Origin of the sequence: Bradyrhizobium sp. WSM2793, assembly GCF_000379585.1 — a bacterium.
Classification (GTDB): Bacteria; Pseudomonadota; Alphaproteobacteria; order Rhizobiales; family Xanthobacteraceae; genus Bradyrhizobium.
The window spans coordinates 1-88349 of the sequence record NZ_KB902797.1; the positions used below are offsets into that span (position 1 = coordinate 1).

The window sequence follows — 88349 nt, forward strand, 5'->3', positions numbered from 1 at the left end:
CGCCCGTCGTGCGGTACTATCTGCTGTCCAAATACATCTCCCCCAAGAGGTTGCTCCACGTCACCCGCAGCCATTGGGGCATCGAGAATCAGCTCCATTGGGTTCTCGACGTCCATTTCGCTGAGGATGGCAACCGCTCGCGCTGTGACCACGCCCCCGAGAATCTCGCCATTCTGCGCAGGCTCGCCCTCAATGTTCTGCGAACCCACCCGGATCGCGCTTCCCTCCGGCGTAAAATCAAGCGCGCTGGCTGGGACAACGCATTCCTCTTGGCCACCCTCAGCCATATGCGATAGCCCTGCCTGGAGGGGGAGGGTCGCTAGGCATGCAGCGAAGCGAAATGCGTAGCGGGGTGGAGTGACAGTCTCTCCATTGAAATAGTGCCCGTGTGGAGAGATCACCCCCGCTCGCGCTACGCGCGATCGACCCTCCCCTCCAGGGGAGGGTAAGAGCGAACACCACACTTTGCGCCACGCCCGCCAATCGGATAGAACGCAGGCCGCTCCAGTCCCGCCAGCGAGATCCGCGACATGACCGACATCTCCCCGCTCGACCAGGCCCGCATCCTGTCGGAAGCGCTGCCGCATATGCAGCAGTATGACGAGGAAACCATCGTCATCAAATATGGCGGCCATGCCATGGGCGACGAGGAGACCGCGAAGAATTTTGCCCGCGACATCGTGCTGCTGGAGCAGACCGCGATCAATCCGGTGGTGGTGCATGGCGGCGGGCCGCAGATCGCGACCATGCTCAAGCGCCTCGGCATCGTCTCGGAATTCGCCGCCGGCCTGCGCATCACCGATGCGGCGACCATCGAGATCGTCGAGATGGTGCTCGCCGGTTCCGTCAACAAGCAGATCGTCGGCTACATCAACGAGGCCGGCGGCAAGGCCGTGGGGCTGTCCGGCAAGGACGGCAACATGGTGAAGGCGTCGAAGACGACGCGCACCATCATCGATCCGGGCTCGAACATCGAGAAGGCAATCGATCTCGGCTTCGTCGGCGACCCCGAGAAGGTCGACCTCACGCTGCTCAACCAGCTGATCGGCTACGAGCTGATCCCGGTGCTGGCGCCGCTCGCAACCTCGAAGGAAGGCCAGACGCTGAACATCAACGCCGACACTTTTGCCGGTGCGGTTGCCGGCGCGCTGAAGGCCAAGCGGCTGTTGCTGCTCACCGACGTGCCCGGCGTGCTCGACAAGTCGAAGAAGCTGATCCCGCAATTGTCGGTCAAGGACGCGCGAAAGCTGATCGCCGACGGCACCATTTCCGGCGGCATGATCCCGAAGGTCGAGACCTGCATCTATGCGCTCGAGCAGGGCGTCGAGGGCGTCGTCATCATCGACGGCAAGATGCAGCACGCCGTGCTGCTCGAGCTCTTCACCAACCAGGGCACGGGAACACTGATCCACAAGTGAGAGACGAGCGGACAAAGAAAACCGTCATGGCCGGGCTTGTCCCGGCCATCCACGATCTTTCGATCCGCGCCAAGAACGTGGATGGCCGGGACAAGCCCGGCCGTGACGAGCGGAGAGAGCGGAGAAATCGCCGCTCGCCCCTGACCCGCTTCCTGATGGCGTTGCCGGCGGCGGCCGTCTCGTTCCTGTTCTCCTCGGTGCCGGCCTTCGCCGATCTGAAGATCTGCAACCGCATGTCCTACGTCGTCGAGGCAGCGATCGGCATCGACGACAAGGCGGCGACCGCGACGCGCGGCTGGTTCAGGGTCGATCCCGCCACCTGCCGCGTGGTCGTGCAGGGCACGCTGACCGCCGACCGCATCCTGCTCAACGCCCGCGCGCTCGGTGTCTATGGCGCCTCGCCGATTCCACAGAACGGCAGCGACATGCTCTGTGTCGCGCAGGACAATTTCGTCATTGCTGCGGCCCGGCAATGCCGCAGCGGCCAGACCCAGGCCGCGTTTACGCAAGTCACCCCGACGCAAAGCGCGGACGGCAACCTCATTGCCTATCTCGCCGAGGATTCCGAATATGACGACGAGCAGGCCCGCCTCGCCGGCATCCAGCGGCTTTTGGTCATTGCGGGCTACGATGCCGCGCCGATCGACGGCGTCGACGGGCCGAAGACGCAGGCAGCCCTGGCCGCGTTCCTGAAGAGCCGCGGATTGTCCTCGGACATCGTGGGCTCGCAAAACTTCTTCAAGACCATGGTCGATGCGGTGCAGACGCCGTCCGCGACCGGCCTCACCTGGTGCAACGATACGCCGCACAAGGTGATGGCGGCGATCGCGACCGACGACGGCAAGTCCGTGACCAGTCGCGGCTGGTATCGCATTGATCCCAAGACATGCCTGCATCCTGACGTGTCCGGTCAGCCGAAGCAGATCTTCAGCTTCGCGGAGGCCGTCGACGCCGACAACCGCGCCGTCAAGCTGAAGGACCGGCCGCTGAACTGGGGCGGCGACAGGCAGCTCTGCACACGCGAGACCAAGTTCGAGACCGTTGAGCAGACCGATTGCGGCGCGCGCGGTTTCGGGGCGACGGGATTTGGCGCGGTGGACATGTCGAGCGGCGGCAAGACGCTCCGCTTTGCGGTGCCGTGATGGTGTTGCTGTGATGGTGGCGGCGCCACAAACTCCGCTGTCGTCCCTGCGAATGCAGGGACCCATAACCACAGGGAGTGGTTGTGGCGCGAGCTGCCAACTACGCGTCTTCGCCAAACTCCTCCCCGTGGCTATGGGTCCCGGATCTTCGCTGCGCTCGTCCGGGACGACAGCGGAGGGTAGAGCTGCGCTCGAGCCTAACGGATAGAGAGTTGCGATGAACCAACCCCGCACCTTTGCCCATGTCGACACCTGGGTATTCGACCTCGACAACACGCTGTATCCGCATCACGTCAATCTGTGGCAGCAGGTCGATGTGCGGATCACCGAGTTCGTGTCGAGCTGGCTGCAGGTGACGCCGACGGAAGCGCGAAAACTGCAGAAGGATTATTACCTGCGTTTCGGCACCACGATGCGCGGCATGATGACCCTGCATGGCGTGTCCGCCGACGACTATCTCGCCTACGTCCACAAGATCGACCATTCGCCACTGGAGCCGAACCCTGCGCTCGGCGAGGCCATCGCAAAATTAACGGGGCGCAAGCTGATCCTGACCAATGGCTCGGTCGACCATGTCGATGCGGTGCTGGCGCGTCTCGGCCTGGCAACGCATTTCGACGGCGTGTTCGACATCATCGCCGCCCAGTTCGAGCCGAAGCCGGCGGCGCAGACCTATCAGAAATTCCTCGCCGACCACGCGGTCGATCCGACCCGCGCCGCCATGTTCGAGGACCTCGCCCGCAACCTCACCGTACCGCACCAGCTCGGCATGACCACCGTGCTGGTGGTGCCGGACGGAACGAAGGAGGTGGTGCGGGAGGATTGGGAACTGGAAGGCCGGGATGCTGCCCATGTCGACCACGTCACGGATGATCTGACGGGGTTTTTAGCGGGGTTGTCGTCCAAATAACCGCTGTCGTCCCGGGCTCGCTTCGCGCCCCGGGACGAAGGCGGAGTATGCCTTGACTCTCCCCCGCCAAATCCCGAAAAAGCGCTCCAATTCACACGAAACCACGCCTTCCCCCAGAGGAAATCCCGATGTCTCTTGCAGCCCTCGAATCCACCATCAACAGTGCCTTCGACGCGCGTGACGGCATCTCGACGTCGACCAGGGGCGAGGTGCGCGAAGCCGTGGACCAGGCGCTGGAGACCCTGGACAGGGGTGAGGCACGCGTTGCCGAGCGCGGGGCCGACGGCAAGTGGAAGGTCAATCAATGGCTGAAGAAGGCGGTGCTGCTGTCGTTCCGCCTCAACGACATGGACGTCATTCCCGGCGGCCCCGGCCAGGCGAGCTGGTGGGACAAGGTGCCCTCGAAGTTCGAAGGTTGGGGCCCGAACCGCTTTCGCGACGCCGGTTTTCGCGCGGTGCCTGGCGCCGTCGTCCGCCGCTCGGCCTTCATCGCCAAGAACGTCGTGCTGATGCCGTCCTTCGTCAATCTCGGCGCCTATGTCGATGAGAGCACCATGGTCGACACCTGGGCCACGGTCGGCTCCTGCGCCCAGATCGGCAAGCGCGTGCACATCTCCGGCGGCGCCGGCATCGGCGGCGTGCTCGAGCCGCTCCAGGCCGAGCCCGTGATCATCGAGGACGATTGCTTCATCGGCGCGCGCTCCGAGGTCGCCGAGGGCGTGATCGTGCGCAAGGGCGCGGTGCTGGCGATGGGCGTGTTCCTGGGCGCCTCGACCAAGATCGTGGACCGCGAGACCGGCGAGGTCTTCATCGGCGAAGTGCCCGAATATTCGGTGGTGGTGCCCGGCGCGCTGCCCGGCAAGCCGATGAAGAACGGCCAGATCGGACCGAGCACCGCCTGCGCCGTCATCGTCAAGCGCGTCGACGAGCGCACGCGCTCCAAGACCAGCATCAACGAGCTGCTGCGGGATTGAGCTAGAGCGACGATCCCAGACCCATCCCCGTCACCCTGAGGTGGCCGCTCCTTCAGCGGCCCTCGAAGGGCGACGGCACGGCTGGCGGCGACATCGCGGGCCGTTCATCCTTCGAGGCTCCCGGCGCGATGCTTTGCATCGCGCCACTCGCACCTCAGGATGACGGGTTCGAACCCCCTCTCCCTCCATCGCGACCAATCTTCGGGCGGCTCCTCCCGCCCGGAGCCGTTCGCATGGACTGGACCTGGTATCTGTTCCGCTTCGACGGTCGCATCAACCGCGCGCTGCTGTGGCAGGCGCTGCTGATCGTCGCGCTGCTGGCGGGCTTGCTGGAGATTGCCGGTCAAGTCATCGGAATCGTCGGAGGGACGAGGTCCACCCTAAAGCTCGGAATTGAGCTCGATTTCGACTTCGGACTCGACGGCCTCTTCAAGCTTATCGACCCCCGCGTCTCCCACGCGCTGGCATCAGCTGATCTCGCGGGCTCGATCCTCAAGGCGTCCGGCATGGCGCTGTTCTTCTGGATCTATCTCGCGACGGCGATCAAGCGACTCCATGACCGCGACAAGAGCGGCTGGTGGATCGTTCCGTTCTTCTTCCTGCCAGGCCTGTTCAGCCAGTTCGCCGACCTGCTGCCCAAATCAAGCTGGATATTTTCGCTCAACCTGACTGCCGCACTGCTATGGCTGTGGGGCCTCGTCGAAATGTTCTGCCGGTCCGGCACTGCGGGCCACAACCGCTTCGGCCCCGATCCGCTCGGCGACTTTGACGATGGCTCCGCATCCGCCGTTCCCCCTGCGAAAAGCTGGGACCAGAGCCGCGAGATCGAAATAGTCCCGCCCCGCGCTAGCCCACCCGGCGGCATGCATGTTAAGCGGGGCGCATGACCGATGCTCTGTCCATTGCCCGCGATCTGATCCGCTGCCCCTCGGTAACCCCTGAAGATGCCGGTGCGCTCGGGGTGCTCGAAAAAGCCCTCACCGCCGCCGGCTTCACTTGCCACCGCGTGACCTTCAGCGAGGAAGGCACTGCCGACGTCGACAATCTCTATGCGCGGATCGGCACTGAAGGCCCGCACATCACCTTTGCCGGCCACACCGACGTGGTACCAGCAGGTGACGAGAGCGCCTGGAGCGTCGGTGCGTTCTCCGGTGAGGTAAGGGACGGCGTCCTGCACGGCCGCGGCGCGGTCGACATGAAGGGCGGCATCGCCTGCTCGGTCGCCGCGGTGCTGGAGCATCTCGCCGCCAACGGCGGCCAGCCGCGCAGCGACGGAAAGGGCTCGATCTCGTTCCTGATTACGGGCGACGAGGAAGACGTCTCCATCAACGGCACCATCAAGCTGTTGAAATGGACGGCCGAGCGCGGCGAAAAATTCGACCATTGCGTGCTGGGCGAGCCCTCCAATGTCGAGACGCTCGGCGACACCATCAAGGTCGGCCGCCGCGGCTCGCAATCCGGCACGCTGTACGTGGATGGCGTGCAGGGCCATGTCGCCTATCCGCACCGCGCCTCCAATCCGGTGCCTGACATCGCCAGGCTGATCGTGGCGATCTCCGACGAGCCGCTCGACCATGGCAGCGCGCAATTCCAGGCATCCAATCTCGAGTTCACCTCGGTCGACGTCGGCAACAAAGCCAACAACGTGATCCCCGGCGAGGCCCGCGCCAAGTTCAATATCCGCTACAACGACAACCACACCCAGGCCTCCTTGCGCGAGCTGGTCGAGACGCGGCTGACAAAAGCCTGCGGCAACCGCATCAAGGCCCGCATCGTCTGGGAGCCCTCGAACTCCAACGTGTTCGTCACCAAGCCCGGCCCGTTCACCGATCTCGCGGTGTCCGCGATCGAGGAGGTGACGAGGCGGAAGCCCGAGCTGTCGACGTCAGGCGGCACGTCGGACGCGCGCTTCATCTCGAGCTATTGCCCGGTGATCGAATTCGGGCTGGTCGGCCAGACCATGCATCAGGTCGATGAGCGGGTGCCGGTTAAGGATCTGGAGAAGCTGACGCAGGTCTATCGCGGGATTTTGACGCGGTATTTTGCTTAATACTCCGCTGTCATCGCCCGGCCAGTGCGCAATTGCGCACTAGGACCGGGCGATCCAGTATTCCAGAGACGATAGTGATCGAACCGAAAGGCCGCGGCGTACTGGATGCCCCGGTCAAGCCGGGGCATGACAGCGAGGGTGTGGAGAGAGCGCGCAGTCTCTGCGCTCTCACACCTCTAATAATCCACCTTCATCAGATACAGCCCATCCGGCGGGGCGACGATGCCGCAGGCGGCGCGGTTGCGCGCCTCCAGCGCTGCGGAGAGATCGTCGGCGGTCCAGCGGCCCTCGCCGACCCAGACCAGCGAGCCCACCATCGAGCGCACCTGGCTGTGCAGGAACGAGCGCGCCGAGGTGACAATGGTGATGTCGCGGCCGTCACGCAGCACGTCGAGCTGGTCGAGCGTCTTCTCCGGCGATTTGGCCTGGCACTCGGTGTCGCGGAACGTGGTGAAATCGTGCTTGCCGAGCAGGCGCTGTGCCGCCGCATGCATCGCGTCGGCATCGAGCCGGCGCGGCACGCGCCAGGCGTGGCCGATGTCGAGCGCGAGATTGGCGCGGGTGTTGACGATGCGGTAGCGGTAGTGGCGCTTCACCGCCGAGAAGCGCGCCTCGAAGGTGTCAGGCACGATCTCCGTCTCCAGCACCGCGATCGGATGCGGGCGCAGATGCGCGTTGAGCCCGTCGCGAAACCGGCCCGGCGGAAACTGCTTGTCGATGTCGACATGCGCGACCTGGCCACGCGCGTGCACGCCGGCATCGGTGCGGCCGGCGCCGTGCACCCGCAAATCCGCGCCGGTCATCGCCTTCACGGCCGCCTCCAGCGCACCCTGCACCGAGGGCAGCGTGTCCTGCACCTGCCAGCCGAAGAACGGCGCGCCGTCATATTCGATGGTGAGCTTGTAGCGGGGCATCGCTGATTAGTTGAACCTCGCTCCCGCCTTCAACGGCACGCCGCGCAGGAAGTCCGCGGCCTGCATCCGGCCCTTACCTTCGCGCTGGAGCTCGATGATGCGGATGGCGCCCTCGCCGCAGGCGATGGTGAGCTTGTCATCGAGCACTTCGCCCGGCGCGCCCGACCCCTTTACCAATTCACACCGCAGGATCTTGACGCGCGCATTCTCGCTGACGCCGGCAAGCTCGGCCCAGGCGCCGGGAAACGGCGACAAGCCGTGGATGTGGCGCAGCACCGCGCGCGCCGGCCTGGTCCAGTCGATCCGCGCCTCGGCCTTGTCGATCTTGGCGGCGTAGGTGACGCCGTCCTCGCTCTGCTTCTTGAGCTGGAGCCCATCGCGGGCGAGCGCGGCCATCGCGCGCACCATGAGATCGGCGCCGAGGCGGGAGAGACGATCGTGCAAATCGAGTGCAGTCATGTTGTCAGTGATCGCGAGGCGCTCGGCCATGGCGACATCGCCGGTATCCAAACCGACATCCATCCTCATCACCATCACGCCGCTCTCGGCATCATCAGCCATGATCGCGCGGTTGATCGGCGCTGCGCCGCGCCAGCGCGGCAGCAGCGAGGCATGCAGATTGTAGCAGCCGAGCTTTGGCGCATCGAGGATCGCCTGCGGCAGGATCATGCCGTAGGCGACGACCACGGCGGCATCGGCATCGAGCGCGCTGAACTCGTCGAGCGCTTCCTGGGTCTTCAGCGTCTTCGGCGTCAGCACGGGAATGCCGAGCTTTCGCGCAGCCTCTTCGACCGGGGTTGGCTGCAATTGCAGGCCGCGCCGCCCGCCGGGCTTCGGCGCGCGGGTGTAGACGGCGACGATCTCGTGGCCATGCGCGACCAGCTCGAGCAGCGTCGGCACGGAGAAATCGGGCGTGCCCATGAAGATCAGGCGGAGGGGCATGACAAGGACTCGATGCGTTCCCTCCCCCTTGTGGGGGAGGGCTAGGGAGAGGGGTGCCACACGACGCGCTCTTTCGGGACAAGCGTTCGCGGCACGCACTCGATTCAGATGACGGATAGACTTCCGCCTGGGCTACCCCTCTCCCCCGCCCTCCCCCCTTGTGGGGGAGGGAGCGCAGGGGAATGCGGGCAGCACCAAAACTCACTCCGCGCGCTTGGCGGCTTTCTCGAACTTCTTCATGACGCGGTCGCGCTTGAGCTTCGACAGATAGTCGACGAACAGGACACCGTTGAGGTGGTCGATCTCGTGCTGGATGCAGGTGGCATAGAGGCCTTCGGCGTCCTCCTCGTGCAGCTTGCCGTCGAGATCGGTGAAGCGGACGCGCACCTTCGCAGGGCGCTCGACCTCCTCGTAATATTCGGGGATCGAGAGGCAGCCTTCCTCGTAAGTGGACAGCTCCTCGGACGAGGCGATGATCTCGGGATTGATGAAGACGCGCGGAAGCGGCGTGGTCTCGCCGTTCTCGTCGCGCTTGGCGAGGTCCATGGTGATCAGCCGCAGCGGCTGCGCGATCTGGATCGCGGCGAGGCCAATGCCGGGCGCGTCGTACATGGTCTCGAACATGTCGTCGGCAAGCTTGCGGATCTCCGAGGTGACCTTCTCGATCGGCTTGGAGACCAGACGCAGCTGCCTGTCGGGCAGGATGATGATTTCTCTGAGGGCCATGGCCGCGATTTAAGCCCCGCGCCGGGTGCGGTCAATGCGGCCGGGAACCCCGTTAACTCTCCGCTAACCATAAAACTTCGCTTTTCGTTACCCATGAAAATTAGGGGACCGTTAACCGTCAACGTTCCCTCTTCGTTCGCGGGAGCCAGCGAATCGGCTAGAACGGCGGCATGAACGAGATCATTTTCATGTTGGGCGACTGGCCGGTGCGCACGATCGATGCGCTGATCGGCTTCGGCGCGCTCGTCCTCATCCTCCTGGTGGTCATCGCCGTCGTGATCGCCCGCTCGGGCCGACGCGGCGCGGAACTCGCGATGGCGCATGCGATCCGGGCCGACGAGCTCGAGGAGCGCCTCAGCGAGGTGCTGCGCGCCCAGAGCGAATCCTCAGGGCGGGTCGACGCCATGACCCAGGCGCTGGCGGGACGCCAGGCCGAGATGGCACGCGCGGTCAACGAGCGGCTGGATTCGGTGACCCATCGCGTCGGCCAGTCGATGGAACATTCGACCCGCAACACCCTGGAGAGCCTCCGCGCACTGCACGAGCGGCTCGGCATCATCGACAGCGCCCACAAGAACCTCACCGATCTCACCACCCAGGTCACGACCCTGCGCGACGTGCTCGCCAACAAGCAGTCGCGCGGCGCCTTCGGCCAGGCGCGGATGGAGGCGATCGTCCAGGACGGTCTTCCAAAGGGCGCCTACGAGTTCCAGTTCACGCTCTCGACGGGAAAGCGGCCGGACTGCGTCGTGTTCCTGCCCGACCAGCGCCCGCTCTGCATCGACGCGAAATTTCCGCTGGAGGCGATGACGGCGCTGCACGACGCCCGCACCGACGAGGAGCGGCGCGTTGCCACGCAGCGGCTGCGCGGCGACGTGATGAAGCATGTCAGCGACATCGCGGAAAAATACCTCGTCACCGGCGAGACCCAGGAGATGGCGCTGATGTTCGTGCCGTCGGAATCGGTCTACGCCGAAATCCACGACGGTTTCGACGACGTGATCCAGAAGGCCTATCGCGCCCGCGTGGTGCTGGTGTCGCCCTCGCTCTTGATGCTCGCAATCCAGGTGATGCAGCAGATCATGAAGGACGCGCGCATGCGCGATGCCGCCGACCAGATTCAGACTGAAGTGATCAAGCTCGGCGACGATCTGGGACGCCTCAGGGATCGCGTGGTCAAATTGCAGAAACACTTTTCCGATGCGAACGAGGACGTCCGCCAGATCCTGATCTCCGCCGACAAGATCGAGAAGCGTGCCGGAAGGATTGAGGAGCTCGATTTCAGCAAGAGCGATGCGGAAGGGCCGCGGCTGGTGGCGACGGGCGCAAGTGAGCTGTTCCCGCGGAAGCTCCAGGCGGGGGAGTAATTCTCTTCTGAGATCAGGTACGCTGCCAGTCCAATTTCACTGTCGTCGCCCGGCTTGACCGGGCGACCCAGTATCCCAGAGACGGCAGATGAGCCCTCGCTGCTACTACGTGTACATTCTCGCCAGCAAGATTGGCGGAACGCTCTACATTGGCATCACCAACGACCTCATCCGCCGGGTCGCACAACACAAGCTGAAGCTCATCGAGAGCTTCACGAAAGACTACGGCGTCGTGAGGCTGGTCTACTTCGAGCAGTTCGATGACCCCGAGAATGCGATCAAGCGGGAAAAGCGCCTGAAGAAGTGGAAGCGTGATTGGAAGATCGCGCTGATCGAGAAGGACAATCCGGACTGGAACGATCTCTATCCGGAGATTGCAGGTCCTCCATAACTCCGGCCTCTGGAATACTGGGTCGCCCGGTCAAGCCGGGCGACGACACCTCACTTGTGGCCCCCAGAATCTGCTAACACCGTCCCATGACCGCTCCCGACGCGACCTCCCCCGCCGCGACCTCCGCCCCCGCCGCCTCCTGGCGCGACAGCCTTGCCGTTTACCTGCAGCCGCGGGTGCTGATCGTGCTGTTTCTCGGCTTCTCTTCCGGCCTGCCGCTGGCGTTGTCGGGCTCGACGCTGCTGGTGTGGATGCGCGAGGCCGGGGTTGACTTGAAGACGATCGGGCTGTTCGCGCTGGTCGGCACGCCCTACACGCTGAAATTCCTGTGGGCCCCGCTGGTGGATGCGCTGCACGTGCCGCTGTTCACCCGGGCGTTCGGGCGGCGGCGCGGCTGGCTGGTGTTTTCGCAACTACTGCTGATCGTCGCGATCCTGCTGCTGGCGATGACCGACCCGGCCAGCTCGCCGTTCTACGTCGCGCTGGGCGCGCTGCTGGTGGCGACGACGTCGTCGACGCAGGACATCGTGGTCGACGCCTTCCGCGTCGAGAGCCTGCCGGAGAGCGAGCAGGCCGCCGGCATGGCGGCTTACGTTGCGGCCTACCGCATCGGCATGCTGGTCTCGACCGCGGGCGCGCTGTTCATCGTCTCGGGCTTCGAAGGCACCGGCATAGCCCGCACCTCGGCGTGGATGTGGGGCTACGTGGTGATGGCCGCGATGGTGCTGATCGGCACGATCACCGCGCTGGCGGCGACCGAGCCGGCGCAATCCGCACAGGCGGAAGCTGCGACACAAACCGAGACCGCATTTGCACGTGTGTTGAGCGCAGCGATCGGCGCGTTCTCCGAATTCCTGTCGCGCAAGGACGCACTCGCCGCGCTCGCCTTCGTCGTGCTGTTCAAGTTCACCGATGCCTTCTCGGGCACGATGACGGCGCCGTTCGTGATCGACCTCGGCTTCACCCGCAACGATTATGCGGCGATCGTGAAGGGCGTCGGCCTCGCCGCCACCCTGATCGGCGGGTTTGCCGGCGGCTTCGTCGCGCGGCGTTATTCGCTCGCGACCAGCCTCTGGATCGGCGGCGTGGTGCAGGCGCTGGCCAATTTGTCCTTTGCCTGGCTCGCAATGGTCGGCACCAATCAATGGGCGCTGGCGCTCGCGATCTGCGCCGAGAACTTCACCAGCGCGATCGGCACCGTGATCTTCGTGGCCTACCTGTCGGCGCTCTGCCAGAACCCGCTGCACACGGCGACGCAATATGCGCTGCTCACCGCGCTCGCGGCGGTGGGGCGGACCTATCTGTCGTCGAGTGCGGGCTATGTCGCAGAGACGACGGGCTGGCCGCTGTTCTTCGTGATCTGCGTGCTGGTGGCGATCCCGAGCCTGCTGCTGCTCGCCTGGTTGCAGAAGCGCGGGCATTTTGAGGCGCTGGGGCCAGTCAGGGTGTGATGGTCTCGTAGTTTGAAGGTCTCGTAGTTTGAAGGTCTCGTAGGGTGGGCAAAGGCGCGACGCGCCGTGCCCACCATCGCGCCAGGAATTCGAAAGAGGTGGTGGGCACGCTTTGCTTTGCCCAACCTTCGGCATCTCGCCTCGCCGCCCCTACTGCTTCTTGATCAGGCTCCACTTCGTGATCACGGCTTCGCTCATCTGGCCGGGATCGCTGGCGCAGGCGACTTCGTCGACCTTGACCGAGATTTCCTTGCCGACGAACGTCTTCAGCTGCGCCGCTTGCGCATCGCCGCTCGGAACGAGCTGGAAGGTCTCGGGCCCGGTCTCGAGATTGCACAACCCGTTCGGCGGCGGCAGGCGGCGCGGCTCGGACGTGATCTGGTAGGTCGCAACCCGCTTGCCGGCATTCTTGACGTCGCGCACTTTCAAGGCGTTCAACTCGCCGGACAACACCTCGCCGGCGTTGATCGGCTTGCCGGGCTTGGACGGCGGCGGCGCTCCGTCGTCCTGCTGCGCGGAGATGGCCGGGCTCGCCAGCAGCATCATCGTCGCGACCAAAGCCAAGCGTGTGGCGAAAAGTTTCGTCATGTCGTCCGTTCCGTAAAGTCTGGATGGCTAGAACAGGGTACGCTGCCGCATCGCGGCCGATAGCGTACCTTCATCGAGATAATCAAGCTCGCCACCGACAGGCACACCATGGGCCAGCCGGGTTACTTTTACGTTGGCGTCCTGAAGCAGGTCGGTGATGTAGTGCGCCGTGGTCTGGCCGTCCACCGTCGCATTCAGCGCCAGGATGATTTCATGCACCCGAGAATCATGTGCGCGCGCGACCAGCGCGTCGATCGTCAGATCCTGCGGGCCGACGCCGTCGAGCGGCGACAATGTCGCGCCCAGCACATGATAGCGACCCTGGGTCGCATTGGCGCGCTCCAGCGCCCAGAGATCGGCGACGTCGGCGACGACGACGATGATGGCGTCATCGCGCTTCGGATCGGTGCAGACAGTGCAGGGATTTTGCGTATCGATGTTGCCGCAGGTCTTGCAGACCTGGACCTTGTCGAGCGCGACCTGCATGGCCGAGGCCAGCGGCATCATCAGCGCTTCGCGCTTCTTGATCAGATGCAGCGCCGCGCGCCGCGCCGAGCGCGGACCGAGGCCCGGCAGCCGCGCGAGAAGCTGCACCAGCCGCTCGATTTCAGGACCCGCAACCGCGCCCATCTTATTGGCCGAACAACCCCGGCGGCAGGCCGAGCCCGCCGGTCAGCGACTGCATCTTCTCCTGCATCGCGGTCTCCGCCTTGCGGCGGGCATCACTGAGCGCGGTCACGAGCAGATCTTCGAGCACTTCGCGCTCTTCCGGCTTCATCAGCGAGGGGTCGATCTTGATGCCCTTGACGTCCATCTTCGCGGTCATGCGCACCGCGACGAGGCCGCCGCCGGAAATGCCCTCGACTTCCACGTTGCCCAGCTGCTCCTGCATCTCCTGCATCTTGGATTGCAGCTGCGCCGCCTGCTTCATCATGCCGAGAAAATCAGCCATCGGTGCTCGTCCTTGGAAAAAGATGGGCTCAGAGATCGTCGCCGTCGGAACCGTCGGGCGGATCGTCACTGCCATAGTCAGCGTTTATATTGGCTTCCGGCGTCTCGGGGGCAAGCCTGCGGACCTCTACAACCTTCGCGCCGGGGAAACGCGACAGCACCTCCCGCACGCGCGGATCGGCCTCCGCGGTACGGGCATGCTCCTGCTTCGCCGCCTGGTTCACCGAGCGCAGCGTCGGCTGGCCCTGCTCGTTGGAGACGATCACCGTCCAGCGGCGGCCGGTCCACAGCTCGAATTTCCTCGCGAGCTCTGAGATCATGGTCTTGGAGGCGTTCGGCTCGAGCGCGACCTCCAGCCGGCCCTCCTCGAAACGGACGAGGCGCATGTCGCCTTCGAGCGCGCTCTTGGTCATGATGTCGCGCTTCTGCCCGGCCAGCGCGACGAGCTGGGTGAAACTCGTGATGCGCAACGCCGGCGCCGCGCCTTGCGGATCCGGCGCAGGTGCGGCCATCTGCGGCCGCGCACCACCACCGCCAAATGAAGGCGACGAGGTCGGCATGCGAACAGGCGCTGCGGAGGCCGTCGGCGCGGCCGGTACGCTGCGTGCAGCGCCGCCGCCGCTCGCGACCGGCGAGCCGCCGCCGTTCTGCTCCAGCATCCTGATCGCTTCGTCCGGCGTCGGCAGGTCGGCGACATAGGCGATGCGCACCAACACCATCTCGGCGGCCGCAGCCGGGCGCGTTGCGGCCTGCACCTCGGTGATGCCCTTGAGCAGCATCTGCCACATCCGCGACAGCACGCGCATCGAGATTTTCGAGGCGAACTCCTTGGCGCGAACCCGCTCGGTCTCGCCATAGGCGACGTTGTCGGCAATCGCCGGAATGACCTTCACGCGGGTGACGAAATTGACGAATTCGGCAAGGTCCGAGAGCACGACGATGGGATCGGCGCCGACGTCGTACTGGTCGCGGAACTCCTTGAAGGCGGCGGCGATATCGCCGCGCGCCAGCGAATCGAAGAGGTCGATGACGCGGGTGCGGTCGGCGAGCCCCAGCATCTGCCTGACCGCGTCGGCCTTCACCGTGCCTGCCGCATGGGCAATGGCTTGATCGAGCAGCGACAGCGAATCACGCACCGAGCCTTCGGCGGCGCGCGCGATGATGCCGAGCGCCTCCGGCTCGATCTCGACGCTTTCCTTCGCGGCGATATTGGCGAGGTGCTTCATCAGCACGTCGGCCTCGACGCGGCGCAGGTCGAAACGCTGGCAGCGCGACAGCACGGTGACGGGAACCTTGCGGATCTCGGTCGTCGCGAACACGAATTTGGCGTGCTCCGGCGGTTCCTCCAGCGTCTTCAGGAAGGCGTTGAACGCCGCCGTCGACAGCATGTGGACTTCGTCGATGATGTAGACCTTGTAGCGCGCGCTGGCCGGCGCGTAGCGCACGCTGTCATTGATCTGGCGGACGTCGTCAACGCCTGTGTGCGAGGCCGCGTCCATTTCCAGCACGTCCATGTGCCGGCTTTCCATGATCGCCTGGCAATGCACGCCCAGGGTCGGCATGTGGATGGTCGGGCCCTTCACCGAACCATCCGGCATCTCGTAGTTGAGTGCACGGGCCAGGATGCGCGCAGTGGTGGTCTTGCCGACGCCGCGGACGCCGGTGAGGATCCAGGCCTGCGGAATTCGCCCGGTCTCGAACGCATTGGAGACGGTGCGGACCACCGCTTCCTGGCCGATCAGATCGTCGAAACTGGAGGGACGGTATTTGCGCGCCAGCACCCGGTACGGCGCGTTGCCCGGGCCGGCGCTGTCGGGGTTGGGAGGGGCGCCAGCGTCGGTCATCGGTCGATCCGCAATGAAAAAATTCTCTTGGCCGGCTTTTGCGGAAAGGAGCGCGCTGGCGGCTGGTGCCGCCGGCGCTGATTCGCTCGAAAAACAGGTAGGAGACTGACGAGCGACCCGATCCGGACCTCGTTAGGGCTGCTTCCTTCCGGACCTGACCCGGTTGGCGAGTGGCTCGTCCACCGCCAATCTCCCGGTCCCTATTTGGGGCCAAAAGGGGCGGAAAGCAAGCGGCGATCGCCCTTGATCGACGGTGCCTGCCCAGCATCCGGGCAATTCCCGATCTGCCCAGCCGATAGGCTGTGCTTTCACTGAAAGTGCGACCTTGGTATGAACCTGCCGGAACCTGTCCCAACCAGAAAAGCGATTGATCCCAATGGTTACACGTCGTGATGTTGCATCGATTGTCGGACTTGGCGCGATGACCGCGGCCGTGCTGGCTTCGCCCGCTGTGGCCCAGACCGCCGATCCGAACGAATCGACCTTCGCCCGGATCCGCCGGACCAAGAAGATGCGGATCGGCGCGGTCGGCGGCGGCGCTCCCTATTACATGAAGGATCTCTCCAGCGGTCAGTGGAAGGGCTTCTACATCGACATCGCCAAGGGGCTCGCCGACGATATGGAGGCCGAGCTCGAGATCACCGAGACCACCTGGGGCAATTCGGTGCTCGATCTGCAGGCCAACAAGATCGACATCTTCTTCGGCCTCAACCCGACCCCGAAGCGCGCGCTGGTGGTCGACTTCTCGGTGCCGGTGTTCAACAACGCCTTCGCCATTCTCTGCAAGAAGGACTTCAAGCCGAAGAGCTGGGCCGAGCTGAACTCACCCGACATCAAGATCGCGGTCGACCAGGGCTCCTCGCACGATCAGGTCGTCAGCCGCCTGACACCGAAGGCGCAGATCACGCGGCTGAAGACCGCGGACGACGCCACCGCCGCGCTGCAGACCGGCCGCGTCGACGCGCAGTGCCTGATCACCATGCTGTCGTTGACCGTGCTGAAGAAAAACCCCTCGCTCGGCCAGCTCGTGCTGCCGACGCCGATCTTCGCCACGACGTCGAATGCCGGCTTCCGCCGCGAGACCGACAAGACCTGGCGCGACTACGTCAACACCTGGATCGACTTCAACAAGGGCCTCGGCTTCATCCGCAACGCGATCATCACCAACATGGAGCTGGTGGGCGTGACCGAAGCGGACATTCCGCCGGGCGTTTCGCTGTAACAACCGGTAAGGTTAGGCTGGCTATCTCCGCGCACTCCGCTCTGTCCCCTCTCCCGCTTGCGGGGGAGGGTTGGGGTGGGGGTCTCTCCACAAAGAGACTCCCCTAGAGGAGAGAGCCCCCACCCGCCGCGCTCTGGCGCGCAAGTGCGCTGCCGAGCGCGTCGACCTCCCCCGCAAGCGGGAGAGGTGCACCGAGAACGACGCGACACCGTTCCAAGCTTTTCGCCGGCTGAGTAAAAACACACATGTATCAGTGGGACTTTGGCATCCTCTGGAACTATCGCTGGCTCTTTCTCAACGGGCTTGGCGTCACCGTCGGCTTCACCGTGGTCATCGTCGTGTGCGGGCTGCTGTTCGGCCTGTTTGGGGCGTTCGGCACCCTGTCGCGCTTTAGGGCGTTGCGCCTGCTCGCCCTCACCTTCATCGAGGCGTTTCGCTGCACGCCGATCCTGGTGCAGCTGATCTGGTTCTATTACGCGCTGCCGATCCTCGCCGGCGTCGAGATGACGCCGATCACGGCCTCGGCGCTGGCGCTCTCGCTCTATGGCGGCTCGTTCTATTCGGAAATCATCCGCGGCGGCATCATCTCGATCGACCGCGGGCAGTCCGAAGCCGGCGCCGCGCTGGGCATGACGCCGATCCAGACCATGCGGCGCATCGTGCTGCCGCAGGCGATCAAGCGCATGATCCCGGCGCTGATGAACCAGTCGATCATCCAGTTCAAGAACACCTCGCTGGTCTCGGTGCTGGCAGTGCCCGACCTCGTCTATCAGAGCCAGGTCGCCGCCCATGACAGCTACCGGCCGCTGGAGACCTACACCGCGGTCGCGGTCGCCTATGCGGCGATCCTGATCCCGCTCACCATCCTCGTCCGCCGCGGCGAGAAGCGATTGGCGGTCAGCGAATGAGCGAGACGCAAAAGATCGAGATCCGCAGCCTGCGCAAGAGCTTTGGCAGCAACGAGGTTTTGAAGAACATCAATCTCGACGTCGCCAAGGGCGGCGTGGTCGCGCTGATCGGCCCGTCGGGCTCGGGCAAGTCGACGCTGCTCCGCTGCATCAATCTGCTGGTCGTGCCCGATGGCGGCAGCGTTCGTGTCGGCGACACGCGCTTTGCGTTCGGTGACGGTGCGAAGCTGCCCGACGTGAAGACGCTGGCAAAATTCCGCGCCACCACCGGCATGGTGTTCCAGCATTTCAATCTGTTCCCGCACATGACGACGCTTGAGAACGTGATGGAGGGACCGGTCACGGTGCGGCGCATGGCCAAGGCCGACGCCGAAAAGCTTGCGCGGACGCAGCTCGCCAAGGTGGGGCTTGCGGAGAAGGCCGACCAATATCCGGCGACGCTGTCCGGCGGACAGAAGCAGCGCGTCGCGATTGCGCGCGCGCTGGCGATGGAGCCTGACGTGATGCTGTTCGACGAGGCGACCTCCGCGCTTGATCCCGAACTGGTCGGTGAGGTGCTGAACGTGATCCAGCAACTGGCCTCCGAAGGCATGACCATGGTGATCGTGACCCACGAGATCGCTTTTGCCCGCGAGGTCGCCGACCGCCTCATCTTCATGCGCGATGGCGTCGTGGTCGAGGAAGGCCCCGCGCGGCAGGTCATCGACAACCCAAAGGAAGCCGCCACCCGCGCCTTCCTCAGCCATTTCCACCGCACCGGCGCATTGCCGCCGGCCACAACGGCATCGTGATGTCCGACATCAACCGCGTCTATCTCGTCACCGGTGCCGCCAGCGGCATCGGCCGTGCCACCGCCAAACTGCTCGCCGCGCCGGGCGTAGGGCTTCTGCTCCACACGCGATCGAACGCAGAGGGGCTTCAAGCCACCGCGGCGGACATTGAAGCGAAGGGCGCCGTGGCAGCAAGTTGCCTTGGCGATCTCGCCGAGGAGAGCGCGGCCACCGACGCCATCGCCGCTGCGAAAGCCGCCTTCGGCCGGCTCGACGGATTGATCCTGGTCGGCGGCCATGCCCGCCGCGGCAGCGCGATCGGCACGCCGGCGGATCAATTCCGGCAGGCGATGGATGAGTCAGCGCTGGCCTTCACGCGAATGGTCGAGGCGGCGCTCCCACTGCTGCGCGCAGGGCAAAATGCACGGATCGTCGCCGTGTCCTCCTTCGTCGCACATGCGATCCGGCCCGAATTCGCACCGTTCGCGGCAACGGCCGCGAGCCGTTCCGCGCTGGAAGCCTTGGTGCGACTGACCGCGATCGAGCTCGCCAGCGACGGCATCACCGTCAACGCGGTGTCGCCCGGCCTCATCGTCAAGGACAAGCCGAGCGAGAGCCGGCTGTTGCCCGAGCAGATCGCCGCGACCGAAGCGCTGATCCCGATGCGCCGCCGCGGGCGACCGGAAGAGGTCGCCGAGATCATCGCCTTCCTGGCATCCCCAAAAGCATCCTACGTCACCGGCCAGGTCTGGCACGTCAATGGAGGCCTGACATGAGCGAAGCAACCGTCGAACGTCTCAGGCTGTTCCTGATCGAGAGCCCGATCAAGATGGCGCGCCTGCAGGGCGTCGGCAACGTCATGGGCACGGTGAAGCGCGTGCTGATCGAGCTCACCGCGAGCGACGGCGTGGTCGGCTGGGGCGAGGCGGCGCCGTGGGAAGTGTTCACGGGAACGCCGGAAGCCGCGTTCGCCGCGCTCGATATCTACTTGCGTCCCATCGTCCTCGAAAAGCCGGTGCGCCGCATCCGCGCACTGATGGCCGAGCTCGATCGCGCGCTGGTCGGCCATGCCGAAGCCAAGGTCGCCATCGAGATGGCGCTGCTCGACATCGTCGGCAAATCGTCGGGGCTCTCGGTCGCCGACCTCCTCGGCGGCCCCGTGCGCGACACCATTCCCCTCTCCTTCTCCATCGCCGATCCGAATTTCGCCGCCGATCTCGAGCGCATGCGAAAAATGGTTCCGGACGGCAATGTCATCTACAAGGTCAAGACCGGCGTGAAGCCGCATCGCGAGGATCTCGACCATCTCGAAGCGATCCGAAAGGAGTTCGGCGACAAGGTCGATCTGCGCGTCGATTACAACCAGGCTCTCGCGCCGTTCGGCGCCATCAAGATTTTGCGCGACGTCGAAGAGTTCGCGCCGACCTTCATCGAGCAGCCGGTGCCGCGCAAATATCTCGACGTGATGGCCCAGCTCACCGCGGCGCTGGAAACGCCCGTGCTTGCCGACGAAAGCTGCTTCGACCGCCGCGACATGATGGAAGTGGTGCGCCGCGAGGCGGCCGACGCCGTTTCGATCAAGCTGATGAAGGCCGGCGGCCTGTTCGAGGCGCAGGCGATCATGGCCATCGCCGACATCGCCGGCCTGCCCGGCTATGGCGGCACGCTGTGGGAAGGCGGCATTGGCCTAGCCGCCGGCACGCAGCTGATTGCGGCGACGCCTGGCATTTCGCTCGGCTGCGAATTCTACATGCCCCATCATGTGCTGACCGAGGACGTGCTGGAGGAGCGCGTCGCCAACCGCGCCGGCCATGTCGTGGTGCCCGATGGTCCCGGCCTCGGCATTCGCGTCAGCGAGGCCTCGATCCGCGCCAATGCGCGGGTGCTGGCGGAGGTGTGAGCCTGCGGTCGCAGCTACAAACTCCGCTGTCGTCCCGGCGAACGCCAGGACCCGTACCGCGTGATCTAACGATGAACACAGGTCGTTGTACCGCGGAACGACGCTTCAAACGACGACCGTGTATGCAGCAAGAGCGGGACGCCATCCTTCCCCTTGCCAACTCCCTATCGTATGGTCGGGCCAAACACGCCCGAGCCGATCGGGCCATCCGGAAACCTTCATGCCCGAACCCGCCTGGACGCTGCACTCCCGCCTGAAAGAGGACACCATCGACATCGGCGATCTGCCGCTGTCGAAGGTGCTGGTCATCAAGGACGCGCATTATCCCTGGCTGCTGCTGGTGCCGCGGCGCACTGATGCGGTCGAGATCATCGATCTCGACGAGGTGCAGCAGGCGCAGCTGATGACGGAGATCTCCCGCGTCTCGCGCGCGCTGAAGGAGATCACCAGATGCGACAAGCTCAATGTCGCGGCGCTCGGCAACCTCGTGCCGCAGCTTCATGTTCACATCATCGCGCGGCGCACCAGCGATGCGGCCTGGCCGCGGCCGGTCTGGGGCGTGATGCCGCCATTGGCGCATGACGCCGCAGAGGTTCAGAATTTCATCAGCGCGCTTCGCCGCAAGATCTGGTTGGGTTGAAAGAACGATAATGTCAGCATTCAACGCATTTCCGCTGGGACAGCCGGCCTTCGTCACCAACATCCTCGATCGCGCCGCGCATCTGCGCCGCGACGACCAAAAGCTGTTCGCGATGGAGCAGAAGCCCTCCTCGCGCGCCTATGTCGTTTACCGCGACTCGCTCCTGATCAAGCGCGAGGGCGACAAGATTCGCGCGCTGCTCTCGATCGACGAGGCGCTGAAGTGCGGCGCCAATCCCGGCACGATCTTCCTGGGGCTGCGGGACGGCGCCGCGATGTTCGGCATGGGCCTGTCGCAGGCCGCGGCCGAGAAGCTGGTCGGACGCGAGGACTACACCGTGACCGAGCTGCGCGGCATGGCGATGCAGGGCGCGATTCCCCCCGACGAGCTGTCGGCGATCGCGATGGCGAAGTCGATGGTCGGTTGGCACCAGCGCCACGGCTATTGCGCCAATTGCGGCTCTCGCAGCGCGATGAAGGAAGGCGGCTGGAAGCGCGAATGCCCGGCTTGCAAGGCCGAGCATTTTCCCCGGACTGACCCTGTCGTGATCATGCACGTCGCCTCCGGCGACAAGTGCCTGCTTGGCCGCCAGAAGCAGTTTCCGGCAGGGATGTATTCCTGCCTCGCCGGCTTTGTCGAGGCCGCCGAGACCATCGAGGACGCGGTGCGCCGCGAGATCCTGGAAGAATCCGGAATCCGCTGCACCGACGTGCAATATTACATGACGCAGCCCTGGCCCTATCCGTCGTCGCTGATGATCGGCTGCAGCGCGCGGGCTGTGAGCGAGGACATCGTCGTCGATCACTCAGAGCTGGAGGATGCGCGCTGGTTCACGCGCGAGGAGGCAGCCCTGATGCTGACGCGAACGCATCCGGACGGACTCGCCGGCCCGCATCCCTTCGCCATCGCCCATCATTTGCTCGGCCGCTGGGTCCACGACAAGAGCTGACCGCCGTGGCCGCATCCGGGATCGCACCGCGAATCCTCTGTATCGGCATACCCGTGCGCGACCTCACCTTTCGGGTCGAGGCCGTGCCGGCGCGCGGCAGCAAGGCCAACGCCAGCCATCTCGCCGAGATCTGCGGCGGCAACGCGCTCAATGCCGCCATCGCGATTGCGCGACTTGGTGGCCGCGTCTTTTTCGCAGGTCCCATGGGCGATGCGCGGGAAACGTCGAGCGGCTTCATCCTCGACCAAATGGCGCAGGAGGGCATCGACACCACGCACATCGTGCGCATGCCTGATGTGACCACGCCGGTGTCCGCGATCATGATCGAGCCCTCGGGCGAACGGACGCTCACGATCTATCGCGATCCCGGCCTGTGGAGCGTGAAGCTGCCTGATGCCGACGAATTGCTGGCCGATTGCCGCGCCGTCCTCGTCGAAAGCCGCTGTGCCTCATTCTGCATTGATCTCTGCGCCGAGGCCCGGCGACGCGGCATTCCCGTCATCGTCGGCGTCGATCGCGCGATGTCGTTGCAGGACGGCCTGCTGACCGCCGGCTCGCATCTGCTGTTCGCCAGCGAGCAGGTGCAGGAGACCGCCGGCATCGCCGACGACGCCGAAGCGTTGCAACGCCTGGCCAGGCTGACGCCCGCCTTCCTTGCCGCAACCCGCGGCCCGCTTGGTACCATCTGGCTGAACGAGACAGGCGAGCTGGAGGAGACCGCGGCCTTCCCGGTCCAGGCGGTCGATACGCTCGGCGCCGGCGACGTCTTTCATGGCGCCTTCGCACTCGGCCTCGCTGAGGGCGGCGACGTGCGGCAGGCGCTGCGATTCGCCGCGGCCGCGGCAGCACTGAAATGCACCCGCCACGGCGGTGGCATGGCTGCACCCCAACGCATTGAAGTTGAAGAGTTTTTGCGAGGAAGGCCGTAGAGCAATTCCATTGATGAGCCGAGATTATGGGCTTGCTGGGGAAAGATTTTCTCTATATCAGGGAAATCAGCCCCTTAAATGGAACAAAGTTCTTCAAATGACCGACGTCGCCGTCCAGATCCCCGAGACCAGCCGCCGCCTCGATGCCATCGACCGTAAGATCCTGATGGTTCTGCAGGAGGATGCCTCCCTGTCCGTCGCCGAGATCGGCGACCGCGTCGGACTGTCCTCGACCCCCTGCTGGAAGCGCATCCAGCGCCTGGAGGCTGACGGCGTGATCCTGAAACGGGTGGCCCTGGTCGACCAGAACAAGATCGGGCTCGGCATCTCCGTGTTCGTGTCGGTGGAAAGCTCCGATCATTCCGACGCCTGGCTGAAGAAATTCGCCGAAGCCGTCAGCGCCATGCCCGAGGTGATGGAGTTCTATCGCATGGCTGGCGACGTCGACTACATGCTGCGCGTCGTGGTCGCGGACATGCAGGCCTATGACGTGTTCTACAAGAAGCTGATCAGCGCCGTGCCGCTGAAGAACGTCACCTCGCGTTTCGCAATGGAGAAGATCAAGTCGGTCACCGCGCTGCCGATCCCGGCGGTGGTGGCGGCGTAGGTCGCGCTGCACGGACGCTGTCATCGCCCGGCGAAGACCGGGCGATCCAGTATTCCAGAGACAGCGATTGGATACGGAGAAGCTGCGGCGTACTGGATTCCCCGCTTTCGCGGGGAATGACAGCGGAGAGACAGGCACGGATCGTGCCTCACTCGAGCAACCTCAAATCTTCTGATTGTACTCGCCGACCTCGGGATGCGTGCGCAGCACGCAGTTCACCATCTCGAACATGTCGTGCATGCGCTGCTCGGAGACCGGGCTCTCGACCACGACGACGAGCTCGGGCTTGTTGGAGGAGGCGCGCACCAGGCCCCAGCTGCCGTCCTCGACCGTGACGCGCACGCCATTGACGGTGACGAGATCACGGATTGCCTGCCCGCCGATCTTGGCGCCCTTGGCCTGCAAGCCCTCAAAATGCTTCACCACCTGGTCGATGACGCCGTATTTGGTCTCGTCGGCGCAATGTGGCGACATGGTCGGCGACGACCATGTCTTAGGCAGCGCGTTCTTCAGGTCCGCCATCGACTTGCCCGGCGCGCGGTCGAGCATGTCGCAGATCGCGATCGCCGACACCAGGCCGTCGTCATAGCCGCGTCCATACGGCTTGTTGAAGAAGAAATGGCCGGACTTCTCGAAGCCCGCCAGCGCGCCGGTCTCGTTGGTGCGGCGCTTCATGTAGGAATGGCCGGTCTTCCAATAGGCGACCTTCGCGCCCTGCTTCTGCAGCACCGGATCGGTGACGAACAGGCCGGTCGATTTCACGTCGACGATGAACTGCGCGTCCTTCTGAATCGCCGACATGTCGCGCGCCAGCATCACGCCGACCTTGTCGGCAAAGATCTCCTCGCCGGTATTGTCGACGACGCCGCAGCGGTCGCCGTCGCCGTCGAAGCCGAGGCCGACATCGGCCTTGTGATGCAGCACCGCATCGCGGATCGCGTGCAACATCTCCATGTCTTCGGGGTTCGGATTGTATTTCGGGAAGGTGTGGTCGAGCTCGGTGTCGAGCGGAATCACCTCGCAACCGATCGCCTCCAGCACCTGCGGCGCGAAGGCGCCGGCGGTGCCGTTGCCGCAGGCCGCAACGACCTTGAGCTTGCGCTTCAGCTTCGGACGAGAGGTGAGATCGGCGATGTAGCGCGCCGGATAGTTCTCGTGGAATTGGTAGGAGCCGCCGGCCTTGTTCTTGAATTCGGCGCCCAGCACGATCTCCTTCAGCCGCGTCATCTCGTCGGGACCGAAGGTCAGCGGACGGTTGGCGCCCATCTTCACGCCGGTCCAGCCATTGTCGTTGTGCGAGGCGGTCACCATCGCGACAGCGGGCACGTCGAGATCGAACTGCGCGAAATAGGCCATCGGCGTCACAGCGAGGCCGATGTCGTGCACCTTGCAGCCCGCCGCCATCAGGCCGGAGATCAGCGCGTATTTGATCGAGGCCGAATAGCCACGGAAGTCGTGGCCAGTGACGATCTCCTGCTTGACGCCGAGCTCGGCGATCAGCGCGCCCAGCCCCATGCCGAGCGCCTGCACACCCATCAGGTTGATTTCCTTCTGGAACAACCAGCGCGCGTCGTATTCGCGAAAGCCCGTGGGCTTCACCATCGGCTCGGATTCGAAGGCGTAGGTGTTGGGCAGCAATACGGATTTCGGCTTGGGGAACATTGAGACGGTCTCGTGAAAAAGGGCAGGAATTGATGCAGCCTTAGCGAATGCCAGGCCGCAGCGGAAGGCGGGAATGAAGGCTTATGGCCGATAATTGCGGCAGTTTGGTAACGAAGAAACGTTACCGCGAGGGCGGTCGAGGCAAATAGCTATCTTGAAATGGACGGCGCTTGATCGCGAAAGGCTCCGCCTATTGCTCCAGCACCATCTGGCCGTTGGAATATTCGAAGCGCTTCAGGCGGGAGAGGAAGGAGAGGCCGAGCAGGTTTTCCGACAGCGCCTCGTCGGGCAGCACCATGGCATCGACGTCGCGCACGACCAGACCGCCGACCTCGAGCATCGCAATGCGGGTGCGCGCGGCCTTGATGGTGCCGTTGGCGGTGGAGACGGTGGCGTTGTAATCGCCGCGCGAGGGACGCAGGCCGAAGCGGGCGGCCGAGGTCTCATTCAGCGCAACCACGGAGGCGCCGGTGTCGAGCATGAAGCCGATGCGCTGGCCGTCGATCCGGCCCTCGGTCTGGAAATGACCGCGGCCATCGCGGGAAATGGCAAGGCTGCGGCCCCCGGCGGGTGCAGTCGTCGCGACGGCGACCGTGGTGCGCGGCACCGAAGTTGCGGAGGCGGAGCTCATCTTGTCCGCCATCTGCGCCATGAAGGTGCCGAGGCCGATCATGACGGCTGCGATGATCATAATGTTACGCATCACACCACTTCCGAGCCGGAAAGCCCGATTTCAACACGCGACACGCCAGGCCGCGAGCATTGCTGCGGCCAGAGCGATGCTATTTTGACGAAAAGGATGAGCGGACGGTTAACGCGCCCTCACGTCCCGCGCGGCTTGGCGCGTCGGGTCGGCACTGCGCTGGCCGGATCGTCCGGCCAGGGATGACGGGGATAGCGGCCGCGCAGGTCGGAACGGACCGCGGCGTAGCTGCCGCGCCAGAAACCGGGAAGGTCGCGCGTCACCTGCACCGGGCGCTGCGCCGGCGACAGCAATTCCAGCACCAGCGGCACCTTGCCGGCCGCGATGGAGGGATGGCTGTTGAGGCCGAACAATTCCTGCAGCCGCACCGCGATGGTCGGCCCCTGCTCGGCCTCGTAGTCGATCGCGAGCACGCTTCCTGTCGGCGCCTCGAAATGCGTCGGCGCCTCGCGCTCGAGCCGCGCGCGCATCTCCCACGGCAGCAGCGCCATCAGCGCGTCGGAGAGATCGCCGGGCGAGATGTCCTTGAGCGCGATCTTGTCGTAGAGCGCCGGCACCAGCCAGTCGTCGCGGCGCGCGATCAATCCCTCGTTGGACAGGTCTGGCCAGCTGTCGCCCTCGGCCTTGCGCAGGAACATCACCCGGTCGCGCCATTGCTTTGCAGCCTTCGACCAAGGCAACCGATCAAGGCCGGCGGCGATCAATCCATCCGCGAAAATACGCGCGGTGTCCTCGGAGGGCGACACGGCCAGTGTCGCCTCGGACAGCGTGATCGCGTGCAGCACGCGCTTGCGCCGCGCGCGCAGCGCCATCGCCCCGCGATCGAACGAGATCTCGTCGGCGCTCTCGATATGCTCGGCGAAATGCCGCTCGATCTCGCTCTCAGTGATCTGCGCAGCGAGCAGGATGCGCCCGCTCGCCGCCGTTCCCGTCATCTCGCCGATCGCGATGTAGGGCGCGCGGGCGAGCGATGAGGTTTGCTCGACGGCGGCGCCGCGGCCGTTGGCCAGCACGAAACTGCCATTGCCGCGATTGCGCGCGACGCGGTCCGGGAACGCATAGGCGAGCATCAAACCCGTCGAAAGATCATCCTGCGGTCCCGCCTTCTCCGAAGCCGCCACTTGCGAGGCCCAGCGCCGTGCCAGATCGCGGGCGCTGCCGGCGCGCGGCGAGCGGTCGCGGCGGAATTGATCGCGCCGGTGCTCGAGATCGACGCTGTCACCGCCAAGCCCGCGCTCGGTGATGATGGCCGCGATCTCGGCGGCGGCCTCGCCCTCGCCTGCGCGATGCGAATCCACGATCATGCGCGCCAGCCGCGGCGGCAGCGCCAGCGCACGCAGGCTTTTTCCCTCTGCGGTGATGCGGCCATCGCCATCGAGCGCGTTGAGCTCGGAGAGGAGGCTTTTTGCCTCTTTCCACGCGGGCGCCGGCGGCGGATCGAGGAACGACAGCGCGGCGGGATCGCTGACGCCCCATTGCGCGAGATCGAGCACCAGCGAGGAGAGATCCGCGCTGAGAATTTCCGGTTGCGTGTACGGCACGAGTGAAGCCGTCTGCGGCTCGTCCCAGAGCCGGTAGCAGATACCTGGCTCGGTACGGCCGGCGCGACCGCGGCGCTGATCCACTGCCGCGCGCGCGGCGCGCACGGTCTCGAGCCGCGTCAACCCGATGTCCGGCTCGTAGCGCGGCACGCGGGCAAGACCGGAATCGACCACGATGCGCACGCCTTCGATCGTCAGCGAGGTCTCCGCGATCGACGTCGCCAGCACCACCTTGCGCGTGCCCTTGGGCGCCGGCGCAATGGCTCGGTCCTGCACGGCGGCATCGAGCGCGCCGAACAGCGGCACGATTTCGATGCTGGCGTCCTGCACGCGTTCGCTGAGAAAGTTCTGGGTGCGACGGATTTCGGCGGCGCCCGGCAGGAATGCCAGCACGGAGCCGCTGTCGGCACGCAGCGCGGATGCAATCGCATCCGCCATCTGCCGCTCGATCGGCACATCCGCCTTGCGGCCGAGATAGCGCGTCTCGACGGGGAAGGCGCGGCCCTCGCTCGCGACGACGGGCGCATCGCCAAGCAGCTTTGCAACGCGCGCGCCATCGAGCGTGGCCGACATTACGAGGATGCGCAAATCTTCGCGCAGCCCGGTTTGGGCGTCACGGGCGAGCGCCAGGCCCATGTCGGCATCGAGCGAGCGCTCGTGGAATTCATCGAACAGGACGGCGGCAACGCCTGACAACTCGGGATCGTCGAGGATCTGGCGGGTGAAGATGCCCTCGGTCACCACCTCGATGCGCGTGGTGCGCGAGATCTTCGAGCCGAACCGGACGCGATAGCCGACGGTCTCGCCGGCGCGTTCGCCCAGCGATTTGGCCATGCGGTCGGCGCTGGCCCGCGCCGCGATGCGCCGCGGCTCCAGCACAATGATCTTCTTGTCCTTCGCCCAGGGCGCATCGAGCAGCGCCAGCGGCACGCGCGTGGTCTTGCCGGCGCCGGGCGGCGCCACCAGCACGGCGGCATTGTTGGCCTCCAGCGTGCGCGACAAATCGTCGAGCACGGCATCGATCGGGAGGGGCGTGTCGAAACTGCGGGGCAAGATCTCGCATCCGTCATCACCCGCCTTGCGCGCCGGGCGGGTGATCCAGTCAACTCAGATCCCGATCATCACGAAGATCGGGATTACTGGATACCCCGCCTTCGCGGGGTATGACAATCGTGTGTGGCGATCAGCCCTGCACAGGCGGCCGGCCGATGCTGTCATAGGTGAAGCCGGCGGCTTCCATGTCCTCGGGGCGGTAGATGTTGCGCAGGTCGACGACCACGGGCTGCGCCATGACGCTCTTCAGCCGGTCGAGATCGAGCGCACGGAACTGCACCCATTCGGTGACGATGACGAGCGCGTCAGCGCCTTGCGCGCAGGAATAGGCGTCCTCGCAATAGGTGATGTCGGGCAGCTCGCCCTTGGCCTGCTCCATGCCGACGGGATCGAACGCCTTGACCTTCGCGCCCATGTCGATCAGGCCCGTCACCAGCGGGATCGACGGCGCATCGCGCATGTCGTCGGTGTCTGGCTTGAAGGTGAGGCCGAGCACCGCAATGGTCTTGCCGCGCAACGAGCCGCCGAGCGCCTGACTCACCTTGCGCGCCATCGCGCGCTTGCGGTTCTCGTTGACCGCCAGCACGGATTCGACGATGCGCAAGGAGACATCGTAGTCCTGCGCGATCTTGATCAGGGCCTTGGTGTCCTTCGGGAAGCACGAGCCGCCAAACCCGGGACCGGCATGCAGGAATTTGGTGCCGATGCGGTTGTCGAGGCCAATGCCGCGCGCCACCTCCTGGACGTTGGCGCCCGCTTTTTCGGAGAGATCGGCGATCTCGTTGATGAAGGTGATCTTGGTCGCGAGGAACGCATTCGCGGCGTATTTGATCATTTCGGCGGTGCGACGCTCCGTGAACATCAGCGGCGCCTGGTTCAACGACAGCGGACGGTAGATGTCGCCCATCACCTTGCGGCCGCGCTCGTCGGAGGTGCCGACCACGACGCGATCGGGAAACTTGAAGTCACGGATCGCCGCGCCCTCGCGCAGGAACTCGGGGTTCGAGGCGACCACGACGTCGGCGTTGGGATTGGCCTCGCGGATGATGCGCTCGACCTCGTCGCCGGTGCCGACCGGCACGGTCGACTTCGTCACCACGACGGTGAAACCGGTGAGCGACCGCGCGATCTCTTTCGCTGCGGCGTAGACATAGGAGAGGTCGGCGTGGCCGTCGCCGCGCCGCGACGGCGTGCCGACGGCAATGAACACGGCATCGGCATCGGCGACCGGCTTGGACAAATCGGTGGTGAAGTCGAGCCGCTTGGCCTTGACGTTGGTCGCAACCAGCTCGTCGAGCCCGGGCTCGTAGATCGGGATCTCGCCGCGATGGAGCGCCGCGATCTTCTTCTCGTCCTTGTCGACGCAGGTGACGTCGTGACCGAAATCAGCAAAGCAGGCTCCGGACACCAGTCCCACGTAACCCGTGCCGATCATCGCGATGCGCATGAAAATCCCTGTTTTAGATTGGTTAACGAAACCCCGACACGGGGCGGTTTAGCATTTTCCCGAGGGGAGGGAACAGTCCGCAGGCAAAAAAGCGGCATGGGAATTGAACCGGTAAAGAAGTCGGAAACCGTGCAGGCCCCACACTGCCCCGCCCCCGAACAGGACGGGCGGAACGCGCCTCGAAAAGAGACACCATGGCACCATCTGGCACAATCGCAGGGAGCGGAGGCAGCCAAGCCCCTTCTGCCGCGCGTGTCGACTGGATCGACTACGCTAAAGGCATTTGCATCATCATGGTCGTGATGATGCATTCGGTGCTGGGGGTCGAGCTCGCCGCCGGCGAGACCGGTTTCATGCATGTCGCCGTGGCCTTCGCAAAGCCGTTCCGGATGCCGGATTTCTTCCTGATCTCGGGCCTGTTCCTGCCGCTGGTGATCGATCGGGACTGGCGAACCTATCTCGACCGCAAGGTGGTGCATTTCGCCTATTTCTATGTCGTCTGGGTGACGATCCAATTCGGCTTCAAGGCGCCGGCTTTCGCGGCGGAGTCGAGCTGGCACCACGTTGGCCTCCTGTATCTTGAATCCTTCATCGAGCCGTTCGGCACGCTGTGGTTCATCTATCTGCTGCCGGTCTTCTTCGTCGTCACAAAACTGACACGCAAATTCCCGCCGCTCGCGATCTGGCTGGTCGCCGCCGCCCTGGAGACGGCCCGCATCTCGACCGGCTGGACCGCCATCGACGAGTTCTGCTCACGCTTCGTCTATTTCTATTCGGGCTATCTGTTCGCACCTTACGTGTTCGCGCTGTCGGATCGCGCGCGGAAACATCCCGCCCTTGCGCTCGCAGCGCTCGCGACCTGGGTGCTGGTCAATGCCAGCCTGGTCGGGTCGGGGGCCAGCGAATGGAAGATCGTCTCGCTCGTGCTCGGCTTTGCCGGTGCCTGCGCCATCATCACGATGGGCACGCTGCTCGCGCGCGCGCAGTGGCTAAATTTTTTCCGCTTCTGCGGCGAGCATTCGATCGTGATCTATCTCGCCTTCTTCCTGCCGATGGCGGCGACGCGGACGCTGCTGCTGCGCACCGGCATCATTCCCGATATCGGCACGGTGTCGCTAATCGTCACCATTGTCGGCGTGGTCGGAGCGCTCGCGATCTGGCGGGGCGCCTTGCTGTTCAATGCGCACTTCCTGTTCGAACGGCCGGACGCGCTCTGGATCGCGCCAAAGAAGGCCGGGCCGGTGTTGCAGGCGGCGAAGTAGTCACGCTCTCGCTGTCGTCGCCCGGCTTGACCGGGCGACCCAGTATTCCAGAAGCAGTCGTTGTCGACCGATAGGCCGCGGCGTACTGGATTCCCCGCTTCCGCGGGGAATGACAGCGGGGGATAGTGGCACCAGCAAGCCAAAAATCCCCCTCCCAAGGCTGTCAAAGCCCGCAAAAATTCATACATTGCGGCCATGCCCAAAACATCCCCGAAGACGACCGCCAAAGCTGACACCAAGGCTGCCGCGCCCAAGGCCGCCGACACCAAGCCCGCCGCGCCAGCTGCTGCCAAACCGGTTGCAGCGAAAGCGGCCGGCAAGGGCGACCACGTCTTCCTGGTCGACGGTTCCGGCTACATCTTCCGCGCCTATCACGCGCTGCCGCCGCTGAACCGCAAGTCCGACGGCCTGCAGGTCAACGCCGTGCTCGGTTTCTGCAACATGCTGTGGAAGCTGCTGCGCGACATGCCGGAAGACAACCGGCCGACGCACCTCGCGATCATCTTCGACAAGTCGGAGGTCACGTTCCGCAACAAGATCTACCCCGAGTACAAGGCCCACCGGGCGCCGGCGCCTGACGATCTCATCCCGCAATTTGCGCTGATCCGCGAGGCGGTCCGCGCCTTCGACCTGCCCTGCCTGGAACAAGTGGGCTTCGAGGCCGATGACCTGATCGCAACCTATGTGCGACAGGCCTGCGAGCGCGGCGCCAGCGCGACCATCGTGTCCTCCGACAAGGATTTGATGCAGCTCGTCACCGATTGCGTCACCATGTACGACACCATGAAGGATCGCCGCATCGGCATCCCCGAGGTGATCGAAAAATTCGGCGTGCCGCCGAACAAGGTCGTCGAGGTGCAGGCTTTGGCCGGCGATTCCACCGACAACGTGCCCGGCGTGCCCGGCATCGGCATCAAGACGGCGGCGCAGCTGATCACCGAATATGGCGACCTCGATCAACTGTTGTTCCGCGCCGGCGAGATCAAGCAGCCCAAGCGGCGCGAGGCGCTGCTCGAGAATGCCGAGAAAGCGCGGATCTCGCGGCAGCTCGTGCTACTCGACGACAAGGTCGACCTCGAGGTGCCGCTGGACGACCTCGTGGTCCACGAGCCCGACGCACGCAAGCTGGTCGCCTTCCTGAAAGCCATGGAATTCACGACGCTGACGCGGCGCGTCGCCGAATATTCGCAAATCGATCCCGCCAATGTCGATGCCGACCCTGGCTATGCCAGCGGCGCCAGCGTGTTCACGACGCTGCCGCCCTCGGATGTCGTGCCTGCGCCGGGCGGCGATACGTCGGCGCAAGCCCGGGCGAAAGAGCCCAACAAGTCAGCGGGCAAGGAGGACAAGGCTGCGAGCGCGAAGGGCGCCCCGATCTCGCTGGCCGCCGCGCGCGAAGAGGCGCTGCGCAAGCTTCCGGTCGATCGCGCCAAATATCAAACGATCAAGTCGCTCAAGGAGCTCAACGCCTTCATCGCGCGCATCCACGATACCGGTCATGTCGCGGTCGAAATCCGCGGAAACTCGATCGATCCGATGCAGGCCGATTTCTGCGGCATCGCGCTGGCGCTGGCGCCGAACGAGGCCTGCTATCTGCCGCTGGCGCACAAGCAAGCTGGCGGCGGCGCCGGCCTGTTCGACGCCGGCCTTGCGCCGGATCAGGTCAAGCACACGGATGCGATCGAAGCGCTGCGGCCGGTGCTGGAATCGGCGGGCATTCTCAAGATCGGCTTCGACCTCAAATTCACCGCCGTCATGCTGGCGCAGCACGGCATCACCTTGCGCAACACCGACGATGCGCAGTTGATCTCCTATGTGCTCGATGCCGGCCGCGGCTCGCATGCGATCGAATCGCTGTCCGAGCGCTGGTTCGGACACGCCATGCTGAAGGAGAGCGAGCTGCTCGGCAGCGGCAAGGGCAAGATCACCTTCGACCAGGTGCCGATCGACAAGGCCGCGGCGCTGTCGGCCGAAAGCGCCGACGTCGCCTTGCGCGTCTGGCGCGTGCTGAAGCCGCGCCTCGTCGCCGAGCACATGACCGCGGTCTACGAGACGCTGGAGCGGCCGCTGGTCGCGGTGCTTGCGCGCATGGAGCGGCGCGGCATCTCGATCGACCGCCAGGTGCTGTCGCGGCTGTCCGGCGACTTTGCCCAGACCGCAGCGCGCGTCGAGGCCGAGATCCAGGAGATCGCGGGCGAGCCGGTCAATGTCGGCAGCCCGAAGCAGATCGGCGACATCCTGTTCGGCAAGATGGGACTGTCAGGCGGCACCAAGACCAAGACCGGGGCATGGTCGACCACCGCGCAGGTGCTGGACGAGCTCGCCGAGCAGGGCCACGACTTCCCGAAGAAGATCCTGGAATGGCGCCAGGTCTCCAAGCTGAAATCGACCTACACCGACGCGCTGCCGACCTACGTCAATCCGCAGACCCACCGCGTGCACACCACCTACGCGCTGGCCGCGACCACGACGGGACGGCTGTCGTCGAACGAGCCGAATTTGCAGAACATTCCGGTGCGCACCGAGGATGGCAGAAAAATCCGCCGCGCCTTCATTGCGACACCGGGGCACAAGCTGGTGTCCGCCGATTATTCGCAGATCGAGCTGCGGCTGTTGGCGGAGATCGCCGACATTCCCGTGCTGAAGCAGGCGTTCCGCGACGGTCTCGACATTCACGCCATGACGGCGTCGGAGATGTTCGGTGTGCCGATCAAGGGCATGCCGAGCGAGATCCGCCGCCGCGCCAAGGCGATCAATTTCGGCATCATCTACGGCATCTCGGCCTTTGGCCTCGCCAACCAGCTCGGCATCGCCCGCGAGGAAGCCTCGGCCTACATCAAGAAATATTTCGAGCGCTTCCCCGGCATCCGCGCCTATATGGACGAGACGCGCGATTTCTGCCGGCAGAATGGCTACGTCACGACGCTGTTCGGCCGCAAATGCCACTACCCCGACATCAAGGCCTCAAACGCCTCGGTGCGCGCCTTCAACGAGCGCGCCGCGATCAACGCGCGGCTGCAGGGCACCGCGGCCGACATCATCCGCCGCGCCATGACGCGGGTGGAGGATGCCCTCGCCGAGAAGAAGCTGTCGGCGCAAATGCTGCTGCAGGTGCATGACGAATTGATCTTCGAGGTCCCCGACGCGGAGGTCGAGGCGACGCTGCCGGTCGTGCAGCACGTGATGCAGGACGCGCCGTTCCCGGCGGTGCTGCTGTCGGTGCCGCTGCATGTCGATGCGCGCGCCGCGAATAATTGGGACGAGGCGCATTAGTTCTTCTTTTACTTCTCCCCGCTTGCGCTCGCTGACGCCACACAGTCGGTGTCGTCCCCGCGTTCGCGGGGACGACGTTGGAGTGACATGCGAGAACCTGAATTGTCCTCCGAGCAATTGCGCGATGGCCCCACCTCGCCTCGCATATTAGAACCGTGCCATCTCCCGCACCGGTTCACCCATGCCCCACACCTCTGCCCTGCTCGGCTTCGCCCTCGTCTGCCTTGGCCTCGTGCTCACGCCGGGGCCGAACATGATCTACCTGATCTCGCGCTCGATCACGCAAGGACCGGCGGCGGGCATCGTCTCGCTCGGCGGCGTGGCGCTCGGCTTCGTGTTCTACATGCTGTGCGCGGCGTTCGGCATCACGGCGCTGCTGCTGGCCATTCCCTTCGCCTATGACGCGCTGCGCTTTGCCGGCGCGGGTTATCTGCTGTGGCTTGCCTGGCAGGCGGTGAAGCCGGGCGGACGCTCGCCATTCCAGGTGAAGCAGCTCGCGATCGACAGCCCGCGCAAATTGTTCGCGATGGGTTTTGTCACCAACCTGCTCAACCCGAAGATCGCGATGCTGTATCTCGCGCTGCTGCCGCAGTTCATCGATCCCACCGCCGGCAGCGTGCTGACGCAGTCGGTCGTGCTCGGGGCAATCCAGATTGCGATCAGCGTCAGCGTCAACGCGATGATCGCGCTCGCGGCGGGATCGATCGCGCTATTCCTGGCGAACCGGCCAAGCTGGATGCTGGTGCAGCGCTGGCTGATGGGCACGGTGCTGGCCGGCCTCGCGGTGCGGATGGCGGTCGAAGCGAAGAAGGTGTGAGGCACACTGTCATGCCCCGGCTTGACCGGGGCATCCAGTACGCCGCGGCCGCTCGGATCAATCACCGCCGTCTCTGGAATACTGGGTCGCCCGGTCAAGCCGGGCGACGACAGCGTCAGATCAATCCAGCTTCGCGTCCATGCCCCGCTTCACCGCCGGGCGGGCCATCAGGGTCTCGTACCAGCGCTTGACGTTGGCGAAGTCGGTCAGCTCAACCTTGTGGCGAGGGTGGCGCCAGGCCCAGCCCAGGATGGCAAAATCGGCAATCGAGAGCTCGCCGGCAACGAAGTCGCGGCCGTCCAGCTGGCGGTCGAGCACGCCGTAGAGCCGGCGGGTCTCCGCCATGTAGCGCTTCAGGCCGTAGGCGCGGTCGTGCTCGTTCTCGAGTGCGATGAAATGGTGCACCTGGCCCGGCATCGGGCCGAAGCCGCCCATCTGCCACATCAGCCATTCATAGACCGGGATGCGGGCGCCCAGCGATTTCGGCAGGAATTTGCCGGTCTTTTCACCGAGATAGAGCAGGATCGCGCCTGATTCGAAGATGCTGACGGGCTTGCCGTCCGGGCCTTCAGGATCGACGATCGCCGGGATCTTGTTGTTCGGGGAGAGCTTGAGGAACCCGGGTGCCATCTGCTCGCCCTTGGTGATGTTCACCGGGATCACCTTGTAGGGCAGCCCCATCTCCTCCAGCGCGACTGAGATCTTGCGGCCGTTCGGCGTGTTCCAGGTGTGCAGCTCGATGGTCATTCCCATGTCCTTCCCCAACAGATTGGCATTCCACCTACTCCAGAAGGTCGCGCCCCCACAACCGGCGGTCCGGGATGGCCGATCCCTGTTGACGAGGGACGCCCCCTCTGGAATGTCGCGGCCGTCGCGGATAAATTCCGCCTCCTCCAAAAACGCTCCCGAGGGACCGCCGTGTCGAAATCAGCCTCCCGCGCCCGCCTGTTCGAAATCATCCGCCGGCGCTCATTCGGTCGCGGCGAGGTGACGCTCGCGTCGGGCCGCAAGAGCGATTTCTACTTCAACCTCAAGCCGACCATGCTTGACCCCGAGGGGGCGACCCTGCTCGCCGAGCTGACCTATGAGGCGCTGAAGGACGACAATCTCGATTTCATCGGTGGCCTCGAGATGGGCGCGGTGCCGCTCGCCGGCGCGCTGGCGCAGATCTCCTGGATCAAGGGCCATCCGATCGCGGCGTTCTTCGTGCGCAAGAAGCCGAAGGAGCATGGCGCGAAACTCGCGATCGAGGGCCTGCCCAAGGGCGAGACGCTCGCCGGCAAGCGCGTCGTGATCGTCGAGGACGTCACCACGACAGGCGGCTCGGCGATGAAGGCAGTAGAGTCCGTGCGCGAGACCGGCGCCGAGGTGGTGCTGGTGCTGACCATGGTCGACCGCGAGGAAGGCGCCACCGACACGTTCGGTGCGGCCGGCCTGCCGTTCCGCTCGCTGTACAAGGCCTCGGAATTCTTGAAGGCCTGACGCGGCGAAACATCCCTCGCCGTCATGCCTCAGTGTGCCCCGGACGCAACCATCCGTCCAAAGCTGCGCCCGGCCCTAAAGAGGCCACCGCCTCGTCTTGAAACCGCCTCCGCTCAACTGCTCATTTACCATCGCGCCTTATGGTGAATCATGTGCTGAGACCCCTTGAGGTCCCAGCCGGTTCGGAAGCGTCGGGTGGAGTAAGCGTTTGCGTACAGTCCTGTCCCATGCGCGCCGGCGGCGTCGCGCGATGCTTGTGGCCGCCACCCTTGGAGCACTTGCGGCTCCGGCCCCGGTTTCGGCCGAGGGCCTGTTCGATTTCTTCTTCGGCGGCATGCAGCAGCAGCGGCCGCAGCGCGAGGTGCCGCAACAGTCGAGCTCCTACGCCGATCCCTTCACCGGGCAGCAAAATGCCGCAACCCCGCAATATGTGCCGCCGACCCGCGCGGCGGCGGCCGGCGGCTCCGGTCCGGCCTTCTGCGTACGCAGCTGCGACGGCAAATATTTTCCGCTGATGCGCGGCCTCGCCTCGCCGGCGCAGATGTGTCAGGCGTTCTGTCCTGCCAGCGCGACCAAGGTCTATTTCGGCTCCTCAATCGACGGTGCCGCGTCGCAGACCGGCGAGCGCTACGCCGACAGCGAGAACGCGTTCGCCTATCGCAAGGCGCTGCGCGCCGACTGCACCTGCAACGGCCGCGAGCCGGTCGGCCTTGCCCCGGTCGATCTCGCGCTGGACTCCTCGCTGAAAGCCGGCGACGTGATCGCCACCACTGACGGCCTCGTCGCCTATACCGGCATCCGCGTCGGCAATGACCAGGCCGCCGACTTCACCCCGGTCGCCTCCTATCCCGGCCTCACCGCGCAGGTCCGCGCCCGCCTCGGCGAGATGAAGGTGGCCCCGGTGCGGGCGGAGACGGTGTCGGCAGATGCGCCGGCTGCGGAGATCGTGCGTGAGACGCTGCCCGATGTGACGGTGCCGAAGTCGGCGGCGCAGAAGCCGGCGAAGCGGGCGGGGCTGGATTGAAGTCGCTTTCGTGTCCCGGACGCGCTGCAACGCTCTTTGACGTTGCTGCGCAGAGCCGGGACCCAGAACGCGGCGAGCATTGGCCCCGGCGCTGCAGGGCACCGCTGAACCGGACGATGCTTCGCATCGCCGGGAGAGCGTTGCACTGCGTCCGGGGCACGAGACTATCGTCCGATGATCACCCCGATCACGTTCGGCGCTGCCAGATATTTCTCCTCGATCGCCGCGCGCGCGGCGGCGCGGTTTTCCGCCGTCAGCAGCCCGCGCTTCTCGGCCAGGATCATCCAGCAGAAGCCCCACCAGTCCGTCAGCATGCCCTGATCGCCGACGAGGTCGTAGCCCTGCTCGGCCGCGAAGATGCGCGCCTGCGCTTCATCCAGCGTGTCCAGGAACAGATGATCCTCGGCCGAGAACAGGTCGTCGCTGACGTCGTCGATGGTGTAGCCCCAGATCGACTGGCACACCGCGTTGAACTCGCGGTCGAACTGGTCGTCGTCGACCCTCTGGCGTCGTGCCGCCTGATGCAGCCGCGACAGCGAGCGCGCGAAATCGGCGATCCGGGTGAGGGCAAATTGATCGAAGGCGATGGTGGACATGTAGTCCTCGCAAAGTCTGACAGACGCTAGATATTGTGTCGGCGACGCGCCGAATCACAATGATATATCAAAGACTTGCTAAAGTGTTCTTAATTCGTTCTATGGCGGAGCGGGAGACGGCCCCGAAGCCGGCTACGGGCTGCCAGAATCGAAAGGGGCCGCTTCGCAGCGGCCCCTCGCCGGTTACAATTCTTGTTCGGGATGAGAAATTCCAGCCCCGGCAAGCGTAACGTTAGAACCGTCAACGGGCTTGGGCGATTCCGGAAAACTACTGAACGTAGTGCTGTCCCAATTTTTGGCGTCAGAAGCAGCGTGAAGCCGCAATGGCGTGGACGCGGCGGTCGCCCAGCAAATGGGCGACAAAACCATTGGCCGGAAATATCTTCGCGAAGGCGACGTCGCGGATGCTGAGGCCGCCGGCATAGGCGCCGAACGCCGGCATCACCGCACGCATCCCATCGGAGGCGAAGCAGCGGCGCTCCAACGAGCGGCCGCGCGCGGAGACGCGCGCCTTGGGATGGAGATGGCCGGCGATCTCGCCGCACGCACCGGTCGGCTCGTGACGGAAGGTGATCGGGCCGATCGCGACCTCGTCCGCGACGGTGCCGCCGAGATCGCGCGGCAGCATGGGATCGTGATTGCCGGAAATCCAGATCCAGTCGCGGCCGGTCTGGAGCGCGGCGACGGCATCGCGATCGTCGGCCGACAACCGCTCATGCGCCGTGCGGTCGTGAAAGCTGTCGCCGAGTGCGATGACGGTGCGCGGATCATGGCGGGAGATGACAGCAGCGAGACGGCTCAGGGTCGCGAGCGTATCGTAAGGCGGCAGCAGCACGCCGCGGGTGGCGAAGCTGGAGCCTTTTTCCAGATGCAGGTCGGAGACGACGAGCAGGCGCTGCTCGTCCCAGAACAGCGCGCCGGAGAGATCGGCGGCGAAGGTTACATCGCTGATGGTGACTGTGGACACGCGCATGTCGTCGACATCTCCTGAAACCTGCGCGCCAATCGTCACGTCTTACCCGCTTCTATCCATCGCCTCTTTGACGAGCTCATCGGCGGCTTCGGCCAAGAGCTCGTCTGCAGCTTCGCCATAAACTGACTCGCGGCCGATTTCCAGCATCACGGGCACGGCGAGCGGAGAGACGCGGTCGAGTTCCCGGTGGGTGATGCGGCCGTGGATGCGCATCAGCATGTCGCTGAGGCGGCGCAGATCGAGCAGGCCGGTGGCGGCATCGGCGCGGGCGGCGCGCAGCAGGACGTGATCGGCCTGGTGCTTGCGCAGCACGTCGTAGACCAGATCGGTCGAGAACAGCACCTGGCGGCGGCTCTTCTCCTCGCCGGTATGCCGGCGCGCGATCAGCCCGGAGATGATCGCGCAGTTGCGGAACGTGCGCTTCATCAGTGCTGACTCGGCGAGCCAGGCCTCCAGATCATCGCCGAGCATATCAGGGTCGAACAGCGCGTTGAGATCGATCCGACCGTCGCGGATCATGAAGGAGAGATCACCGAGCGCCCAGATCGCGACCGCATATTCGTTGGCGACGAAGCCAAGCGGCCGCGCACGGGCGCGCTCCAGCCGGCGCGTCAGCAGCATGCCGAGGGTCTGATGCGCGAGACGGCCCTCGAAGGGATAGCAAACGATGTAGTGCTTGTTGGCGCGCGGAAAACTCTCGACCAGCAGCTCGCGCACCGCCGGCACGCGCGAGACGTCCTTTTGCAGCGACAACCAGTCGCGCACCTGCTCCGGCAAGCCGCCCCAGGCGCGGCCGTCATCGAGCAGCCGGCGCACGCGCTCGGCGAGATAGGTCGAGAGCGGAAACTTGCCGCCCATATAGGACGGCACTTTCGGGTCCTTGTCGTTGGCGCGGGAGACATAGACCTGGTCCTCGACCAGCGTTTCATAGCGCACCACCTCGCCTGAGAACACGAAGGTGTCGCCGGGGCTCAAGCCCTCGATGAAGGCCTCCTCGATCTCGCCGAGCAACCGACCCCCGCGCGCGATGACGCCGGTCGAGCCCGCTCCGCCGCCGCGCGAGCGCACCAGGCGCACCTTCAGCATGTCATCCTCGACGATGGTGCCGACATTCATCCGGTAGCTCTGCCGCACCTTGGGATTGGCGACGCGCCAGCGCCCCTCCTTGTCCTGCTTGATGCGGGCAAAGCGTTCATAGGTCTTCAGCGCGTAGCCGCCGGAGGCGACGAAATCGACGACGTCGTCGAAATCCGGCCGCGACAAGTCGGCGTATGGCGCTGCGGTGCGCACTTCGGCATAGAGTTCATCGGAGAGGAACGGCTCGCCGCAGGCACAGCCGAGCACGTGCTGGGCCAGCACGTCGAGCGCACCGGTGCGCAGGGGCGGCGTGTCCTGCGCGTTCTCGGCAATGGCATCGATAGCGACGCGGCACTCCAGCACTTCGAAACGATTGGCCGGCACCAGCACCGCGCGCGAAGCTTCGTCGAGACGGTGATTGGCGCGGCCGATCCGCTGCATCAGGCGCGAGGAGCCCTTTGGCGCGCCGATATTGACGACGAGATCGACATCCCCCCAGTCGACGCCGAGGTCGAGCGAGGAGGTGCAGACCACGCCGCGCAGGCGCCCCGCCGACATCGCGTCCTCGACCTTGCGACGCTGGGCGACGTCGAGCGAGCCGTGATGCAGCGCAATCGCGAGGCCGTCGTCATTCATGCTCCAGAGATTCTGGAACAGCATCTCGGCCTGGCTGCGCGTGTTGACGAAGACCAGCGTGGTCTTGTTCGCCTTGATCAGCTCGTAGATCTCAGGAAGCGCATGGCGCGCGCTGTGGCCCGCCCAGGGCAGGCGCTCGCGCGTATCCAGCATCTCAACCAGCGGCGGCGCCGCGCCGCCGGCGATGACGATGTCGGCTGCTCGCTCCCTGCCGTCGGGCTGCGGCACCAGGAAGCGCGCGAGTTGATCCGGCTCGGCCACCGTTGCCGACAGCCCGATTGCGCGCATCTGCGGCGCCAGCCGCCACAGCCGCGCCAGCCCGAGCGAGAGCAGATCGCCACGCTTGGACGTCACCAGCGCGTGCAGCTCGTCGAGCACGATCCGCTTCAGCGAGGAGAACAGGAACGGCGCGTCATCCGAGGACAGCAGCAAGGCAAGCTGCTCGGGCGTCGTCAGCAACACATCAGGCGGATAACGCCGTTGCCGCTGGCGCCGCGACACTGGCGTGTCGCCGGTGCGGGTCTCGACCTTGATCGGCAGCGCCATCTCCGCGATCGGCCGCTCCAGATTGCGCGCGATGTCGACAGCGAGCGCCTTGAGCGGTGATATATAGAGCGTATGCAGGCCGCCCTTGCGCTGCACGCTGCGGCCGGTGGAGACGAGGCTCTGTTTCTTACCCGCCTTCCGTTCGGCCGCCTCGGTCGAAAGCTCCACCAGCGTCGGCAGGAATCCCGCCAGCGTCTTGCCGGCGCCGGTCGGCGCGATCAGCAGCGCGCTAGCGTCCTCGCGCGCCTTCTCCAGCAACGCCAATTGATGCGCGCGCGGCGACCAGCCGCGGGCCGCGAACCATTGCTGGAAGCGGCTCGGCAGCAGCGTGGCCGGCTCGGCCGATGTTTGGAGGATACGGGGCGGCACGGCATGACAGGTAAGCCGTGAAGATCACTTCGTCGAGGGGTGCCGCCCTCCCCGCCTGCACGAGGAGGGCCAGCGGTCTCACGCCCCGGCCGGCACCTGATCCAGAAATCCGGTCACGCTTCTGATGCGGCCGTCCTTCAGCACCGCGAAATCCGTGCCCTTGATCGGGCTGTCGGTGCCATCGGCACCAAGTCCCCATGAAAAGCGGATGTGATCACCGTAGCCGTTGGGCTCGCCGATCAGCTTGAACCTGAAATCGGGAAAGCGCTGCTGCACGCCTGCGATCAGCGCCTCGATGCCGTCGCGGCCGTCGCCCTTCATCAGGGGATCGACATAGCTCGCATCGCTCGTCCAGTTTTCGCTGAGCAGCTCGCGGCGCCGGCCGGCGGTGCGCTCGTTCCAGAGCTCGATGTAGCGGCGGGCGATGGTGACGGGGTCGGTCATGGTGCTCTCCTTCAATGACGCCGTGGTTGGCTGTCCCTGACTATCGAAGGATCGCGCGCGCCGATCGATTACCTCGCAGGTCATGCGCATGATCCGGAAAAGTGTAGAGCGGTTTTCCGGCCAGATCATGCGCAAAAAGAACTGAGCCGCGCGAAAAAAATGGAGCGCGATGATGTTGTCATCGCGCTCCATTCGCATGCGAATTGATCGTGAAGATTACTTCGCGGCCGTGACCATGATCTCGACGGTGTATTGCGGCGCCGCCAGCTTGGCTTCGACAGTGGCGCGGGCGGGGGTATTGCCGGCCGAGACCCAGGCGTCCCACACTGCGTTCATCTCGCCGAACGTCTTCATGTCGGTGATGTAGATCGTGGCCGAGAGCAGCTTCGACTTGTCGGTGCCGGCCTTGGCGAGATGGCCGTCGATGGTCGCCAGGATGTCCTGGGTCTGCTTCGTCACGCTTTCGCCGGCGGCCTTGTTGGCGACGACGCCGGCGAGATAGACGGTGTTGCCATGCACGACGACCTGGCTCATGCGCGGGCCGGTTTCGAAACGCTGAATGCTCATTTACGGATCTCCTCACTGGAATGGCGGCCCTGTCTAGCCCAGCACCTCGCGCCGTGCCACCCCGGGCACGCATGCGTTGCCTGCGGCGCATGCGTTGCCGGGCACGCATGCCGTCAACGCCGAGCATGTGCGCCTCATGGAAACTGACTGAAAAAAGCCCAGATCGTCTCGGCGCCATCGATGTCGCCGTTCTGCGGCCCGAGCAGGCCGGCTGCGACCCTCGGGAAGCGGGCATCCGGAGAAAATCCAGGCATGCGGTGGCCGCCATGGTTGATGCGATAGAGCACGACGTCGTGTCCCCTCGGGCAGCGCGATGAGATCCGGGTCACTGTCGATTGGTCTGCAGGCGCCTTGTCGGGCAAGTCGGTCACGCTGGCATCGTCGGTCTCACAGCCATTGAGCTTGCGCCAGAACGCCAGCGTCTCCTCGGTCGACCAGAACCCGTCCGCGGCAAAATAGCTCGATCCGCGACCGCCCTCATATGGGACCAGCTGGTCGGCCGTTCCGTTCATGAGCAGCATCGGCAGCGGCCTTGACGGATGGCAGGTGACGGCGGCCTCGTCGGTGAGATTCATGATCACGCTCGCACCGGCCGCAAACAGATCGGCGCGGGCGCAGACCATGGTCATCGCCATGGCGCCGCCATTGGAGACGCCCGCGACGAAGACGCGCTTTGCATCGGCCGTGCCGTCGGCCACCAGCTTCTCGACGAGCTTTGCGAGGAAGGCGACGTCGTCGGTGCCCGCGGGCGGTCCGCGCAGCGCAGGCCCCGCCTTGGTTCGCGCGTCCGCCCAGGCATTGTTGAGCCCGTCCGGAAAGACCACGGCCAGGCCCTCGCGCTTTGCGACCTGCGGCCAGGCCGTCCGCGAGATCATGTCGGCGCCGCGCTGGGTCTTGCCGTGCAGCACGATCACGAGCGGTGCCGGCTTCTTCGCGGGAAGCTGCGCGGTGTAGGACCGCTTCACGCCGTTGACGTCGACCGTCTCGGCGGATGCGACTGACGCGGCGGCCAATGCCGCGACCAGCGCGCCGATGCGCAGCATCCACCGCCGCATGACCTACCCCACCGCTTTCGCCGCGGCCCGGCCGGCATTGCGGCCCGAGAACAGGCAGCCGCCGAGGAAGGTGCCTTCCAGCGAGCGATAACCATGCACGCCGCCGCCGCCGAAGCCGGCGGCCTCGCCGACCGCATAGAGGCCGGGAATGACGGCGCCCTCGCCGCCGAACACACGCGAGTCGAGATCGGTCTCGAAGCCGCCCAGCGTCTTGCGGGTGAGGATGTTGAGCTTGACCGCGATCAGCGGCCCTTGCGCGGGATCCAGGATCCTGTGCGGGGAGGCGGTGCGGATCAGCCTGTCGCCGATATAGCGGCGCGCATTGTGGATGTTCATCACCTGCGCGTCCTTGACGTAAGCGTTGGCGATCTCGCGGTCGCGCGCCTCGATCTGCATCCTGATGTGCTCGAGCTTGAGAAGGTCGCTGCCGGCAAGCTTGTTCATCTCCGCAACAAGGTCCTCGATCTTGTCGCGCACGATGAAGTCGACACCATGGCTTTTGAATGCTTCGACCGGCGCGGGGGCCCCCTTGTTGGTGGCGCGGCGCAAGGTCATGCGCCAGCTCTTGCCGGTGAGGTCGGGATTCTGCTCCGAGCCCGACAGCGCAAACTCCTTCTTGATGATGCTCTGGGTCAGGATGAACCAGGAATAATCATAGCCGGTCGACATGATGTATTTGAGCTGGCCGAGCGTGTCGGAGCCCGGGAACAGCGGCGCCGGCAGCCGCGTGCCTGTGGCGTCGAACCACATTGAGGACGGGCCGGGCAGGATGCGGATGCCGTGGCGCGGCCAGATGGGATTCCAGTTCTGGATACCCTCGACATAATGCCACATGCGGTCGCGATTGATCAGCCGCGCGCCTGATTTCTCGGTGATACCGATCATGCGGCCGTCGACATGTTCGGGCACGCCGGAGATCATGAACTTCGGGGGATCACCGAGCCGCTTCGGCCAGTTCTGCCGCACCAGCTCGTGATTGCCGCCGATGCCGCCGGACGCCACGATCACGGCCTGCGCCTTCAGCGCAAACTCGCCGACGACGTTGCGCGAGGAGCTCTTGCCGCGCTCGACGTTGTCAGGCGCGAGGACGGCGCCGCTGACGCCATCCACGGTGCCGTTGGTGATCGAGAGCGCATCGACGCGGTGGCGGAACCTGAAGCTCAGCCGGCCGCTTTTCATCGCCTCGCGCGCACGGCGCTCGAACGGCTCGACGAGCCCGGGCCCGGTGCCCCAGGTGACGTGAAAGCGCGGCACCGAATTGCCGTGGCCCATCGCGTCATAGCCGCCGCGTTCGGCCCAGCCGACCACCGGGAAGATGCGATGGCCCATCGCCCGCAGCCAGGCGCGCTTCTCGCCGGCGGCGAATGCCACATAGGCCTCGGCCCATTGCCGTGGCCAGAAGTCCTCGTCGCGGTCGAAGCCGGCGGCCCCGATCCAGTCCTGCATGGCCAGGTCGAAGGAATCCTTGATGCCGAGCCGGCGCTGCTCCGGCGAATCGACCAGGAACAATCCGCCGAACGACCAGAACGCCTGGCCGCCGATCGACTGCTCGCCTTCCTGGTCGACCACGATCACGCGCTTGCCCGCATCCGCGATCTCGGTTGCGGCAACCAGTCCCGATAGGCCCGCGCCGACAACGATGACGTCAGTCTCTTCAGCCATGTGTTTCCCCCTCCATGATTCCCCCGCCACAGGTTCCTCCCTGTAGTCGCCCGGATTGAAGCCAGCGGTTGTAACTGAGATCAAGGGTGTGGCGCATAAGACATCATTAACTTGTTCCACTTTGGGGATAGAGACCCATCGGGTGCAGCGCGGACGCAACACTGGATTTGAATTTGTTTTGAGCGAGCCGGCCTGCCTAGACAAAACCGCGGTTACGACAGACGCTAGTCGCGCATCACCACCGAACACGCAGATTCGAATTCGACTGGGGCGGGGGACAATGAAGTTTCTGACGGGGTTGCTTGCGGCGGTTCTCCTGATCGCTTGCATGGGGGCTTCTCACGCGGTGGTTCGGATCGCGGATGACCGCGGTGGCCGGATCGGAACCTATGTCGACAAATACCAGGACCTGCGGCAGTCAGGTGACACCGTCATCATCGACGGCCTCTGCGCCTCGGCCTGCACCATCGTCCTCGGCGCCATCCCGCACGACCGCATCTGCGTGACCTCGCACGCGACGCTCGGCTTCCACGCCGCGTGGGATTTCGGCACCAACGGCCGCGCCGTCACCAACGCCGAAGCCACCCAGATGCTCTACGCGATGTATCCGTCGCAGGTGAAACGCTGGATCACCCAGCGCGGCGGCCTCACCCCGCACATGCTGTTCCTGAAGGGCAAGCAGCTCCAGGCCATGTACAAGCCCTGCTACCTGGATGCGCAAGCCTCGGCCAACAAGCCGTCGTCGCGGTAGGCGCACACTCGTCACTCCTAGCACTGCTCATGGCCGGGCTTGTCCCGGCCATCGACGTTTTTGGGCTCGGTGAAAAGCGCGTGGATGCCCGGCCCTTCGCCGCGCCGAAGCGGCTTCGGCCGCGCAGGCGGGACAAGCCGGGCATGACGAGAATGGGACGTACTTCCGCACCCCGTGATCCCCCTCCCGGCCGCCGCGCTTGCCCGGCCACGCCCCAGCGCCTATTTGAAAGGCAGGGAAACCCCGACCTTCGCCCCGATCGTTGTCATGGCTCAACCGCTGCACCCCTCGCATCCGCTACAGGACAATTCGCCCACTGCCGGCCGCACGCCGTTCGTGCTGCTGTTGGCGGGCGCGGGGCTCGGCGGATTGCTCGTGCTCGGCGCGCTGGCGCTGTGGTTCCACTACGGCACGCAGATGTTCTTCGAAATGATCAGGACCGGTTTCGCCGCCTGCTTCTGATCCGCCACAGGAAGTTTTTCGCTCATGAGTTCCGCCGCCCGTCCGCTGGTGATTGCGACCGCCTTCGCCGCAAGCCTCGTTGTCGGCCTCCTGATCATGTTCTGGGCCATGGGCGGGGTCAGCAAGGTGGCGCAGCCGGCCGCGATCGGCGGCCCGTTCCAGCTGACCGACCAGAACGGCAAGGCCGTCACCGACAAGAGCCTGAAGGGCAAGCCGACCCTGATCTTCTTCGGCTACACCCATTGCCCAGATGTCTGCCCGACCTCGCTGTTCGAGATCTCGGAGGTGCTGCGCGCGATGGGCAAGGACGCCGACAAGGTCAATGCCGTCTTCATCTCGGTCGATCCCGAGCGCGATACGCCGGCGACCATGAAGGAGTATCTGTCGAGCTTCGATCCGCACCTCGAGGGCCTCAGCGGCGATCCCGCCGAGACCGCCAAGGTCATCACCTCCTACCGGGTCTACGCCAAGAAGGTCCCGACCAAGGACGGCGACTACACCATGGACCACACCGCGCTGATCTATCTGATGGACCGCGACGGCCGCTTCGTCTCCCCGTTCAATTTGAAGCGCACGCCGGACGAGGCGGCGGCGGATTTGAAGAAGTACCTCTGAGAAGAGCGCCAGGATCGAGTGGCATTCTCGGTGCAACTTCTCCCGCTTGCGGGGGGAGGTCGGCGCGCACAGCGCGCCGGGTGGGGCTCTCTCCACATTGGGGCTCGCCCGCGGAGATACCCCCGCCCCGGCCCTCCCCCGGGAGCGACCCGGGAGCGGGAGAGGGAGCGCACCTCGACTTGGCCGCATTCCATGCTCGCGTTCCCGTCGGGATGGTCTATAACGCCCTCCGATCCCAATGAAATTCGTTCATTTCCGGCCGATGGCTCCATCGCAACAGGCGAAATCGTCCAAATCTGCCCGTGGCTTGCTGGCGGGGCTAGCCGTCGGCGCCTGCCTGCTCATCGGCTTGCCCGACGTCCAGGCCCAGGCGCCCGCCAAGCGGCCCCCGGCGGCGCCTCAGGCCACGCCGCAGGTCGCGCCCCAGGCCGCCCCGCAGGCCGTGCCCGGGTTCTGGGACCCGCGGCGGCGACCGGAGCGGCCGGACCTGTCGCGCCTGACCGTGATCCGCTTCCTGACCGAGACCGACTATCCGCCGTTCAATTTCACCGGCGCCGACGGCAACCTGGCCGGCTTCAACGTCGATCTGGCCCGCGCGCTGTGCGAGGAGATCAAGGTCACCTGCACCGTGCAGATGCGGCGCTTCGAGACGCTGGTCGACGCGCTCTCCTCCAACCGCGGCGATGCCATCATCGCCTCTATGGCGGTCAGCCCGCAGCTGCGCGCCCGCGTCGACTTCACCGACCCCTATTACCGCGTGCCGGCGCGCTTCGCCTCGCGCAAGGAGGCGGTGATGCCGGAGATCTGCCCCGAATATCTCGAGGGCAAGAAGGTCGGTGTCATCGCCGGCTCCGCGCACGAGGCCTATCTCAAGGCGATGTTCACCGACGCCGAGCTGCACGCGTATCCCAACGACGACGCGATGCGCGCCGCCCTTCGCAAGGGTGAGGTCGATTTCATCTTCGGCGACGCCATCTCGCTGGCGTTCTGGATCAACGGCACCGATTCCGGCGATTGCTGCGCCTTCTCCGGCGGCCCCTTCGTCGAGAGCCGTTTCTTCGGCGAAGGCATCGGCATCGCCGTGCGCAAGGGCAACGACGTGCTGCGCCAGGCCCTGAACTGGGCCCTGTTCCGCGTCTGGGAAAAGGGCCGCTACACCGATCTGTGGCTGCGGTATTTCTCGGTGAGCCCGTTTTAGCCCTGCGCCCGCGACGAGCAAACTGCCGTTGGGCGGGCAAAGGCGCGTCAGCGCCGTGTCCCACGTCTTTGAGGTGGTGGGCACGCTTCGCTTTGCCCACCCTACGATCCCCGCGATAGTTGCTCCGCAACTTTTGCATTCTGCCCGGAAATCGCTATTTTCCGCGGCCCGGAGGCCCCCTTGATGTCCGTTATCGATCCCAACATGAGCCCGAGCGATTTGCGCGCGCTCGCCGAACAATCCAACGCCTGGCCGTTCGAACAGGCGAAGGCCATTGTCGCGCGGCTGAAGAAAAGCCCGAAGGACGAGGTGCTGTTCGAGACCGGCTACGGACCGTCAGGCCTGCCGCATATCGGCACGTTCGGCGAGGTCGCGCGCACCTCGATGGTGCGCCATGCCTTCCGCGTGCTGACCGAGGACAAGGTCAAGACGCGCCTGCTCGCATTCTCCGACGACATGGACGGGTTTCGGAAGGTGCCGGACAACGTTCCCAACAAGGAGATGCTGGCCGCGCATCTCGGCAAGCCGCTGACGCGGGTGCCGGATCCGTTCTCCAACGAGTACCCCTCGTTCGGTGCGCACAACAACGCGCGCCTGCGCGCGTTTCTGGATCATTTCGGCTTCGACTACGAGTTCGCGAGCTCGACCGACTATTATACGTCCGGCCGCTTCGACGCGACGCTGCTCAAGATGTTGGCTGCCTACGACAAGGTGATGGCGATCATCCTGCCGACGCTGGGACCCGATCGCCGCGCGACCTATTCGCCGTTCCTGCCGATCAGCAAGACCAATGGTGTCGTGCTGCAAGTTCCGATGATCCGCCGCGACGTCGCGGCCGGCACCGTGACCTATGTCGACCCCGACACGAACCAGGAAGTGGAGACGCCCGTCACCGGCGGCAACGTCAAGTGTCAGTGGAAGGCCGATTGGGCGATGCGCTGGGTCGCGCTCGGCGTCGATTACGAGATGGCCGGCAAGGATTTGATCGATTCGGTGAAGCTCTCGGGCGCGATCGCCAGGGCGCTCGGCGGCACGCCGCCCGAAGGTTTCAACTACGAGCTCTTCCTCGACGAGCAGGGCCAGAAGATCTCGAAGTCGAAGGGCAACGGCCTCACCATCGACGAGTGGCTGCGCTACGCCTCGCCGGAATCGCTGTCGCTGTTCATGTATCGCGAGCCCAAGGCGGCCAAGCGGCTGTATTTCGACGTCATCCCGCGCAACGTCGACGATTATCAGCAGTTCATCGACGGCTTCGCCAGGCAGGATGGCAAGCAGCAGCTCGGCAATCCGGTCTGGCACATCCACAACGGCAAGCCGCCGCAGGGCGACATGCCCGTCACCTTCCAGCTCCTGCTGACGCTGGTGTCGTCGTCGAACGCGGAGAATGCCGAGACGCTTTGGGGTTTCATCGGCCGTTATCGTCCGGGCGTCTCGCCGCAGACGCATCCCAAGCTCGATGCGATGGTCGGCTACGCCATCAATTACTACCGCGACTTCGTCGCGCCGACGAAGCAGTTCCGCGTGCCCTCGGACACCGAGCGCAGCGCGCTGCAGGATTTGCGCGATGCGCTGTCACAGCTTGCGCAGGACGCATCTGCCGAGGACATCCAGAACGTCGTCTACGAGATCGGCCGCCGCGAGCCGTTCCTCGATCAGGTCAAGAAGGGCAAGGACGGCCGTCCCGGCGTCACGCTGGACTGGTTCAACATGCTCTATCAGGTCCTGCTCGGCCAGGAGAAGGGCCCGCGCTTCGGCTCCTTCGTCGCGGTGTACGGGGTGCAGAACGCGGTCAACATGATCGACGGCGCGCTGGCGCGGAGCGCGTGAGGCAAGAGGTAGCCCGGATGGAGCGAAGCGCAATCCGGGGTTCTCGCAAATTGCACGCCTGGTCCCGGATTACGCTGCGCTCCATCCGGGCTACGGACCGTTTGCTTCAGCTCAAATCGATTTCAGCACGTAGCGCCGGTTGTCCTTCTGCACCGGGCGCGCGTTCATCGGATAGAGTTTTGCGAACGCGGCGACGTCAGCGGCGGACACCTGAATCGGCGTGGTCAGCAGCAGCCATTCGACCACTTCCGAACAGGGCGGAGTCGTCAGCGAGCCGGGATAGCGGAAGTAGCTCAGCTTTTGCGGCAGCATGGCGTGCGGATCGATGCTCGCATCCGCCTTCACCGCCGGGCCTTCCGCCGCCGGCATGGTCTTGACGATCTTGCCGAACGCCGGGTTCGGCCTGCCCTCGGCCATCAGCACGCCGACCACGGCGAGGCCGCCGGCTTCGTTGCGATGGACAAAATGCGCCTCCATCGGAAAATTCTTGCCGCCGATCATGTGCTCGCTCGGCCGGTGGAAGTGCACCTGAAGCAGCTTGTACTTGACGTCGCCGAGCATCAACGTGCTGCCCTCGGCGAAGTTGAGCTGGATCGTGTGTCCGTTGTTGACGATGGTGTCGGCGCTCTTGCCCCAGTTCAGCTTCAGAACCGGCAATTGCGACTTGATCGTCCCCTCGATGTCGATCGGCGACTGCTGCAGGCCGACCGCGCAGGCCTTGTTGGCCGCATCGAGATCGCCCCATTTGGCCGGACCGCCGACGCCCTCATAGCTCCAATGCGCGCCTTCGGCTGCGAAGGCCGGCTTGCAGAGCGGACAAAGCGCAAGACCCGCGAGAGCCTTCAATGCGTGACGGCGATTCATCGTATTCCCCCAGAGATGAATTTGACTGGCAATATCGGCCGCAACCTATGCGAGAGCGGCGGTGAGTCGCAATGGCGATGCAAGAGTGACGCGAGCCGGAAGCGGATTCAGACCTTCTGGCGAAAGGTCTCCAGCACGGCCGCGACGATCTTCTGCCCGTTTCTGCGCAGCTTCCTGGAATCCTCGGCGTGGGGCAGCAGCAGTCCGATCTTGCAGATCATGGCGTCGATCATCCGGCTGAGCAGATCGACATCGTCCGCGTGCAACTCCCCATCGCGCTTCAGCGCCCGCAGCGTCGCGATCAGGAGCGCGGTCGGATAGGTCTCCTCGATCTCGCGATAGCGCGGCTCGCCGAGCACGGCCTGCGCTTCCTGGATGACGATGCGCGCGTAGTCCGGCTCTTCGCAGGCGTCGAGATAGGCGTCGATGCCGGCGCTGAGACGATCCCAGATCTTGCGCTCATTGCGCGCCGCGATCTCGATTCTGCCGGCCGCCTCGCGCTGCATGGCGACGACGACGGCGTCGAACAGCGCCTTCTTGTCCTCGAAGTGATGGTAGAACGCGCCGCGCGTGACCCGCGCCGCCCGCGAGATCGCCTCCATGCCGGCCGCCTGAAATCCGTGGGCCGCAAACGCATCGCGGCCGGCATCGAGCAGCGCCTGCCGTGTGGCCTCGCTGTACTCTTCCCGACGACTTCTCGGAGGATCCTTCGCCCGCATCGCGCGCAACCTAACGCTTGACGCGTCGGTAACAAACTGCATATAACATACATGGTGTATGTATTAGACATATAAAATGTCAAAAGCTGGCGAGGTAGCCGTGGACGGCAAACGCATGTTCGAGCTGGCGGAAGGGCTGGCGATCGCGAAGAGCCGGCAGGATGTCGCTGCGGCGCTGGAGATTCTGCATCCGGACATGGTGCTGGAGACGCCGGCTTTCGGCACCAGGGCGCAGGGTCTCGCCGAAAACGAGCGCATCCTGACAAGCTTCTTCAAGTCATTCCCGGACTATCACGTCACCCTCGACGGCCACGCCAATTCCGCCGACACGCTGGTCTGCTGGGGCACCGCGCGGATGACGATGACGGGGGATCGCTTCGGGGCCGTGCCGAACGGCCGTCGCGCCGAGCTGCCGGTGTTCATCGCCTTCGCCTTTCGCGACGACAAGATCGCGTATGAGCGCTTCGTCTTCGATCTCTCCGAACTCTGCGCCCAATCCGGCGTCTCGACCGACGCGGTCAGGCGCAAGCTGTTCGGCGAAGCGACGCAGGCGGCGTAACTCCATCCACGCAACAGGAGCGTCAGACCATGGCCGATCCCCGCATCAAGCCCGTCGGCGACCTCGCGACCAGACTTCTCTTCGACATCGTTGTCGACCTCGATCCGCGCCTTAATTTCGGCGCCGGGCCGGTCGGGCAGCGCGTGCTGTTCGGGGCGGCCAAGGGCTCGTTCGAAGGCCCGCGCCTGCGCGGCGAGGTGCTGCCGGGCGGCGGCGACTGGGCCTTATTCCGCGCCGACGGCACCATGACGCTCGATGTGCGCCTGTCGCTGCGGACGCATGATGGCGAGCTGATCTACATGACCTATGGCGGCCGCTGGGTGACGCCGCAGGCTTTGCGCGCCGAGATGGCGGATCCCGCGCGACGCACCAAGGTCGATCCCGCCGGATATTACTTCCGCACCAATCCGCTGTTCGAGACCGGCTCGCAGACCTACGCCTGGCTCAATGACATCGTCTGTGTCGGCAAGGGTTATCTCGTCGAGGGCGCCGTAGCCTACAAGGTCTTCGAGGTGCTGTGAGAGCTTCCGTGGATCCGTTGAGTACGTTGCACGTGAGCAGTGCCCTCGCCTTCACTGGCTCGCCCACATGATGCGCGCCATCCACGCCACATCGCTCGCCGCCATGGTGCGCCCGGCCTGCGACGCATCGAGCGATTGAAGCTCCAGCGCCTTCGCGGTGCGGCGCCCCAGCGTCGCGACCATCACCTCGCCCGCCCTGGTCTTCACTACCACGCGATCGCCTTTGCGGATCGGTGCGCCGGGTGAGACCAGGATGAGGTCGCCGTCGCGATAGGCGGGTAGCAGCGCATCGCCGGAAATCTCCAGCGCAAAGGTGTGGCTGTCCTCGGTGGGAAGCGCGATTTCGGTCCAGCCCTTGCCGGATGGAAAGCCGGCCTCATCGAAAGCGCCGCTCGCGCCGGCCAGCGCGAAGCCGAGCAGCGGTACCGAGCGGCCGTCGCCGGCGTCATCGTCGATCAGCCGCGCAAAGCTCTCGATCGAGGACTCGGCCGCGGCCAGCGCCTTTGCGATCGATTCGGTCGAGGGCCAGCGCTCGCGGCCGTCGGAGGTGACGCGCTTGGACCTGTTGAAGGTGGTGGGATCGAGCCCGGCGCGCTTGGCAAGACCGGACGGCGACAGACCGGCGCGCGCCGCCAACCGATCCAGGGCGACCCAGATCTGGTCGTGCGTCAGTATCCTCTGCGCTTTGGCCTGCCTGACCATGCAAGGTCCAGCCCGTCGCAACTCAGGAAAACTATCCTCAAATCAACCGGTTTTCCGTTTTTCGCGCAAGAGGCGGCGCGGCAGCCGCCCTCAAGCGAAATGGATACCGGCTGGCCCCAGGAAAACGCCGCAAGAAAACGCACCAAAACAGGAATTTAGAGACCCGTTCCGATTTCATCGGAGCGGAATAGGCTCTAAGCCTTGAGTTCGGAAGGGGCGGCCTTTACGGTCGCGCCCGGGTTTCGGGGACCCGCACGCGGCGAAAAAACCCAAGAAACTCAAAGAGCTGACTCAAAGAACAAACAGGGCTGCGCAAGCGGTGGTCAAGATCTACAAAATCTGTCCGGCCTCGGCCTGGCGTGAGGCGGAACGGCAGGGTGTCTACCGGGGCAGCGCGGACGATGCGCGCGACGGCTTCATCCATTTCTCCACCGCTGCCCAGGTTCCCGAGACCTTGCGCAAGCACTATGTCGGACAGCGCGCGCTGTTCCTGGTCGAGGTCGACGGCGACGCGCTCGGCAGCGAATTGCGCTGGGAGCGCTCGCGCAATGACGAGCTGTTTCCACATCTCTATGGCGAGCTCGACCTCGGCGCGGTGCTGTCGGTGATGAACCTCAACATCCGCTCGGACGGCGGCCACGACACTCCGGAGCTGCTGCCGTGATCCGCGCTTTCGACGCCTTTTCGCTGCCGGTGCTGCGCTGGCTCGATCCGGAAGACGCCCATCGCCTCGCGATCCAAGGATTGCGCTTCCTGCCGCCGGTCAAGCCGCGCGCTGACGATCCCAAGCTTGCGATGCGCGCCTTCGGGCTCAACTTTCCCAATCCGATCGGCATGGCCGCGGGCTTCGACAAGAGCGCCGAGGTGCCGGACGCGTTGCTGCGGCTCGGCTTCGGCTTCGTCGAGATCGGCTCGGTGACGCCAAGGCCGCAGAGCGGCAATCCGCGGCCGCGGTTGTTTCGTTTGGAGCGCGACGAGGCCGTCATCAACCGCATGGGGTTCAACAATGACGGCGCCGACGTCGCCTTGCGCCGGCTCGCCGCGCGCGCGCAGCATGGCGGCATCGTCGGCGTCAATGTCGGCGCCAACAAGGATTCGCCGGACCGCGTCGCCGATTACGTCAAGCTGATCGAGACCTTTGCGCCGGTCGCGAGCTATTTCACCGTCAACGTCTCCTCGCCGAACACGCCGGGCCTGCGCAATTTGCAGGAAGGCGCCCTGCTCGACGATCTCCTCGCCCGGGTGATCGACGCCCGCGAGCGTGTGCGCCAGAAAGCCGGCGACACGCCGGTGCTGCTCAAGATCGCCCCGGACCTCAGCCTCGCCCAGCTCGACGATGTCGTGCAGGTCGCGCGTTCGCGCCGGGTCGACGGCATGATCGTGTCGAACACGACGATTGCGCGGCCGAGCACGCTGCGCGAGGAGATGCGCGCCAAGGAGCAAGGCGGCCTCTCCGGCCGGCCGCTGTTCCGCCTGTCGACGCGCATGGTCGCGGAGACCTATGTGCGCGTCGAAGGCGCGTTCCCGCTGATCGGCGTCGGCGGCGTGGATTCGGGCGGTGCCGCGCTGACCAAGATCCGTGCCGGTGCGAGCCTGATCCAGCTCTATTCGTCGCTGATCTACAAGGGCCTCGGCCTCGTCGACGAGATCAAGCGCGACCTCACCTCGACGCTGCTCCGCACCGGCCGGGATTCGCTGTCCGAGATCGTCGGCGCCGATGCCGCGACGCTCACGGCGGAAGATTGGCCGGGGATGTAAGGCGATCTCGTGCCCCGAACGCAGTCATCGTCCGGGCTACGGTTCTTCTACGATATCGAAAACGTCGTCCGGAACTGCGCCGGATAGCGTGCGGCCTGCAAGCCGCCGCGCGAGAGGTAGGAGGCCATCAGCGCCGACCACAATCCGGCATTGCCGAGCGATTGCAGCGCCCACCAGGCGGCGAGGAAGATCAGCAGCGAAGCCAGCATCAGATTGCGCATCTCGCGCGCCCAGGTCGCGCCGATATAGATGCCGTCGAAGCCGAAGGCGAACACGCCGGGGATGGGCACGAGCACGACGAACGGCAGGAATTCGCGCGCGGCACGGCGGACGTCGTCACTCGCCGTCATGAAATCGATCAAGGCGGGCCCGAACAGCGCGAACAGTCCCGACACCACCAGCGCGAAGCCGAGCCCCCATAGCAGCACCAGCCGGGTCGAATCCGCAAAGCCCTTTGCATCGCGCGCGCCAACGGCGCGGCCGCACAGCTGCTGCGCTGCGTTGGCGAGACCGTCGAGGAAGAAAGCGCTGACCAGCAGGAAATTGTTGAGCACGGAGTTGGCGGCCAGCGTAACGTCGCCGGCCTGCGCGCCCTTGGCGGTAAAGAACAGGAATACGGCGATCAGCGCCGCGGTGCGGATCAGGATGTCGGTGTTCACCGCCAGCATCCGCAACAGCTTGTCGCGGTCGAGCAGGGTCGCGTACGGCACGGCAAAGCCGCCATCGGCATAATGGCGGCAGACGATCACGCCGAGGGCGAACCCGACCGCTTCCGACAACAGCGCGGCGATCGCGGCACCGGCGATGCCGGTGTCGTAGATCAGCACCAGCAGGATCGTCGCCGCCATGTTGACGAGGTTGATGACGACCTGAAGCATCAAGGCCGAATTGGCACGCGCCTGGCCGATCAGCCAGCCGAGGATGACGTAATTGGCGAGCGCGAACGGCGACGACCAGATCCGGATCTTGAAGTAGGTCTTCGCGGCCTGCGTCACACCCTCGCTGCCGCCCATGAGATCGAACAGCAATGCGGCCAGCGGCAGTTGCAGCACGATCAGCGCGGCGCCGATCAGGCCGGCAACGATGAAGCCGCGCGCCAGGATCGCGGTCGGCTCGCGCGTGTCGCCCGCGCCCAGCGATTGCGCGGTGAAGGCGAGCGTGCTCATCCGCAGGAAGCCGAACAGCCAGAACAGGCAGTCGAAGATCACCGAGGCCATCGCGACGCCGCCAAGCAGCGCGGCATCGTCGAGGCGGCCGATCGCCGTGGTCGAGACAATGCCGATCAGTGGCGTGGTCAGGTTCGCGACCATCGCCGGCCCGGCGATGGCGAACACTTCACGTGTGCCGACTTTGGGATGGACGGGCGCGTGCATGGTTCAGAACACGACGACCATGCCGTCCTCGGCCGCCATATGGGGCAGCGTGTCGAGGCGCGACAGCATGTCGTCGCTCATATGGGTGAGGACGAGCCGCTTGGCGCCGATGTCGGGCAGATGCTGTTCCAAGGACTTCAGGCTGAGATGGTTCTTCACCACCTTCTCGTACATATAGGCTTCAGCGATGAAAAGATCCGCGCCATGCGCCAGCGGAATGAGCGTCTCCGTCCATTCGGTATCGGCGCTGTAGGCGAGCGTGCGGCCCTCGGCCTCGACGCGGTAGGCGAGGAAGGGGCCGCCGGATTCGCCGTGCACGACCGGATAGGGCGTCACCGTCACGGCACCGAAAGTCCGGCTTTGCTCGGGCGAGAGCTCGACGACGGAGAGCTCGAAGCGCTGCTTCGTCTTTGAGGAATGCTCGAACAACGCCTCCATCACCTCGCGCAGCCGCGTCTCGATGCCTTGCGGGCCCGCGATCGTCAGCGGCCGCGTCCGCCGCGAGAATTGCGCGTCGAGCAGGACAAACGGCAGCCCGGCAAAATGATCACCGTGGAAATGCGTGATCAGGATGAGATCGATGTCCTCGCACGCGATCTCGAGCCGCTTCAGCGCCGGCAGAGCCGACGCACCGCAGTCGATCAGGAAGTTGGCCTCGCGCCCCGAGACATGGAAGCAGGTATTGAGCCTGCCGCCGGAGCCGAAAGCATCGCCGCAGCCGACAAAACGCAATTGCATCGGCTGCGGACCTTCAAAATCTCACCGGCCGCGCGGCGTGCCGAACACGCGCGAGAGCAGCCAGATCGGGATCACGATGACTGCGCCGAGCAGGAAGTAGCGCCACAGCCAGTTGATGGTGTCGAAGCCGAGATCCCAGAGCCGCTGGAACAACAGGCGAATGCTGGTGAGGATGTTCCAGGGATCGAAGCCGATCGCGGCGAGCACGACGCCGACCAGGATCGAGAGCAGGACCAGGCGAAACGCGACCGCCAGCGGCGAGCCGCCGAGAAAGCGGTTCAGCCCGTCGTTGCGGCCGGCCGGCAAATCTCTGACGTCTTGGACCATCTCAAACTCCTGTAGGCGGATTCGACCCATTATAGGGCACGGCGAGGCACATGGGGAACCCGTGACGGACCGTCAATCGGGTTACGGGAGTTTAATTCGGGTAGCCTCGGTTTGGGCGCGCTGCCGGCCGCGGGCGCCAACCTCTCCCGCTTGCGGGAGAGGTCGCGCCGAAGGCGCGGGTGAGGGCTTTCTCCTCTAGGGGATTGTCCCATCGCGGAGACAGCCCTCTCCCGCTCCCTCTCCCGCAGGCGGGAGAGGGAGCGCATCTCCGCCCTGGCGACAATCGAGCGCTCTCATAAAACGCACTCATACCTCAATCTCCGCCGCCTCCGCCTTCAGCATCCTCTCCAGCGTCTCCAGCCGATCGGCCTCCCGCGGCGGCTTGTCCCAGCGCAGGCGGCTGATGCGGGGGAAGCGCATGGCGACGCCGGATTTGTGGCGCGGCGAGCGCTGCAGGCCCTCGAATGCCACCTCCAGCACCAAGCCCTTGTCGCCCTCGTGCACGACATGGCGGACGGGGCCGAACTTTTCCGTGGTGTTACGGCGGACGAAGCGGTCGATCTGCAGCAGCTCCTCGTCGGTGAAGCCGAAATAGGCCTTGCCGACCGGCACCAGCTCGTCGCCGCCCTCGCCCGCGGTCCAGACGCCGAAGGTGTAGTCGGAATAAAAGGACGAGCGCTTGCCGTGACCGCGCTGCGCATACATCAGCACGGCATCGATGATGTGCGGATCGCGCTTCCACTTCCACCATTGCCCCTTCGGCCGGCCCGGCAGATACGGCGCATCGCGCCGCTTCAGCATCACGCCCTCGACGGCGTCCGCGTCTTCGCCGGCACCGGCGCTTGCGGGATCGGCGCGTGCGGCGGTGAGCGCGTCCCAGCTTGCGAAGGCGACGGTGGGCGACAGATCGATGCGGGGATCGTCGAGCTTCTTGATGAAGGTCTCCAACCGTTCGCGCCGTTCCGCGAACGGCAGCTCGCGCAAATCGTTCTCGTCGTCGCCGAGCAGATCGTAGGCGCGAAGGTGGATCGGAAATTCCTTGATCAGCTTTGGCGAGACGACCTTGCGATTCAGCCGCTGCTGCAGGACGTTGAAGCTCTGCACACGGCCCTCGCGCAGGATCAAGAGCTCGCCGTCAATCGCGCCGGGCAGGCGCAGCGACGGCACGAGATCGGGAAAGCTCCCCGTGATGTCCTCGCCGGTGCGTGAATAGAGCCGCGCCGTGATGTGGCCGCGATCATCGCGGCCCGCCACCGCCTGCACGCGGATGCCGTCCCATTTCCACTCGGCGATGTAGTCGGCGGGATCGAGCGCGGCGAAATCGCTGTCCTCGATCGCATGCGCCAGCATCACGGGCCGGAACGGCGCGGGATCGCGGTTGACCGGCTTTTCGGCACGGCCTTCCAGCCATGCGAACAGGTCGAGATAGGGTGGCGCAAGGCCAGGCCAGATCAGCTCGACCTCATGCGGATCCTTGTCGCCGAGCGCGGCCGCCGCGGTCTTCGCCAGCCGCGCGGAGATACCAATCCGAAGCGCGCCAGTGACGAGCTTCAGCAGCGCCCAGCGGCCGGTCTCATCAAGCTCGTCGAGCCAGCGCTCGAGCTGCTTCGGCAGCTCGGTCTTGCCGAGCGTGCGCAAGGTGGTGACGACTTCGGTCAGGGTCGGCGGCGGTGGATTGTTGTGGTTGCGGGCGTGAGGGGACTCATCAGCATCTCGCCCGCGGGACACCCCTCCCTGACCGTCCCCCACAAGGGGGGAGGGAACGGAGAGGCTCGTGCGTCCCTCACTTTGGAAATCGCTGAGAGATATTGTGCTCGCTGACAACGCCGCACTGCGCTGCGCTCCCTCCCCCCTTGTGGGGGAGGGCGGGGGAGAGGGGTGGCCCGGAAAAGACTGCGAATTGTTTTGCGCCTTCGGCCACATCAGCGCCACCGTCTCCGAGAGATCGCCGACATAGTCGTAGCTCAAACCGAACAGCACCGGATCGGTGCGCGCGGCGATGAGATCGCGGATCAAGGCGGGCTTGGCGTGCTTGAAGCTGAGCGCGCCGGTGAGCGCGGCCAGCGCGTAGCCGCGGTCGGGGTCTCCAACCTCGCGGAAATAACCGGTGAGCAGCCGCAGCTTGTTGTTGCGGCCGGGCTCGTAGGCGAGACGGTCCAGGAGTTCGGCGAAGCGGTTCATGCCTCGGCCTCGTCTGTGGCCGGTGTCTCGCTCTCCTCCTCGTCGCCATAGCCGACGAGATCGAGCGGCTGCGCGCGCAGGCCCCTGCTCTGGCACCAATGCACCAGCGCATCTTCCTGGCCGTGCGTGACCCAGATCTCGCCGGCGCCGGTCGCGGCGATGGTGGCGGTGAGTCCGTCCCAGTCAGCATGATCGGAGATCACCAGCGGCAGCTCGATGCCACGCTGCCGCGCCCGGGCGCGCACGCGCATCCATCCCGAGGCAAACGCGGTGACGGGATCGGGAAACCGCCGCGTCCAGAGATCGGAGGTCGCCGAGGGCGGCGCCAGCGTGATGGTGCCGGCGAGCGCCGCCTTCTTCACGCCCTTCACTGGCCTGAGCTCGCCGAGATCGATGCCGCGGCTCTGGTAGTACTCGGTGATCTTCTCCATCGCGCCATGCAGATAGATCGGTGCGTCATAGCCGGCCTGCCGCAGCAGCGCGATCACTCGCTGCGCCTTGCCGAGCGAATAGGCCCCAACGAGATGCGCGCGCTCCGGAAACAGCGTGACCGAGGCCAGCAGCTTCTTCACCTCGTCGCTCGCATCGCCATGCCGGAATACCGGCAACCCGAACGTCGCCTCGGTGATGAAGACGTCGCAGGGCACCAGCTCGAACGGCGTGCAGGTCGGATCGGGCGCGTCCTTGTAGTCGCCGGAAGCGACGATGCAGGTGTCCTTGCAGGTCACAGCAATCTGTGCCGAACCCAGCACATGGCCGGCCGGGTGGAATTTCACGCAGACGTCGCCGAGCCGGATCTCCTCGCCATAGTTGATGACTCGCGTCGATCCGGCAAAATTCTCGCCGTAGCGCAGCCGCATCATGTCCAGCGTTTCCTGCGTCGCCAGCACCGCACCATGGCCGGCGCGGGCATGGTCGGAATGGCCGTGGGTAATCACGGCCCGCTCGACCGGGCGAACGGGGTCGATATGGAAGCCGCCGGGCTTGCAGCACAGGCCGGCAGCAACTGGCAGCAGGATGTCTTGGGGGCGCATGGTGGTCATATAGGAAGCGAGCGCCTCCAATTCACCCGTCATGCGCGGACTTGACCCGCGCCTCCATCCACTTAAACAGTTGCTTTTTTGATGGATTGCCGGCGAGCCGGCACGACGAGTGTTGGTTCCCAATGCCCCTCCGCCTGTTCCAGACCTCCGGCGATCTCATGGCCGACCGCCGCTTCGAGTTCGCGCGCGACCTCCAGCTCAAGGGCGACCTGCCCGCCGCCGCTGACCTCATAGAGCAGGCGATCGAGCTTGCGCCGAACTTCACCTCGGCCTGGTTCACGCTCGGCGAGATCCGTCAGCAGCTCGGCGAGCGCGACAAGGCGATCGAGGCTTTCCGCAAGGCGCGCGATTGCGATCCTGATGACCAGCACGGCGCCGGCCTGCATCTGATGCGGCTCGGCGACGCCGAGATGTCGGAGATGCCCAAAGCTTACGTGCAGGCGCTGTTCGATCAATACGCGCCACGCTTCGAGCATGCGCTGATCAACGATCTCGGCTACCGCGCCCCCGCGCTGATCTTCAAGGCGGTGCTGGCCGCGCGCGTCGCGGCGAAGAAGCCAGCCTTCTTCAAGCGCACCATCGATCTCGGCTGCGGCACCGGCCTCGCGGCCGCCGCCTTCGCCAAACAGGTCGACCATTTCATCGGCATTGATCTGTCGCCCGGCATGATCAAGGAGGCGCGCGCCACCAACCTCTATGCCGAGCTCGAAGTCACCGACATGATCGAAGGGTTGCAGAGCAAGGGCGATGGATGCGCGAACCTCGTCGTCGCCGCGGATGCGTTCGTCTATCTCTCCGATCTCGCGCCGGTACTGAGCGAAGCCAGGCGCGTGCTCGTAGCCGGCGGCGTGCTCGCCTTCACGCTGGAGACGCATGACGGCAGCGGCATCGTTCTCGGCGAAGGCCTGCGCTATGCCCATTCGGCGGAATATGTGCGCGGCGCCATCGCCAAGGCCGGCCTCAAGCTCCTGACACTGGAGCCGGCCTCGCCTCGGATCGAGAACAACGAGCCGGTGCGCGGCCTTGTGATCGTTGCCGAGAAAACTTGAGTTTAGGCGCTAACGCCCCGTGATTTGAGCGTCATTGCGTCGCAAAGCCGTGACTTCCCACTTGCGAGCCGTGCTGCGTTCCCAGCACAATGCGCGCATCAGGGAGAAAACAACAATGACCAAGAATCCATCGCGGCGCGATTTCAGCGCCGCCGCGCTCGCCACCATCGCCGCATCCACCTTGCCCGCGCCTTACGTCTGGGCTGCGGAGAAGAAATATGATGCGGGCGCCAGCGACACCGAGATCAAGATCGGCCAGACCGTGCCGCATTCCGGCCCCGGCTCGCTCTACGGCGTGCTCGGGCGCATCGGCGAGGCCTATTTCCAGATGCTGAACGAGAAGGGCGGCATCAACGGACGCAAGGTCAAGTTTCTCACCATGGACGATGCCTATAGCGCCCCGAAATGCGTCGAGGCGACGCGGCGCCTGGTCGAGCAGGAAGAGGTGCTCGCGCTGTACGGCTCGCTCGGCACCGCGCCGCAGACCGCCGTGCACAAATACCTGAACTCCAAGGGCGTGCCGCAACTGCTGCTCAACACCGGCGCGTCGAAGTGGAACAACCCGAAAGAGTTCAAATGGACGATGGCGGGCCTGCCACTCTATCCGACCGAGGCGCGCATCCTGGCGCGGCACGTCGTCAGCGTGAAGCCGAATGCCAAGATCGGCATCCTCTACCAGAACGACGACTTTGGTCGCGACTTCCTCGGTCCCTTCAAGAAGGTTTTGGAAGACGCCGGCGGCACCGCAAAGGTGATCATGGAGCAAACCTACGATCTCACCGAGCCGACCGTCGATTCCCAGCTGATCAATCTCTCCAAGTCGGGCGCCGACGTCTTCTACAACATCTCGACCGGCAAGGCGTCGTCGCAGTCGATCCGCAAGGTCGCCGAGCTCGGCTGGAAGCCGCTGCAGCTTCTTTCCGCCGGCTCGACCGGCCGCTCGATCCTCAATGCCGCGGGCCTCGAGAATGCCACCGGCATCGTCGCCATCCGCTACAACAAGGAGGTCGGCCTGCCCAAATGGGAGAAGGACCCCGACGTGATGGCGTTCGAGGAATTGCGCAAGAAATACACGCCGGCCATCGACCCCGACAACACCATCGCCTTCGCCGGCTATGGCCAGGCCGTGACCATGGGCGAGATCCTGCGTCGCTGCGGCGACGATCTCACCCGCGGCAACGTGCTGAAGCAAGCCTCGACGCTGGCGGGCTTCCACTCGCCCTACTTCCTCGACGGCGTCACCTACAGCTATACGCCCGGGGACTACACGCCGATGAAGACGCTCTTCATCTCCACCTTCACCGGCAAGGACTGGGACATCTCCGACAAGCCGATGTCGGAATAGGCTGAGGCGCACGCCGCGGCTTCCTCCCTTCTCCCCTTGTGGGAGAAGGTGGCGCGAAGCGCCGGATGAGGGGTTGCTTCAGCAAACTCAAATGCAAACGATAGCTCGCGGAGAGAGACCCCTCACCCGTCTCGCCGCTCCGCGGCGAGCCACCCTCTCCCACAAGGGGAGAGGGTAAGAGCGCGCATTTGCTGCAATCAACTTAACCGATACGCAGCCTTGGCATTCGCCCCAAAAGCCTTGTCCCGCAGCTGCGGGCCAAGCTTCGCCAGGCAGGCTTCCAGCGCGCTCTTGATCTCGCCATAGCTCCCCGCAAGCAGGCACACCGGCCAGTCCGAGCCGAAGATCAGCCTGTCTTCGCCAAAACACCTCGCGGCGTGCGCGACGAACGGAAACAGGCGTTCCGCATCCCAGTCGATCCAGACCGCTTCGGTCGCAAGCCCGGAGATCTTGCACCAGACATTGCCGCAAGCTCCAAGCGCGGCGATGCGATCGGCCCATTCGGCGCTGCCGCCGTCGGCGATCGGCGGTTTGGCCGCGTGGTCGAGCACGAACCGCGCTTGCGGAAACGCCTGAGCGGTTGCGATCGCCGACGGCAGCTCGCGGGCGCGGACGAGGAAATCGTAGGTGAGATCGCGGGCGAACAATGCGGTGAGGCCGCGCTGGACGTCCTCGCGCAGCAGCCAATCGGGATCGGCTTCATCGTGGACCTGGTGGCGGATGCCGACCAGCTTGCCGCCGCCGGGTGAAGCGCGAAGCCGATCAAGGGTTTCGCCAACCGTACCATCCGTCAGATCAGCCCAGCCGACCACACCAACGACGAAGGGATTTTCGTGCGCAACGCGCAAGAATTCCTCGGTCTCCTCCAGCGCGGAGCGACATTGCACCACGATGCTGGCGTCGATGCCGTTCGCTTTCAACAGTGGCGCGAGATCGGCCGGACCGAAGGCGCGGCGGATCGGCGTCAGCTCGTCCGCTGCCATCCAGGGATAATCGGCGCGTGCAGGATCCCAGAAGTGTTGATGGGCGTCGATGATCATGCCTTACGCCCCGCCCGGCAGCGGCGCGCGCGCATCGACGAGGTTCCGTGCCCGCAGCTCGTGCCAGAACGCGGCCGGCACCGCACTCTCCGACATCGCGATGTTGTCGGAAACTTCAGCGGCATTGCGTGCGCCCATCACGGCGACCGTGACGGCCGGATGCGCCATGCAGAACTGGAGCGCGGCGGCCTTCAGCTCGGTGCCATGCTTGCGGCAGAGCGCGTCGAGCTCCAGCGCTCGCGCCACCAGCGTTGCGTCGGCGTCCTGATAATTGAACTTCGCACCGGTGTGCGGATTGGCCAAAATGCCGCTGTTGTAGATGCCGCCGAGCAGGATGCCGATGCCTTTCGCCGTGCAGAGCGGAAATAGCGCATCCAGCGCGCCCTGGTCGAGCAGCGTGTAGCGCCCGGCGAGCAGGAAGCAGTCGACCGGCACGGCCTCGGCGAAACGGACCTGCATCTCCGACTGGTTCATGCCGGCGCCGATCGCCTTGACGGTGCCGTCCTCGCGCAAGCGCTGGAGCGCGCGAAAGGCACCATTGACCGCCTCGTCATAGTGATCGTCGGGATCGTGCACCAGGAGGACGTCGACACGGTCGAGCCCGAGCCGGCCCAGGCTCTCCTCCACCGATCGCAGCACGCCGTCATGACTGAAATCGAACACGGGCCGCTCGCGCGGCGTACCCTTATAGTGCTCGTCCTCGGCGGCGCCGCCATCTGGCGCGCGCAGCAGGCGGCCGACCTTGGTCGAGATGGCGTAAGACTCGCGCTTCTGCTGTCGCAGGAAGGCCCCTAATCGCCGCTCGGCGAGGCCGAAGCCGTAGAGCGGCGCCGTATCGAAGAAGCGCACCCCAAGCGACCAGGCGCGCGCGATCGTCGCTTCCGCATCGGCATCGCTGACCGGGCTGAACAATCCGCCGAGCGGGGCGGAACCGAGACCGATTGAAGTGACGTCGAGCGAGCCGAGCCGCGACCGTTTCATTCCCATTGCCTTGTCTTCATTCCAACAGTCCAGATCATCTCCCCCGCTTGCAAAAATCGCAAGCGGGGGAGGCATGCAGGAGCGCGGGGCTGGCGGACGCTCCTACTTCAACATCTGCGCGACGTTGTCCTTGGTGACGAGATCGAGGCCGGTGTAGACGATCTCCGGCACCTTCTCGCCCTTCTTGATGGCGAGCAGCGTGTCCATCGCCTTCTCGCCCATCTCGAACGGACGCTGGCCGACCAGCGCGTTGGCATAGCCGTCGCGCAGCAGCTCGAGCTGCATCTTCAGCGTGTCGGCGACGACCAGCGTGAACTTGCCGGAATCGATGTCCTTCTTGTTCCTCGACGCGAAGGCCTTGAAGCCTTCAGGCGCGAACATCGGCCAGCCGCCGATCGGAACGATCGCGGCGAGATCCGGCGTTGCGGTGCGCATATCCGTCATCTGCTGAACCGCGAGTGCCGGATCGTCGTTGCAGAAGGTCGGAGAGCCCGCGACCTCCGTCCATTTCGAGCCCTTCAGCGCCTCGCGCACGCCGTCGACACGCTCGGCGAGGTTCTTGGCGCCGGGGCCGCCCGAGACCATGGCGTATTTGCCGCCATCGGGCCGCATCTTCACGAGCTGCTTGCCGAGCGCGACGCCGAACTCCTTGTTGTTGGTGCCGATATAGGCGATGCGCTTGGAGCCCGGCGCATCGGCATCGAAGGTGATGACCGCGATGCCGGCGGCCGTCGCCGCCTCGATCGACTTGGTCATGGCCGCGACGTCGGCGACCGAGATGGCGAGACCGTCGACCTTCTGCGTGACGAAGTCCTGGATGATCTGGGCCTGCGTCGCCGGCTCATGCTCGACCGGCCCCTTGTAGATGCACTCGATATTGCCGAGCTCCTTGGCGCGCTTCAGGCAACCGTCGCGCGCGAAGTCGAAGAACGGATTGTTCATCGCCTTGGGCACGATGACGAAGCGGTAGTTCGCGGCGAATGCCGGCGTTGCCATCATTGCGACGGCGATGCCGGCAAGAAGCAGTTTCCTCATGGTCTCCTCCACCCTTGTTTGGTGCCTATCCTCTCGAAAGCGCCCGGGAAGCGGACAGGCGGCGTTTTGTTTGCCTTCCCGAGATGACGTCACCTTCAGCTCATCCGCGAGCGGATCCGGTCGACCAGCACGGCCAGGATGATGATCACGCCCACCAGCGTCTGCTGCCAGTAGGAGGAGACCTGCGCCAGCACGAGGCCGTTGCGGATCACCTCCAGCAGCACGCAGCCGACGATGGCCCCGAGCGGACCGCCGATGCCGCCGGCGAGGTTGGCGCCGCCGATCACGGCCGCCGCGATCACGTTGAGCTCGTAGGACGTCGCCATGTTGGCGGGCGCCGATCCGAGCCAGCCGGAGATGATGATGCCCTGGAGGCCGGCTGCGAGGGCGCAAATCACATAGACCTCGATCTTCACCCGCACGACCGGGATGCCGGTCAATTCGGCGGCCTTCTCGTTGCCGCCGAGCGCGAAGACGTGGCGACCGAACGAGGTGTGATGCAGGACCACGGCCATCGTCAGTGCGAGGATCACGAGATAAATGAAAGGCACGGGCACGCCAAGCACGTCGCCCGAGGTGAGCGCGTAGAAACGATCGGCGTCGGGCCCACCCGGAAAGCTGCCGCGGCCGTTGGAGACGACATAGCCGAGCCCGCGTACGATCGAGAGCATGCCGAGCGTGGTGACGAAGGGCGACAGGCCGAGCACGGCGATGCAAAAGCCGTTGACGAGGCCGGCGATCAGCGCGACGCCGAGGCCGGCGAGGATCGAGATCAGCAGGATCAGGCCCGGCACGTTGGCAATTACGGTCTTGCCGTCGGCCGCCAGATGCACGAACAGCGCGCCCGCCGGCGAGCCGGGCGCCGACAGCTCGGTCATCACCATCGAGGTGATCATGGCCGAGAAGCACATCATCGATCCCACCGACAGATCGATGCCGCCGGTGATGATGACGAAGGTGACACCGAGCGTCGCAATGGCGATGAAGGAAAAATTCTTCGCGACGTTCTGCATATTGCCTTCGGTGAAGAAATAGGGGCTGGCGAAATGCATGATCACCAGCAGCACCGCGAGCGCGAGCAGCACGTAGCCGGTCTGGGAGGCGAAGATGCCGCGCTGCCACCATCTGATCCGGCCGACATTGGTGAAGCTGATCGGGGATTCCATGGGCATGGCCATCACGCCGCCTCCTTCGCGCCGGTGATGAGCGCGGTGACTTCCTCTGGCGAGGTCTGGTGGATCGGCTTGTCGGCCCGCTTCTCGCCGCGGCGCATGACGATGACGCGGTCGCAGACCGCGAACACGTCCGGCATGCGGTGCGAGATCAGCATCACGGCGACGCCCTGCTCCTTCAGCCGGTGGATCAGGCCGAGCACCTGCTCGACCTGGCGCACCGAGATCGCGGCGGTCGGCTCGTCCATCATCACCAGCCGCGCATTGGAGAGCCGCGTCCGCGCGATCGCCACCGCCTGGCGCTGGCCGCCCGACATCTGCTTGACGAGGTCGTCGGGGCGCGTCTCCGAGCGCAGCTCGCCGAACAATTCCAGCGCGCGCGCCGCCATCGCCTTGTGGTCGAGCAATGCGATGGGCCCGAACCTGCGCTTCAGCTCGCGGCCGAGGAACACGTTGGCCGCCGCCGTGAGATTGTCCGATAGCGCGAGGTCCTGGTAGACGACCTCGATGCCGACGGCGCGGGCATCGACCGGCCGGTTGAAATGAACCGCGTTGCCGGCAAAGCGGATCTCGCCGTGGCTGGGGCGGAAATTGCCGGCGATGATCTTGACCAGCGTCGACTTGCCGGCACCGTTGTCGCCCATCAGGCCGACCACCTCGCCCGGCATGACCTGCATGTCGACGCCATGCAGCGCGCGGATCGCGCCGAACTCCTTGCCGATGCCGGTCAGCTCGAGGACCGGTGTCGCGTCAACGTTTGCCATCAGCAGCCTCGCTCAGACATAGCGGTTGACCAGGGATTCCAGATATTCCTGCCGGCCCGAGCGCGGCTGCGGGTCGAAGCCGGGACGGAGCGCGCGATCGGCAAGATCGGCGAGCGAACGCTGACCGCCGAGAATGGCCCGGCCTTCAGTGCCGGCCCATCCCTCGTATCGCTCGGTAAGCGGCGCCGTGAGGGCGCCGGCATCGAGCATGTCGGCGGCGGCGAGGAATGCGCGCGCGCAGGCATCCATCGAGCCGACATGGGCGTGGATCAGATCGTCCGGGTCGATCGACTGCCGCCGGATCTTGGCATCGAAATTGAGCCCGCCGGTGGTGAAGCCGCCACGGTTCAGGATCTCGTGAAACACCAGCGCCAGCTCCGGGACGTTCATCGCGAACTGGTCGGTATCCCAGCCGAGCAGATCGTCGCCCCGGTTGACGTCGAGCGAGCCGAACACGCCGAGCGCCTCGGCCAGCGCGACCTCATGGTGGAAGGAGTGACCGGCGAGGATGGCGTGGTTCTGCTCGATGTTGAGCTTGACGTCTTTCAAGAGGTCGTAGCGCGCAAGGAAGCCGTAGCAGGTGGCGACGTCGAAATCATATTGATGCTTGGTCGGCTCCTTGGGCTTCGGCTCGATCAGGATCGGCCCCTTGAAGCCGATCTTGTGCTTGTGCTCGACGACCAGCGAGATGAAGCGGCCGAGCTGGTCGAGCTCGCGCTTGAGATCGGTGTTGAGCAGCGTCTCGTAGCCCTCGCGCCCGCCCCACAGCACGTAGTTCTGGCCGCCGAGCCGGTGCGTCACCTCCAGCGCGGCGCGGACCTGGCCGGCGGCATAGGTGAATATCTCCGGGTCCGGATTGGTCGCCGCGCCCGCCATGTAGCGGCGATGCGTGAACAGGTTGGCGGTGCCCCAGAGCAGGCGGACCTTGCTCGATGCCATCTTCGCTTCGAACAGATCGGCGATCGCATTGAGATTGGCGACGGACTCGGCGAGCGAAGCGCCCTCCGGCGCTGCATCGACGTCGTGGAAGGTGAAGTAGGGCACGTCGAGCAGGCGAAACAGCTCGAAGGCGATATCGGCCTTGGCCCGCGCCTGCGCCATCGCGTCACCGCCCTGGTGCCACGGCCTCAGGAAGGTCTCGCCGCCGAAGGGATCGCCGCCCGGCCAGCAGAACGAATGCCAATAGCAGACCGCAAAGCGCAAATGATCCTCGAGCCTGCGGCCGTGTACGAGGCGATCCTTGTCGTACCAGCGGAACGCGGGCGCCTGTCCCGCGTCCTTGCCGGCGAAGGCGACAAGTGTGGTTGCATCGAAGAATTTGGCTGACGCGTTCACTTAAGGAGACTCCTTCAATGCGGGATAAAGCTCGCGCCATCGCCGATAGGCCTCGTCATAGACCTCCGTGACGGATGCGCGGGGCGTGAAGCTCGCGAGTCGCCGCGGGCGGGTGCAGACCGCTGCGGGTCTCTCGCCGGTCACAGCGAGCCGGCCTAGCCTGGAGGCACCGAGCGCCGCCCCCACCTCGCCTTCCTCGATGCGATGGACGGGAACGCCGAGCACGTCGGCACAGATCTGCGCCCATAGCGGTGAGCGCGAGCCGCCGCCGACGAGATCGAGCTCGGTGATCGCCCCGCCTGCCGCGCTCAGCGCCGCCAGATTGTCGCGCGCGGCGAAGGCGACGCCTTCGAGCACGGCCTGCACGATCTGCGTCCGCCCGGTCGCACCGCGCAGGCCGACGAAGGCGCCGCTGGCGGCGGCATCGTTGTGCGGCGTGCGCTCGCCGTCGAGATAGGGCAGGAATTTGATCGGGCTCGGCCCATCGACGCGCTCGCCGAGCGGCGCCAGCAGCGCTGGGGCCGGCGTCTCCATCACACCGGCAAGCCAGGCCAGCGAGGCCGCCGCCGAGAGCATCACGCCCATCTGGTGCCAGAGGCCGGGCAGCGCGTGACAGAACGCATGCACCGCCGAGGCCGGTGCCGGCGCGAAGCGGTCGGTGACGCGGAACACCACACCGGACGTTCCCAGCGACAGGAACGCATCGCCCGGCGCGATCGCGCCGAGCCCGATCGCGCTCGCGGCATTGTCGCCGGCGCCTCCGGCGACAACGACGTCCTTCGCCATGCCCCAGCGCTGCGTGAATTCCGGCGCGAGCATCGCGCTGACCGCGCTGCCCTCGACGAGGCGCGGCATGTGATGAAGATCGAGCCCGGTGGCATGCAGCAACAGCGGCGACCAGCGGCGCAGACCGACATCGAGCCACAGCGTGCCGGCCGCATCCGACATATCCTCGATCATCTCGCCGGTCAGGCGATAGCGTACATAGGCCTTGGGCAGCAGCACCTTTGCGACGCGCGCGAAGGTCTTTGGCTCATGCCGCGCGAGCCACAACAGCTTCGGCGCGGTGAAACCGGGCATCGCGAGATTGCCGGCAATCGCATGCAGCGACGGGCACCGCTGCTCCAGCACGGCGCATTCGGCCTGCGAGCGGCCGTCGTTCCAGAGGATCGCCGGACGCAGCGGCCGTCCATCCTCGTCGAGCAACGTCGCGCCATGCATCTGGCCCGACAGGCCGATGCCGCGGATCCGCGTGACCTCGCGTGGATGGCGGGCGGCGAGATCGTCGACCGCACCGATGGCAGCATCGACCCAGGAATCGGGATCCTGCTCGGACCACAACGGCGCCGGATGCGACAGCGCAAGCTCGCGCGCCGCCGTCGCGAGGATCGCGCCGGCTTCGCTCACGAGCACCGCTTTCACGCCGGACGTGCCGATGTCCAGTCCGAGATACAAATCGTCCTCCTCTTTGCCCTTTTGCGAGGCGCGATCTTGACGTCACGCTCTCCGCCACGGCCGTTCGATATCCACCTGCCGCTAAGGCAGATTGTCCCGCATCACGATGTCGATCCTGATCTTCTCCTGCTCGCGCAAGATCGGCTCGCCGCGGGCGAGTGCGAGCAGCACGCGCACGGCGGCGCGCGCTTCGTGTCCGGGGTTCTGCGAGATCGCGGCATCCATCACGCCCTGCAGCAGCAGCCGGCGGGTCAGCACGGTGACGTCATGACCGACAAACACGACCTTGTCGCGGCCGGCATCGCTCAACGCCTTGTCACTCAAGGCCTTGGCGACGCCCTGGGTGCCGGCGCCGACGTTATAGAGGCCGACGATGTCGGCATGCTTGCCGAGCAGCCGCGCCAGCACCTGTTCGGAACGATCGTCCTCGTCGCGCCCTTCCAGCACCGGCAGCACGCTGAGGCCGGAAAATTCCGACGCCATCACCTGGTTGAAGCCGAAAATGCGCTCGGCATGGTCGCGCAGGCCCTGCGAGCCCGCGACGATCGCAACCTTGCCGGATCTTTGGCCGACCAGCCGTCCGACCAGCGCGCCGGCGGTGCGGCCCGCCGCGATGTTGTCGATGCCGACATAATGGTGGCGGCGCGACGACGGTACGTCGGACACCAGCGTCACCACCTTGGTGCCGGCATCGACGAGATCGTTGATCGCGGCGCGGACGCCCGGATGATCCAGCGCCACCACGGCGACGCCGTCGTACTCGCCCGACAGCACCTCCAATGAGGCCGCGAGCACGGAGGGGTCAAACACGTCGGTCGCGACCATCTCGACGCTGAGCCGGCGGGCCGAGAGCCAGGCGGACATCTCGCCGAGATAGGCCTCGATCTGCTGCATGAACGGGTTCGGCCCCGAGGGCATCACGAAGGCAAAGCGGCGGGCGCGGCCACGGGCGAGCTCGGCGGCGGCGACATGGGGCTGGAACGCGTTGCGCTCAATGGCCGCCTGGACGCGCCGCACCGTGTCCGGCCGCACCCCCGGTCGGTTGTGCAGCACGCGATCGACCGTCGCCAGGCTAACGCCCGCCTCGCGGGCGATGTCCTTCAGCGTCAGCGCGGTCGCGGTGAGGGTCTCGGCCATCGCTGAAGGTTAGCAGAGGTGTTTTGAGGTACGCAACTCATTTTGAGGATCGTCGCCGCAGCGCCTCGAGTTGCGGTTGTAACCACAGAGGTAAACACGCCCCCAGCCCGACCCGCGTCTCGCTCGAACCCTGGACGCGCGGCCGCCACCGCCTTGCCTGGGTCGGCAAGCGGGTCCAGCCGCTCCCGCAGCCGGCCAGAGCGTTGACCGGACCTGTCGGCAGCCATAGGGCCTGCCCTGATCTCACATCTTCCCGTAGGAGGCGCCGCGCCGCGTGATGATGACGTAGCGCGCGTCCTGCCTGGTTTCGTTCTCGAAGATCACCGCGCGCATCACGTCGAAATCCAAGCAGTCGCCTTCGCGCAGGCGCACCGCCTTGGCGTCGATGTGCACGGCGATCGCACCCTCCAGCATCAGCAGTTGCTGGGTAAAGGCGTTGCGGCCCCAGGGGCTGTAGGGCACCCGCCCGCCGGCCGGCAGATCGACGACGATGATCTCGATGCCGCTCGCCGCATCCGTCGGCGAGGCGTGCCGGCGGCGATAGCCGCTGTCGGGGTCACGCCAGTGCGGCTGGTCGGCAAGCCGCACCAGCCGCTCCGGCGGCTTCTCGGCGAGCGCGACGACATCGCTGAGCGACACGTCGAGCGCAGCGCAGAGTCGTCCCAGCAGCGCAGCCGTCGCGCTGCTCTGCGCCCGCTCCACCCGCCCGATCATGGCGCGGCTGACGCCGGAACGCGCGGCGAGCTCGTTCAAGGTCATGCCGGCCTGCGTCCTCAGCGTCTTCAGGCGGCGACCGATCGCACGGTCGAGTTTCTGCTGGTCCATTTTTTCCGGTCTGGGCCTTCATCCGAACATGGCCCGGCACAAGGACCACAAGCCGCCGGGCGAGAGCAGCTTAGGGCGAGTAAGCAGTCAGCGCCGGGAGCGAGGAGCTAAGATATTGGAATCTCATGCACCGCGAATGCGCGCATTGTCAGGTTGTCGAACGGGACATTTCAATCGGGGAAGCTTGGAGCGGGCGAAGGGAATCGAACCCTCGTATGCAGCTTGGGAAGCTGCCGTTCTACCATTGAACTACGCCCGCTTATGCGCGGCTTGCGCGCCCGTCCTGATTAGCCGAGACGGCGCCTCCCGCCAAGCGGTTTGGCGCAGCCAGCCGGCCGGTTATTAACGTCTTGGCAAGATTTTGGGTGCGTCGGATTGTGGCGGTGTTATGATCGCGTGTCTGGGGAGAGACGTGCACTGAGTGGGGCGTGTGCATGGTGGGGCGTGGCTACGCGATATTCGACACGGCGATCGGACGCTGCGGCATCATCTGGAGCGACACCGGCGTGGTGGCCGTGCAGTTGCCGGAGGCGCGGGAGATCGACACCCGCCGCCGCATTTTTGCGATCCATCCCGAGGCGCGCGAGCAGCGCCCTTCCAACAATGCCGAGCTTGCGATCGAGGGCATCGTGAGCCTGCTGCAGGGCAATGATCCCGATTTTTCCGAGGTCAGCCTGGATGCCGGCGGGGTGCCCGGCTTCAACCGCCGCGTCTATGAGTTCGCCTGCTCCATTCCGCGCGGGGAGACGCGGACCTATCACGAGGTCGCCAAGGCGCTGGGGGCTTCAGGCGCGGCACATTCGGTGGCACAGGCTATCGCCAAAAATCCCTACATGCTGATCGTGCCCTGCCACCGGGTACTGGAGGCCGGCAATTACACCGATCGGCTCTCGCCGTATGGCGGGGTGATCTCCAAGCGGCGGCTGCTGGCGTTCGAGGGCGCCCAACCGGTCGCCAGCAAGACGCTGTTCGAGGTGCTGCTCCCCGTTGCTCCGCCGCGCGCGCCTAGCTAGGGCGCGATCATGGTCGCACCCTAGCTTTTTTGGGCATGATCTTATCGGACAACCGCTACACACTTGTCCGGATCATGCCTAGATAGGCGGGATGGACGCGACCACACTGCTGACGTCACAATCGATGATCGTTTCCGAGTTTCGCTGCGACGCGGGACCGGACGACACGCCATTTGCCGAATGCCGCACCGGGCATTCCATTGCCTATGTCCGCTCGGGCAGCTTCGGCTGCCATTGCCGCGCCGGCTTCTTCGATCTGGTGGCGGGCTCGATGCTGGTCGGCGCGCCCGGCGAGGAATACACCTGCACGCATGAGCATGTCAGCGGCGATGTCTGCCTGTCGTTCTTCCTCAGCGCGGACATGGTCGATGCCCTCGGCGGGAGGCGCGAGATCTGGCAGGTCGGTGCTACGCCGCCGCTGCCCGAATTGATGGTGCTGGGCGAGCTCGCCCAGACGGCGGCAGATGGCAACAGCGATATCGGCCTCGACGAAGTCGGCCAGATCCTGGCCGGCCGTTTTATCGACGTCGTTTCGGGCAGGGCGCGCAAGCCGGCCACCCCCACCGCCCGCGACCGCCGCCGCGCGGTCGAGGCCGCGCTGTGGATCGACGACAACTCGCATGCCGAGGTCGATCTCGAACAGGCCGCCAAGCAGGCGGGCCTCAGCCCGTTCCATTTCCTGCGGCTGTTCTCGAGCGTGCTCGGCGTCACCCCGCATCAATATCTGTTGCGCTCGCGGCTGCGGCACGCCGCGCGGCTGCTCACCGATGACGACATCGCGGTCACTGATGTCGCCTACGACGTCGGCTTCGGCGATCTCTCCAACTTCGTCCGCACCTTCCACCGCGCTGCCGGCGTATCGCCGACCAAGTTCCGCCAGGCCTCGCGCGGGGAGCGCAGAATCTTCGCTGAACGCCTCGTCCTCAACTGAGACAGGTCGGCGGAATGGCGGGGTAATAGTCTGTTGACCAGACGGGCGCGTCGTACTGGGCTTACGGCACGCCGCGCGATATTACAACCAAAGAGCGAATCAACGCTCTTTGAGTGCGGCGACCCGGCAGATGAACAGTGCCCCGAGTGACGTGATTGCGGCCACACTGATCGCGCTTGCCGTCGGCCTCGCTTTCATCGCCGGCTGTGCCGTCTATTATGGCCGCCAGATCACCTCGCGCAGGATTCCGATGCAATGGGGCACCGACGGTCAGCCGGCCTGGTTTGCACCACGCCTCATCGGGCTCTGGTTCAGCTTCGGCGTCACGGCCGCCCTCTCCGCGTTTCTGCTCGTGCTCGCCCTTCATGACCCGCAGAAGCTCACGGCCCTGATCGTCGCAACGGTCAGCGTGATCGGAACGAACATGTGGGTTCACGTCTATCACCTGAAACGGGTGATCCGGTGGCAGTCGGAGGTGCCGGCGAGCTAAAGCGCGATGCGATGAGGATGAATCGTCATCGCGCTTTAGGTTGTTGTTTGAGCATGACTTTTCGGAAAACCGCTGCGCACTTTTCCGGATCATGCTTTAGCCGGCTACCGAGCGCAAGATTCTCCAAGAGTCGCCCGCCTCACCCCGACTAGGGTTGTCTCCGGCGCGCGCCATTTTCGGCGCGCTTTGCAAATGGAGACGATCATGTACGACCACATCGGACTTCGCGTTGCCGATCTCGACGCCGCCACGCGCTTCTATACCGCGGTGCTGGCGCCGCTCGGTTACGTCCTGTGCTCCAGCGGCGACGGCTATGCCGGCTTCGGGCCGAAGGGCGAGCCGGCGCTGTGGCTGCACCTGAACAAGGGCCGTAAGGCTGACGGCGCACACATTGCGTTCCGCGCCGGGAATCATGACGCGGTCAAGGCGTTCCACAGCGAAGGCCTGAAGAGCGGCGGCCGCGACAATGGCGGCGCCGGGCCGCGCAAGGATTACAGCCCGACCTATTACGCGGCGTTCCTGATCGACCCTGATGGCAACAATGTCGAGGCGGTCTGTGTGTAGAAGCCGCCGCGCACGAGCACTCGTAGGGTGGGCAAAGCGACTTGTCCGACGTAGCTCGAAGAGCGAAGGCGGAAGCGTGCCCACCAACTGTCCCCGTCAATCCAAATGGTGGGCACTGCGCTACGCGCCTTTGCCCACCCTACAAAACTGCTTTTGAGGAAACTCCATGGCCTCCATCCACAACCACATCTCCATCAATGCCCCGGCGCGCGATGTCTGGGATGCGGTGCGCGATTTCGGCGCGCTGCATGAACGACTGGCACCCGGCTTCGTCACCGCCTGCACGCTCGACGGCGATGCGCGTATCGTCACCTTCGCCAACGGCTCGGTGGCGCGCGAGGTGCTGGTCGATTGCGACGACGCGCGGCAGCGCCTCGTCTATGCCATCAACAACGAGCGGCTGAGGCACTACAGCGCGTCGGTGCAGGTGATCGCCGACGGCGAGCGGAGAAGCCGCCTGGTGTGGATCATCGACATGCTGCCGAACGAGCTTGCAGCCTACGTCCAGGGCCAGACCAAGGACGCCGTCGTTGCGATACATCAAGCGTTTCCGCCCGCTGCAGCCTAGCGGCGGTCCGCGCGGCTCTGTGAGTTTTCTCACAGAGCTCCGCCCTCGCCAGCCGTAACCATCGCGGCGTGCGTCCTGTTGGCTCCACTCTCCCGGCGGCGCCACGCACGCGAGGAGCATGTCATGCGAGGTGCGGACAAGGTGATTTGCCAGGCGGCCGCCGTGCTGCTGCTGTTTTCCGTCGCGAGCTCGCCGGCGAAGGCGCAGTTCTTCGGCGGCGGAGGTGCCGGCGGCGAGGACATGATGACCCAGATGGCCCCGATGCTGGAGATGATGAAGGCGAAGATGGGCAAGCGCCGCTTCGCCATGATGATGCAGACCATGGGCCCAATGATGAGCCGCATGATGGAGAATGGCGGCGGAGGGCTTGGTGGCATGATGGGCGGCGGCGGCCTCGGTGGCCTCGGCGGCGGCAATCTCGGCGGCGGCTTCGGCGCACCCAATTACGGCGGCTACACCCCGATGGCTGGCGGCACCATGCCGGCCGGTTATGGCGGCGTTGGTGGCGGCGACATCATGGGCATGCTCGGCGGCGCCGGAGGCGGCGACATGATGGCGATGATCCCGCAATTGATGCGGCTCGCCAATGTCGGCGGCGGCGGCCATCGCCGCCACAAACATCGCTAGTCGGCAGCGCCCGAGAGAGCCGGCTTGATCGCAGCCTTGCTCGCGCGCGGTCCCCAGCGCGTCAGCACCACGCTGGAGAATGAGAGCAGGCCGAGCACGACCATCGAGCTTGCGGCCAGCCAGAAAAAGCTCTGTGCGGTCGCCTCGTGGGTCGACAGCCACCAGCCCGCCGCCGAGATGTAGATCAGTCGCGCCGTCTGCGCCAGCACCGGACCGATCACCTTGGCCGCGCCTTGCGACGAGAAATACATCGTCGTGGCAATGCCGAAAAAGGCGTAGAACGGTCCGACCGTCGAGAGATATTGATGGCTCGCCGCGCGCACGGCCGCGCCGTCGGTGAAGATGTTGATCCAGAGATCGGGGAACATCGCAACGACGCATGCCGGCGCGCCGACGGCCACGAAGGCGGCAGCACTGGCGATCCAGGCGACGCGCCGCGCACGCGCGATGTTGCCTGCGCCGATTGCCATGCCCACCATCGGCACGCAGGCGATACCGAACGAGAACGCGATCGAGGTCAGCAAAAATTCCAGCCGCGCGCCGATGCCGTAGCCGGCGAGGATCGTGGTGCCGAATGTTGCCAGCATGTGGGTGAAGATCGAGATCGTCAGCACCGATTGCAGCGGCGAGAAGCAGGCGATCGCGCCGACCTTCAGGATGTCGAAAAACATCGCCCACTGGATGCGCAGGCCGCGCAGCTTCGGTGTAACCCGGGCGCGGCCGGAGAACAGGTACCAGCCCATGATGCAGATATTCATGGAATAGGCGATCAGCGCGCCGGCCGCGACGCCGCGCATGCCGAACTGCGGCACCGGCCCGAGCCCGAGGCCGAGCGTGCCGCCGAGCACGATCTGCCAGGCCGCCGAGTTGAGGATCAGGAACGACGGCAGCTTCATGTTGCCGGTGCCACGCAGCACGCCGGCCATGGTGTTGAGCAGCCAGGGCAGCACGGCGCCGCCGAAAAATACCTGCGTGTAGGCGACCGCATGAGTCAGCACATCGCCGCGGCCGCCGAGCATCTCGAGCACTTTGGGCCCGAAGATCAGCATGCCCAGCATGAAGACGAGACCGAAGCTGATGCCGATCAGGATCGCATGCATGGCAAGCGTGCCGGCACGCTCGCGATCGCCGGCACCGAGCGCGCGTGCAATGGCGGACGCGACCGCACCGCCCATGGCGCCGCCCGACATCGTCATGGTCAGAATGATTGTCGGAAACACCAGCGCCATCGCCGCCAATGCCTCGACGCCGAGCCGGCCGATATAGGAGGTCTCCGCGATTACCGTACAGGTGCCGGCCGAGAGCGCGATCACGTTGGGCCAAGCGAGGGAGAGCAGCGTGCGCAGAATCGGCCCGTCTACAAGCGCGCTTCGCACCGGCCGCGGGGGCGGCGGCAGCGGACGCTCTTGCTCATCGACCGGGATTTCGGCGATGTCGGACATGTCCTCTCCGGGGCACGGGGCGCCATTCGCGGCGCGGCAATGCGTAGCTGTGCCAATTATTTTCTTCGCGCAGAAGGCGCGGCGAGAGGCTTGTTAGCACGGCCCGCCGCGATTTCTCCTGCGCCAGCTGCAGGCGTGCCCTGCGGCAGCGCATTTCAGCCCGTGAAATTGCGGCTGTTGTTCTCCCTCTCCCCGCACGCGGGGAGAGGCGAAGCGCGCGGCGGCGCCATCGCCTATTCCACGGTCCAGACCAGCGGCGGACGGCCGCCAGCAGCAGTGCGCATGTGGACGCCGATGTGCCGCCCGCATCCCGCAGCCAGGCCTTCGAACAATCCCTCCAGGACCTTGGCGCAGGCGCCGTGATAGTCGGCAACGTCGTCCATCAGCTTCCAGCTCTGCTGGCGGATTTCGAACGTGCCTTCGGATTGCGAGGTCTCGGCCCTGTCATCCTGCGCCGCGAACAGCCCGTTCAGGAACGACGCGAATTCGTTTGCCCCGCCGCGGCTCATCGCCAGCGCGGCGGCGACTTCGTCGAAATATTGCATGCCGATCAGCTTGCCGGTGAGGTGCAGCAGATAGCCGGCATCTTCCGGGCCAAACAGCTGCACCATCACGGGCGCCGCCGTGCGCACATATTCCATCGCGTAATTGCGATAGGCTTTTTCGAGGCGCGGTTTCGGCCAGCTCGCAACCGGCAAGGCCGGCGCAGTCTTCGCATCGAACAGCGGCGCTTCGAGGTGGCGCGCGAACACCAGGCGCTGATCAAGTTCTAGCGGATGATCGTATTGGCAATAATAGCCTTCCAGCCCATCCTGGCCGTCGACGCTCTGCTTGGTGCAGACGAAGCCGAGCCTGAGATCGCCGAGCGCAACGCCATTATTGGCGTGCCATCCCCGCAGCATCGCGCGGGAGACCTCGCCCGGCACGCCGCAGATCGCCGTGCCTTTCCAGATCCAGCGCGGCGGCGGATAGCGGATCCAGGCCTTGGCGTCGCTCTCATACATGTATTCGACGTGCACGCCGCCGATCCAGTTGGAGAGATAGTGATATTGCGCGGCCGCCACCGCCGGCGGCAGATGATCGATCCCGAGCTTCCTAAGCCCCGGCAGGAAGCGCTCCTGCTGCTGGCGGCGGAATACGCGGAAGACGAACTCCGCTGCATCCGCAGTGCCGCGCCGCGTGACGACGGTGAGGATGAGGCCGGTGAAATAGGCGTGGTAGAGGTCGGCGACCGCCCGCCAGCGCTTCCATTGGGCTTCCTGCGCTGCGTCAGCTGCGGCGGTCATTCGTTTCGCTCCCGATCGTTGTTGCGATCGAGTGTGTCACCGCGCCTTCCGGCAGGCAACATGACGCCCGTGCAGAGCGCCCTGCGCGGCCACCCGCCAATTCCGCATCACGAAGTTTGCTGCGGTGGCGTCTTGGCCGCGCGCTCTCGCTCGACCCGTTCGGTGACATCGCGCGCCATCGCGACCGATCCCAGGACGGTGCCGCCGGAATCCCGCACCAGTGCGAACGTCATCTCGATGTAGAGCTTGCGCCCGCTCTTGTGCAGCGCGCGGGTCAGTGTCGGCCTGCCCGCAAGCTTCATGCTGCCGCTGGCCAGCGCAGCTTCAAAGCCCTTCCAGTGCGCGGCGCGCAGATGCTCGGGAATGATCAGGTCGAGATTCTGGCCGAGCGCTTCCGTCGCGGAGAAGCCGAACAGCGCCGCCGCTGCACGGTTCCACCGCATGATCGTGCCGGAGCGATCCGAATAGATCAGCGCATCCGCGACGTCGTTGAGGATGTTTGCGTCGAGCTGGGATTGATCGGTCATGTCACCACCTCGTGTGGACTGTAGCCCGGATGGAGCGAAGCGTAATCCGGGATCGTGCCACAAGCGAGGGTGTCCCGGATTGCGCTTCGCTCCATCCGGGCTACGGAATTACACCCGAAAATGCTTGCTCAGCTTCAGGCCCTGGGCCTGATAGTTGGAGCCGATGCGCTGGCCGTACATCGCGTCGGGACGGGCCAGCATCTTCTCGTAGACGAGGCGGCCGACGATCTGGCCGTGCTCGAGGATGAACGGCACTTCGCGCGAACGCACTTCCAGCACGGCGCGCGATCCCAACCCGCCCGCGCCGGCATAGCCGAAGCCGGGATCGAAGAATCCGGCATAATGCACGCGGAATTCACCGACCAGCGGGTCGAACGGCACCATCTCCGCGGCGTAGTCGGGCGGCACCTGCACGGCTTCCTTCGACGCCAGGATGTAGAACTCGCCGGGATCGAGGATCAGGCTGCCGTCGGGGCGGGCCGAGATCGGCTCCCAGAAATCTTCCACCGCGTATCCGGAGCGACGATCAACGTCGACGACGCCGGTGTGACGCTTGGCGCGGTAGCCGACGAAGCCGTTTGCCTTCTCGCCGGAGAGATCGACGGAGACGGCGACGCCGCCCGAGAGATCAGCATCGTCGATGTCGACGAGGCGCTCGGCGGCATGCAAGCCATCGAGCTCGTCCGCGTTGAGGATGGCGTCACCGGTGCGGAAGCGCACCTGCGACAGACGCGAGCCCTCGCTGACCAGCACCGGAAACGTCTTCGGGCTGATCTCGGCATAGAGCGGGCCGTGATAGCCGGCGCCGATCATGTCGAAGCGGCGGGTGCCATCGGCGATGACGCGGGTGAAGACGTCGAGCCGGCCGGTCGAGCTCTTCGGGTTCGCCGCCGCGACGATCTCCGGCGGCAGCGCGAGGCTCTCCAGCAGCGGCACGATGTAGACGCAGTTGGTCTCCAGCACGGCGCCGTCGGCGAGGCTGAACTCGTGCAGCTTCAATTCGTCGATGCGCTCGGCGACGGTGGCGCCGGGACCGGGCAGGAAGCTGGCGCGGACGCGATAGGCGATGTCGCCGAGACGCAGATCGAGGCTCGCCGGCTGGATCTGGCTCTCGACGAAGTCATAGGCGGGCAGGATGAGCCCCGCCGCCGCCATCGCCGCGATCATGCGGTCGGGCAGGATACCATTGGCGTCGGGCGCGACCGTGAACGTCAACCGGGGGTCCTCATGGGGTCAGATGCATCCGGACATGCCGGAAATACAAGTCTTTTACGGCTATCCGATGGACGCCTTGACGGAAAGGGCATTGCGGAATATGAGCATCACTTATCCCGTGGTGATTTGAGCCGGCCGGCTTGCAGCCACGTTAAATAAGTCGCTAAACAGGCCGGGGACCTCTGTGATCCCGGCCCGTGGATATATCCAGGCCGGTTTTTTTGTGACCGTTTTCGACGAGACGGTCATGTCGGAGGTACCTATGTCGAAGTCGACCACCAACTACCGTCCCGAAACCCGCCTGGTCCATTCCGGCACCCTGCGCTCGCAATATGGCGAGACGTCGGAGGCGCTGTTCCTGACCCAGGGCTACGTCTACAACAGCGCCGAGGAATGCGAGGCGCGGTTCAAGGGCGAGGATCCCGGCTTCATCTATTCGCGCTACTCCAATCCCACCATCGCGATGTTCGAGCGCCGCATGATCGAGCTCGAGGGTGCCGAAGCCGCGCGCTCGGCGGCGACCGGCATGGCCGCGGTGACGACGGCGATCCTGGCGCCACTGAAGGCCGGCGACCACGTCGTGGCCTCGCGCGCCCTGTTCGGCTCGTGCCTCTACGTCGTCCAGGACCTGCTGCCGCGCTACGGCATCGAGAGCACGCTGGTCGACGGAGCCAATCTCGATGAATGGCAACGCGCGGTGAAGCCCAACACCAAGACGTTCTTCCTGGAGAGCCCGACCAACCCGACGCTGGACGTGCTCGACATTCCCGGGATTGCCGAGATCGCGCACAAGGGCGGCGCGCGACTCGTCGTCGACAACGTGTTCGCGACCCCGATCTGGCAGAGCCCGCTCGCGCTCGGGGCCGACGTCGTGGTCTATTCCGCGACCAAGCATATCGACGGCCAGGGGCGCTGCCTCGGCGGCATCATCCTGTCGTCGGAAGCCTTCATCGCCGAGCACATCCACAATTTCATGCGCCAGACCGGCCCGTCGATCTCGCCGTTCAACGCCTGGGTCCTGCTCAAGGGCCTGGAGACGCTGGGCGTGCGCGTGCGCGCGCAGACCGAAACGGCCGCGCGCATCGCCGACGTGCTGGCGAGCCATCCGAAGATCTCGCGACTGGTTTTCCCGGGCCGCGCCGATCATCCGCAGGCAGCGCTGGTGAAAAAGCAGATGCGCGGCGGCTCGACGCTGGTCGGCTTCGAGGTGAAGGGCGGCAAGGCCGCGGCGTTCCGCGTGCTCAATGAATTGAAGCTGGCGAAGATCTCCAACAATCTCGGCGACGCCAAGAGCCTCGTCACGCATCCGGCGACCACGACGCATCAGCGTCTGAAGCCGGAGGACCGCGCCGCGCTCGGCATCAGCGAAGGGTTCATCCGCTTCTCGGCGGGGCTCGAGCATGCCGACGACCTGATCGAGGATCTGACTGCGGCGCTGGAGAAGGCGTGAGGCGAAGCGAGATCTCGTAGGGTGGGCAAAGCGAAGCGTGCCCACGTCTTCTTCCTTCGTATCACTGAGCGATGGTGGGCACGGCGCTTTGCGCCTTTGCCCACCCTACGGCAGCGCGCCTACATCGGCCGATACGTTCTTACGTCCGCGGGCACGTTCACGCCCAGCTTGATCTGCCCCACCGAGCGGATGATGTCGTCGCCGAGCAGCTGGGCGAAGCAGGCATAGCCCCAATCGTTCATGTGCAGACCGTCGGCGATGACGAAGCTCTCGACCGGAATCGACTGGTTCTCGTGCCAGTCGCGCATCACCTCGAAGCGCGGGAAGATGCCGACGTGACGAAGCTCGGCGACCTTGCCGAGCAGCTTCACCATCTTGCCGGCGCTTTCGCCGCGCTGGTTGACGGCCGGCGAATATTGCGGATCGACCAGCACGATGTCGGCGCCGCCGGCGGCCTGGATGCGGCTGATGCCGTCCTCGACCAGTTTGGCGGTGTCGCCGGGATCGAGATTGCGCAGCACCGCGTTGGTGCCGACCTGCCAGATCACGAGATCCGGATGCACGTCGATCACCTGGGTCTGGAGGCGCTTCATCATCTCGGGCGCATCCTCGCCGCCGACGCCGGCATTGACGACGGTGATGTCGGCGGTCGGATAGTGTCGGCGCAGCTGGGCGGCGAGACGGTTCGGATAGTTGAACTCCGGCGAGCTCGCGCCGAATCCTGCGGTCGACGACGAGCCGAACGCGACGATGAGGACGGGCTGGCCGGCGACGAGCTTGCCCGCGACATGCGGCAGCGAGCCCATCGCCTTCGAGCCGCCCTTCGGCGGCAGGCAGGGCACGCGGTTGAAGACGTCGCCGGCGGATTTGGCGACCTGCTTCACCTTGTCGATGGCGCGCGCGGTGATGCCGCGCTGCTCGGGCGAGGTCACGGCAACGGTGGTCTGGGACGGCGAAGCGGGAGCGGGATCAGCCGACTGCGCCGGTGCTTGTGTCGCCTGCGCGGCTTGGGTCTGCGCATGGGACCGCGGGGCCGGCGCCAGCAACAACAGCACTGCTGCTGCAGGCGCGGCCAGCCATGCCGTCAGGCAAAAAGGGCGGAGAGAACTCATTAACACTAGACCTCAATTTTGCTGCTGGGCCGGCTCCAGATGGGCTGCGTCGATCACGAACTGTGCCAACGCCCGGCCAAGGCAATCATGAACCTGCTTCGCCAATTCGGGCCCGCGGGACGGGCTGAACAGGTCGAACTGACCCTGATCATTCCACTGCCGCATGATCGTGAAACGATCGAACAGCGGAATATCATGCTCCTGCGCCACGACGCGCATATTATCGAGAAACGGTTGGGCCGAGATCATCGTTTCGGTACGCGGGCTGTACTGCAAATTCATCAAGACGACGTCGGCCCCTGCCTTTTGCAACGCAACAACCCCCTCGGTGACGGCGCTGCGAAATTCGTCGGGATCGATGGATCGGATGGCATCCACGGTCCCGGTCTGCCAGACGACCAAAGTAGGCGTTTTTGCTTCCATCAACTTAACGAAGGTCGAGGCGGCCTCCTCCGCCGTTCGCTTGCTCTGTATTTCTACGGAGACGTGCACCGCTTCCGACGGCGGCAGCTTTTCCTTCAGAATCGCTTCCATACGCGCCGGATAGGAGCTGCCCTCCGAGGATGGAATCGTGGTCGAACGGCTGCCGACGACCAGGATTTCGAGCGGCTTGCCGGCCTTGACGGCCTCGGCGACCTTGGGAAGCTGGCTTTCGCTGGTAAGCAGATAAGACGGCAATTCGCACGCCGCGGGCGCGGTGGCAGCGCCAGACGCAGCATCGCCCGCGCGCGCCACAGGCGCGGCGAGGCTACCGCATAGCAGGACCAGGCTCAGGAGAACCTTCGCCTTCATCAGCCCCCTCCCGCCAGATCGGCGTTGCCGACGGCGTTTTTGGTTTTCGCACCGCTCTTGTCAGCCACGCGCTTGTACCACGAAATCACCCAGGCCACGCCCCACATGATCAGGACCCCGGAGAGACTAATCAGCGCATGCATGGCTGCGCCGCCGGAGACTTCGGCGAGAATGAAATGCCCGGCGAAGGCCAGGAAGACGCCGAGGCAGAAGATCTCGAGAGAATGCTGGCCACATAGAATCAATGGTCGTAGCCAGCGCGATTTCAAGCCCGGCCAATCCCGGGGTAGGAAGCGTACGGTGAGCGCGGCCAGCGCCAGGAAATGCGTGAAGCGCAGCACGTCGAGATCGGTCTTGTCGATCGGATACATCCACTTCTCGACCCGCTTCGGCATGAATTGGGAGAGCTGCGGCACGTACCAGGTCAGCGTCACGTAGAACGCCGCGGCGAGGTATGCGATCGCGATCCACATTGTCACGGGCGAAGCCAGGATACGCGACATCCGTCGCGCACCTCCGAGCGCGCACCATGCACCGAAGACGAACAGCAATTGCCAGGCGAAGGGATTGAAGGCCCAGAAGCCGTTAGGATAGGCCGACAGGTAAAGATCGTATTCCCAGGTGACCGCGTAGAGCGCGACCGAGAGGCCGAGCGTGACGTCGGGACGCCATTTCATCGACCACAGGATCAGCGGCAGCGCCAGCATCAGCACGATGTAGAGCGGCAGCACGTCCATATTGACGGGGCGGAAACGCAGCAACAGCGCCTGCACGATGGTGACGTCGGGCTGCTTGAGGAAATCCATGATGCCCATCTCTTCGGTGTAGAGCGGGTTCTCGAACCTGGTCGCGACATAGGAGATTTCGGCGAGGAAGATCGTGAACAGGAAGACGTGGGCGACGTAGATCTGCCAGACCCGGCGCAGGATGCGCGCGGTGGCGATGACGACGCCACTCTCCAGCATCGCCCTTCCGTAGACGAAGGCGGCGGTGTAGCCGGAGATGAAGATGAAGATCTCGGTGGCGTCGCTGAAGCCGTAATTGCGGATCGTGAACCAGGTCAGCAGGCTCGGCGGCAGATGGTCGATGAAGATCAGCCACAGCGCCAGCCCGCGAAACAGGTCGAGCCGGAGCTCGCGCTCGCCGATGGCAGGCAGCGTGATGGCCGGCGCGGTCGCGCGCGGCTTCGCCCCCGCGGGCTTGCTGTCCCCAGGCGTGCAATCTACAGGCTTACTGTCTACAGGCTTGGCGTCTGCAGGCTTGGCGGTTCCCGCGATCGTCGATCCCGTCACATGGTCGGCAATGGTCATCGGGGCCTAGAAACCCTTCCGCAAATCGCGACGTTGAGGAGTGTACCGGTCCGGTCGTCATCTCGCAAAGCCGCCGGATCACGTCCGGGTGTCATTCCCTTCGAATTCTGGCGGGACGATGTCGCCAAAGCCGACTCCGGCGTTTGGTTCCAGCGCCGGATTTCGGTATGATAGCAACCATGTACCGCGCCGTGACCCGCCAGATCGAAGTGACCGTCGAGCCGAACTTTGTTCCGGAGCAGTCGTCGGCCGACCGCTCCCGTTACTTCTGGTCCTACACCATCGTCATCGTCAATTCGGGCGAGGAGACCGTGCAGCTCAAGACGCGGCACTGGATCATCACCGACGCCTCCGGGCGCCAGCAGGAGGTGAAGGGCGAGGGCGTGGTCGGCGAGCAGCCGATCCTGGCCCCCGGCGAGCGCTTCGAATACACCTCCGGCGTCCCGCTCTCGACCGCCTCCGGCTTCATGACCGGCCGCTACCAGATGGTCACCGAAAGCGGCGAGCGCTTCGAGATCGACGTGCCGGCGTTTTCACTGGATAGCCCGGACAATAAGAGGGTGTTGAATTAGGGCCTCGCTCTCGTGTCCCGGACGCGCTGCGGCACGTAGTGACGCTGCGCAGAGCCGGGACAAAGGGGCGCCACGGCACGCGGCGAGATGGGCCCGGGCTCTGCAGCGCATCACTTCGTGCTGCGCAGCGTCCGGGGCACGAGATCGGAGAGGGCGCATGCATTGCGATGCTCCGATGCAGATCCCAGCGGCGCTGCCGTAGGGTGGGCAAAGGCGCATAGCGCCGTGCCCACGATCTCTTTCCATCAACAACAGGGCGTGGGCACGCTGCGCTTTGCCCACCCTACGAGATCGAGATTGTGGCACGCAGCTCAGCTCACGGACATGCCTTCTCGGCCTCGCGGCGCATTCGCCCGAGCTTTGCTTGATCTCGCTACCCTCTCATCCAAGAGGGCGCAGGGAAGGCCGGGTGCCGGCTGGCACCCGCGGTCCGCTGCGCGAAAAGCACGCGCAGAAAGAACCGCACAGCAGCATACAGGTGTCGCCGATCACTCGGCCTCCCTGCGCGATGGTTGGACGGCTTATGCCGTGATCTCCCGGGAGCCGACCATTCCCTCTGGCCTCCCTCGCCGTTCGAATTGACGATGCCGTCCGCCCGGTTGGGCTCGCGCGCATCTTCGAAAGGCTTGACCGTAGCAACGACGGCCAGGACCACACGGTTTTGCCGTACGCGCATTCGCTGGTCACCACATTATCTCCCGGCCTTGTCGACGTTGCCGAAAGAATGTGGCGAGACGAACTGAACAGCGCCGCTCATCTACACGCGGTTACGGGCTCACAGGGACTACCCGCCCTGCCCGCACCTCTCGTGCCGACGCTGCCGCGTCCACCGCAAGCCCGGCTCGCGACAGTGACGACCACATAGTCGCCCCTCTTGGGTGAGCCGGGATGG

General features: G+C 65.3%; 86 protein-coding genes, 1 tRNA gene, 1 other RNA gene and 1 riboswitch. Of the genes, 43 read left to right on the forward strand and 45 right to left on the reverse strand.

All coding sequences use genetic code 11. The features are described 5' to 3' along the window. From A3AS_RS45615 to dapE, 7 genes are all read left to right on the forward strand, one after another. Positions 1-296 (forward strand): ISAs1 family transposase (locus tag A3AS_RS45615; protein WP_157644397.1); only part of this gene is annotated, 296 nt, incomplete at its 5' end. A gap of 234 nt (positions 297-530) precedes the next feature. Next, positions 531-1418 carry an acetylglutamate kinase gene (gene argB, locus A3AS_RS0127630; protein WP_018320775.1) on the forward strand — a complete coding sequence of 296 codons (888 nt, stop codon included), beginning with the start codon at positions 531-533 and terminating at the stop codon, positions 1416-1418. 155 nt (positions 1419-1573) lie between these two features. Then, positions 1574-2560, forward strand: coding sequence for a DUF1036 domain-containing protein (locus tag A3AS_RS0127635; protein ID WP_026202421.1), 987 nt, complete (start codon positions 1574-1576; stop codon positions 2558-2560). 217 nt (positions 2561-2777) lie between these two features. Beyond that, positions 2778-3470, forward strand: coding sequence for a pyrimidine 5'-nucleotidase (locus A3AS_RS0127640; protein ID WP_018320777.1), 693 nt, complete (start codon positions 2778-2780; stop codon positions 3468-3470). Positions 3471-3598: 128 nt separating this feature from the next. Next, positions 3599-4444, forward strand: coding sequence for a 2,3,4,5-tetrahydropyridine-2,6-dicarboxylate N-succinyltransferase (gene dapD / locus A3AS_RS0127645; RefSeq protein ID WP_018320778.1), 846 nt, complete (start codon positions 3599-3601; stop codon positions 4442-4444). Between the two features lie 128 nt (positions 4445-4572). Continuing rightward, positions 4573-5331 (forward strand): DUF805 domain-containing protein, encoded by a 759-nt coding sequence (locus tag A3AS_RS0127650; RefSeq protein WP_018320779.1) that lies wholly within the window; start codon positions 4573-4575, stop codon positions 5329-5331. Continuing rightward, complete coding sequence (gene dapE, locus A3AS_RS0127655) at positions 5328-6494, forward strand: succinyl-diaminopimelate desuccinylase (protein WP_018320780.1); 1167 nt, start codon at positions 5328-5330, stop codon at positions 6492-6494. The genes A3AS_RS0127650 and dapE overlap by 4 nt, the downstream gene beginning before the upstream one ends. 176 nt (positions 6495-6670) lie before the next feature. On the opposite strand, the gene truA is transcribed toward dapE, so the two are convergent. From truA to def, 3 genes are all read right to left on the reverse strand, one after another. Then, complete coding sequence (truA, locus tag A3AS_RS0127660) at positions 6671-7408, reverse strand: tRNA pseudouridine(38-40) synthase TruA (protein WP_018320781.1); 738 nt, start codon at positions 7406-7408, stop codon at positions 6671-6673. A gap of 6 nt (positions 7409-7414) precedes the next feature. After that, positions 7415-8350, reverse strand: coding sequence for a methionyl-tRNA formyltransferase (gene fmt / locus A3AS_RS0127665; RefSeq protein ID WP_018320782.1), 936 nt, complete (start codon positions 8348-8350; stop codon positions 7415-7417). Positions 8351-8551: 201 nt separating this feature from the next. Further along, positions 8552-9076 carry a peptide deformylase gene (def, locus tag A3AS_RS0127670; RefSeq protein ID WP_018320783.1) on the reverse strand — a complete coding sequence of 175 codons (525 nt, stop codon included), beginning with the start codon at positions 9074-9076 and terminating at the stop codon, positions 8552-8554. 170 nt (positions 9077-9246) lie between these two features. On the opposite strand from def, the gene A3AS_RS0127675 reads away from it, so the two are divergent. The 3 genes from A3AS_RS0127675 (at position 9247) to A3AS_RS0127685 (ending at position 12285) form a co-directional block, all read left to right on the forward strand. Then, positions 9247-10443: a DNA recombination protein RmuC gene (locus tag A3AS_RS0127675; protein WP_018320784.1), complete on the forward strand. Its 1197-nt coding sequence runs from the start codon at positions 9247-9249 to the stop codon at positions 10441-10443. Between the two features lie 88 nt (positions 10444-10531). Then, positions 10532-10834: a GIY-YIG nuclease family protein gene (locus A3AS_RS0127680; protein WP_018320785.1), complete on the forward strand. Its 303-nt coding sequence runs from the start codon at positions 10532-10534 to the stop codon at positions 10832-10834. Between the two features lie 86 nt (positions 10835-10920). Continuing rightward, a complete protein-coding gene (locus A3AS_RS0127685; protein WP_018320786.1) occupies positions 10921-12285 on the forward strand; it encodes an MFS transporter in 1365 nt (454 codons plus the stop codon). A gap of 150 nt (positions 12286-12435) precedes the next feature. On the opposite strand, the gene A3AS_RS0127690 is transcribed toward A3AS_RS0127685, so the two are convergent. The 5 genes from A3AS_RS0127690 to ffs form a co-directional block, all read right to left on the reverse strand. Then, positions 12436-12873, reverse strand: a complete 438-nt coding sequence (locus A3AS_RS0127690) for a hypothetical protein (protein ID WP_018320787.1) — start codon at positions 12871-12873, stop codon at positions 12436-12438. 27 nt (positions 12874-12900) lie between these two features. Beyond that, on the reverse strand, positions 12901-13503 hold the full coding sequence (gene recR / locus A3AS_RS0127695; RefSeq protein ID WP_018320788.1) for a recombination mediator RecR: 603 nt from the start codon (positions 13501-13503) through the stop codon (positions 12901-12903). Between the two features lies 1 nt (position 13504). Next, positions 13505-13825: a YbaB/EbfC family nucleoid-associated protein gene (locus A3AS_RS0127700; protein ID WP_018320789.1), complete on the reverse strand. Its 321-nt coding sequence runs from the start codon at positions 13823-13825 to the stop codon at positions 13505-13507. A 28-nt stretch (positions 13826-13853) separates the two neighbouring features. Beyond that, positions 13854-15668: a DNA polymerase III subunit gamma/tau gene (locus A3AS_RS0127705; RefSeq protein WP_018320790.1), complete on the reverse strand. Its 1815-nt coding sequence runs from the start codon at positions 15666-15668 to the stop codon at positions 13854-13856. Between the two features lie 97 nt (positions 15669-15765). Continuing rightward, positions 15766-15862, reverse strand: an RNA gene (gene ffs / locus A3AS_RS44645) — signal recognition particle sRNA small type. Positions 15863-16044: 182 nt separating this feature from the next. Between ffs and A3AS_RS0127710 the strand changes: the two genes are divergently transcribed. From A3AS_RS0127710 to A3AS_RS0127750, 9 genes are all read left to right on the forward strand, one after another. Next, entirely contained in the window at positions 16045-16890 is an 846-nt protein-coding gene (locus tag A3AS_RS0127710; RefSeq protein ID WP_018320791.1) for a transporter substrate-binding domain-containing protein, read from the forward strand. A 245-nt stretch (positions 16891-17135) separates the two neighbouring features. Beyond that, a complete protein-coding gene (locus A3AS_RS0127715; RefSeq protein WP_018320792.1) occupies positions 17136-17798 on the forward strand; it encodes an amino acid ABC transporter permease in 663 nt (220 codons plus the stop codon). Continuing rightward, positions 17795-18589 carry an amino acid ABC transporter ATP-binding protein gene (locus A3AS_RS0127720; RefSeq protein ID WP_018320793.1) on the forward strand — a complete coding sequence of 265 codons (795 nt, stop codon included), beginning with the start codon at positions 17795-17797 and terminating at the stop codon, positions 18587-18589. The genes A3AS_RS0127715 and A3AS_RS0127720 overlap by 4 nt, the downstream gene beginning before the upstream one ends. Next, positions 18589-19344: an SDR family NAD(P)-dependent oxidoreductase gene (locus A3AS_RS0127725; RefSeq protein WP_018320794.1), complete on the forward strand. Its 756-nt coding sequence runs from the start codon at positions 18589-18591 to the stop codon at positions 19342-19344. Before A3AS_RS0127720 ends, A3AS_RS0127725 begins: the two co-directional genes overlap by 1 nt. Beyond that, the gene (locus A3AS_RS0127730; protein ID WP_018320795.1) at positions 19341-20468 is read left to right on the forward strand and encodes a muconate cycloisomerase family protein; all 1128 of its coding nucleotides are present in this window, start codon (positions 19341-19343) and stop codon (positions 20466-20468) included. Before A3AS_RS0127725 ends, A3AS_RS0127730 begins: the two co-directional genes overlap by 4 nt. Positions 20469-20688: 220 nt before the next feature. Then, positions 20689-21108, forward strand: coding sequence for an HIT domain-containing protein (locus tag A3AS_RS0127735; protein ID WP_026202423.1), 420 nt, complete (start codon positions 20689-20691; stop codon positions 21106-21108). A 10-nt stretch (positions 21109-21118) separates the two neighbouring features. Further along, positions 21119-22057, forward strand: a complete 939-nt coding sequence (gene nudC / locus A3AS_RS0127740) for an NAD(+) diphosphatase (RefSeq protein WP_018320797.1) — start codon at positions 21119-21121, stop codon at positions 22055-22057. 5 nt (positions 22058-22062) lie between these two features. Continuing rightward, the gene (locus A3AS_RS0127745; RefSeq protein WP_018320798.1) at positions 22063-22986 is read left to right on the forward strand and encodes a sugar kinase; all 924 of its coding nucleotides are present in this window, start codon (positions 22063-22065) and stop codon (positions 22984-22986) included. A 97-nt stretch (positions 22987-23083) separates the two neighbouring features. Continuing rightward, positions 23084-23593 carry an Lrp/AsnC family transcriptional regulator gene (locus A3AS_RS0127750; protein ID WP_018320799.1) on the forward strand — a complete coding sequence of 170 codons (510 nt, stop codon included), beginning with the start codon at positions 23084-23086 and terminating at the stop codon, positions 23591-23593. Positions 23594-23755: 162 nt separating this feature from the next. On the opposite strand, the gene A3AS_RS0127755 is transcribed toward A3AS_RS0127750, so the two are convergent. From A3AS_RS0127755 to A3AS_RS0127770, 4 genes are all read right to left on the reverse strand, one after another. Further along, entirely contained in the window at positions 23756-25255 is a 1500-nt protein-coding gene (locus A3AS_RS0127755; RefSeq protein WP_018320800.1) for a phosphomannomutase/phosphoglucomutase, read from the reverse strand. Positions 25256-25445: 190 nt separating this feature from the next. Next, complete coding sequence (locus tag A3AS_RS0127760) at positions 25446-25958, reverse strand: TIGR02281 family clan AA aspartic protease (RefSeq protein WP_026202424.1); 513 nt, start codon at positions 25956-25958, stop codon at positions 25446-25448. A 119-nt stretch (positions 25959-26077) separates the two neighbouring features. Next, a complete protein-coding gene (gene hrpB / locus A3AS_RS0127765) occupies positions 26078-28552 on the reverse strand; it encodes an ATP-dependent helicase HrpB (protein ID WP_018320802.1) in 2475 nt (824 codons plus the stop codon). Between the two features lie 130 nt (positions 28553-28682). Then, positions 28683-29999 carry a UDP-glucose/GDP-mannose dehydrogenase family protein gene (locus tag A3AS_RS0127770; RefSeq protein ID WP_018320803.1) on the reverse strand — a complete coding sequence of 439 codons (1317 nt, stop codon included), beginning with the start codon at positions 29997-29999 and terminating at the stop codon, positions 28683-28685. A gap of 194 nt (positions 30000-30193) precedes the next feature. On the opposite strand from A3AS_RS0127770, the gene A3AS_RS0127775 reads away from it, so the two are divergent. The 3 genes from A3AS_RS0127775 to A3AS_RS0127785 all read left to right on the forward strand — a co-directional run bounded on the left by A3AS_RS0127775 (position 30194) and on the right by A3AS_RS0127785 (position 35351). Continuing rightward, positions 30194-31261 carry an acyltransferase family protein gene (locus tag A3AS_RS0127775; RefSeq protein ID WP_018320804.1) on the forward strand — a complete coding sequence of 356 codons (1068 nt, stop codon included), beginning with the start codon at positions 30194-30196 and terminating at the stop codon, positions 31259-31261. A gap of 195 nt (positions 31262-31456) precedes the next feature. Next, on the forward strand, positions 31457-34534 hold the full coding sequence (gene polA, locus A3AS_RS0127780; RefSeq protein WP_018320805.1) for a DNA polymerase I: 3078 nt from the start codon (positions 31457-31459) through the stop codon (positions 34532-34534). Positions 34535-34715: 181 nt separating this feature from the next. Further along, complete coding sequence (locus A3AS_RS0127785; RefSeq protein WP_018320806.1) at positions 34716-35351, forward strand: LysE family translocator; 636 nt, start codon at positions 34716-34718, stop codon at positions 35349-35351. Positions 35352-35471: 120 nt separating this feature from the next. On the opposite strand, the gene A3AS_RS0127790 is transcribed toward A3AS_RS0127785, so the two are convergent. Next, on the reverse strand, positions 35472-36098 hold the full coding sequence (locus tag A3AS_RS0127790) for a glutathione S-transferase family protein (protein WP_018320807.1): 627 nt from the start codon (positions 36096-36098) through the stop codon (positions 35472-35474). Between the two features lie 171 nt (positions 36099-36269). Here A3AS_RS0127790 and pyrE point away from each other — a divergent pair, with 171 nt between their 5' ends. Both pyrE and A3AS_RS0127800 read left to right on the forward strand, forming a co-directional pair. After that, positions 36270-36833 (forward strand): orotate phosphoribosyltransferase, encoded by a 564-nt coding sequence (gene pyrE, locus A3AS_RS0127795; protein WP_018320808.1) that lies wholly within the window; start codon positions 36270-36272, stop codon positions 36831-36833. A gap of 250 nt (positions 36834-37083) precedes the next feature. Beyond that, on the forward strand, positions 37084-37857 hold the full coding sequence (locus A3AS_RS0127800) for a DUF2865 domain-containing protein (RefSeq protein WP_049815009.1): 774 nt from the start codon (positions 37084-37086) through the stop codon (positions 37855-37857). A gap of 164 nt (positions 37858-38021) precedes the next feature. On the opposite strand, the gene A3AS_RS0127805 is transcribed toward A3AS_RS0127800, so the two are convergent. From A3AS_RS0127805 to A3AS_RS0127835, 7 genes are all read right to left on the reverse strand, one after another. Beyond that, positions 38022-38453 (reverse strand): hypothetical protein, encoded by a 432-nt coding sequence (locus tag A3AS_RS0127805; RefSeq protein ID WP_018320810.1) that lies wholly within the window; start codon positions 38451-38453, stop codon positions 38022-38024. A gap of 301 nt (positions 38454-38754) precedes the next feature. Next, entirely contained in the window at positions 38755-39426 is a 672-nt protein-coding gene (pdeM, locus tag A3AS_RS0127810; protein WP_049815010.1) for a ligase-associated DNA damage response endonuclease PdeM, read from the reverse strand. 42 nt (positions 39427-39468) lie between these two features. After that, on the reverse strand, positions 39469-42054 hold the full coding sequence (locus tag A3AS_RS0127815) for a ligase-associated DNA damage response DEXH box helicase (protein WP_018320812.1): 2586 nt from the start codon (positions 42052-42054) through the stop codon (positions 39469-39471). A 78-nt stretch (positions 42055-42132) separates the two neighbouring features. Further along, the gene (locus tag A3AS_RS0127820) at positions 42133-42498 is read right to left on the reverse strand and encodes a nuclear transport factor 2 family protein (RefSeq protein ID WP_026202426.1); all 366 of its coding nucleotides are present in this window, start codon (positions 42496-42498) and stop codon (positions 42133-42135) included. Between the two features lie 216 nt (positions 42499-42714). Then, positions 42715-43065 carry a RidA family protein gene (locus tag A3AS_RS0127825; RefSeq protein WP_018320814.1) on the reverse strand — a complete coding sequence of 117 codons (351 nt, stop codon included), beginning with the start codon at positions 43063-43065 and terminating at the stop codon, positions 42715-42717. A gap of 134 nt (positions 43066-43199) precedes the next feature. Then, positions 43200-44120, reverse strand: coding sequence for a PHB depolymerase family esterase (locus tag A3AS_RS0127830; protein ID WP_018320815.1), 921 nt, complete (start codon positions 44118-44120; stop codon positions 43200-43202). A 3-nt stretch (positions 44121-44123) separates the two neighbouring features. Further along, on the reverse strand, positions 44124-45782 hold the full coding sequence (locus A3AS_RS0127835) for an FAD-binding dehydrogenase (protein ID WP_018320816.1): 1659 nt from the start codon (positions 45780-45782) through the stop codon (positions 44124-44126). Between the two features lie 280 nt (positions 45783-46062). On the opposite strand from A3AS_RS0127835, the gene A3AS_RS0127840 reads away from it, so the two are divergent. The 5 genes from A3AS_RS0127840 (at position 46063) to A3AS_RS0127860 (ending at position 50635) form a co-directional block, all read left to right on the forward strand. Beyond that, entirely contained in the window at positions 46063-46533 is a 471-nt protein-coding gene (locus A3AS_RS0127840; RefSeq protein ID WP_018320817.1) for a hypothetical protein, read from the forward strand. Positions 46534-46800: 267 nt separating this feature from the next. Then, positions 46801-46995 (forward strand): hypothetical protein, encoded by a 195-nt coding sequence (locus A3AS_RS0127845; protein WP_026202427.1) that lies wholly within the window; start codon positions 46801-46803, stop codon positions 46993-46995. A 24-nt stretch (positions 46996-47019) separates the two neighbouring features. Then, positions 47020-47610 carry an SCO family protein gene (locus tag A3AS_RS0127850; RefSeq protein ID WP_018320819.1) on the forward strand — a complete coding sequence of 197 codons (591 nt, stop codon included), beginning with the start codon at positions 47020-47022 and terminating at the stop codon, positions 47608-47610. Between the two features lie 262 nt (positions 47611-47872). Further along, entirely contained in the window at positions 47873-48808 is a 936-nt protein-coding gene (locus tag A3AS_RS0127855; RefSeq protein WP_026202428.1) for a transporter substrate-binding domain-containing protein, read from the forward strand. A gap of 183 nt (positions 48809-48991) precedes the next feature. Further along, complete coding sequence (locus A3AS_RS0127860) at positions 48992-50635, forward strand: lysine--tRNA ligase (protein ID WP_018320821.1); 1644 nt, start codon at positions 48992-48994, stop codon at positions 50633-50635. Between the two features lie 111 nt (positions 50636-50746). On the opposite strand, the gene A3AS_RS0127865 is transcribed toward A3AS_RS0127860, so the two are convergent. Further along, positions 50747-51499 (reverse strand): carbonic anhydrase, encoded by a 753-nt coding sequence (locus tag A3AS_RS0127865; protein ID WP_018320822.1) that lies wholly within the window; start codon positions 51497-51499, stop codon positions 50747-50749. A 107-nt stretch (positions 51500-51606) separates the two neighbouring features. After that, positions 51607-52218, reverse strand: coding sequence for a TetR/AcrR family transcriptional regulator (locus tag A3AS_RS43880; RefSeq protein ID WP_018320823.1), 612 nt, complete (start codon positions 52216-52218; stop codon positions 51607-51609). A 100-nt stretch (positions 52219-52318) separates the two neighbouring features. Here A3AS_RS43880 and A3AS_RS0127875 point away from each other — a divergent pair, with 100 nt between their 5' ends. Beyond that, entirely contained in the window at positions 52319-52777 is a 459-nt protein-coding gene (locus A3AS_RS0127875) for an ester cyclase (protein ID WP_018320824.1), read from the forward strand. Positions 52778-52806: 29 nt separating this feature from the next. After that, positions 52807-53298 carry a DUF3237 domain-containing protein gene (locus A3AS_RS0127880; RefSeq protein WP_018320825.1) on the forward strand — a complete coding sequence of 164 codons (492 nt, stop codon included), beginning with the start codon at positions 52807-52809 and terminating at the stop codon, positions 53296-53298. A 51-nt stretch (positions 53299-53349) separates the two neighbouring features. Here A3AS_RS0127880 and A3AS_RS0127885 read toward each other — a convergent pair whose 3' ends face one another. Continuing rightward, positions 53350-54000 (reverse strand): helix-turn-helix transcriptional regulator, encoded by a 651-nt coding sequence (locus tag A3AS_RS0127885; protein WP_018320826.1) that lies wholly within the window; start codon positions 53998-54000, stop codon positions 53350-53352. A gap of 319 nt (positions 54001-54319) precedes the next feature. Here A3AS_RS0127885 and A3AS_RS0127890 point away from each other — a divergent pair, with 319 nt between their 5' ends. Together A3AS_RS0127890 and A3AS_RS0127895 are read left to right on the forward strand one after the other, a co-directional pair. Beyond that, a complete protein-coding gene (locus A3AS_RS0127890) occupies positions 54320-54664 on the forward strand; it encodes a DUF952 domain-containing protein (RefSeq protein ID WP_018320827.1) in 345 nt (114 codons plus the stop codon). Continuing rightward, complete coding sequence (locus A3AS_RS0127895; protein ID WP_018320828.1) at positions 54661-55758, forward strand: quinone-dependent dihydroorotate dehydrogenase; 1098 nt, start codon at positions 54661-54663, stop codon at positions 55756-55758. Before A3AS_RS0127890 ends, A3AS_RS0127895 begins: the two co-directional genes overlap by 4 nt. 47 nt (positions 55759-55805) lie before the next feature. Here the strand turns inward: A3AS_RS0127895 and A3AS_RS0127900 are convergent, their stop codons facing one another. From A3AS_RS0127900 to A3AS_RS0127920, 5 genes are all read right to left on the reverse strand, one after another. Next, entirely contained in the window at positions 55806-57131 is a 1326-nt protein-coding gene (locus A3AS_RS0127900) for an MATE family efflux transporter (RefSeq protein WP_018320829.1), read from the reverse strand. A gap of 3 nt (positions 57132-57134) precedes the next feature. Then, on the reverse strand, positions 57135-57869 hold the full coding sequence (locus A3AS_RS0127905) for an MBL fold metallo-hydrolase (RefSeq protein ID WP_018320830.1): 735 nt from the start codon (positions 57867-57869) through the stop codon (positions 57135-57137). Positions 57870-57890: 21 nt separating this feature from the next. Then, complete coding sequence (locus tag A3AS_RS0127910) at positions 57891-58196, reverse strand: DUF6460 domain-containing protein (RefSeq protein WP_018320831.1); 306 nt, start codon at positions 58194-58196, stop codon at positions 57891-57893. 306 nt (positions 58197-58502) lie between these two features. Further along, a complete protein-coding gene (locus A3AS_RS0127915) occupies positions 58503-60377 on the reverse strand; it encodes an ATP-dependent DNA ligase (protein ID WP_018320832.1) in 1875 nt (624 codons plus the stop codon). Beyond that, positions 60374-61411, reverse strand: coding sequence for a ligase-associated DNA damage response exonuclease (locus A3AS_RS0127920; protein WP_049815012.1), 1038 nt, complete (start codon positions 61409-61411; stop codon positions 60374-60376). Before A3AS_RS0127920 ends, A3AS_RS0127915 begins: the two co-directional genes overlap by 4 nt. A gap of 131 nt (positions 61412-61542) precedes the next feature. Between A3AS_RS0127920 and A3AS_RS0127925 the strand changes: the two genes are divergently transcribed. Further along, positions 61543-62469 (forward strand): class I SAM-dependent methyltransferase, encoded by a 927-nt coding sequence (locus tag A3AS_RS0127925; RefSeq protein WP_018320834.1) that lies wholly within the window; start codon positions 61543-61545, stop codon positions 62467-62469. Positions 62470-62584: 115 nt separating this feature from the next. Continuing rightward, on the forward strand, positions 62585-63814 hold the full coding sequence (locus A3AS_RS0127930) for an ABC transporter substrate-binding protein (protein WP_026202429.1): 1230 nt from the start codon (positions 62585-62587) through the stop codon (positions 63812-63814). Positions 63815-64011: 197 nt separating this feature from the next. Here A3AS_RS0127930 and A3AS_RS0127935 read toward each other — a convergent pair whose 3' ends face one another. From A3AS_RS0127935 to A3AS_RS0127980, 10 genes are all read right to left on the reverse strand, one after another. Then, complete coding sequence (locus A3AS_RS0127935; protein ID WP_018320836.1) at positions 64012-64854, reverse strand: amidohydrolase; 843 nt, start codon at positions 64852-64854, stop codon at positions 64012-64014. A 3-nt stretch (positions 64855-64857) separates the two neighbouring features. Beyond that, positions 64858-65835, reverse strand: coding sequence for an aldo/keto reductase (locus tag A3AS_RS0127940; RefSeq protein WP_018320837.1), 978 nt, complete (start codon positions 65833-65835; stop codon positions 64858-64860). Between the two features lie 102 nt (positions 65836-65937). Continuing rightward, positions 65938-66870: a sugar-binding protein gene (locus A3AS_RS0127945; protein ID WP_026202430.1), complete on the reverse strand. Its 933-nt coding sequence runs from the start codon at positions 66868-66870 to the stop codon at positions 65938-65940. 95 nt (positions 66871-66965) lie between these two features. Then, positions 66966-68048, reverse strand: a complete 1083-nt coding sequence (locus tag A3AS_RS0127950; protein WP_018320839.1) for an ABC transporter permease — start codon at positions 68046-68048, stop codon at positions 66966-66968. Then, positions 68048-68806 (reverse strand): ATP-binding cassette domain-containing protein, encoded by a 759-nt coding sequence (locus A3AS_RS0127955; protein ID WP_018320840.1) that lies wholly within the window; start codon positions 68804-68806, stop codon positions 68048-68050. The genes A3AS_RS0127950 and A3AS_RS0127955 overlap by 1 nt, the downstream gene beginning before the upstream one ends. A gap of 12 nt (positions 68807-68818) precedes the next feature. Further along, positions 68819-70141 carry a xylose isomerase gene (xylA, locus tag A3AS_RS0127960; RefSeq protein ID WP_018320841.1) on the reverse strand — a complete coding sequence of 441 codons (1323 nt, stop codon included), beginning with the start codon at positions 70139-70141 and terminating at the stop codon, positions 68819-68821. After that, the gene (xylB, locus tag A3AS_RS0127965; RefSeq protein ID WP_018320842.1) at positions 70142-71596 is read right to left on the reverse strand and encodes a xylulokinase; all 1455 of its coding nucleotides are present in this window, start codon (positions 71594-71596) and stop codon (positions 70142-70144) included. A gap of 81 nt (positions 71597-71677) precedes the next feature. Beyond that, positions 71678-72733 (reverse strand): LacI family DNA-binding transcriptional regulator, encoded by a 1056-nt coding sequence (locus A3AS_RS0127970; RefSeq protein ID WP_018320843.1) that lies wholly within the window; start codon positions 72731-72733, stop codon positions 71678-71680. A gap of 243 nt (positions 72734-72976) precedes the next feature. After that, positions 72977-73558 (reverse strand): helix-turn-helix domain-containing protein, encoded by a 582-nt coding sequence (locus tag A3AS_RS0127975; protein WP_018320844.1) that lies wholly within the window; start codon positions 73556-73558, stop codon positions 72977-72979. A 185-nt stretch (positions 73559-73743) separates the two neighbouring features. Then, positions 73744-73817, reverse strand: a tRNA-Gly gene (locus A3AS_RS0127980). Positions 73818-73992: 175 nt separating this feature from the next. On the opposite strand from A3AS_RS0127980, the gene A3AS_RS0127985 reads away from it, so the two are divergent. The 6 genes from A3AS_RS0127985 to A3AS_RS0128010 all read left to right on the forward strand — a co-directional run bounded on the left by A3AS_RS0127985 (position 73993) and on the right by A3AS_RS0128010 (position 77751). Next, complete coding sequence (locus A3AS_RS0127985) at positions 73993-74571, forward strand: methylated-DNA--[protein]-cysteine S-methyltransferase (RefSeq protein WP_026202431.1); 579 nt, start codon at positions 73993-73995, stop codon at positions 74569-74571. Positions 74572-74662: 91 nt separating this feature from the next. Then, positions 74663-75502 carry a helix-turn-helix transcriptional regulator gene (locus A3AS_RS0127990; protein ID WP_018320846.1) on the forward strand — a complete coding sequence of 280 codons (840 nt, stop codon included), beginning with the start codon at positions 74663-74665 and terminating at the stop codon, positions 75500-75502. A 130-nt stretch (positions 75503-75632) separates the two neighbouring features. Beyond that, positions 75633-75992, forward strand: coding sequence for a hypothetical protein (locus A3AS_RS43885; RefSeq protein ID WP_018320847.1), 360 nt, complete (start codon positions 75633-75635; stop codon positions 75990-75992). Positions 75993-76196: 204 nt separating this feature from the next. Beyond that, positions 76197-76556 carry a VOC family protein gene (locus A3AS_RS0128000; protein WP_026202432.1) on the forward strand — a complete coding sequence of 120 codons (360 nt, stop codon included), beginning with the start codon at positions 76197-76199 and terminating at the stop codon, positions 76554-76556. 166 nt (positions 76557-76722) lie between these two features. Continuing rightward, on the forward strand, positions 76723-77124 hold the full coding sequence (locus A3AS_RS0128005; RefSeq protein WP_026202433.1) for an SRPBCC family protein: 402 nt from the start codon (positions 76723-76725) through the stop codon (positions 77122-77124). Positions 77125-77247: 123 nt separating this feature from the next. Then, positions 77248-77751, forward strand: a complete 504-nt coding sequence (locus tag A3AS_RS0128010; RefSeq protein ID WP_018320849.1) for a hypothetical protein — start codon at positions 77248-77250, stop codon at positions 77749-77751. Here A3AS_RS0128010 and A3AS_RS0128015 read toward each other — a convergent pair. The 4 genes from A3AS_RS0128015 to A3AS_RS0128030 form a co-directional block, all read right to left on the reverse strand. Then, on the reverse strand, positions 77748-79193 hold the full coding sequence (locus A3AS_RS0128015; protein WP_018320850.1) for an MATE family efflux transporter: 1446 nt from the start codon (positions 79191-79193) through the stop codon (positions 77748-77750). The genes A3AS_RS0128010 and A3AS_RS0128015 overlap by 4 nt on opposite strands. 233 nt (positions 79194-79426) lie before the next feature. Continuing rightward, the gene (locus A3AS_RS0128020) at positions 79427-80479 is read right to left on the reverse strand and encodes a hypothetical protein (RefSeq protein WP_018320851.1); all 1053 of its coding nucleotides are present in this window, start codon (positions 80477-80479) and stop codon (positions 79427-79429) included. Positions 80480-80586: 107 nt separating this feature from the next. Beyond that, positions 80587-81006 (reverse strand): PAS domain S-box protein, encoded by a 420-nt coding sequence (locus A3AS_RS0128025; protein WP_018320852.1) that lies wholly within the window; start codon positions 81004-81006, stop codon positions 80587-80589. A 108-nt stretch (positions 81007-81114) separates the two neighbouring features. Then, positions 81115-82221, reverse strand: coding sequence for a 2'-deoxycytidine 5'-triphosphate deaminase (locus A3AS_RS0128030; protein WP_018320853.1), 1107 nt, complete (start codon positions 82219-82221; stop codon positions 81115-81117). A 108-nt stretch (positions 82222-82329) separates the two neighbouring features. Then, a riboswitch (SAM riboswitch) is annotated at positions 82330-82409 on the forward strand. 74 nt (positions 82410-82483) lie between these two features. Between A3AS_RS0128030 and A3AS_RS0128035 the strand changes: the two genes are divergently transcribed. Continuing rightward, positions 82484-83671: an O-succinylhomoserine sulfhydrylase gene (locus A3AS_RS0128035; RefSeq protein WP_018320854.1), complete on the forward strand. Its 1188-nt coding sequence runs from the start codon at positions 82484-82486 to the stop codon at positions 83669-83671. A 119-nt stretch (positions 83672-83790) separates the two neighbouring features. On the opposite strand, the gene A3AS_RS0128040 is transcribed toward A3AS_RS0128035, so the two are convergent. The 3 genes from A3AS_RS0128040 to A3AS_RS0128050 are packed head-to-tail and all read right to left on the reverse strand — an operon-like array spanning position 83791 to position 86885. After that, positions 83791-84783, reverse strand: a complete 993-nt coding sequence (locus A3AS_RS0128040; RefSeq protein WP_018320855.1) for an SGNH/GDSL hydrolase family protein — start codon at positions 84781-84783, stop codon at positions 83791-83793. A gap of 12 nt (positions 84784-84795) precedes the next feature. After that, positions 84796-85575 carry a lipolytic enzyme gene (locus A3AS_RS0128045; RefSeq protein ID WP_018320856.1) on the reverse strand — a complete coding sequence of 260 codons (780 nt, stop codon included), beginning with the start codon at positions 85573-85575 and terminating at the stop codon, positions 84796-84798. Next, a complete protein-coding gene (locus A3AS_RS0128050) occupies positions 85575-86885 on the reverse strand; it encodes an OpgC domain-containing protein (RefSeq protein WP_018320857.1) in 1311 nt (436 codons plus the stop codon). The genes A3AS_RS0128045 and A3AS_RS0128050 overlap by 1 nt, the downstream gene beginning before the upstream one ends. Positions 86886-87064: 179 nt before the next feature. On the opposite strand from A3AS_RS0128050, the gene apaG reads away from it, so the two are divergent. Continuing rightward, positions 87065-87457: a Co2+/Mg2+ efflux protein ApaG gene (gene apaG, locus A3AS_RS0128055; RefSeq protein ID WP_026202434.1), complete on the forward strand. Its 393-nt coding sequence runs from the start codon at positions 87065-87067 to the stop codon at positions 87455-87457. Positions 87458-88349 lie beyond the last annotated feature (892 nt).

Excerpts from the sequence above, each read along its gene's own strand:
- argB (WP_018320775.1), top strand. The coding sequence starts at position 531 with ATGACCGACATCTCCCCGCTCGACCAGGCCCGCATCCTGTCGGAAGCG.
- A3AS_RS0127635 (WP_026202421.1), top strand. The coding sequence starts at position 1,574 with ATGGCGTTGCCGGCGGCGGCCGTCTCGTTCCTGTTCTCCTCGGTGCCG.
- A3AS_RS0127640 (WP_018320777.1), top strand. The coding sequence starts at position 2,778 with ATGAACCAACCCCGCACCTTTGCCCATGTCGACACCTGGGTATTCGAC.
- dapD (WP_018320778.1), top strand. The coding sequence starts at position 3,599 with ATGTCTCTTGCAGCCCTCGAATCCACCATCAACAGTGCCTTCGACGCG.
- A3AS_RS0127650 (WP_018320779.1), top strand. The coding sequence starts at position 4,573 with ATGCTTTGCATCGCGCCACTCGCACCTCAGGATGACGGGTTCGAACCC.
- dapE (WP_018320780.1), top strand. The coding sequence starts at position 5,328 with ATGACCGATGCTCTGTCCATTGCCCGCGATCTGATCCGCTGCCCCTCG.
- truA (WP_018320781.1), bottom strand. The coding sequence starts at position 7,408 with ATGCCCCGCTACAAGCTCACCATCGAATATGACGGCGCGCCGTTCTTC.
- fmt (WP_018320782.1), bottom strand. The coding sequence starts at position 8,350 with ATGCCCCTCCGCCTGATCTTCATGGGCACGCCCGATTTCTCCGTGCCG.
- def (WP_018320783.1), bottom strand. The coding sequence starts at position 9,076 with ATGGCCCTCAGAGAAATCATCATCCTGCCCGACAGGCAGCTGCGTCTG.
- A3AS_RS0127675 (WP_018320784.1), top strand. The coding sequence starts at position 9,247 with ATGAACGAGATCATTTTCATGTTGGGCGACTGGCCGGTGCGCACGATC.
- A3AS_RS0127680 (WP_018320785.1), top strand. The coding sequence starts at position 10,532 with ATGAGCCCTCGCTGCTACTACGTGTACATTCTCGCCAGCAAGATTGGC.
- A3AS_RS0127685 (WP_018320786.1), top strand. The coding sequence starts at position 10,921 with ATGACCGCTCCCGACGCGACCTCCCCCGCCGCGACCTCCGCCCCCGCC.
- A3AS_RS0127690 (WP_018320787.1), bottom strand. The coding sequence starts at position 12,873 with ATGACGAAACTTTTCGCCACACGCTTGGCTTTGGTCGCGACGATGATG.
- recR (WP_018320788.1), bottom strand. The coding sequence starts at position 13,503 with ATGGGCGCGGTTGCGGGTCCTGAAATCGAGCGGCTGGTGCAGCTTCTC.
- A3AS_RS0127700 (WP_018320789.1), bottom strand. The coding sequence starts at position 13,825 with ATGGCTGATTTTCTCGGCATGATGAAGCAGGCGGCGCAGCTGCAATCC.
- A3AS_RS0127705 (WP_018320790.1), bottom strand. The coding sequence starts at position 15,668 with ATGACCGACGCTGGCGCCCCTCCCAACCCCGACAGCGCCGGCCCGGGC.
- A3AS_RS0127710 (WP_018320791.1), top strand. The coding sequence starts at position 16,045 with ATGGTTACACGTCGTGATGTTGCATCGATTGTCGGACTTGGCGCGATG.
- A3AS_RS0127715 (WP_018320792.1), top strand. The coding sequence starts at position 17,136 with ATGTATCAGTGGGACTTTGGCATCCTCTGGAACTATCGCTGGCTCTTT.
- A3AS_RS0127720 (WP_018320793.1), top strand. The coding sequence starts at position 17,795 with ATGAGCGAGACGCAAAAGATCGAGATCCGCAGCCTGCGCAAGAGCTTT.
- A3AS_RS0127725 (WP_018320794.1), top strand. The coding sequence starts at position 18,589 with ATGTCCGACATCAACCGCGTCTATCTCGTCACCGGTGCCGCCAGCGGC.
- A3AS_RS0127730 (WP_018320795.1), top strand. The coding sequence starts at position 19,341 with ATGAGCGAAGCAACCGTCGAACGTCTCAGGCTGTTCCTGATCGAGAGC.
- A3AS_RS0127735 (WP_026202423.1), top strand. The coding sequence starts at position 20,689 with ATGCCCGAACCCGCCTGGACGCTGCACTCCCGCCTGAAAGAGGACACC.
- nudC (WP_018320797.1), top strand. The coding sequence starts at position 21,119 with ATGTCAGCATTCAACGCATTTCCGCTGGGACAGCCGGCCTTCGTCACC.
- A3AS_RS0127750 (WP_018320799.1), top strand. The coding sequence starts at position 23,084 with ATGACCGACGTCGCCGTCCAGATCCCCGAGACCAGCCGCCGCCTCGAT.
- A3AS_RS0127755 (WP_018320800.1), bottom strand. The coding sequence starts at position 25,255 with ATGTTCCCCAAGCCGAAATCCGTATTGCTGCCCAACACCTACGCCTTC.
- A3AS_RS0127760 (WP_026202424.1), bottom strand. The coding sequence starts at position 25,958 with ATGCGTAACATTATGATCATCGCAGCCGTCATGATCGGCCTCGGCACC.
- A3AS_RS0127770 (WP_018320803.1), bottom strand. The coding sequence starts at position 29,999 with ATGCGCATCGCGATGATCGGCACGGGTTACGTGGGACTGGTGTCCGGA.
- A3AS_RS0127775 (WP_018320804.1), top strand. The coding sequence starts at position 30,194 with ATGGCACCATCTGGCACAATCGCAGGGAGCGGAGGCAGCCAAGCCCCT.
- polA (WP_018320805.1), top strand. The coding sequence starts at position 31,457 with ATGCCCAAAACATCCCCGAAGACGACCGCCAAAGCTGACACCAAGGCT.
- A3AS_RS0127785 (WP_018320806.1), top strand. The coding sequence starts at position 34,716 with ATGCCCCACACCTCTGCCCTGCTCGGCTTCGCCCTCGTCTGCCTTGGC.
- A3AS_RS0127790 (WP_018320807.1), bottom strand. The coding sequence starts at position 36,098 with ATGACCATCGAGCTGCACACCTGGAACACGCCGAACGGCCGCAAGATC.
- A3AS_RS0127800 (WP_049815009.1), top strand. The coding sequence starts at position 37,084 with ATGCTTGTGGCCGCCACCCTTGGAGCACTTGCGGCTCCGGCCCCGGTT.
- A3AS_RS0127805 (WP_018320810.1), bottom strand. The coding sequence starts at position 38,453 with ATGTCCACCATCGCCTTCGATCAATTTGCCCTCACCCGGATCGCCGAT.
- pdeM (WP_049815010.1), bottom strand. The coding sequence starts at position 39,426 with ATGCGCGTGTCCACAGTCACCATCAGCGATGTAACCTTCGCCGCCGAT.
- A3AS_RS0127820 (WP_026202426.1), bottom strand. The coding sequence starts at position 42,498 with ATGACCGACCCCGTCACCATCGCCCGCCGCTACATCGAGCTCTGGAAC.
- A3AS_RS0127825 (WP_018320814.1), bottom strand. The coding sequence starts at position 43,065 with ATGAGCATTCAGCGTTTCGAAACCGGCCCGCGCATGAGCCAGGTCGTC.
- A3AS_RS0127830 (WP_018320815.1), bottom strand. The coding sequence starts at position 44,120 with ATGCGGCGGTGGATGCTGCGCATCGGCGCGCTGGTCGCGGCATTGGCC.
- A3AS_RS0127835 (WP_018320816.1), bottom strand. The coding sequence starts at position 45,782 with ATGGCTGAAGAGACTGACGTCATCGTTGTCGGCGCGGGCCTATCGGGA.
- A3AS_RS0127840 (WP_018320817.1), top strand. The coding sequence starts at position 46,063 with ATGAAGTTTCTGACGGGGTTGCTTGCGGCGGTTCTCCTGATCGCTTGC.
- A3AS_RS0127845 (WP_026202427.1), top strand. The coding sequence starts at position 46,801 with ATGGCTCAACCGCTGCACCCCTCGCATCCGCTACAGGACAATTCGCCC.
- A3AS_RS0127850 (WP_018320819.1), top strand. The coding sequence starts at position 47,020 with ATGAGTTCCGCCGCCCGTCCGCTGGTGATTGCGACCGCCTTCGCCGCA.
- A3AS_RS0127855 (WP_026202428.1), top strand. The coding sequence starts at position 47,873 with ATGGCTCCATCGCAACAGGCGAAATCGTCCAAATCTGCCCGTGGCTTG.
- A3AS_RS0127860 (WP_018320821.1), top strand. The coding sequence starts at position 48,992 with ATGTCCGTTATCGATCCCAACATGAGCCCGAGCGATTTGCGCGCGCTC.
- A3AS_RS0127865 (WP_018320822.1), bottom strand. The coding sequence starts at position 51,499 with ATGAATCGCCGTCACGCATTGAAGGCTCTCGCGGGTCTTGCGCTTTGT.
- A3AS_RS43880 (WP_018320823.1), bottom strand. The coding sequence starts at position 52,218 with ATGCGGGCGAAGGATCCTCCGAGAAGTCGTCGGGAAGAGTACAGCGAG.
- A3AS_RS0127880 (WP_018320825.1), top strand. The coding sequence starts at position 52,807 with ATGGCCGATCCCCGCATCAAGCCCGTCGGCGACCTCGCGACCAGACTT.
- A3AS_RS0127885 (WP_018320826.1), bottom strand. The coding sequence starts at position 54,000 with ATGGTCAGGCAGGCCAAAGCGCAGAGGATACTGACGCACGACCAGATC.
- A3AS_RS0127900 (WP_018320829.1), bottom strand. The coding sequence starts at position 57,131 with ATGCACGCGCCCGTCCATCCCAAAGTCGGCACACGTGAAGTGTTCGCC.
- A3AS_RS0127905 (WP_018320830.1), bottom strand. The coding sequence starts at position 57,869 with ATGCAATTGCGTTTTGTCGGCTGCGGCGATGCTTTCGGCTCCGGCGGC.
- A3AS_RS0127910 (WP_018320831.1), bottom strand. The coding sequence starts at position 58,196 with ATGGTCCAAGACGTCAGAGATTTGCCGGCCGGCCGCAACGACGGGCTG.
- A3AS_RS0127915 (WP_018320832.1), bottom strand. The coding sequence starts at position 60,377 with ATGAACCGCTTCGCCGAACTCCTGGACCGTCTCGCCTACGAGCCCGGC.
- A3AS_RS0127920 (WP_049815012.1), bottom strand. The coding sequence starts at position 61,411 with ATGCGCCCCCAAGACATCCTGCTGCCAGTTGCTGCCGGCCTGTGCTGC.
- A3AS_RS0127925 (WP_018320834.1), top strand. The coding sequence starts at position 61,543 with ATGCCCCTCCGCCTGTTCCAGACCTCCGGCGATCTCATGGCCGACCGC.
- A3AS_RS0127930 (WP_026202429.1), top strand. The coding sequence starts at position 62,585 with ATGACCAAGAATCCATCGCGGCGCGATTTCAGCGCCGCCGCGCTCGCC.
- A3AS_RS0127935 (WP_018320836.1), bottom strand. The coding sequence starts at position 64,854 with ATGATCATCGACGCCCATCAACACTTCTGGGATCCTGCACGCGCCGAT.
- A3AS_RS0127940 (WP_018320837.1), bottom strand. The coding sequence starts at position 65,835 with ATGAAACGGTCGCGGCTCGGCTCGCTCGACGTCACTTCAATCGGTCTC.
- A3AS_RS0127945 (WP_026202430.1), bottom strand. The coding sequence starts at position 66,870 with ATGAGGAAACTGCTTCTTGCCGGCATCGCCGTCGCAATGATGGCAACG.
- A3AS_RS0127950 (WP_018320839.1), bottom strand. The coding sequence starts at position 68,048 with ATGGCCATGCCCATGGAATCCCCGATCAGCTTCACCAATGTCGGCCGG.
- A3AS_RS0127955 (WP_018320840.1), bottom strand. The coding sequence starts at position 68,806 with ATGGCAAACGTTGACGCGACACCGGTCCTCGAGCTGACCGGCATCGGC.
- A3AS_RS0127970 (WP_018320843.1), bottom strand. The coding sequence starts at position 72,733 with ATGGCCGAGACCCTCACCGCGACCGCGCTGACGCTGAAGGACATCGCC.
- A3AS_RS0127975 (WP_018320844.1), bottom strand. The coding sequence starts at position 73,558 with ATGGACCAGCAGAAACTCGACCGTGCGATCGGTCGCCGCCTGAAGACG.
- A3AS_RS0127985 (WP_026202431.1), top strand. The coding sequence starts at position 73,993 with ATGGTGGGGCGTGGCTACGCGATATTCGACACGGCGATCGGACGCTGC.
- A3AS_RS0127990 (WP_018320846.1), top strand. The coding sequence starts at position 74,663 with ATGGACGCGACCACACTGCTGACGTCACAATCGATGATCGTTTCCGAG.
- A3AS_RS43885 (WP_018320847.1), top strand. The coding sequence starts at position 75,633 with ATGAACAGTGCCCCGAGTGACGTGATTGCGGCCACACTGATCGCGCTT.
- A3AS_RS0128000 (WP_026202432.1), top strand. The coding sequence starts at position 76,197 with ATGTACGACCACATCGGACTTCGCGTTGCCGATCTCGACGCCGCCACG.
- A3AS_RS0128005 (WP_026202433.1), top strand. The coding sequence starts at position 76,723 with ATGGCCTCCATCCACAACCACATCTCCATCAATGCCCCGGCGCGCGAT.
- A3AS_RS0128010 (WP_018320849.1), top strand. The coding sequence starts at position 77,248 with ATGCGAGGTGCGGACAAGGTGATTTGCCAGGCGGCCGCCGTGCTGCTG.
- A3AS_RS0128015 (WP_018320850.1), bottom strand. The coding sequence starts at position 79,193 with ATGTCCGACATCGCCGAAATCCCGGTCGATGAGCAAGAGCGTCCGCTG.
- A3AS_RS0128020 (WP_018320851.1), bottom strand. The coding sequence starts at position 80,479 with ATGACCGCCGCAGCTGACGCAGCGCAGGAAGCCCAATGGAAGCGCTGG.
- A3AS_RS0128025 (WP_018320852.1), bottom strand. The coding sequence starts at position 81,006 with ATGACCGATCAATCCCAGCTCGACGCAAACATCCTCAACGACGTCGCG.
- A3AS_RS0128035 (WP_018320854.1), top strand. The coding sequence starts at position 82,484 with ATGTCGAAGTCGACCACCAACTACCGTCCCGAAACCCGCCTGGTCCAT.
- A3AS_RS0128040 (WP_018320855.1), bottom strand. The coding sequence starts at position 84,783 with ATGAGTTCTCTCCGCCCTTTTTGCCTGACGGCATGGCTGGCCGCGCCT.
- A3AS_RS0128045 (WP_018320856.1), bottom strand. The coding sequence starts at position 85,575 with ATGAAGGCGAAGGTTCTCCTGAGCCTGGTCCTGCTATGCGGTAGCCTC.
- A3AS_RS0128050 (WP_018320857.1), bottom strand. The coding sequence starts at position 86,885 with ATGACCATTGCCGACCATGTGACGGGATCGACGATCGCGGGAACCGCC.
- apaG (WP_026202434.1), top strand. The coding sequence starts at position 87,065 with ATGTACCGCGCCGTGACCCGCCAGATCGAAGTGACCGTCGAGCCGAAC.